Here is a 95,000-nt window from a genome sequence, read left to right as displayed (position 1 = left end):
CAGCGTCAGTTACAGACCAGAAAGCCGCCTTCGCCACTGGTGTTCCTCCACATCTCTACGCATTTCACCGCTACACGTGGAATTCCGCTTTCCTCTTCTGTACTCAAGTCCCCCAGTTTCCAATGACCCTCCACGGTTGAGCCGTGGGCTTTCACATCAGACTTAAAGGACCGCCTGCGCGCGCTTTACGCCCAATAATTCCGGACAACGCTTGCCACCTACGTATTACCGCGGCTGCTGGCACGTAGTTAGCCGTGGCTTTCTGGTTAGGTACCGTCAAGGTACCGGCAGTTACTCCGGTACTTGTTCTTCCCTAACAACAGAGCTTTACGACCCGAAGGCCTTCATCGCTCACGCGGCGTTGCTCCGTCAGACTTTCGTCCATTGCGGAAGATTCCCTACTGCTGCCTCCCGTAGGAGTCTGGGCCGTGTCTCAGTCCCAGTGTGGCCGATCACCCTCTCAGGTCGGCTACGCATCGTCGCCTTGGTGAGCCGTTACCTCACCAACTAGCTAATGCGCCGCGGGCCCATCTGTAAGTGTCAGCGTAAACCGACTTTCAGCTTCCCCTCATGAGAGGGAAAGAATTATCCGGTATTAGCACCGGTTTCCCGGTGTTATCCCAGTCTTACAGGCAGGTTGCCCACGTGTTACTCACCCGTCCGCCGCTAATCAAGAGGTGCAAGCACCTCTTGATTCGCTCGACTTGCATGTATTAGGCACGCCGCCAGCGTTCGTCCTGAGCCAGGATCAAACTCTCCAAGAAAGTTGATATAGCTCATTTGTTACGTTGGCTTAGCTTTTTAAAAAAAGCTAAAAAATTGTTTGTTGACGTTATTGTTTGTTTAGTTTTCAAAGAACAAAGCTACATCACTGAATCACTTCTTCTTATAATAAGTTCAACGAGCGATTCGTATTCATCGCTCAAAGGCGACTTTATTATCTTACCAAGTTATCAACCTGAAGTCAATAACTTTTTAAAAATTATTTTTTAAAACATGCTGTCTCGCAACAACAAAAATAAATATACCACCATTCATTCAACTGTGCAATATCTTTTTCAACATATTTATCAAATATATTAAAATAATAATTTTCAGTTTACTTTTTATACATAAAATAAAAAAGCACCAGGTGCCTGGTGCTTTTTTTCATCTATTATTATCGATGACGCATTAACGGGAATAATAACACATCACGAATGGAAGGTGAATTAGTTAACAGCATCACTAAGCGGTCGACTCCAATTCCCAGACCTCCTGTTGGCGGCATACCATATTCTAACGCCTCTACAAAGTCTTCATCCATTTCATGAGCTTCGTCATTTCCCTGCTCACGTTCTTTTAACTGTGCTTCAAAACGCTCCCTTTGGTCAATTGGATCATTTAACTCGGTGAAAGCATTAGCGTGTTCACGGGCAACAATAAATAACTCAAACCGATCAGTGAATCTTGGATCTTCCTCATTTTTCTTAGCAAGTGGAGAGATCTCAACCGGATGGCCATAAATAAAAGTAGGCTGGATTAACTTTTCTTCTACCTTTTGCTCAAAGAATTCGTTGACGATGTGGCCATATAGCATGTGTTCAGTTATTTCTACGCCATGTTCCTTAGCAATCGAGCGAGCCTCTTCAACGCTCATGTGTTTCCAGAAGTCTACTCCTGTATATTCCTTTATAGCGTCAACCATGTGCAACCTTTTCCACTCCGGCTTAAGGTTGACTTCATATTCTCCGTATTGGACAGTTGTGGTCCCTAAGACCTCTTGAGCGATGTGCGCAATTAGATTTTCAGTCAGACTCATAATATCTTGATAATCTGCATATGCCTCATATAGCTCGATCATCGTAAACTCTGGGTTGTGTCGGGTAGAAACACCTTCGTTACGGAACACTCGTCCAATTTCATACACTTTTTCTAGTCCGCCGACAATCAATCGTTTTAAGTGAAGTTCAATTGCGATCCGCATATATAGTTCCATATCAAGTGCATTATGGTGAGTGATAAATGGTCTTGCTGACGCACCTCCGGCAATCGAGTGCATCATCGGCGTTTCAACCTCCAGGTAACCATTGTTATCAAGATAACGGCGCATAGCTTGGATAATTTTACTTCGAGTAATAAAGGTTTCTCTGCTTTCTTGGCTGACAATTAAATCTAAATATCGCTGGCGGTACCGCTGCTCCACGTCTTTAAGGCCATGGAATTTATCAGGTAATGGACGAAGTGCCTTTGTTAAGAACGTATAGTTTTGAACCTTAACAGATAACTCGCCAACCTTTGTTTTAAATAAAGTTCCATTTACCCCAATGATGTCTCCCAAATCAGAAGAGTCAAAGACCTCATATGCTTCTTCACCAATCGCATCGACTCTAACGTATACTTGAATTTGTCCCGTTAGGTCTTGAATATTAGCAAATCCTGCTTTACCCTTCCCACGTTTGGTCATCATCCGACCTGCAAGTGTAACAGAGATATTTTTCGCTTCTAGATCTTCCTTTTCTAATTCACCGTATTGCTCTACTAATTCTTTGATATTATGAGAACGTTCAAAACGTTTACCAAACGGATCGAACCCTTTTTCACGCATATCATTCATTTTTTCACGTCTGACCTGCAGCTGGTCATTTAATTCTTCCTGACTCATACTAATCAACTCCAATTACGACTTTTATGTAAACCTCGGATTAACGCCTGTGCATTTGCTTTTTTCTACATACTTTATTATTTTACACAAACTTGACAGTTCAGACATTAAAAAAGATTATTTATAAATAAAAACTGCCAGTATTTCACTGGCAGCCTTATGCTCAAACAAAAGTATTATAGAAAAAGAGCTTATTAAAGTCAAATTTATCCTGCGGTAACTTGACTTTCCTTCGCTTCAACTTCTGCAGCCAATTCATTTAAAAGGGCAGCCAACTGATCGCGTGTATTACATTCATTGATTGCATTTCTAGCTTGCCCATTTCCTTTTACCCCTTTTAAATACCACGCCGCATGCTTACGCATTTCTCTGACCGCAATATGCTCATTTTTCAGAGCAATTAGTCGGTCTAGGTGTAGAATACATACATCGATTTTTTCACGAACGGATGGTTCGCCCATTAGTTTACCTGTCTCAAGAAATTGAACCGTACGGTAAATCATCCAAGGGTTTCCTAACGCCGCTCTGCCAATCATGACTCCATCACAACCGGTTTCATCAAGCAGCCTTTTTGCGTCCTGCGGAGTTTGTACGTCACCATTTCCAATAAGCGGGATGTTAATATTCTGCTTAACATCCTTAATAATGTCCCAGTTCGCTTTTCCTTCATACATCTGAACGCGGGTACGGCCATGAAGTGCGACCGCTTGTCCGCCGGCTCTTTCAACGGCCTGTGCATTCTTAACTGCAAAGATATGGTCTTCATCCCAGCCCATACGCATTTTAACCGTTACGGGCTTTTCAACAGCATCCACAACAGCTGATACCATTTCATATATTTTATTCGGGTCTAACAGCCATTTTGCTCCAGCATCACATTTTGTGATTTTAGGAACAGGACAACCCATATTAATGTCAATAATATCCGCATTTGTATTTTTATCTACAAATTGCGCTGCTTCAACAAGGGTTTTCTTTTCACCGCCGAAAATTTGCAGGCTTAGTGGTTTTTCACGTTCGTCAATGTAAAGCATATTCATCGTTTTTTCATTTTTAAGGACAATTCCTTTATCACTGACCATTTCCGCACAAACTAGACCAGCCCCAAATTCTTTCACCGTTAAACGGAAGGCAGAGTTACAAACACCGGCCATCGGTGCCAAAACGACTTGATTTTTCAATTCTATATTGCCGATTTTTATCATGCTCTCAACACCTCCCTTTCTAGTCATTTGGTGATAATTCTTCCAGGCTTATATTTAAAGTGGAACCAATTTTCTTCAGTAAATCACCTGTAGCCAGTCGGTTCCCTCTTTCAATTTCTCCCATTATCGAGACTGATACACCAAGTTCCTTCGCGAAGCTCTCCTGTGTATAACCCTTTAGCTTCCGATAGGCTCGAATACGTCTTCCCCATTTTTCCGCTTCCATATTCGGACTCCTTCTTTGTTAGGTAATTCATTGATCCATGCTGTAAGTGGTCTTTCTATATTTGGAATAATTAGGTCTGGTTTTATCTCTGACAAAGGAATCATGACAAAATCCCTCTCTAGCATCCGTGGATGCGGAACAATAAGCTTCTCTGTTTCAATATTTTCTTGGTTATAAAGGAGAATGTCAAGGTCAATAGTTCGCGGGCCCCAAACAATTTCCCTTTTTCTCCCAAGTTCTAATTCTACTTTTAAACAATAATCCAGTAATTCATGGGCATTCAAAGAAGTCTCGACCTCTAACACCATATTTAAAAATAAATCTTGTTCCTCATAACCAACGGGATCCGTTTCATAAATGGAGGAATAATTTACTAAATTAATTTTCGGATGATTTGCGAGCTGCTTTACTGCTTTCGATAGATAATCATACCTGTTTCCGATGTTAGACCCAAGTCCAATAAATGCTGTATTTCCCATTTTTATCTTCTCCTTGTAATTTCTACTGCAACAGATCGATAATGGCCAGGAATTGGCGGATCTGGCTTTATTACTTTAACGGTTGCTTCAGAAATAAGTGAAAATTGACTCAAAACGGTCCCTGCAATTTTTTCTGCAACAGCTTCTACAAGCTTATAAGGCTCTCCCTCCACAATTTGCTTGCATACCTGAAAAAGCTCACCATAGTTTACTGAATACTCTAGCTCATCTGTTTCTCCGGCCTTTTTCAAATCTACTAGAACCATCATATCGACAATAAATCGTTGTCCAAGTTTCTTTTCTTCAGGAAAAACGCCATGATAACCGTAGAATTCCATTTGGTTTAAAAGTATTTTATCCATGGCTGACACCCTTCCCCATTAGAACATCCATCATTCTTGCCATCCGGCTCATTTCCCTGACATCATGGATACGAATGATTTGGCACCCTTTTTGGATACCATAGCATACCGTTGCCCCTGTCCCTTCCATTCTTTCCTCTACCGGCAAATCAAGTGCCTGGCCTATCATGGATTTTTTAGAGGTTCCTAGAAGAACAGGGTAACCAAGAGCCGTTAATGTATCTAGGTGCTGCATCATCAAAATATTCTCATTCAGGTCTTTCGCAAAACCGATTCCAGGATCTAGAATAATTTGATCATCCTGTACACCTGCTTGTTTTACCATCGCAATACTTTCGTACAGGTCATTTAACACGTCTCTTATAAAATAAGAATAATTTCGATCATGGCGATTATGCATGAGGATAATCGGAACCTTGTATTCTGCAGCAACAGCTGCCATACGTTCATCCGCTTTTGCACCCCAAATATCATTAATTATATGTGCACCCGCTTCAACTGCCTTTTGAGCAACCTTAGCTTTATACGTATCAATGGAAATAGGGACTCTCACTTCTTTAGAAATGGCTTCAATAACAGGGACAACTCGCTCGATTTCTTCCTCTTCTGATATCAATGTATAACCAGGACGGGTGGATTCACCGCCAATATCAATAATATCGGCACCATTTTCAACCATTTCTTTTGCACGGGCAACGGCAATCTCTAAATTGTTGTATTTACCGCCATCTGAGAAGGAATCTGGAGTAGCATTTAATATCCCCATAATGATGGTTTTTTTATCGAAATCCAATGTATATGGCCCGCATTTTATTCCTGCTGTCTGCATCTTTTTAACCACCTTATTTTAATTTACTTCTTACATCATACAAGAAGTTTGTTTTTTAATGCAAAAAAAGAGGGGCTATAGCATACGCTACAACCCCTCTGATATTTTTTATTAACCTTCGTATTGGTAAAGAGGAGTACTTAAATAACGTTCGCCATTGTCAGGAATAATAGCAAGTACCTTCTTACCTTTTCCTAGCTTCTTAGCAATCTCTAAAGCTGCATGAATGGCTGCACCGGAAGAAATACCGCCTAGTATTCCTTCTTCTTTAGCAGCACGGCGAGAAGCAGTAAAAGCTTCTTCAGCTTGAACTTGAATGACCTCATCATAGACTTTCGTATCAAGGACTGCTGGAACAAAACCTGCGCCAATACCTTGAATCTTGTGCGGTCCTGGTTTACCTCCTGATAAAACTGGTGAATCCGTCGGTTCAACTGCATAAATTTTTACATTTGGAAATTTCTCACGAAGAACCTCACCGGCACCTGTGATTGTTCCGCCTGTACCGATTCCCGCTACAAAAGCATCTACCTGATCCATTTGTTCCACAATTTCTTTACCAGTTGTTCTGCGGTGAACCTCAGGGTTTGCTTCATTTTCGAATTGCTGAGGAACAAAGTAACCATTTTCCTCTGCAAGTGCATTCGCCTTTGCAATCGCACCTTTCATTCCTTCAGGTCCAGGAGTTAGAACTAACTCAGCTCCGTACGCACGCAGCAAGTTTCTTCTTTCTAAGCTCATTGTTTCAGGCATAACAAAAATAGCTTTATATCCTTTTGCTGCAGCAATCATAGCTAGACCGATACCTGTATTCCCACTTGTTGGCTCGATAATTGTATCGACACCAGGCTTAATTAAACCTTTTTCTTCCGCTGCTTCAATCATTGCCAAAGCAATACGGTCTTTTACACTACTGCCAGGGTTAAAATATTCAAGTTTCAAATAAACTTCTGCACTATTTTCATCTACTAATCTGTTTAATTTTACAATAGGAGTTTGACCAACTAATTCTGCGACTGAATTTGCTACGCGTACCATTAGAGCACCTCTTTCTTAATTCCGAGTAATTTTATTGGTATTATAATAAATTTATCAGTTTTCTACTAGTTTTGTCAACCACTTTGCTGAGTAAAAATTCCTATTTTTTCAATTTACGATGCTCCAAATAGAATATAAAAACACAGAAATATTTTCTGTGCTTCATTTAGTTTGCACCTTTACTGCCATAAAACCAGTCCACCTTCGCTTCTTCCCAAAAGGTTGTCGCAGAGGCTGAAGTTTTCATTTGTTCAAGTGCAATTTCTCGGCGTATTTGTTGTTTTACATCTTTATAGGAATACTTTTGCTCCTTCATGATACCGTCAAGTTTCACGATTGCAAAACCTCGTTCTACCTTGATAGGATCACTCCAGGCACCTTCCTTCAACTTTTTTGCTGCTTGTAGATAGTCAGAAGGGTATCGTTCTTCTCCTTCTACCAAATAACCGATATCTCCGCCTTCATTTGCGGAAAATTCTTCGATTGAGCGTTCCATTGCGAGTGCAGAAAAACTTGATCCTTGCGATAATTCTTTAATCGCCACTTCTGCCTCTTCATTTGTTTCGACAATAATATGGGACACACGATAGGCTGTAGGAATATTAAAGAGCTCCTTATTTTCTTCATAATAAGCTTTCATCTCTTTTTCAGAAACCTTTACATCTCTGGTCAGGATTTCTTCCTTTAGAAGACTATTCCGAATATGTTCTTTCCACTTCTTTTCTGTCGTCATTTTATTCTCACTTGGCGAACTGTATGTGGTTTGAAGAATTCTATATTCCCGTTCTACATCTTGATCAGATACTTTAATTTTATATTTTGCTGCCATTTCTTTTATGACTACTTGATCAATCATGTCCTTAAGTACATCTTTTCCGTATCTCGACTCTAATTCATTGAGCCAATCTTGCCTTGTAATGTCCACTTTCCCCACTGTAGCAACGACTTCTTCACTGACCCGAGTACCGTTTACCTCTTTCATTTTCGAAAGTAAAAAGGCAATAGTAAGACAGTTCACAAAAATAAGTGCCGCAATAAGGCTCCATAGCTGTTTACGCCTCAACTACTCCTCCCCCTAAAAACTATTTCGCCTGACTCTTTAATTCCTCTAGTTCTTCTTTTGTGAAGAGATATTTTTCATTACAAAAGTGGCAGTGAGCTTCTGCTTGTCCATCTTCAACAATCATAGCCTCAATTTCACCTTGCCCTAAGCCGACAATGGCATCCGCAAAGCGATTTTTTGAACACACACACTTAAACTGAACAGGCATGGTTTCTAGGACATCTACCTGTTCCTTACCAAAAAGCTCCTCTAATATTTCCTCAGGACTAAGCCCCTGTTGAACTAATTTTGAAATTGGCGGGATGGTTTTTAATCGTTCCTCTACCTTGGTAATCGTTTCATCTTTAATTCCAGGCATTAACTGAAAAATAAATCCGCCGGCAGCTAAAATAGAATCATCCGGGTTTACCAGCACACCTACACCAACAGATGAAGGCACTTGTTCGGAAGTAGCAAAATAATAAGTGAAATCTTCCCCTAACTCACCTGATACGATCGGAACAAGGCCTGAGAAGAAATCACGGAGACCCGTATCCTTCACAACTGACAATGTCCCATCAGTGCCGACCGCACGGCGAACATCTAACTTCCCGTGCTCATTTGCCTCAAAGTCAACCTGTGGATTTGTTACATAACCGCGGACATCGCCTTTTGCATTACTATCGACAAGAATGACACCAATTGGGCCTCCTCCATCGACTTTAATCGTCAATTTGTCTTCACCCTTTAACATTGCCCCCATCATTACACCTGCGGTCAGGGAGCGCCCTAGGGCTGCAGAAGCTGTCCTCCACGTTTCATGCCGGCGCTGTGCTTCAGACACCACCTCTGTGGTACGTACAGCATACGCCCTAATTTGACCATCATAGGCCAGTGCTTTTACTAAATAATCACTCATTATGTAACTCCTTTCAAGTTGTTATTTTTTATGTCTAGCTCCAGGCACCGATTAACACTAATGAAAATCCCAAGAATAATCTTCGCAAGAACAAGCGGCCCTTTGCTTGTTCCGAGGCGCCCTACGCATTTCTTATAGTATCCATATTTCTCTTATAGATTAGCTGTAAGCCTTTTAATGTTAAAAATGGATCGACGATATCAATCATCTTCGACTCTTGAGCAATTAGAGCAGATAATCCCCCAGTAGCAATGACGGTCGGTTTTTGTTCACTATGATCAATCATCCTTTTAACGATACCTTCTACCTGACCCACATACCCATAGACAATTCCAGCCTGCATAGCAGCAACTGTATTTTTCCCTACGACACCTTCAGGACGTGCGATTTCAATCCGAGGGAGTTTTGCCGCCTTGGAATATAGAGCCTCTGTCGAGATTCCAATACCTGGCGCGATAGCCCCACCCATATATTGACGCTGTTCATTAACATAGCAATAAGTTGTAGCGGTTCCAAAATCAACGATAATTAACGGACTGCCATATTCATGGATGGCAGCAACGGCATTAACGATTCGGTCTGCTCCTACTTCTCTAGGGTTTTCATATTTAATATTTAGCCCTGTTTTGATGCCTGGTCCTACAACTAACGGAGTAAGATTGAAATACTTACGGCACATTCTTTCTAGAGCAAACATGATAGGCGGAACAACGGAAGAAATAATAATTCCATCTATTCGCGAAAATGAAAGTCCTGATGCGTCAAATAGGGATTTAATCATCATCCCAATTTCATCTTCCGTTCGGTTTCTATTCGTTTCAATACGCCAGTGATATTTTAGTTCTTCCCCTTTATATACACCTAAAACAGTATTGGTATTCCCTACGTCAAATACGAAAATCAAAAGAATCACTCACTTTTCTGATTTTTCTTGTCTAGCTTCGGGCGCCATCGGCTCAAAGAAAAAGAGAACCACTTTTTCCTTGGTCATAAGCAAACCGTCAAGAAGGTAAAAACCAACCTTCATGCCGGCTAGACTTATGCCTGCCGCCGATAGGCCTAAGGAAAACTCCCTAGAATAACCTTCGCAGGAACAAGCTGCTTTGTGCTTGTTCTGAAGGCGCCCTACGCATTTCTATATTGGTTACACTGCAAACATCATATCACAATTATTTTTCATCGTGAAAAAAAGAGTGCCATTATAAGCACTCTTTTTAAAAATTCTATTTCTCTTCAGTTTCAGAAGGCTGGCTAGGTGGTTCTTGATCCTTCTTCGTGCTGATATTTACTTTTACATCATCAATTTTCTTCGTTTCCACAGGTTTAAATCCTTCAAGCTCTGCAGCAGATTCCGGCATACGGCCATTTTGAATTAAGTATTCAATTTGTTCTGCATTTAGCGTTTCAACTTCAAGAAGTGTCTTCGCAATCAGATCAAGTTTATCTCGATTCTCCGTAAGAATGGTTCTAGCTCTTTCATAACACTCTTTAAGAATTCGTTGAATTTCTAGGTCAATTTCAAAGGCAATGGCATCAGAATAGTTTTGCTCATTATGGATGTCACGTCCTAAGAATACCTGACCGCCAGACGCTTGACCAAATTGTCCAACACCAAGCTTGTCACTCATACCAAATTCAGTAACCATTCGACGGGCAATTCCCGTTGCACGTTGGAAGTCGTTATGAGCACCTGTACTTACCTCACCAAAGACAATCTCTTCGGCAACACGCCCACCCAATAAACCAACGATTTTATCAAGTAATTCCGGCTTCGTCATAAAGTAACGATCTTCTCTTGGAAGCATAACCGCATAACCGCCGGCTTGACCACGAGGTACAATGGTAACCTTATGAACCATGTCTGCTTCATTTAGAATTAAACCAATTACGGTATGTCCGCCTTCATGGAAAGCAACAATTCGGCGTTCTTTTTCAGAAATAACACGAGTCTTCTTCGCAGGTCCTGCAATCACCCTGTCAGTTGCTTCATCAATATCTTCCATATCCACTTTCTTCTTATTCTGACGTGCAGCAACCAATGCTGCCTCATTTAATAAGTTTTCTAAGTCTGCACCTGAGAAACCAGGTGTACGCATAGCGATATTCTTTAAGTTTACCGCTTCATCTAAAGGCTTGTTTCTTGCATGTACTTTAAGTACTGCTTCACGTCCATTAACATCTGGACGGTCAACCGTAATTTGTCTGTCAAAACGTCCAGGACGTAGTAATGCAGGGTCAAGAATATCTGGGCGGTTTGTAGCCGCAATAATAATAATTCCTTCGTTTGCACCGAATCCATCCATTTCAACGAGCAATTGATTCAATGTTTGCTCACGTTCATCGTGACCGCCGCCTAAACCTGCGCCACGCTGACGGCCAACTGCGTCAATTTCATCGATAAAAATAATACAAGGTGCATTTTTCTTAGCATTTTCAAACAAATCACGTACACGGGATGCACCGACCCCAACAAACATTTCAACGAAGTCTGAACCGCTTATAGAGAAGAACGGCACGCCAGCTTCACCTGCTACCGCACGTGCAAGTAATGTTTTACCTGTTCCTGGAGGTCCAACAAGCAAGACTCCTTTTGGAATACGCGCACCAAGTTCAGCAAACTTTCTAGGGTCTTTAAGGAACTCTACCACTTCAACTAATTCTTGCTTTTCCTCATCTGCTCCAGCAACATCCTTAAATCGCGCTTTCTTCTTATCATCATTATAAAGCTTTGCTTTACTCTTACCAAAGTTCATAACTCGGCTGCCGCCGCCTTGAGCTTGGTTTAACAAGAAGAAGAATAAAATAAAGATAATCACAAATGGAATAATGGAGGTGAAAAATGTTACCCAGCCGCTTGTTTCCTTAGCAGGCATGACCTCAACCTTAGAGCCTGCAGCGTCGATACGCTCAAGAATCTTCTCGCTATTAGGGACGTAAGTTAGGAAGTTCTTCCCGTCTTTTACCCCTTTTTCAAACTTCCCCCGAACTTCAAATACTCCACGTTCAGGCTGCATAGAAAATGAATCCACTTCATTACTTTCTAAATGGTCAACAAACTCATTGTAAGAAATGTTATCCGTTGGTTCATTGCTTCCATTAAAGAAACTCACCACGCCAATAATGACTAAAAATATTAATAAATAAAAGATGGTATTACGGAAAATCCGATTCATCTCTTACCTCCTCCCACGATAAAAACTTTTTTAGATAGTATCATAGAAAATCATTCCAATTCTTTATATTACTTTTAACTGGGTTCACCATTTTGAAAATGCAATACTGTTTTAGTTTCACTTATAGGTTATCGCTATATACTTCCGGTTTTAATACACCAATATATGGAAGGTTTCGGTATTTTTGGATATAATCTAATCCGTAACCGACCACAAACTCATCGGGGCAAATAAAACCTACATAGTCTGCTTTTATTGCACTCTTCCTTCCTGTTGGTTTATCAAGTAAAGTAACAATTTTGATTGACTTTGCTTTTCGGTAGCGGAACAAATCAACTAGATAACTTAATGTTAATCCGCTATCGATTATATCCTCAATGATTAGGATATCTCTGCCTTCAACAGATGTATCTAAATCCTTTAGGATTTTCACTTCCCCTGATGTTACCATGGCAGTGCCATAGCTTGATACATCCATAAAATCCATTTCCAAGTAGCAATCCATTCGTTTTAGCAAATCAGCCATAAATGGCATTGCACCCTTCAGGACACCGATTGCGAGCGGGAAGCGATCCTGATACTCTTCTGTTAATTGAGCTCCTAACGCCTTAACTTTCTCCTGAATTTCTTCTTCAGAAAATAATACTTTTTCAATATCCTGTTTCATATTAATTGTGCCTCCTAGAAGAATCATTACTTATAATATGTGAGTAGTATATACTGACTTGTTGAATGATTAATGCCTTCAAATACTGATTTTTTAATTCCAGGAAGCCAAAGAATCAACCCATTTTTGTCAGTAATGACCGGCCATGTATCTCGTTCCTGAAGAGGAACTTTACTATTAATAAAAATATCTTTTAGCTTTTTTGTTCCTGTCATTCCTTTAGGGTTCATGCGATCCCCTGTTTTTCTCGTTCGAATCTCAATGGGCAGCTTAATCTTGTCAGTAGGAAATCGTGCATAACAACCTTCTTTATCAATGTTTTCTTTATCATTAATAACATCCATTCTTATTCTTGCCCCATTTGGTAAATCAATTACACCAGGCCCCGATAATTCAAAGAAATACGGAGATGCCTCGCTTACTTCAAATTGAAATGATAAAAGCGAATATGATCGAATGACTTTTAAACCGTTGGGAAAATCCAGGATTCCTGAAGGATGCTGATTTTGAATTAAAGATAGAACATGATCAATATGTAAAGCCGAAAGTGACACAGGTATAACTTGGTAAAGATAGTTTAATATTAGTTGAATCCCTCTTCTTTGTAAAGAAATTGGCATTTCTAAAAAACGGAGAATATCAAACGTGATTTTATTTTTTTCTCTTATTTTCATTACTTTATTCATTCTTTGGACAGTTAATTCCTGAAGAAGTAATTCATCATTCTGGACATCTTCACTAAAACGTTGAAAATGCTCATGTACATGTTGATTTTCGAGCTTTAAAAAAGGGAGTACTTCGTTACGGAAACGATTCCTGCTGTAAATATTTTTTTTATTGCTTGGATCTATTCTTGGCACCAAGTTCTGTTTCTGACAATACTCTGCAAGTTCCACCTTTGTTAAAGCTAAGAAAGGGCGAAAGATAAACCCTTTTCCAAAAGGTCTCATGAACGGAATACCCGCTCTTGCAGCCGCAGAACTTCCTCTTGTTAAACGCATTAAAATGGTTTCCACCTGATCATCCCCGTGGTGACCTAGTGCTAGATAGTTATAACTGTATTTTTCCATAATTTCTTCAAAAAACTCATATCTTGCATGTCTTGATGCAACTTGCGAGTTTTTCTTCGTTTTCTCAATGATTTCAGGGACATTGATTCGTGCCATTTCAAATGGAATGCCATTTTGTTTACAATAATCTTCTACAAATAAAGCGTCTTCAAACGACTCTTGACCACGGAACATATGATCAACATGTGCTGCTACAATAGAAAGGTTTTGATTTTCCTTTTGTTCCCATAAGTAATGCAGCAATGCCAGAGAATCTGGACCGCCTGAAACACCAACCACTATTTTTTTATTCTCAAGTTGAAATGAGTGGCGATTAAGTAGTGCTCCTACCTTAGTTTCAAACATTATGCATTCTTCCTTAAAAAATAGTTTAAAAATTTTTGAATACCACTAGCTTACCACTTTTATGACTAATCTATCAAAAACAAAGACCTAATGGATTAGGCCTTTGTGTCCTTCACTCTTATACGTTTTATGTAGCCTTTAGTTTCAAAAATCATAGAAGTTTTTGAAATACATACAAAGAGTACATAAACGCAAGGAAAATCGTGATGATGAGCGTTTCCATCCAACCGCTCTTTTTCTTTTTTCTTCGGTAAATCTGTCTGGTTTTAGGTTGTTGCTGCATGCCTGATGTGCTGAATTTTTGTTTTTGTATCGTACTTTTGTTACTAGCTGCCGCTGATTTAGACAATGGGTCATGGCTTTCCTTATCAATAAATAATGACATTAATTCCGTTCTCATTTGAAGCGCACTTCCGTATTGTCCCTGAAGTGCTTTAACGATGACCTTTTCAATTGGAAGTAAATCTTTTTGTCTCCTTATCGCTTCTCTAAGCTGCGATAATCCGCCTGTTGTCTTATTAAATCGTTTTGGATAGGCTGTGTTTATCATAATCATAGCAACTGCAAATAAATCATAGGCAGGGTCTGCCTTCCTTGTTCCAAGTCCCCAATATCCTCGATCATAAAACTCAGTGAATTCCTTAATGGCTCTTCCTTTTAGTGTCGTTCCGCCGACATCTATACACCGTATTCTTGGGGTTGGTCCAGTAACAATTAGGTTTTCTGGCTTTAGGTCTCCGAATACCCAGCCATTATCATGTAATTTATTCAAGTCCTTTAATAATTGAAGAAAAAGAACCGTTGTCCATGATTTGCCTTTTGTTTGGATAAAGGTCAACAAGTCAGGTCCTTGTATATATTCCATGGCATAAAAAGAAATCTGCCCGCGATTACTAGTCCAATCATCGACATCAAGTAAAGAAGGTCCGAGGGTTGACCCTTGGACCTTTGCAAACGATCGTAATACATTGACCTCAGAGGTAATGGACATTCCGTTATCGCTCATCTTTAACGCTACCTGCGTATTTTTAAACCTCGCAAGATAGACAATGCCGTTTGCTCCATATCCTAATTCCTTTAAAATGGTATATTTGTTCGAATGCCATTTCCCAGTGATTACTGTGCCAGGATTTACTTTACATCGACTCTTCAAGGAATGATTCATCATCACCGTCCATAAGGCTCCTTAATGATCGTTTTGAATTAAATGATGAAAGTGCTGTTCGGATAGCAGGACCTGTGGGGGTAATACCTCCTGTTGTCAGTTGAGAGAAGATACTTGTCAAAGATTGTAGCTTTGGCGTCCAATCTAGAATTTTTTCGACATCATTCTTTTTCCCGGGAAATACAAAAACAGCAAACTGATTATCACCTGTACGTGCATTCAAGCTTAGAGAAAGATCAAGTAGTGCTTCTTTAACCGTAGGAAGCTTGTGTTTCATACTTGCGCTGGTATCGACAAGAATCAACACCTCTAATTCGACAGTCTCTCCAAGTTCGTCGACTACCTCCATTACTTCCCCTCTTTTTTCAGGAGGAAGATCTTCAATGGTTTGTGAACGACCAAGAATTTGTTGCAATTCCCTGTTTACCACACCTTGAATGGTCTGTGTCATTGCTTTCCGTGTGACCATTTGAACGGTTTGGGAGAGGGCTTGAGCATAAACAATTTGACTAACTCCGCCACCGGACATTGCTATTCCTTCAATTTCCGTCATTCCCTTTTCATCAATTACATCCTGCTCCATTACGCCAATTACATTTACGGAGATACCTTGTTCTTTCGCTAATGCGGCCATGGCAACAGGGTCTTCCCCTTGATTCGAACAGCCATCCGTTATTAATAGAATCTGACGAATTTTACCTGTATACATACTCATTCTCCCTCCACTTATCGAGTTACTTCCATTTTCGACACGGTGGAGGGGATTTATACATAATGAAGGGATAAACCGGACAAAATAGTTGATTAAGCTCTTTTCTTCATCTTTGTAACAGGAATACTTGCCCATTTAGGGGTATTATGTTTTATTTTCGCTACAGCTATGGTCATATCATCTCCAATCATGTTATCTCTGGAACGAATCACTTCTTCCAGTATTAAATCTGAAATTTCCTGAGGGTCGTCTGTTTGTAACTCTTGTATTTTCCGTTTCATCCACAAGTCATAATTCTCCACATGCTTAGGACCCTCAAATATTCCATCACTCATCATAATAAGCAAATCTCCTGCCTTTAACTGCTCACTTACTACATCCACCTCAAATTCTTCTAAAATACCAATCGGCAGATTGCTTGCTTGAATTTTAATTACTTTATTTCCCCTTTTGATAAAACTTGGAGTTGAACCGATCTTTAGGAATTTAGCTGAAGCGTTTTGCAGGTCAATCATAGCTAGATCTAATGTTGCGAAAATTTCATCAGTCGTTCGCAGCGAAAGAATGGAATTAACAGATTTAATTGCCACCTTTTCCTCAATACCTGATTGAAGTATTTTTTGTAACAGCTGCAATGTCTCTTTGCTCTCATAATGAGCCCTTTCGCCATTCCCCATGCCGTCACTAATAGCAATGGCGAATTTCCCCAAACCTAATTCCATCGTTGAATAGCTATCACCCGATACAAAGCCTCCGTCCATTGCAGCGTGAGCCATTCCGGTTTCAACGGTAAAGGCTTTTGAGGAACGAAAGACTACATGACAGAAACCATTTGGATAGGCAGCACATTCTTCAGAAGTAACAATAATTTGTTCTCCAAGAATATCAGATAGCATTGGGGCTATTAATTTTTCACACTCACCATGCCCATTACAGAACGGAACAGACATTTCAATATCGACATTACCGGATTCTAGACTATAAATCTCGACATGCTCGACATGCATTCCGAAAGCTTGAATCGCTTCCATTATTTGTTCTTCCTGTTTATGGTGGTTCTCCCTTTCGCGCTGAATTTCCTTAGCGAAATTTTCCATTACTTCTGATACACCAAGAAGTTGGTCTGCAACCAGCTTCCTGCTTTCTTTAACTTGTTTCTTTAATTTTTGGTTAGCTTGATAAAAGGTTAGTTCCTGCCCAATGGCCTCATATACTCTTTTCGATCGGGTGCAGTACTTGTCCCACTCTCGTGATAGTCTTGTTGAAACTACCCCATCGTTTTGGTCCATCTCATGAATAATTTCCTCAAGGTAGCCATAGGTTGAAGTAAAGTTCTTTGCCCAGCACTGCTCCTTCTTGAAGCATGTGTTACATGTTTTCTCGGTTACATGACTCATAAAATAGTCCATTTCACGTTCATGGTCATCATCACCCGGTTTTTCTTCCATTTGAGAAAAACTTTTTGAAAGGGCATTAAAAACATTGGAAAATTGAGCGACCCTTTGCGCTGTAACATCACGCATTTTTCTCATGTATTTCTGCTGCTCAGTTGTATACTCAGGTGTACCAGGAATATATTTTGCCAATCTAGAAGTAAATACTTGCGGGGTAAGCAGGAAAAGGACAATTGCAGCGGCCGACTCCAATATTGTAATCGTTAAGCTTTCTGTACCACCCTCTTGGCCATACATTCCAATTAGGAGAGTGGCAATAAACAGTCCAATCGCAACCCCTACTTTTTTTCCTTCCTTTAATAAGCCGCCCAGCACCCCTGAAAAGGCTAGCAGACTCATATGATAGAAGCTTGAAACACTAGCAAGACTAAATATTAAACCGGTTACGACCCCTACTGTCGAACCGACAGTTGCACCAGCAATAAATGAAAATACTAAAACTAGATAGCGGGACATAATATGTTCAAGTGATAAATCATAAATTTTCCACCCAATGGTACCCGTCATAATGGAGGCAAGCATAATGATTAAACAAACAATTTCCTCTGTTTTTAATAATTGCCTGCGCTTATTTAAAATTAACAAGGGGATACTCTGTAAAAAGATGAGCGTTAGGATAAAGGCCAAACTTGCCTGAACACCAACCATCATTGCGTCATATAATGACAATTGTCTAGAAATAATAAAAGCTTCCGCAAACTTCCCTATTCCAAGAATGATGGCCACAAAAAATGGAATCATTCTCATTTCATTTTTTATCCACTTCTCACTTATCCGATAAATTACTAGAAATAATACCGATACCAAGAAGGTAAAGGCTGCATTCTTTAAGGATATGGTGGCTGCTCCAGCAACGAGGCCCACTAAGGCTAGCGGGGAGCGATCCCTTTTTATTAAAAAGACTGCAGCGAAGAATGGCAGACTGAAGGGAGCAAGCGTGGACAATATCAAAGCCCTTCCTAGTAAGAATCCTACCAAAAGTAAAAGATAACCTTTTATTAAGAAGAAAGATTCAACTTTTAACTGGATTTTTTTTATGATACTCTCCCACGTCCATTTAGTGGATTGAAAGTTAACCTCTCCGACCGGTTCTAGTAAACTCCGTTCTAGCTTTTCCATCTTTCACACTCCTCTATTAATTCTCGTTAACAGCTATTATAAGTTTAATAGAATTAGAAGTTTGTCAAATTAGTGAACATTCAGAAAATTTTGTTCGACGGTTTTCACTATATTCATTCAAATAATGTTTGAATATTGGTTTGCTGTCGGAATTCGGAGTTTTTTACATAAAAAAAAAGAAGCACCGATTATAAAAATCGATACTTCCTTTTCGTATGTCTAGCTGCTGCGCCTAGGCGCTTTCGCTTTTCGTACTGTCTAGCTGCAACGCCTAGGGGCTCGGGTCATAAGCCAATCCGTCAAGAAGGTTAAAGAGCAACCTTCATGCCGGCTCGTCTTATGCCTGTCGCCCCTGAGAAAAAATGAACTGCTTTTTTCCTTGAGCAAGGCGCTTTCACTTTTCTATATAGCGGCGGAGGGGATCGAACCCCCGACCTTACGGGTATGAACCGTACGCTCTAGCCAGCTGAGCTACACCGCCAAGTATTAGGCACAAATTATATAATACATAGAGTAAGAAAAGTTGTCAATAAGAATAACGAAAACAAGAAAGACAAGCCGCTAGGACCTGTCTTACAAAATAGGAAATTATTTAAATGTCTGCTAGATTCAAACAAATAAACAGCAAGTTAACCCCTTCTAGCTCCTCTTCCGCCACGTTTGGATTCAGTGTGGCGTTTTAAAGAAGTTAAACGATCCTCACTATCTTTTAAAAACTTCGCCATTTTCGACTCAAACGTCTCGGCTCTTGGAGCATTTCTATCATTCTGTCTTCCCTGGCGAGGGCGTTGTGAATGGGAGTTCGAGTGTGAGTGGGACCTTTGCTGAGCCTCTGGTCTATCTTTTGCCTTTTTTATGGATAACCCAATTTTCCCATCTTTCTCGACATTGATGACTTTAACCTCTACTTGGTCACCAACTTTAAGATGATCATTGATATCTTTCACATAATTGTCAGCAACCTCACTGATGTGTACGAGTCCAGTTGAGCCATCAGGCAGCTCCACAAAAGCTCCGAAATTCGTTATCCCTGTTACCTTTCCTTGTAACTTGCTGCCTACTTCGATTGACATAAAAAAATTTTTCCTCCTTAAGAATTAAAAAAATCATACATATCTTATATTATACAAAATGGGAAAAATAAGTGTCAATAAGACTAGTTATTGGTTGTTTTTACCTTCATTCTCTTCAGGAATATTGAAGATAATTTCACCGTTTTCCGAGAAGAAATATTCTTTTCTAGCGAGCTTGGCCAAGTATTCATCATCATTTAATTTGACGATATCCTCGTTTAGAATTTCCTGTTGTTTTTTCAATTCTGACAGCTGTTGCTCTAGTTGTTCTTTTTGAGCTACTTTTTCTTCTAATGCTGAGGACTGGGAAATAAAGCTACTGATCATTAAATAAGACATGACGGCCGCAAACACTATAAATAAAGAAAGTCTTCGATAAAGTAATTTCCTTTTTCTAGCAGATGCAATTTCGGCTATTTCTTGCTGGTGTACATAGGTTGTCTCGATTTTTGCTATATTCTTATCTCTAACTGTACTCAATTTCCCATCCCTCCTTTACTTTTTTGGTTTTTTCCATTTTTTAATTAACTTAAATAAGTAATTCTTGATTTCCATAAAAATTCCTGCCGCTCTATTATATAACTTCTCGACGTATTTTTTAATACCTTTCGGCAAAAGTTTCCATATAATCCATAATATTTTCCCAACTATTGTCGACAGGACTTTGAAAACAAATAATACAATCTTTAAAACAAATTGAACAAGGGAAAAAAGCCCCCTGCCAAGTAGGATCACTATGGATATCACCAATTGGATGAGACCTAGGACAGGTTTATAGATGATCAGCAGGAATGCCCTTCTCATAAATCGGTAAATGGCAATTACGGTATTTATCATAAATTCAAGTGATTTCAAATAAATACCTTTAAATAAACTCTGATAAGCAGCAAAACCACAAAGAAGTGCTACAAAAATATAGAAACGCAATTCTCCATTGTTAACAAGGAACAAAATATAAAAGATGATTAGTGCCTGAATGACCCAAAATAACAAGTCATTAAAAAAAACAATCCAAGAATTTCGATTAGGACGATCTAAGAATCGCTGATAGGTATCAAACATTGCTCCAAACAGGGACCCCATTCCGATCATCGAAAGCATGGTAAGGAATTGGGTAGACAGTGTCATCGGAATAACTTACTAAAGAACCCTTTAGCTTTCTCCCCATGCTGTTCATCTAAATAAACCAAATCAAAGATTTTTCCCTTAATGGAGACAATTCCCTTTTCAACGTCTAGATTTTTCATTTGCAGGTTTTGCCCTTTAATAGCTAAAAAGCCCATAGAAGTTTCCAATAAGAACTCTTCATTATCAAAGCTTTCTACTTGTTTAACACCTGTTATATCGAGGAGTTTTCTCCCTCTCATGATAACATCATGCTCTGGAACAGTGCTTTTAACAGAGTTTGTTTCATAATATTGGCTCATCATTCATCCCTCACAATCCATTTGTACATCCATTTACTACATTTTTATGTAATGGATAAATGAATTAGAACAAGCCTTTTTACTGCCAAGATTAGAGCTGTGATTCATTCAGTCTTTCGTCTTTAATAATCGTATACATTTCAGCAGCTGCTTCTTTTCGAGTTGTATCTTGAATAACATCAATTCTTGCTGTAACAAGCCTTTGTCCAAGGCGAATCGTTAGCTCGTCACCAACTTTGACAGTCGTACTTGCCTTCGCTTCCTTCCCGTTCACAAGAATTCTGCCTTGGTCGGATACTTCCTTTGCGAGCGTCCTTCTCTTAATTAATCTTGATACCTTTAAATACTTATCTAATCTCATAAAAGCTCCTCCAATCTTAAAGTCCGTTTGCTTTTGCTTCATCCCAGAACCGATCAAGTTCTTCCAAGGAATAATCTTCTATTGGCTTATTACTGTTTTTTACTTTTTCCTCAATAAACCGGAACCTTCTTATAAACTTTTCGTTTGTCTCAAATAATGCCTCTTCTGGATGAATGTCTAAAAACCTCGCAACATTTACGAAGGCAAAAAGAATATCACCAAATTCCTTTTTTGCAGCCTCCAGATTCTTAGTCTCACCTGTCAACTCATCCTCGAATTCCTTTAGCTCCTCTTTTACCTTCTCTAAAGCAGGTGTAATCTCCTGCCAATCAAAGCCAACCTTTGCCGCTTTCCTTTGAATTTCATATGCCCTTACCAAATTTGGCATCGCTTTAGAAACTCCATCCAGCAAAGAGGCTTCCTTTTCCCCTTTTTCTTGCTTTTTAATTTCCTGCCAATTCAGGAGTACTTCTTTTGAGTCTTCTGCTTGTTTATCACCAAATACATGTGGATGCCTGCGAATCATCTTTGCGGAAAGAATCTCAATAACATCTTCAATCGCAAAATATCCTTCATCCTCACCAATTTGAGCATGAAGCATCACTTGAAGCATGACATCACCAAGCTCTTCTATTAAATGGTCAATATCACCACTATCAATGGCCTCAATGACTTCATACGTTTCTTCAATTAAGTATTTTTTTAGAGATTCATGTGTTTGTTCTTTATCCCACGGACAACCATTCGGGCCTCTTAGTGTTGCAATGATACTGCGCAGCTTAGAGAAGTTTTTAAGCATAATTTGTTCATCCTGTACGGGAGGAACATAAACTGAAGTAAGGTTATCAAGGGTAACCTTCCGATCCAGCTCATATAAAGGAATCCGATCAATTTGTTCCTGGCTGCTCCCAGCGGCACGAACAATCACAACTTCGTAATCATCAGGAAGCCTTTCCATTAGAGTCAGCTTAATATTTGAGGCTACAAATTGGTCATAAACTTGACTAATGAAGATATGTTGATCGATTTGCAGCTGGCTGGAATGAAGGGAAGTACCATCAAGAAGTTGAAAACCGTCGACTGGATCAATTTTTAATGACTGAAAAAGAGCATCGACAAAACTTTGTCCGCCGCCAATTAAAATTTCAACATTCTCTTTTGGACCGTATTCCAAGAGCAATTGCACTGTCCGCTCAGCAACCAGCGGGTGACCAGGCACCGCATAGATTACCTCTTCTCCATTTGCCTTTTGCAGTAAAGTTTGGACAATCTCTTGATAAACGTCCTCAAACTGATCATGTTTTTCATAGATGGAATCAAAGGAAGTATAGCGGAAGTTCTCCTTTTCCAATTCCATCACAACAGGGTGTTCTTTGGTCCTCAAATAAACATGAGTTGCCTGAACTAATTTTTTATAAATACCAAAAGGGAGTTGATCGAGGTCTCCAGCTCCCAAACCGAGAATTTCAATTGATTTGCCCATAAATAGTTAACTCCTATTCTTTTTGGATAATAAAAGGCTCAATTTGCTCCCGAATGGAAATAATGATAGTTCCTTCTCCAAAAAGACTCCTCCTCTAATGATAATAAATAAGAATAGGAACCCTCCCGAAAAAGCACCGCCAAGAGCTTTGATTGTTGCCATTATTCTTTCAGTACCTGCTGGTATTGTAATCATATCAATTAGGGCCAAGCTGCCTTTTAAAAATAACACCATTACAACAGCTGCTGACACAATGACCCCAAGAAATTGAAGGGTTATCAGCGAAAAGGACTGCATTTTTTTAAATTTAACATATAAAAGCAAGCTAACCAGCACTAAGGTTGATAGGGAAGCATAAGCTGCTCCCGCTGTTCCAAATACGGGGACCATTAATGCATTAAAGCCGTACTTTAAAGGAAATGCAGCAAGCACTGCTGCTGCTGGAAAAAACAATGAACCTAACCCCTGCATAATCGCAATAATCGTGGTGATGATGGAGCTAAGCAAGATGACAAAACTAAGAATTCCTAACACGGAGGAACCTGAGTTATTTTTAAATAACATAATATTCACAGGTTCGATAATTGCCCATAAGCCTACCGATGCACCTACACCAATCACGATACTTACCCTAATGGCGAGCTGAATTTTATCCTTAAGGAATGAGTAATCCTTTTTCATTCGTGCACTTGTTATTAAGGGAACAAGCGATAAGGACATGGAAGCTGCAATAATCGTACCTAACTGGATTAATGGCTGCCCACGGTCAAATATGCCCTTTAACCCTTTTGCCACATCCTGTTCATAACCACTTTCTGTGAGTAAGGAATATAGGTTCAATGCATCTGCCATTTGAATAAAAATCATTAGCATTCCACTAATACAGATCGTAAGACCTTGAAAGGTTAGGGCTTTTACAATCTCTCCTGCCTCTCGATAATAGCCAAGGAGCATTCCTTTCCTTGGAGCGATTATTTTCCATTCTTTACGAATCCAAAGGAATGTAAACAAAATAATGGCTGATACCATACTTCCTGTAATTGAGCCAAACATGGCGCCACCGCCAATGAGATAACGCGAATATCCTAACTCTGTTAAAATATAGGCAGAAAGGAGAATCGTAAAGGCTCGAATTAATTGTTCTCCTACCTGAGATAAGGCAGTCGGAAGCATATCCCCCTTTCCCTGATAGTACCCTCTTAGGATAGAAGTAATCGGGAAGAGTAAAAAAACGATGGAAACAACTTTCAATAAAATCGCTAACTGCTCATCATTCATCCATAATGCAATAAAATCTGCACCTAAATAAAGGATTAAAAAACAGATGAGGCCAAATAACTGTAAAATGACAAATGACACAAATAAAAGCCGTCTCGTTTTCTCATGATCATTTTTCGCCTTTTGTTCTGCATACAGTTTGGATATCACCACTGGAAAACCAGTAGTAGCCAGCACCATAGCCAGTCCGTAAAACGGGTATACTTGCTGATATATGTAAAAGCCAATATCACCGACAATGTTTTGAAACGGAATCCTATAAACAGCACTTAGAATCTTAGTTACTAGTGCTGCTGCCGCTAAAATAAAAGCCCCCCTAAAAAGAGCTCTCGATTGATTTACTGGCTTCATTTCTAATCTCCTTAAATAAACTCGAGAGTATTATATCACAGTTTAAAAGGCGGAAGCGCGCGTTAAGCCAAGTCCACAAGTTACTTTAGACGATAGCAGGATTTCACATAAATAAAAAAGACAGCAAAGGCTGTCTCTTTTATTTGTAAGTATACTATTAGTTCTAGGACTCCATTTGTCTTGCTAAAAATCCAGCTGCTGTTTCAACAGCCTTCTTCTCTACTTCACCAAGTGTACCCTCTTTTGCATAAATGATTACCGCTCCGATTGGGTCACCATTTGCAATGATTGGCCCAATTGTATAAGATGAGATGGTTTCATCATTCCCATCAGCCAACGAGATATCACCTTGTTGGGTTACAAGAACGGAATTGCGCTCTTCCATGGTTTTTTCCACTAGATCGCTTATATTTTTATTTAAATAATCTTTTTTCGAACTACCTGCTAACGCAATATAACTATCTCTATCACAAATTAGTACCGGATTCCCGAGGCTGTCAAAAAGGGCTTCTGCATATTCTTTGGCAAAATCGCTTAACTCGCTGATTGGTGAATACTTCTTTAAAATAACTTCCCCATCTCGATCTACAAAGATCTCTAACGGATCCCCCTCACGGATACGCAGTGTTCTGCGTATTTCTTTGGGAATGACAACACGACCCAAATCATCGATTCGACGAACTATTCCAGTTGCTTTCATCCAATGTTGCCTCACTTTCATCTGATGATTTTAACTAACCTGGTTAGTGACTATCAAGGCGTTACAACTTTGCTAATCACTACCAACTTTGAACTTAGTATCTTTCATCTGGAAAGTTCTATACACATCCGTAATATTTTTTCACAAACACCGAAAAATGGAAGCGCCTTCGGAACAAGCACAGCTTGTTCCTGTGAAGATTATTCAAAGGAGCTTCCCTTTGTGCACAGGGGCGACAGGCATAAGACGAGCCGGCAGAAAGGTTGTTCTTTAACCTTTTTGACGGATTGTCGGAAAGGTGGAGGCGACTGCCCTGGGACGAAGGCATAAGACGAACCCTGCAAGAAGGCGCTCTTTGCCTTCTTCAGGGGGCGGATTATGACTCGAGTCCCAAGGAGCCGAAACTAGACAAGCTTATGACCCGAGCCCCTAGGCGCTGGAACTAGACAAGGAATTTATCCTATATTGGAAGCAGAAAGAGTGTCCCTTTTCACGGTAAATCCATTTAAACAGGATTTTCCTGGCCTCTTTTTGCTGTTTGAAGGCCTTTTATTAATTCAAATGCGATATTTAGCCAGCGGGCAGTATCAGTGCCTTTCGTTTGTATCGTCAATTTAAGTTTCTGACCATCCATTCCAAGACCAATCATTCTTGGATATTTACTGCTCAATTCGAATACCTTCTGACCATCAATTGAACTGCTTGCCACTTCATTTACTAAGATCGTTACTTCCTGCTTTACTTGCTTAATCACTTCAACACCTGCTAATAGTGCATAAACCTTCATTTCGGCTACTTGGAATAGATAATCGACTTCTTCTGGGTATTCACCAAATCGATCGAGCATTTCTGCTTGAAGTTCCTCTATATCCTCCAGGGTTTGCGCTCCTCTAAAGCGCTTATACATCTCGATTTTTTGATGCCCATCTTTGATGTAGGTATCTGGAATATACGCGTCTATTTCTAAATCAATTTCCACTGTTGCTTTTTGTTCTGCTTTCAAATCGCCTTTCTTTTCCTCAATCGCTTCTTTAAGCATTTGGGAATACAAATCAAACCCAACAGAGTCAATAAATCCGTGCTGCTGTGCTCCCAGCAGGTTCCCTGCACCTCTAATCGATAAGTCCCGCATGGCAATTTTAAAGCCGGAGCCTAACTCTGTAAACTCCTTAATCGCCTGTAATCGTTTTTCAGCCACTTCAGTCAACACTTTGTCCTTACGGTGAGTGAAATAAGCATAAGCGACGCGATTTGACCTGCCGACACGTCCACGAAGCTGGTAAAGCTGGGAAAGTCCCATTCTATCCGCATCATAGACAATCAGCGTATTCACATTTGGAATATCTACCCCAGTCTCAATAATGGTTGTGCTGACAAGAACATCAAACTCTCCGGATAGGAAGCTGAGCATAACAGATTCCAATTCATTTTCTGACATTTGTCCATGGGCGAATGTTACGCGGGCATCAGGAACGAGCATCGATATTTCTTCTGCCTTTCGTTCAATGTCCTCTACTCTGTTATATAAGAAGTATACTTGTCCGTCACGTGCCAACTCCCGCTCAATCGCTTCTCTAACTAGCGATCCATTGTATTCCATTACATAGGTTTGGACAGGGAATCGGTTCTCAGGCGGTGTCTCAATAACAGATAGATCACGAACACCAAGCATCGACATATGAAGCGTTCTCGGTATTGGAGTCGCGGTCAATGTTAATACATCAACATTCGTTTTTAACCTTTTGATCTTTTCTTTATGGGTTACGCCAAATCTTTGTTCTTCATCAATAATTAATAATCCTAAATCACGATAGACAATATCCTTTGATAAAATCCGATGTGTTCCAACTACTACATCCACTGTTCCAGCCTTTAGCCCTTTTATCGTTTCCGTTTGTTGTTTTTTCGAACGAAAGCGGCTTAAAAGTCCAATATTGATTGGATAGTCCTGGAATCTTTCTCTCATCGTTTCAAAATGCTGTTGGGCCAAAATCGTTGTTGGCACTAAGAGCGCCACCTGTTTTCCATCCGCCATTGCTTTGAAGGCGGCGCGAATCGCAACCTCCGTTTTTCCATAACCCACATCACCGCAAAGCAAACGGTCCATAGGTCTAGACTTTTCCATATCCTTCTTAATCTCATGGATGGAACGGAGCTGATCTTCCGTTTCCTGATAAGCAAAAGCCGCTTCAAACTCTCTTTGCATATCACCATCAGGAGAGAAGCCATAACCAACCGCTGCTTCACGCTCAGCGTAAAGCTTAATTAAATCATCGGCAATGTCTTGGACAGTAGATTGTACCTTCTTCTTCACCTTTTTCCAATCACTGCCGCCCAGTTTGTAGATTTTTGGTTCTTTCCCTTCCGAACCAACATACTTCTGGACAAGGTCGATTTGTTCAACAGGAACGTAAAGCTTATCAGACCCCTGATAGCGGATATGGAGATAATCCTTATGGACTCCATTGATTACCAATGTCTCAATTCCTAAATACTTACCTATTCCATGATTAACATGAACGACATGGTCGCCAATTTTAAGTTCAGAATAACTCTTAATTCTTTCAGCATTTGAAAGCTTTTGTCTATTAGTAGTGGACTTTTTGACACGTTTCGTAAAGAGCTCTTCTTCTGTAATCACAGCAATTTTCTGTATGGAAAGCTCAAAGCCAGTTTGCAGGTTCCCTTTCATAATCTGGACTTTTCCAGGTAAAAGCTGCTGATTGTTCTTTGAGATGGATGCTTCTATTTCATAATCCTCTAAAACTTGTTCTAGTTTTTTTACTCTATCATCATCTGCTCCTAAAAAAAGGATAGAAAAATTACCTTTCTTCCATCTTTCTACTTCTGCTTTAAGCAGGTGCATTTGACCATGGAAGTTTTGCATTTGTTTGCAGGAAACATTAATGATATTTTGCGGGCTTGTATTTGCCACATGCCGAAGAAACAAACTCATATAAAGAATTGGGAACGCACTTTTTTGAAGGAGCCCATGTATGTCATGAGAAATTGTCAAATCATGAATGATTTGACCTTCACTAAGCAGGGATGTATACCATTCCGCTTCTTCTTTCACTAATGATTCATTCATTTCTTGAACCCGGCTGATTTCATCAATAAATACCATTCCGTTACGCGGAAGGTAGTCTAGCAAACTAGTATCACCTTTATAGGCTAATGAAAGATATTTAAATACTTGGTCTGGTTTCTGACCATTTTTAAGTTGTTCAAGTTCAAAGCTAATATTCTGCGATAGCTGAATCTTTGCCTTATCATCCTTTAATTTACGTAAACTCTTAGCCAATCCGTCCTCTAACTTACCAATTACCCTGCTAAATTCCTCTGCTTCAAAAAGCACCTCTGTAGCAGGACCAATTAGAACTTCTGTTGTCTTTTCAATGGACCGCTGATCTTCCAAGGAAAAATAGCGGATGGAATCGATTTCAGTATCAAATAATTCTATTCTTATTGGGTTGCTGACTGTTAGAGGATAAATATCGATAATGCCGCCCCTTATACTAAACTCCCCTGGTGTAGAAACCATTTCCGAACGAACATAACCCATCTTCACAAAAGTAGTAAGAACCTTAGTGACATCCAAATCATCGCCTAATTTAAACGATAGCTGGTACTGCTTCCACAATGACTTAGGTGGAATGACCTTTCTAAGTCCAGCAATTGGAACAATAATAATACCTTTGTTTGTCTTGCTTAAATGGTTTAATGCCTCAATCCTTTGGGCCTTTAATTCAGGACTGGCAATACTCATTTCTGCTGCAATTAACTCATTTGCAGGAAATAGAAAAACTTCATCCTCACTTACTAGATTTACAATATCTTCGTATAATTTTTGCGCCTGCAATAGATTATGGGTAATAAACAAAATTGGTCTTTTAATCTGCTCATAAATAGCCGCAGTTAATACCGTTCTAGATGACCCCGATAAACCAGCAATAAGCTGTTCCTTCAAACCTTCTTGGACTCCTGAAATAATGGAGTGAATATCTTCCTGGTCTAGGAATAAAGATTTTAACCCTTTCAAAAGCTCGTTCCTCCTCTCTTTGAATCTTTTTTCATATTTTAACTAATTTAATAAAAATAGAAAAATGCTTTGGAGTGCGTCCAAAGCGGATGTTTAATGAATGAGGAAATCATATTGATGATAGTCTGGATTTCTTTCTAATGACTCCTGACAATCCTCACAAATGGCAGTAATGTGGATATTCCCAGCCAAATCATACGCGACCATCTCTTGTCTTTCTTGTTCTGTTAATTTATGAAGACCGAGTGCTTCGCTGTGTATCGATGATTGCTCAATGGAACCAAGGTTTGTAGCGCAATGCCGGCAATGATAATGAATGGCCACGCAGTTCCCTCCCTATTCTACTATTGATTATAGTATTTACGATGAAGAGGGAAGTTATTCACTGATATTATTCATATAGCTCTTTTCTTAAATTTTATTGCCAGCCTTTCATAAAAAAGATAATTGGTTTATTTTATGAAAGGAGAGGTTATCCCATGAACGATTACTGATTAAATTCATTCATAACCTGTAGAAAGGGTCTTTCTAACCAGGTTTTACACGCATCTGCACTCTTTAGGACAGCTTCATTCGTTAATGCCATTTCATCCTCATGAAACCGTCCTAATACATAATCAGGAACCTTCATACCGTTTTTAGGTCGATCAATCCCAATCCGTATTCTGTTAAATTCTTGGGTTCCAAGATGTGCAACCGTGGACTTTATTCCATTATGGCCGCCAGCACTTCCCTTTTGACGAAGCCTAATTTTCCCGACAGGTAAATCAAGATCATCATAAATCACCACAAAATCTTCGATATCTATCTGGTAATAATCCATTATTGCTCGAATAGATTCCCCTGAAAGATTCATATATGTAAGTGGTTTAAGTAAAATAACTTTTTGACCATTATGAAAACCCATCCCGAATAATCCTTTAAATTTTGATTGATCTAAGGAAATGGATAACTGGTTGGCAAGCTCTTCGATTACTTCAAAACCAATATTATGTCTTGTTTTTTCATATTGTTTTCCGGGGTTTCCTAAACCAACAATTAACTTCATTCTCTCACTCTCTTTCGGTCCAGTCCACCTGCTGATTAATTTTCGGAGCATTGTAATCTCTCCCACTTAATAATACGTCTTTTCTCTAATTTATGCGACAAAAGACGTAACCTTTTAAGGTTACGTCTGCAAATTATTCGCCAACTGGGGTTGTTTCTCTGCCTTCTTCGTTATCAGGATGACCGCCTTCTTGCTGCTCTCCTGCATTAATTTCCTCTTCTTGTCTAGGAGGGAGAATACTTGCAACTACTTCATCTTCCTCATGGTTAATGGTAAACGAACCTTGATATAGGATGTCGGAGACCTTTAAGGTTTCACCTACCTGTAGATTCGTTACATCCACTTCAATTTGCTGTGGAATCTCAGTTGGAGTGGATGTAATCGATAATTCATGCACAGACTGCTGTAAGACACCGCCGTCCTTCACACCAGCTGCATCGCCCGTTAAGACAAGCCTTACTGTTACCGTTATTTTTGACGATTTATCTACTGCAAGAAAATCCACATGGATAATTTCCCTTTTGATACTATCCTCTTGATAATCACTTAACACCACATCATGCTTACTGCCCTCAACATCAAGAGAAATAACGCCATTTCGGCCCACTTGGCGGATTGTTTTCGTTAAATCTGCTGAACTTACATAAACAGGTTTACTTTCAACACTTCGCCCATAAATAACGGCAGGAATATTTCCATTGTTTCTAATTTTCCTTAACTCTGAATAGCGTAGTTCCTTACGTTCCATTGCTTGTAAAACAGTACTCATATGTTTAGTCACCTTCCTAGTTTTGTACAATAACTGTCTCTATAAAAATTCCCCAAAACAGGAAGGTCTAAACATTGGATGTTAAAAAAGCAGAAGCGCCTTCGGAACAAGCACAGCTTGTTCCTGCGAAGAACATTCTAAGCAGCTTTCCTTAGTGTCCAGCCCCGATAGGCATAAGACGACCCGGCATGAAGGTTGTTCTTTAACCTTCTTGACGGGTTGCTTATGACCCGAGGGGCTAGGCGCTCCTCAGAAAAGCTAACGCTTTTCTTTCGTGCGAAGTATCGCTTACGAAGCTTACTCTTGTGGAGCTAGATTAATCAAATAGTGTACTCACAGATTGTTCTTCATGGACGCGGATGATGGCTTCACCCATCAACGGAGCCACTGAAAGATGGATAATTTTATCTGTCTTTTTCTCTTCTGGAAGAGAGATCGAATTCGTAACGACTAATTCTTTTATGTTTGAATTTTGAATCCTGTCAATCGCCGGTCCTGACAACACTGGATGTGTACAGCATGCATACACTTCTTTTGCGCCATTTTCGACTAATGCATTTGCTGCAAGTGTAATCGTCCCTGCTGTATCAATAATATCATCAATTAGGATTGCAATTTTCCCTTCGATATTACCAACAATATTCATAACCTCTGCCACATTTGGCCGTGGACGACGTTTATCAATAATGGCAATAGGCGCTTTTAAACGTTCTGCTAATTTTCTAGCTCTCGTAACACCACCGTGGTCTGGAGAAACAATAACGAGGTCACCATTAAATTCCCTCTTTTTAAAGTATTCTGCCAGTATCGGTACACCCATTAAATGGTCGGTTGGAATTTCAAAGAAACCTTGAATCTGTGGTGCATGTAAATCTAAGCAGATTACACGAGTCGCTCCTGCTGTTTCAAGCAAGTTTGCCACTAATTTGGCTGTAATCGGTTCACGTGCCCTTGCCTTACGGTCCTGGCGGGCATATCCGTAGTATGGCATTACAATATTGATCGTTTTTGCAGAGGCTCTTTTCAGAGCGTCTATCATGATCAATAATTCCATAATATTTTCATTAACAGGTGCGCTTGTCGATTGAATGACATATACATCACAGCCACGGATACTTTCTTCGATATTAATTTGAATTTCCCCATCACTAAATCTTGTTACAGAACTTTTTCCTAGTTCGACACCAATCACTTTAGCGATTTCCTTTGCTAATGGGAGATTTGAATTTAGACTGAATACCTTTAAGTTTGGATCTAAGTATTGATTCGACATAGTGCCCTCCAATATTTTTACCTAGGAGCTTTTGTTAAACTTTAATTAAGAAAAGTTCCTGTAAACTAAATTTCCAAAGCGCAAAATAAATATTTCCACGTTAAAAGCGGCTTTAAGATTCTAACAACAATCAATTCGAAAACAGCCCAAATTATTTTTTAAGGTTAAGCTTATCGACATAATTTTCTTTGTTTTCCTGGCGTGAACGTGCAATCGACAATGCATTACCCGGAACGTCCTTTGTAATGGTTGATCCAGCAGCTACATACGCTCCTTTTCCAACGGTAACAGGTGCAACTAGGTTAGAATTACAGCCAATAAACACTTCATCCTCAATTTTCGTTAGGAATTTATTTTTACCATCATAATTAACGGTTATAGATCCACAACCAATATTTACATCCTTACCAACCTCAGCATCACCAATATAGCTTAGATGTGAAGCTTTACTTCCCTTTCCAAAAACAGCCTTCTTGATTTCAACAAAGTTTCCAATTTTCACTTCGTCACTTATGGCTGAATCCGGTCTAATATGAGCAAATGGACCAATATTAACGAAAGAGCCAATGCTGCTGTTATAGGCGGCAGATTGACGGATGACACTTTCATCTCCTACTATGCATGTATCAATTTCAGTGTTAGGTCCAATTTGACAGTCTGCACCAATCACTGTTTTACCTTTTAGGATTGTCCCCGGAAGAATAATGGTATCCTGCCCAATGACAACATCAGATTCAATGTACGCATTCTTTGGGTCGGTGATCGTAACTCCAATCCGCATATGCTTTTCATTTATGCGGCTCTGCATTATTCTTTCTGCCTCCGCTAAAGCTACTCTATCATTTACACCTAACGTTTCTTCTAAATCATTTGTTTGGTACGCAGTAACAATTTCTCCTTGATTTTTTAGGATTTCTATGACATCTGGAAGGTAATACTCACCTTGTACATTATCATTTGAAACCTTTTTCAATGCTTCAAACAACGCAGCATTGTCAAAGCAATAAGTTCCAGTGTTAATTTCATTTATATTCCGCTCAGCCTCTGTTGCGTCTTTATGTTCCACTATTTTTTCAACATGACCATTATCATTTCGAATAATGCGGCCATATCCCGTCGGGTCATCAATTCTTGCTGTAAGAATGGTTGCTTTTGCAGATGATTCCTCATGATGTTTAAACAAAGACTCCATCGTTTCAGCCTTTATTAAAGGGGTATCACCACAAACAACAATGGTTATTCCTTCTTTACCCTCGAGCATATTTTGTGCCTGCATTACAGCGTGTGCTGTTCCAAGTTGCTGTTCTTGAAGGGCATAATGACTTACTTCCCCTAATTGAGCTTTTACCAAGTCGGCTCCATGACCAATGACGGTAACCATTTCTTGAATGTTTAATGATTTTACATGGTCGACAACATGTTGAACCATAGGTTTCCCACATACAGGGTGTAATACTTTATAAAGCTTTGACTTCATCCGGGTACCTTGTCCTGCGGCCAAAATCACAGCATAACGATTAGTCATGAACAGTCCTCCAATTTACCTTTTTATCTATGGCTCTTTTCTTAAACTTTAATGCTTTTGGAACAAAATTTCATAATTATGTGTAGGTTTCACATAAAGAGTAAAAAGTTCAATAAAAGAAAAGAGCCTTTAACTACATTCTAAAACGCAAAATTGCTACATATACGTTAAAATAGGCTATAAAAATTTTACAACAATCTTTACGAAAACAGCTTTATCCATTAAAAATATTAACGCAATTAGTCAGTCTTTTCAAGGAATGTAAGAAAAGTGTCCGAATTTGTTATTTTGAAAAAATTTGTTGAGGGAGTATGGAGGAGAATAGAGGCGAAATAAAAAAAGAGCACTACTTATGTAGTAGGCTCTAGGTTGAATAACTCTTTCTAGGAAGCTCCGGCTTCTTCAAATTCTACTTCTAATTCACCTAAGCGATGATACTCAGCCAATACGGCCTCTTGGATTTTACCGCGTGTTCCGGAATTGATTGGATGCGCAATATCACGAAATTCTCCATCTGGAGTACGTTTACTAGGCATTGCGACAAATAAACCATTATTTCCGTCGATAACACGGATGTCATGTACCACAAATTCATTGTCTAATGTAATTGATGCAATCGCTCTCATTCGACCGTCTGTGTTAACGCGGCGTAATCTTACGTCTGTTACTTCCATGTGCTCACACCACCCTTTTCTTGTGTTAAAAAGCTAGTGTTATTAATTCAACAAGTAATCTAGTAAATCCTTCTTTTATTATATTATTTTTAAAATTATTTTGTAAAAAAATGAAGATTTATAAAAGTCTGATATATAAAGCTTATCATTGTAAAAATAATAAAAAAACGCTCGTTTTATTTTACGAGCGCGATTACTTCAATCTCAACTAATGCATCCTTAGGTAATCTGGCTACCTCGACACAAGAACGTGCCGGTTTATTCGTTGAAAAATATTCTCCATATATTTCGTTAATGGCAGCAAAGTCATCCATGCTTTTAATAAATACTGTAGCTTTAACAACAGTTTCAAATGACGCCCCTGCTTCTGAAAGAACCGCACCTAGATTTTTGAAAACCTGATGGGTTTGTTCTTCTATACCGCCCTCTATCATAACGCCCTCTGCTGTTAATGGGATCTGCCCTGAGCTGTAAAAGAGATTGTTTACAATTATACCTTGTGAATAAGGGCCAATTGCTGCAGGTGCTTGGTTCGTTTGTACTACTTTCATGCTATTCCTCCGTTCTGCCTTTGAAATAATTTCCTACTGTAACCTGAATTTTCTTTTCCTTCACATCAACATCCGTTAATTTCACAAGTGATTTGTATTCATCAACCAGCCGTTCTTCAATTTTCTCGGCCTCGACCAATACTGCAATACCAGCTACCGTACCATTAAATTCCTCAAGGAGACTGATCATTCCCATTACAGTGCCGCCAGCTTTCATAAAATCATCGACAATCAAAACCCTCGATCCTACCGGCATGCTCCTTTTTGAAAGCACCATAGTTTGAATTCTTTTTGCTGAACCTGAAACATAGTTAATGCTTACGGTTGGGCCCTCGGTGACTTTACTGTCCCTTCTTACGATAACGACAGGAGTATTTAATTGGCTGGCTACCGCATAAGCAAGAGGAATTCCCTTCGTTGCTACTGTCATAACCACATCAATTTTAGTGTTTACATATGCAGAAGCGATAATTCGGCCTGCTTTTTGGACAATCGAAGGATTACCCAATATATCGGTTAAATACAAATATCCCCCCGGCAAAAGTCTGTCTGGGTGTGCAATTAACGAACATAGCTCATTCACAAACGGTCTTGCTTCTTCATCACTAACGCTTACAAAAAATTTAACTCCACCAGCAGCTCCAGGTACTGTTTGTAACGTTCCGATTCCTCTTTGCTCAAAGGTCTCTTTAACAATTGCTAGGTCTTCACTAATGGAAGATTTCGCAGAAGAGTAACGTTCCGCAAAGAAGGTAAGCGGTACAAGCTGGCGCGGATGGTCAAGTAAATAGCTCGTCATATCTATCAATCGTTCACTGCGGCGAAACTTCATAGTAACCTCCAAAAGACGAATATTCTATTATAAGGATATCACTTTTGTACGTTTTTAATCAAGAGTGTGTCTTTCCCCAAGCATTCTTACAGCAAATACCTGATCACAAAAACCCCTAAGGCCATTATAGATCCGGTGCATTCTAGAATCGTGCTGGACAATTCCAAAGACAGTTGGCCCGCTTCCGCTCATCAGAACGGCATCAGCACCAAAACGCTTCATTTGCTCCTTTATTTGGGCTACCTCCGGATGAAGCTTTAAAGTAACATCTTCTAGAACATTTCCAACATTCTTACATACGCTTTGGTAATCATTGTTTAGAATTGCTTTGACCATTTCATTGATACTCGGGTGCTTCATTCCGTTTAGATCTAGCCTGCGGTACACCTCAGCGGTAGAAACACCAATAAAGGGTTTTGCCAAAATTACCCAGCAAGTTGGCGGAGCAGGAAGGGACGTAATCATTTCCCCTCTTCCCTTTGCTAATGCTGTGCCCCCATACACACAAAATGATACATCCGAACCGATTTCTGAACCAAGATCTGCTAGTTCATCTAATGTTAATCCAAGATCCCACAGTTTATTCAGTCCCCTAAGTGTTGCTGCTGCGTCACTGCTTCCTCCAGCCAGACCAGCTGCAACAGGGATTGTTTTTTCAATCGTTATTTGAACCCCTTTTTTCACCTGGTATCGGTCCTTAAGCAATTGCGCTGCTTGAAAGGCTAAGTTCCGTTGGTCATCAGGAACATATCGGTTATGGGAAAGAATATGTATCTTATCCTGCTCTAATAAAGTCAGTTCAACCCGATCCGCCAAATCTATCGTCGTCATGATCATCTCAACCTCATGAAAACCGTCCGGACGCTTATATAAAACATCCAAGGATAAATTAATTTTGGCTGGTGCTTTTACTAAAAGCTTCACTACGCCCACCTACACTTCTATCGATCATATATTTTTTCCTATTTTACCATAAAACTTCTAATAGGAAAAAAAGTCTATGAATAAATTTAAAGGACAAGGAGATTCCTTCTCCCTGTCCTTTACCGTGGTGCCTGTTTTGTTTAAATATGGAGAAGCAAATGCTGACTAACAAATGTGGCCGTAACCACCTTATATTAAGACTTTCTGTTGTTTTTCATCAGCTGTTCGGAAGCTAGTTCCACGGCTCTTTTCACCATGTTTCCTGCATCCTTGGCCTTAATGCCGCCCCAACCCTCTTTTTGGACGACATCATAAAAGCCAAGTTCTTTTGCAAGTTCTTCTTTAAACTGGGGAGACATGACTCCTCTTCTTCTTGCCATCTAAACAACCCCTTTATTACACTCACGGTATTATTAGTATGTTATTTAGAATTCAATTTTATTTTAGATAAAGCAAAAGGCAGAAAATCAGTTGATTTTCTGCCCTAAAAAATTGCCTATATTTTAGCTTAAAGCTACATTTCCTGCTGCATCTTCATAGAAGGTAATTTGAACTGTCTCAGTCAGTACATCAGCGTAACTGTATGAAACGCGTTCAAATGCGTTCTCTTCTTGATCTAACTCGATTACAAAAACCGAAGGGTACGTTTCGGCTAATACACCGGAGCGTTCGATTGTTTTTCTACGTCCTCCGTTTGCCTTAAGTAACAATCTTTTCCCTAAATTTGAATCAAGAGCCTTTTTGATATCGGCTAAAGTTTTTGGCATTCGGTCCACCTCACTGTGTAAAGTATATCACACTGACATGTTTTCTGTCAAATAAAACATAAAATTATATCAGTCCGACAAAAAGATTGTCAATATCTTTTCTTCTACTTTTTCTCCCAATTTTCAACAATCCTAGGTTTACCTTAAAGAGGAAGGATTATGTGCCTTTTACAAAAAAAATAAGCCTCTTGAAAAGTTAAGCTAGAAAGTATGAAAAATTATCTAGCTCAGGTGACTGCTGCTTTTCGATTTGGCTTATTCTTCCTCCTGGACGGGATTATAAGGCATTCCTGTTCGTAAGACTCCTTTTGTCTCAATACCTCCAAGCCCTTTTTCCCCTGTTAATGTATTACGCAAAACATCCCAGACATTGATACTTTCCATAAACGGCGTAAAGCTGATTTTGGCAACAATATAAACGGGATCCAGAGCGTGAATATTTATTCGTGAGGGGGAACTAGCAAAATTTGCACCTGCATGTATTAAAGATTCAAAGTGGGACTGACACGCACCCGCAAAAATAACGAGTTGATCTAAATGAGGGATTTTCCTTCGGGCTTCTTTGACCGTTTGAACAAAGTGCTTTGAGTGGCGATATGCATTAATATCAGTCATCTTCCCCTTCGCCTTCGAATAGGCATCATGACCAGTAATAACTATTATATCCGGACGGTATTGATCAATTAACCCGCCAATTTTATTTGGCATTTCCTTTTCGTTACAGTGTATACCGTAGACAGGAATCCCAATTTTCTCGTATAGAGTCATACATTTCTGTAAGTAATCTGGGTCTCCATCTAAGTGAAGAACCTTCCCTGGAATTTGAAAATAATTGGCTGGCTGTACATAGCCTCCCGTCGCTTCGTAATCCTGCCTTTGTTTTAATAATTCTACGTCTTGTGCAAATAACCGAAAGGATTGTTCTTCAAGGTTTTTATATTCCTGTATGATTTTAGACCTTACATTTTTGTTAATAACCACTAAATCCTCGTAAGGTGCATCTGCCACTAAGCGAATATCTTCACCGTATAGGACCACAAATCTCTGACCGTTTAGTCTTTGAATATCAATGACTCTGAAAAGGATATCACAGTTATAAGAACGTCTGCCGACAATATCCATTATTTTTATTTCCACTGTCGTCACTCCAATTAGACCAGCATATAGGCCTTCCAAATAAAGTTTTTCTTAGATAGGCTATGCAACTACACATATTTTTGTGAATGACAGAGTTTCATTCACAAAAAGTGGCTCTTTTCGTAAACTTTGTTGCTTTTATACTAAATAGTTTACAAGAGATTACCTTAGACATAGTTTGGTGAGTGTAAAGGTAACTGTGTCCGAATGAAGGGGCATGCCGTGCGGTTTGTCCTCAAGGCCCTCGATTGGAGACAAATCTTATCGGCCAATGCACATGATTTGTCCTCAAGACCTTCGATTGGAGACAAATCCTTTCGGTCACTACATATGATTTGTCCTCAAGACCCTCGATTGGAGATAAATCCTTTCGGTCACTACATATGATTTGTCCTCAAGACCCTTGATTGGGGACAAATCTTTCCGGCCACTGCACATGATTTGTCCTCAAGACCCTTGATTGGAGACAAATCTTTCTAGCCACTGCATATGATTTGTCCTCAAGACCCTCGATTGGAGACAAATCTTTTCGGCCACTGCACATGATTTGTCCTCAAGACCCTCGATTGGGGACAAATCTTTCCGGTCACTGCACATGATTTGTCCTCAAGACCCTCGATTGGAGACGAATCTTTTCGGCCACTACACATGATTTGTCCTCAAGACCCTTGATTGGAGACAAATCTTTTCGGTACTCACATGATTTGTCCTCAAGACCCCCGATTGGAGACTTTTCGGCCACTCACAAAATCAAAAAAAATAGACCATAAATGGTCTATTGAAAATAGTTTAGTAATTCGTCGCTCAGACGGCCAAATTCTTCAACAGAAAGGGTCTCCCCTCTTCGGGTCGGCTCGATTTCGGCTGCTTTTAGTGCGTTAAGAATGTCCTCTTTCTTTTGTTTCCCGTCCGGCAGCTGGCTTGTTAAATTGTTCAGCAATGTTTTTCTTCTTTGGGAAAAACTTGCTCGTGTTACTTGGAAAAAGAATTTTTCATCCTTTACGATTACCGCTGGTTCGTCCCTTCTGGTTAAGCGGATCACTGCAGAATCTACATTCGGCTGGGGAACGAAGACTGTTTTTGGAACAATCATCACTGTCTCTGCCCTTGTGTAGTACTGTACAGCGATAGAAAGAGAGCCATACTCTTTTGTGCCAGGCTTCGCTGAAATGCGATCAGCAACCTCTTTTTGCAGCATACACACGATACCACGAATTGGGATATGTTCCTCTAACAGTTTCATAATAATCGGAGTCGTCACGTAATAAGGAAGATTAGCAACCACCATAATATCATTGAAATTTGTAAATTCTGTATCGATGACTTCCTGAACATCTGCCTCAAGAATGTCCTTATGAATAATCTTTACATTTTCATAAGGAGAAAGTGTATCAGACAAAATGGGTAATAATCTTTGATCAATCTCAAAAGCTACAACCTTTTTACTCCGGCGGGCAAGCTGTTCCGTAAGGGCTCCAATTCCAGGACCAATTTCAATTGCCCCTGAGGATTCACCTAGTTCAGCAAAATCCACTATTCTATGTAAGATATTGGTATCAATTAAAAAGTTTTGACCCAGGCTTTTCTTAAAAGAAAAACCGTATTTTTCTAATATTGCCCGCGTTCTTATTGGGGTAGCAATGTCTTTATTCATGTTTTTCCTCCTGTATAACAACTGCAAGTGCTTCTGCAAATTCCTGCCTGCTGATTTGGAACATCATTAATCGTTTATGAAGTTGTTTTCCATTGGTATAGCCGATTTTCAAAATTTTTCCCAACATGATTCTTCGATCCTTTGAACCTGCTCCTCCAATGAGGCCTGCTGTTATTAAATCCTCTTGCGTTATTTCTTCTTGGATAGCCTCTGACATGGTTTGTGCGTCCCTTAGCGCGCTCCTAATCGCCTCTATATGTGCATGTTCTACTCCTAAGCCTTTTCCATTTTTAGCAATGGCAGCTTCTTTTGGCAGGAACGCGTGTTTACAGCCTGGGACGTTTTCTGTAATCGTTTTTCTAATTTTCTCACCAGGATAGTCGGGGTCTGTAAAGATAATCACCCCTCTTGTTTTTTGTGCCCTTTTTATTCTTTCAATTGTTTCTTGATTAATTGCGGAACCATTGGTTTCGATGGTATCCGCATCAACGGCACGTTTAATGGCGGTAGTATCATCTTTTCCTTCTACTACAATAAATTCTTTTATTCTCATCAGGTCCTCCGAAGAATCTTTATAGAGGCTCTTTTCTTAAACTTTGTTCCTTTTTGGAATAAAATTTTATTATTACGCTAGTTTCCACAGAAAATAGAATAAATTTAAAAGAAAAGAGCCTGCAAACTAAATTCCAAAGCACAAAATAACTATTTCCACGTTAAAATCGGCTTTAAGATTTTAACAACAATATTACGAAAACAGCCATTATTAAAAATTGAAAAATAAATGAAACATTTTTGTAATGTCCATCGTCTATATTAACAAATGCTTTCATATCATTTAGTAAATAACCTAGTGATTTCCATGTAAGTATAATGAAAATTAAAGAAAAAGCAAAATGCAGAGGCTTTGCGATTCCTCTGCACTGGTAACTTATTCAAGAATTTTAATTTTGACCTTTCTAACTCCCCAGCGGAATGCCTCCGCTTTGGTTGGAAAGAAAACATCTATTTTGTGTCCTTTAATTGCTCCGCCTGTATCAGAAGCTACAGCATAGCCATAGCCTTCCACATAAACTTTCGTCCCCAGTGGAATCACACGCGGATCAACAGCAATGACCTTAGCTGTTGGGTTGGCACGTAAATCAAATCCTGTTGCTGTTCTCCCTGAACAGCCGTTACAATATGCTGTATAGGCAGTAGTATTAACATAAAACTCTGTTCCAGTTTCTGCTCCACGGGATACTTGAATTTGTAGTTCCTTTGTTCCGACAGCCACAACTTTATCGAGTTTCGTTCTAAGACTCTGCTCACCCATTAATTTTCTTGAAACTTCATTACCGTTTTCCAGGATGACTTCATATTCTTTTGAAACAAGCCCCTGTCTGCCTTCACTAACAGTAATTTGTTTTCCTTTTTCTAAGCTCTCATCTTTCTTGGTGATGACGGCAAATTGAACTGGTTCTTCCACTACATCGGTGACCTTTTCTACGCGTATGACGTTAATTACGTCATCCCTTTTCACTGTCTCTGATAATGACGGTTCAACTCGGTCAAATTCATTAAGTATAATTCCCTGTTGTGTTAAAAAGTCAGCGACCGTAGCCGAAGTGGACCATACTTGCTGCTCATTCCCGCCGTCTACTAGTGTAAGATGAAGAGCGAATTTGATGCTAATTCCCATCTTGTTTTTTACTATTTCCTGCGGTCCTGGTGTAATTTCGTCCTGTTCGTTCAATACAATACTTTGCTCTTTTAAGAGCTCAGCAACCGTGCCTGCTGTTGTCCATATCGTTTTTTTCTCGTTGTCTTGGACAATTTGAACCTGTTTTGCTTGCTTCCAGACAATGTTCTGATTGTCTTTCACCTTAGCATTGGCTGAAGGTGACAAGTAGTCTTTTGAGGTTATGGGTATATCTAGCTCAGCGAATAAATCCTTTACCGTATCGGCATGTGTTTTTATTACTTTTTGCTGTCCGTTTAGTGTCAATTCCAGCGTTTTCTTTGATCCTTCATAATATGAAAAACCCAGAGTTGCTGCTAAAACTACAAAACTAGCAAAAATGATCGCCAACCTTTTCATACCCAAAGACTTGGAAAACAGGTTTTTCATGTTTTTGAATACGATGAAAAACGCCTCCTTCTCTTTGGAGAGATTATTGAGAAACATGCTGTCGGCTGTCAACCCTTGCATATGTGTGAACGTATTTCTAATTATGCATATAGTTGGGAAATTTGCAAAGGAAAACTTATCGACACGGTTATCCTATGAGGAAAAGGAGGCATGTAGAACTTTAAGTTATAGTTAAAAATTAGGACAAGCTTCTATAAACTTCGACATGCTTGTCTATCAATTTATGTCGAATAATTTTTTTGCATTTGCAGTTGTGACGTTTGCAACTTCCTCGAAGGAAATGCCCTTTATTTCAGCAATTTGTTCCGCGACAAGCTTTACATATCCGGGTTCATTGCGTTTTCCACGATAAGGATGAGGTGCTAAATAGGGGCAATCCGTTTCAATTAGTAATTTTTCTAACGGAACGACATCTGCCACTTCTTTGGGTTTTTTGGCATTTTTAAAAGTAACTGGACCTCCAAGGGAGATATAAAAATTCATTTTTAGACATTCTACTGCAACCTCAGGGCTGCCGCTAAAACAGTGCATAATCCCCCCTACTTCATCTGCTCCCTCTTCCTTTAGTATCTCTACAATATCTGCTGTTGCTTCTCGATTATGTATAACGATAGGGAGTTTTACCTTTTTCGCTAATTGGATTTGTTTACGAAACACCTCTTTTTGAATTTCTTTAGGGGACTTATCCCAATGATAATCTAATCCCATTTCCCCGATTGCTACTACTTTTGGGTGTGCAGCTAATTCCTCTATCCAAAGCAAATCTTCATCTGTCATGTCAATGGCATCCACAGGATGCCAGCCTACACAAGCATAGATAAAGTCATATTTTTCAGTAAGCTCCATTGCCTTTTGGATGGTAGGTCTGTCAAACCCGACACAAACCATATGAGATACTCCTGCTTCTTGTGCCCGGAATATAACTTCCTCTAAATCTTCCTCATACTGTTCCGCATTTAAATGTACATGTGTATCAAATAACATATAATTAACCCCTTTTGACGAATATTATCACTACATTTATGTCGAATATATAAAGAAAAAATGGAAATGCCACGAAATTTGTTTCACGTGGAACATTTCCATTTCAAAATTCTACTTTACTTTCGAACCATTAGGCAGTGTTTGATCGACTGTGGCTATCGATAAGGCACCATCTTTTGAACCTGCCAGAATCATTCCCTGTGAAAGTTCTCCGCGTAACTTCACTGGCTTTAGATTTGTAATACAGATGACCTTTCTTCCGACTAATTCTTCAGGCTTATAATACTGGGCAATCCCTGAAACAACCTGGCGTTTTTCATAGCCTAAATCCAACTGAAGTTTTAGCAGCTTATCTGCCTTTTTAACTGGTTCAGCTTGAATTACTTCTGCCACACGTAAATCAATTTTCATGAAATCATCGATTCCAATTTCTTCAGCCTCTTCTGGCTTTTCCTCTTGCTTTACTTCTTGTTTTGCTTCTTCAACCGGAGTGGTAGCTCCCATTTTCGAACGAATAAATTCAACCTCATCCGCAATTTCAAGCCGCGGAAACAGCGGATTTCCTTTTGAAACCTTTGTTTTAGCAGGAATCGCTCCAAAGCTGTCTAAACTTTCCCATGTCTTAAGTTCTTCATTATTTATTCCCAGTTGAGCAAAAATGCTATTCGGTGTCACCGTTAAGAAAGGCTGGAGCAGGATAGCGGTTCTCCTTAATGATTCAGCTAGATGAACCATGACACTAGCTAACTCCTCTTTCCGTTCTTCTGATTTTGCCAGTGTCCACGGCTGCGTTTCATCTATATACTTATTCGTCCGGCTCACTAATTGCCAAATAGATGTTAGCGCAACAGAAAACTCCATTTTCTCCATTGCTTCCTCATATTTAGAAACAGTTTCACTGTTCACCTGAAGCAATGCTTCATCATATTCTCCCGTGGAACCAGAATAGGCTGGAATGACACCATCAAAATATTTCTCGATCATCGCTACTGTTCGGTTTAACAGATTACCCAGATCATTCGCTAAATCGAAATTAATTCTTTCAACAAATCCTTCCGGAGTAAATACTCCATCGGCACCGAATGGCACTTCCCTTAATAAATAGTAGCGAAGAGCATCGAGTCCATAACGATCGATTAATGTAACTGGATCTACAACGTTTCCTTTAGATTTGGACATTTTGCCGTCCTTCATTAACAGCCAGCCATGTGCAAATACCTTTTTTGGAAGTGGCAGCTCAAGAGCCATTAACATGATTGGCCAATAAATTGTGTGGAAACGGACAATTTCCTTTCCTACTAGATGAACGTCTGCTGGCCAGTAGTTTAAGTATTTGCTATCATTTTCAGTTCCATAACCAAGTGCTGTAATATAGTTTGACAATGCATCGATCCAAACATAAATTACATGCTTTGGATCCCCTGGTACTTTTACTCCCCAATCAAAGGTAGTTCTCGACACAGCTAAATCCTCTAAGCCTGGTTTAATAAAATTATTTATCATTTCATTTTTCCGGGATTCCGGCTGGATAAACTCAGGGTTTTCTTCATAGTATTGCAATAGTCGATCTGCATATTTGCTCATTTTGAAGAAGTAGGACTCTTCTTTAACGATTTCCACAGGTCTTCCACAGTCTGGGCAATTGCCATCAACTAATTGGCGGTCGGTATAAAAGGACTCACATGGAGTACAATACCATCCTTCATACTTATCAAGGTAGATATCCCCTTGCTCAAGCAGTCTAGCAAAGATTTTTTCGACAATTTGTTTATGTCGCTCTTCAGTTGTTCGGATAAAGTCATCGTAGGAGATATCTAGCTTTTTCCATAGATCCTTAATCCCGTCCACGATTTCATCAACATACTGCTGTGGAGAAATTCCTTTTTCTTCTGCTTTACGCTGGATCTTTTGTCCGTGCTCATCTGTCCCTGTAAGATACATTACATCGAAACCGCGCATCCTTTTATACCGCGCCATTGCATCTCCAGCCACGGTTGTATAAGCATGACCAATATGTAAATTTCCGCTCGGATAATAAATCGGGGTAGTGAGATAAAACGTTTTTAATTTTTCTTGCATTTGTTACCCTCCTAATTTAGGCAAATCGACTATTCTATTAATTCATTATTGCCTTTTTTCATCCTCTTCTATCATCAAAATATACCCAAAAATCAATAAATGTGCAATAAACTCAACTATTAGCATTAATATATTTTATTTTTTTTACAATTCCCCCCATAAAACGATGGCTATCTGTCGAATTTTTTAACTAGGCACACAGTTGATAATTGTTGGTTTTTGTCGAATTATGACTAATTTTAAACAACTCCATTATAAACGAATAATAATATTTAAATTCTATCCAACTGAATAATCATTCATTATTTGTTGATTTATCAACAATTTTAAAAAATGATAAATTTTCCAATTGGTTTTTACTCTAAACCAATTGACGGAAAATGGAATGGCTGGTATTATTAGTTTATAAAAATTATGTCGAATATTGACGAAAAGATAGAGAAATAAATTAATAGTTTTAACATGAGAGGAGCTAGAAAAAATGAAATCTACAGGTATTGTCCGTAAGGTTGACGAATTAGGTCGTGTGGTTATTCCAATCGAATTAAGAAGAACACTTGGTATTGCTGAAAAGGATGCACTTGAAATCTACGTGGATGACGAGCGTATTATCTTGAAGAAATACAAGCCAAATATGACTTGCCAAGTAACTGGTGAAGTTTCTGATGAAAACTTGGCACTTGCTGGCGGTAAGTTAATCCTTAGCCGTGAAGGTGCAGAACAGTTAGTAAAAGAAATTCAAAACCAATTTGAATTAGTAAAATAGTAATGACAAAGCTTCTCCTCTAAACGGAGAAGCTTTTTATTTTGGACTTATTCAAGATGGATATGGTAGGCGTGATACACCTCGCGCTTATTTATTCCTCTATCCTTGGCTGTTTGTTTGATTGCTTCTTTTGATGGAATGTCCTTTTCATTTATATAGTGATTTACATGCTCTTCAACCGTCATCGCTTCCCACCAGCTTATTTCTTCTTCCTTTAATTTGCTTTCATCCGCACCTTCAATGATCAAACAAAATTCACCGCGAACTTCACCCTGATTCGCCCACTCTACTACTTCTTCTAGACTTCCTCTTATAAATTCCTCAAACTTCTTTGTTAATTCCCTGCAAATCGCTGCCTGTCGATTTCCAAAAATTTCAACCATACTTGATAAAGTTTCTTTCAGCCGATGTGGTGATTCATAAAAAATAAGCGTTCCAGTTTGTTTCTTTAAACCTTCTAATTCTGATTTCTTTTCTTTTTTGCTTCGATTCAAGAAACCATAAAAATAGAAGGGCTGACAGGAAAGCCCTGAGGCAACCAAGGCTGGAAGAGCGGCGTTTGCACCTGGTAACGGAACAACGGCAGCCTTCTCAGCTATTGCAGCCTCAACAAGTTCGTATCCTGGGTCTGAGATAGCTGGCATACCGGCATCACTTACTAAAGCAATTTTCATGCCTTCCTTAATCTTATGGATGAGTTTTCCTCCGCTTGATTCCTTATTATGTTCATGATAGCTGACAACAGGCGTTTGAATTTCAAAGTAATTACATAATTTTTTTGTATTTCTTGTATCTTCGGCTGCAATTAAATCAGCTTCTTTTAGAATCCGTACAGCCCGAAAACTCATATCCTCAAGATTGCCAATTGGAGTTGGAACAAGATAAAGTATTCCTTTTTCCGCCTCATTCTCAAAGCTTTTTTGCTGCCACATCCTAACCACCCTATTCTCCATATAAAATTGTTCTAATATCTTGTGTGTATTCACCCTCTTCATTATAGACAAACAAAGGAGGAAGTATTTTCAAATCGGGACTGCCATCTTTTATTGCCTCAATTAGTAAGGTATTTGCTTCTTTCCCCTGCTTTGGATACACGAACTGAATACGCTTAGGTTCGAGACGATATTTTCTCATAGCAGTTATGATGTCCATTAACCTTCCCGGCCGATGGACGAAGGCTGCCTTTCCGCCCTGCCTCACCAATTGACTTGATGCTTTCACTGCATCATCAAGCGTACATAGTATCTCATGGCGGGCAATAGCCAGGTGTTCATTCGGGTTCATTTCATCTTTTGAAGGTGTAGGAAAATAAGGAGGATTACAAGTAACGACATCAAATTTTCCATGTCCCAGCTGTTTTGGAATTTCCTTAATATCTCCATGAATCATTTGGAGGCGGTCCTGAAGATCGTTGTAGTGAATACTTCTTACCGCCATATCATATAGCCGCTCCTGTATCTCGACCCCTGTAATCTTCCCCTTCGTCCGGGCACTTAAGAATAAAGGAATAACCCCATTCCCACTGCAGAGATCGACGATGTTCCCTTTTTGAATGGGTACATAAGCAAATCGAGCCAGTAACACCGCATCAAGTGAGAAAGCAAAAACAGACGGACTTTGGATAATTCTTAAATTCTCAGCAAGTAAATAATCAAGCCGCTCATCACCCTTTAACATAACCATAACTACACCTCTAACTAATATGTAAGGCTCTTTTATTAAACTTTATTGCCTTCTGGAACAATTTTTAATAATTGTGCTAAGTTTCCTCAGAAAATAGCATTATTTAATAAGAAAAGAGCCTGCAAACTAAATTCTAAAACGCAAAATAGCTATTTCCACGTTAAAATCGGCTTTAGGATTTTAACAACAATCATTATGAAAACAGCCTATGTAAAAAAATGGAGGCTGACCGAAGTCAACCTCTTTAAGTTATTTCTTATTAAGAAAGGAGAGGCAAAATAAGCAATCGCCTTCCTTACGTAAACTTCCAAAATGAAGGTTGCAAATATGGAAACCTTCTTGATATAGACGAGCAAGATTATCATAGCCCTCTCCGACATCTAATGTCTGATCCCCGCCAGTTACACGAGAGGTTGTCCCTTTTTTAACCTTCTCATCTTTCTTTACCTTGTCCGTGGTCACATCTAAACGGCGTCTTAGATGTTCATTTTCAAGCTTTAAATAATGGTTTTCTTCTAGTATTTCGGCTAAATGCTGTTTTAATTCCCCGAGTTGTTGGTAAAGATGGCCAATTTGTGTCTCCATATTACTTACTGATTCAAATATCTCTTTTTTATCCACGTCACACACCTCTTAATCTGTGGATTGTATAGAAAAGGCACCTTCTTTAATGATTTCATCCAATGTATACTCCAGAACTCGATCCTGTTCCTTTAGTTCCACCTGAAGTACCCGCTCTAATAAATTTAATCCAACCACTTTTCCTCGACCTTGAGGAGTTTCAATCATTTCTCCTAAATCAGGCAGTTGTTCCTTTGCCGCTTCATACTCATCATTTTCATATTTTAAACAGCACATAAGTCTGCCGCATAAACCGGATATCTTTGTAGGATTTAAAGAGAGATTTTGGTCCTTCGCCATCTTAATAGACACAGGATCAAAGTCACCTAGAAAAGTGGAGCAGCAAAGCATTCTTCCACAAGGACCAATTCCTCCAAGCATTTTTGCTTCGTCCCGGACACCGATTTGGCGCAATTCAATTCTTGTCCGAAAAATTGACGCTAAATCTTTTACTAACTCACGAAAATCAACTCTTCCGTCAGCAGTAAAATAGAAGATCACTTTATTTCGGTCAAATGTATATTCAACATCAACTAGTTTCATATCTAGTTGATGTCCATTTACTTTTTCATTACAAACATCATATGCTTCCTGGGCAGCTTGTTTATTTTCTTCAACGATCATTCGATCCTTATGATCTGCGATTCTCACTACCTTTTTTAATGGCAGAACAACATCATGCTCCTCAACTTGTTTACGGGGAACGACAGCCTTACCGTATTCCACTCCGCGTACAGTTTCGACAATCACAAAGTCATCCTTTTCAATTGAGAGGTCTCCAGGATCAAAATAATAGATTTTTCCCGCTTTTTTAAAGCGTACTCCTACAACATCATACAAATGAAGATCCCTCCTGCAACTTTAACACAAGCTCTTCCATCATTAGCTGCGGGTTCATATTCGCCGCAAGCTTCCTTTTTGCCTCGAGAATAACCGACATTTGATCCGACAACCGCCGTCCGGATGTTTCAAGAGCATATTGTCTTAACCGGTCACCTTCAGCTTTAAAGACGATTTGCTCCTGTTTATCTAATTGTATATATAATAAATCCTTAAAAATAAGAAGTAAAAGATCTAAACCACGATTAATCTGTTCTTTCTCTTTAAAGTGTAAGAACCAATCCCCTTGAAGAGTTACCATTGCTTCTAAAGGACCTTTTTTCAGCACCTCATATAATTTTACCACTATCTTTTGAGCTTGTGCAAACCAATCATCACCATTTAGCTCATAAGCTTCATCAAAGCTATTCGTCAGCTGTGCCAATAATGGCGCTTTCATAGGATTGACGCCGTTTTCGGTCAACTGCTGGATCATCGCCTGTGGAGATAATGGTTTAAATGACAATACTTGGCAGCGTGAAAGAATGGTTGGTAATAGCTGTTGAGGCTGCTCGGTCAAAAGAAAGGCTGTTGTTTGTGAGTTAGGTTCCTCAAGAAACTTAAGCAAACTATTTGCCGCACTCACACTCATCTTGTCGGCATCGCTAATCATATACACCTTTCTTGACGACTCTACACCTTTTTTTGAAAACTCCTCTTGGAGGTCTTGAATTTGTTGTTTTTTTATCGATAACCCATCGGGCTCTACTTTATGGACATCGGGGTGATTACCGCTATTAATTCTTCGACAATTATTACAGGACTCGCAAGGTTTATATCCTTCTAACACCGAATTGCAAAATAGAGCCTTTGTGATTAATAAAGCAATTTCTTTCTTCCCAGTCCCTCTGATTCCCTCAAGTAAATAGGCATGGGCCACACGACCCTTCAACAAACTGTTTTTTAACATTTTTAAGACGGTTGGCTGCAGCTCCTCTAGTTGATCCCATGTTTTTACCAAAGTTCATCACTCACTTACCATTAATATAGATTAAAAATGCATATATTGTTCGATTGGGAGGACGAAAACTGTTGCACCGCCAACCTCAACTTCAACAGGATAAGGGACAAAAGAGTCCGCATTTCCACCCATCGGTGAAACAGGTGCCACTAATTGGTCACGCGATTTACAATTTTCTTTTATAATCTGCAGTGCACGATCAACACGAATATCCTCAGTGCCAATCATAAAGGTGGTATTGCCGGATTTCAAAAAGCCGCCTGTAGTTGCCAGCTTTGTTGCTCTAAAATTATTATCAACCAGTGCTTTTGATAATCTGTTGCTATCCTGATCCTGGACAACAGCGATGATAAGTTTCATCTCTACCAACCCCTTCAAAACAATTTTCAATCTTCTTCTCTATATTATAACAGGTATTTGTCCTTGTTACATTGATATTCGACAGCTTAGTGTTGTGAAAGTTGTCTAAAAAATACATTCTCACAATTGCTACATAACTTTAAAAAGACAACGATTACATAAAACAAGGTATTATAATATAATAAGATATTATTTTACAAAAGAAAGGCGAGCAATCAATGCTTAATTTACTTAAAAAGTGGAATACTTTACGGAATCAAATTTTGTTTATTTTCTTGTTTTTTATGATACTTGTTCTAATGATTGTCAGTCTTCTCACATTGAGACAAGTTTCATCATTATTGAAAAATAATGCTGAAATACAAATTCAACAAGTGGCCATTGAAGCAAACGGTCGAATAGAATCACTTTACGAACTAATTAACATGTCCTCAAAGCTTGTGACAACGGATGAAAAAGTCCAGCGTATTTTAACAGATGTCCATCAGGGAAAAAAAGTAACCTTTAGTGATCGTCAACAATTAATGGGACATATTAACAGAGTTATGGGTAATACAGATGGAATCTTTTCAGTTCAACTCTTTGCTGGAAAACAACAGCGTGTACTCCCCCTTGATGAAGACTCTTTATTGAACAAAATCGATAAAAAGTGGATTAATGAGGCAAATCGCACAAAGGGTGGACTCGTTTGGATTGGTGAGGATCCAATGGATAAAAACCACTTTCTTGCAATTCGTAGTGTAAATTTAATAGAAAGACAATATAAGAATGGCGGTTATCTTTTAATTAGTATAAATCGTAATCATTTTACATTTGCAAATGAAATAAATGAAAATAATCAGTACTCTATCCTGTTAGATCAGGATAAAAAGCCCATTATTCAAAATTATAATGGAGACATTACAAGCATTCTTGAAAGTGATGAAAACATTATTCAACTAGATCAAAGAGAGTATATGATGACCAAGCATACATCCAAACTCACAGGTTGGACCGTGCTTATTTTAACCCCTGTAAGTGAACTAACAGAAGGAATGTCAAAGATTCGGACAGGCATTATCTTATCTGGAGTTGTTGGCGTATTTATTTTTACCATTAGCGCCTTCTTCCTTTCAACAATCATTACACGACCGATTCTAAGATTAACGAAAACCATGCAGCATGCGGGCGAAGGTTCATTAACACTGAATCCACGTGTTTCTTCCGTAAATGAAATTAACGAATTAAACAGCACCTATAATCAGCTCGTTAAAGAAACCAATCATTTAATCCAAATGGTTTATCAAAAGGAGCTTTTACGAAGCCGCAGTGAATTGAAGGCCCTTCAAGCGCAGATTAATCCACATTTTCTTTTCAATACATTGGATGCGCTTCATTGGTCACTTGAAGAGAAAAATGAAGAAGAATTGTCTGAACTTGTCTTAGCCATGTCCAACTTATTTCGTTATACCATCACAAAAGAAACCGATGATGATTGGGTATTTTTAAAAGATGAAATTAATCATATTGGCGACTACATGGAAATTATGAAAATGCGTTTTGGTGACAGATTAAAATGGAAGGTCTCGGTACCATTCGAATATGAGTTTATAAAAATTCCAAAACTGATTATTCAGCCTCTGGTAGAAAACGCAATCTTACATGGAGCAGGAAACAAGATCGGAAATTGTCTAGTTTCTATAACTGTTGAACCCGTAAAGCGAGATGGCAAAGAACGGATATGTATCTCTATTCAAGATGATGGTCCCGGTATGGATAAAGAGCGTCTTGGGTGGATTATTCAATCAATGGAGACGGGTGGAACATCCTCAGTGAATGGAAAAGGGATGGCCATTTCTAATGTTTACAAACGCTTAAAATTGTATTACAAAGAAGCCATACATCCAGACCTTTTGATTGAGAGCCAAGTAAACGTCGGCACACGCATTTCATTTGAACTACCAATTGATGGAGGAGAATAAATAAAATGATTACTAAAAATATCTTAATAGTTGATGATGAACCAAGAACTCGGCAAGGCCTGCAGAGAACGCTGGAAAGCTGGAATAATGGTGAATTTACTATTCTCACCGCTGAAAGTGGCATGGAAGTCATGCGGATTGCAGAGAAAAACAAGATTCATATATTGCTTTCTGATATTCGCATGCCTGAGATGAGTGGTTTACAACTGTTAAAAAATATGAAAGAAAGAGGATTCTCACCTGTGGTGATTATTATTTCGGCCTACTCCGAGTTTAAATATGCACAGGAAGCGTTAAGACTCGGTGTAGTCAATTATCTTTTAAAGCCCATCGACAAAAAGAAGCTGATTGAAGCTGTTGAAGAAGCTATCACGGTTATGCAGAAACAAGTAAGAGCAGGAGTGATTGAAAAAGTAGTGGATGAAAAAATAGTAAATACTAACAACAAAATGGATTCAGCAAAAGATCCTATCCGCAAAGCTATTACCTATATTGATCAGCATCTAAAGGATGAATTGACCCTAAAGGACGTAGCGTCTCATGTTCATTTAAATCCAAGCTATTTTAGCGTGTTGTTTAAGGAGCAAGCAAACTTAAATTTTAGTGAATATGTCACAAGGCGAAGAATCCAGCGTGCAAAAGAATTAGTGGTTTCAACCAATCTGCCAATAAATGAAATTGCTGAAGAAGTCGGCTATAAAACATCTAAATACTTTATTAAAATCTTCAAAGAAATAGAAGGTATAACTCCAAGTACCTATCGAAAAACAAACGATGATAGCGTTTTCTAAAAAAGATGGTATTTTTCCTAATCTTAGTTCCCTTTTTTGATTATTCCTTCAATGATAAACTTTAATTGTTAAGTATAACTAAATGAAACATATCCAAGGGGGTTTAAGATGCTAAAAAGGAAAGCGTTTACCACTATAATGTCTTTGACATTACTAGGCGGGCTAGTTTTAGGAGGCTGTTCATCATCAAGTACATCTGAAAATTCAGGTAAATCAAGCGGTGATAAAACAGTTGTTAAAATGATGCATTTATGGCCTGAAGGAAGTGCAAAAGCTCAGTATACAATTGTAGATGACATTATCAAAACGTACGAAAAAGAACATCCCGATATCGATATTCAAACAGAAATACTAGCAAATGAACAATACAAAGAAAAAATCAAGGTATTATCTGCTTCAAATGAGCTTCCGGACATTGGGATTACTTGGGCTGCTGGTTATATGAAACCTTTCGTTGAAGGAAATATGTTTACACCATTAGATGATATTGCCCAAGAGGATAAATTCGTTGCTGGTACACTTGATGCATTTTCAGTTGATCAAAAGCCATACGCTTTGCCGCTTGAATTAAACATTGCTCCAGTGTATTACAACAAAGAAATTTTCAAAAAGTATAAATTAGAAGTTCCAAAAACATATGATGAGTTTTTAAAAGTTGTTAAAACACTTGCTGATAACGATGTTACTCCAATCACAGTTGGAAACAAAGACCGTTGGACTGGCTCTATGTGGTATATGTACCTTGCAGACCGTATCGGTGGACCTGAAACATTAACGAATGCAATAAATCGTACCGGCAGTTTTGAAGATCCAGCTCTAGTTAAAGCAGCTGAAGAAATCTCAAAACTTGTTGATATGGGTGCCTTTGTTAAAGGATTTAACGGACTTTCAAACGATGAAGCAAAAGGTTACTTTATGAATGAGCAGGCTGCCATGTACATTATGGGTACTTGGGAATTACCAAACTATACCACCAGCCCAGATGTTGACCAGAAATTTAAAGACAAGGTTGGTTACTTCAAGTTTCCTACTTATGAAGGCGGAAAAGGCAACATTGATAGCTTTGTAGGGGGACCTGGAGTTGCTTTATTCGTATCTGAACAATCTAAAGTAAAAGATGAAGCGAAACAATTTGTTTCTTACTTAGTTGAAGAATGGGGCAAGCGTTCCGTCGTTGAAGCTGGTGTTATTCCAGCAACAACTGTTGATACATCCAATAGCGATCTTGCCCAAATGTACATCGACATTCTTAATGATTTAGGAAATGCTACTAATATTACACTGTATGCGGATGTTCAAATGTCTGCTGGCGTTGCTGATGTGCACTTAAATCAGATTCAAGCATTATTTGGCGGACAATCGACACCTAAACAGTTTACAAAAGCACAAGAAGAAGCTCTTGCTTCTGAGAAATAATCATTTCTTTAAAAGAGGGCATATAGTTAAAAAATATGTCCTCTTCTTTATAGAGGCTCTTTTCTTAAACTTTGTTGCCTTTTGGAACAAAATTTAAGAAAAGAGCCTGCAAACTAAATTCTAAAGCACAAAATAGCTATTTCCACGTTAAAATCGCTTTAAGATTTTAACAACAATCTTTACGAAAAACAGCCTTATAGAAAGGTAGGGGACGAACCAACATGAAAAATGTTATGTCGAATAAATTCGTTATCACCCTTTATACTCTCCCGGCTTTACTTCTCATTTTAGTCCTTATCTATATTCCTATTACATTATCAGGTTATTACGGTCTCATGGATTGGGACGGAATTGGAGAGATGAAGTTTATTGGGTTAGAAAATTATGTCACCCTAGTTCAGGATAAAGTTTTCTGGACAAGTACCTGGCATTCATTTCAATTAGCCATTTTCTCCGCAGCTAGTTTACTGCTATACTTAGGGATTTCACTTGTTCTAGCCAGCAAAATTAAGGGCTCGGATTTACTACGTAAGATTTATTTAATTCCTATGCTCTTATCATCTGTTGCGATTGCCCAGCTTTGGATGAAGATTTTTGACCCAAATAACGGAATGGCCAACAGATTACTTGAAATCTTTGGCGTGGAAAATACACCATTATGGTTGGCGGATCCAAAAATTGCCCTTTATTCCATTTTCATCCCAGTTATCTGGCAGTATGCAGGGTTTTATATTCTTATTTATTACGCAGCATTAAAAAACGTACCTGATGAAGTGATCGAGGCAGCGAAAATTGATGGTGCTAACGCATTACAAATCGCTTTTAGAATTAAATTACCACTCATTTCTGGCGTATTTAAAGTAACGGTTATGCTGGCAGTAGTTGGATCCTTGAAATATTTTGACCTGATTTATGTAATGACTGGCGGAGGGCCTAACGGAGCAAGTGAAGTAATGGCCTCATATATGTACAAGGAAGCATTTAAATTAAACAACTTTGGATACGGTAGTGCAATCGGTTTTGGACTATTAGTAATCTGTCTAGTCATGACTTGGTTAACTTCGAAACTAACGAAATCTAATGATGATGTTCAATTTTAAGGGGGAGTGAAACATTATGAGTAAGGTGAGTACACAACCAGTAACAACAAACCTTTCCGAACCCGAAACTATAAAGAAATCTTACTTGAACAAAATTGGATTTGGATTTCTTTATCTAATATTAGGGTTATTTGCTATTATTCAGATCTACCCATTGATATGGCTGGTTTTCTTTTCACTGAAAAACAATCAAGAAGTATTCGGAATGTCTCCCTTCTCTTTACCGCAAAATCCACATTGGGAGAACTATACAAGAGCATGGACTTCAGGGAATATTGGATTATACTTTTTCAATAGTGTCTGGATTACGATATTATCAGTCGTCCTTACCACCATTCTTGCTAGTTTGGTAACGTTCGCTGTAACACGGATGCAGTGGAAACTAAGTGGTCTAGTACTTGGATTGTTTTTAATCGCTTACATGATACCGTTGCATTCAACAATCATTCCTTTATTTAACATGTATAACAACGTGAATTTAATTGATAGTCCAGTATCGATTGTATTGTCGTACACAACCTTTAACTTACCATTAACGATTATGATCCTGCTTGGCTTTTATAGAACGTTCCCACGTGAAATTGAGGAAGCTGCAGTTATGGATGGATGCTCGGTGCACCGAATCTTCTTCCAAATTACCCTGCCAATGACCGTGCCTGTACTATCAACCACTGCGATCATTAACATGATTTACAACTGGAATGAGTTCGTCTTTGTAAACACATTCATTAGCTCTGATAAGTGGAAAACATTAACTGTCGGGATTAACAACTTCGTAGGACAATATTTAACAGACTGGGGTGCCATTGGGGCAACTCTTGTTATCAGTATTGTACCAATTCTACTAACCTTCTTATTCTTAAGTAACAAGATTGTTGAGGGAATGGCAGCGGGTTCAGTCAAAGGCTGATGTTGGAGGGATTAGAGTGAATGGAACAAAAACGGCAAATCGAGTTAATTCTGCCACTGAATGGATTGCCAAGTTTGCTTATATTAATTTATTATGGATTGGTTTTACATTACTTGGTCTAGTGATACTTGGATTTTTCCCTGCTACGATTTCGTTGTTCACAATCATTCGTAAATGGATGTTGGGGGAAGGAGATATTCCAATCTTTCGTACATTTTGGAAAACCTATAAATCTGAGTTTCTTCGCAGCAATGGACTAGGATTACTTGTTGCATTTGTAAGCGGACTTATTATTCTTGATTTAGTTTTCATGAAGAATTTAGGAAACGATTTTATGAGTGTCATCCAAATCCCTCTTTACATGTTTATATTTGCAGTAGTTATGACAATGTTATACCTGATTCCGGTATATGTTCATTATGAGTTAAAACTGATACAGATAGTTAAAAATTCATTTTTAATGATGCTCATTAACCCTCTTGAAAATCTAGTAATGATTGTGGGGATAGCTGCTATGTTCTTTGTGGTGAAATTTATCCCAGGTTTAGGCTTTTTCTTCGGGGGAAGTATTTCAGCAGCCATAATAATGGCATCAGGCTATCTTGCTTTTAATAAAGTAGACAAAAAAAAACAGTTGACTTAAAAAAAAAGACAGATAACAAAAGGAAGCACAACCCCTTAGTTGTGCTTCCTTTTGTTTATGCTAAATCGAATAGTTCTCTAAATGGCTTTAATTAATATGGACCTCTTACAAAATCCCTTACTTTTTCCTGATAGAAACGTTGAATCTCTTTCTGTTCTTCCAGTGAAAATGGCTTTGTATCTAGAGCTGTGAGGTTGTCCATTACTTGATTTACATTTTTAAACCCAGGAATGATACAAGTAATTTCTTTTTGGTCTAGTATCCAGCGCAGTGCTGCACTCGCCATTGATTTACGGCCTTCTGCGATCCACTTTAAATCGCCAGCTAATTCAACACCCTTTCGGAATCCTAGACCGGCAAAGGTTTCCCCTACATTAAAGGCCTCCCCATTTTCATTAAAGCTGCGATGGTCATCAGTTTCAAAAACATGATCAGCTGTAAATTTACCTGTTAGGAGCCCGCTGGCTAAAGGTAATCGGACTAGCAGACCTACTCCTTTTTGATAAGCCTCAGGGATTAATTTTTCTAATGGTTTTTGACGGAACATATTAAATATGATCTGCAGGCTCTTTACATTCTGATGTTGCAAACAAATAAGCCCTTCCTCAACGGTTTCGACACTGACACCGTAGTGACGGATTTTGCCTTCTTTCTTAAGAGTATCCAGTACGTCAAAGACACTTCCATCTTTCAATATCTCCGTTGCCGGGCAATGAATTTGAAAAAGATCAATTGCTTCCCTGTTCAAGCGGCGGAGGCTGTCATCAGCATATCGGCTTACACTTTCATAGCTGTAATTTTGAGGATCAAAAATATCACCTTGGCGACAGAATTTGGTCGCGATATAAACTTGATCTTCCTTGCTCTTTGTCGCCTTCGCTAATAACTCCTCGCTATGACCGTCACCATAAACATCCGCCGTATCAAAAAAGTTAACACCTTGGTCCATTGCATATTCTAAAGACCGCAACGCTTCTGCGTCACTCGTTTTGCCCCAGGAACCACCAATGGCCCAAGTGCCAAAACTTACCTCGCTGATTTTTATTCCTGTATTCCCTAGTTCACGATAGTTCATATTAACAGCTCCCTGCGCATTTATTTCATATCCTTTACCTTTCAAAACGGAACCAGCCAAAGTCAAAATTCGAACCTGGCAGGAATATAAAGGTGACCTTTTGTACTCCCGTTATTTTGTCTAATTCAAATACTCGCTCTTCGTATTCTTCGGAATTGGTGAATTCAACTAGTTGATTGCTTTCCCCTTCCTGATTGGCAAAGTGGATATGGATGGTATTTTTATCAATTGGCGATTTGCCGTAAATGACCAGTTTCCTTACACCTTCACTTGTAAAATCAAACTGCTCAAACACGAGTGAAACATTATTTCCTATTCCTTCGACAGCTTGTCCTTTCAAGGCAAAGGTATCCCCATAGATGGTGTCACATTCGGCAGCAGCATTTTGTTTAAATGCACGATTCTGCCTTTCAAACGAAAATCCCTTGATATGCACTTTCTTCTGAAGGACAAGGCAAATAGAAGTAATGCCGTGGAGTCTTTTTGACAATCGATAGGTTTCTTCTTGGTACACATTCCACTTGGATTCCTTTTGATAGATGACGTCCGCCACTAATTCACTTCCATCCTCATCAGGCATTCCCTCCCATATTTGCATGGAATATTCCTCACTTGACAAAGCGAATATTGGAATCGTGATGGTATCAGAGCCATAAGGTCCAAAGTCGATGTCACGAAAACCTACTTGTGTTTCGCCATCTCGGCTAGTTGCCACTCCTCGTTCATTTCCGTTTCCTAATTCCCCTTTACTAAAATCATATAATCCTGCTGAGATAAATCTATATGGATCTTTATAAGCAAGTCCAAGGCCCTCTGTGATGAATTCCAGCTGGGATATAAGTTTCGTTTTATCGGTACCATTCTTGCTCGTACAACGGACTCTGAATTCTCCATCACCTAAAGCGGTAATTTTCGCCTCATGACCGAATGCCTCTACCCTGGCAATATTTGAAACAATACCAGCTTCATTCACAACACTCCATTCGACTTCCTGATAAGAAGCGTCCACTGGAGGCAATTTTGCCTGGACAGTCATCTCTTTCCTTGATTGATCAAACAATTGTCCTGATTCACTAATAATTTCAATTTTTCGAACCGGTATTTCTTCTCTGCTTCCCATCACAACCGGTACATCACGATTGCACATATTCGCAGTGACTCCCTTTAAGGCTGCATCATTTATTGGAAAAGACTCAAATTCTACTATTTCTGTTTCTAAACCGTTAGAGGATACCTCCATCTGAATCACTCCAGGTTCCAATGTTGCACCTATGATGGCCATTAGTTTTCCGCTGAACAATCTTCTGCTTGTCCCTTTATACTGATCATAGTCTGTACTGTCCCCATTATCTAGACCAAGCAAACGACCTGCGCCCGTAACATTAACATTCACACGGTTAGTGGCATTCTCCACAGGATTGCCCTTTTCATCTTCCATACTAATTTCGACAAAAATTAAATCTGTTCCATCTGCAATCAGTTCCTGTTTATCTGCTTGCAGACATATCTTCTTTGCATCCCCAAAGGATCTTTTTACTTCTGTTGCAATTACTTTTCCTGTTTCATCATAGGCAATGGCCTTTAATTCACCCTCTTGATAAGGAAGCTTCCACCATCCGACTAGTTCTTTCCCGTGTTTATGGTCAATATCATGAGTACCGACGGTGACATCATTGAATTGCAGTTCGATTTTAGGTGCATTCGAACATACCCTTACATCAATGGTTTGCCCTTTATTAAATTCCCAATAAGGAAAAATATGCACCATTGGATTAATTTTGTAATCTGTCCATTCCGCTTGATAAATGTAATAGGAATCTTTTTTAAAGGTAGCCGTATCAATCTGTCCTAAGTAGGAATTTTTGGTATGATATGGCGTCGGTTCACCAATATAGTCAAATCCTGTCCAAATAAATTGTCCGAGCGAGAAAGGTGTGTCCCGATCTGCTATAATACAAGCTTCTGCCGACTTTGCCCCCCAGCTTGTTGAACTATTTCCAAGTGCAGAGCATTGCTCGTCATCGTCTGCCAGTATCGATCTGTCAAATGGGAAGTGATAGATTCCTCTGCTTTGTACAACCGAAGCAGTTTCACTTCCATAGATGATCCAATCTGGGTGTTCTTCATGATGTTTTTGATAATATTTTTCTGCGTAGTTATAACCCGCAACCTTAACGATATCCGCACATTTTTGGGCATTTTCCCACGGCATATAATTGGAGCCGATGGTCACACTTGCATTTTCCTTCGGATCATACCTTCGCACCTCATCCAAAAGCATTTTTGTTATTTCCTGCCCTCTTTCATCTGCGTGGGTATCATAAATTTCATTTCCAATGCTCCACATCAGCAAACTAGGATGATTCCGATCCCGCATTACCCAGCTTTTCACATCTAATGGAGCCCATTCCTTAAAAAACCTTGCGTAATCATAAGGAGTTTTTGACCTTTCCCACATATCGAAGGCTTCAGAAACGACCAGCATTCCCATCTCGTCCGCTAAATCCATCAGTTCTTTTGCCGGCATATTATGAGCGGTCCGGATGGCGTTAACGCCCATTTCCTTCAATATAACAAGCCTTCTTTTTAGGGCTGTTTTATTGAACGCGGCTCCAAGGGCTCCTAAATCATGATGTTCACAAACACCATTTAATTTCATCCTTTTCCCATTTAGAAAAAAACCTCGCTGGGGATCAAGGTTGATTGTTCGGAATCCAATATTTTGGGATATGGATTCAATTTCCTTATTGTTCTCAGCCATCTGTAATTGGGTTGTGAGCTGATAAAGGTTCGGTTCATCCGGGCTCCAAACATCTGGATTTTTGACCAATAGCCTTTGCCTGTTCTGAATACTGGCATCTACGCCTGACACGACCATCTTTGAAGCAGCTGCAACTACTTGACCTTGATACGAAATTGAATGGGAGAGCCGTATATCACCCTCAATGTTCAAGTTGGTTTCGACTTCAACTTCCCAGCCATCCTCCTTTTGTTTCGTGGTAATGTAGATTCCATCCGTTAAAATGTGGGTCATTTCCCTTGCCTTTAGCCAGACGTTACGATAGATACCGGCACCAGAGTACCACCGGCTATTCGGGCTCTGGTGTACGACCTTCACAAGGACTTCATTTTCCCCTTCCCTTAGCTTCTCTGTGATCTCATGTTCAAATGAGGAATAGCCGTTTTTCCATTCTCCGATAAATTGCTGATTCACATAGAGAGAAGAATCCATATAAACGCCGTCAAAACATAGCAGGACCTGGTCCTCCACTTTTTTATAGGTAAATGATTTACGATACCAGCCGATACTGTTTTCATAAAGGTCCAAGGTATTATAGATAAGCCAATCATGGGGAAGATCGACAGGTTCAAATTTCAACGCTTCAATATCTGTTGTTTCTAAGCTGCTTTTGGCAAATTCCCATCCATCATTAAAAAGTGTTTTCTGGTTCATGTCGATGTACTCCTTTACTCTAGTTTCGACCGGTCCCAATTAAAACCGATTTCCTTTAAGAAGGCTCTTGCCAGTACGATATGACCCGCAGCGGATGGGTGAACACGGTCCCATGCCAATGCTGCCGGATATAGACTCTTTAATACCTCTTTAAAGGCTTCTTGTGTATCCACGAATAAACTATCATTCTCTTTTGCTATTTTCCGGACCACTTGGCCGTACTGATCCATTGTCTGCCTCATTGGATCCTGTTCATTGTTTTCTAAATAAAATGGGGTCATGAGGACCAGGCCCTTTACAAAAGGCCTTGTTTCTGTCACGAGTTTCCGTAGCGTATCCTCATATTCATCAATATAAACATGCTTCTCTTTGATAAGCGGTACGTCGTACTGGCGCCAAACATCATTTATACCAATCATAATAGCTAACCAGTCAGGTTTCTGATTCATTACATCATCTTGCCATCTGTTCTTTAAATCGCGGACGGTGTTCCCGCTGATTCCCTTATTAACCACTCGAATCCCTAATTCGGGATAAAGTGCTGTTAAAAGAGCATTAACATAAGAAACATAGCCATTTCCGAATGCACCAAATAATCCCTCACCCTCTGGTTTGGCCCTGTCACAATCCGTAATGGAATCACCAATAAATAATAGTTTTTGACCTGTTTCGATCTTCATTACACTATTCCTCCCATTACCAATGAATTTACTGATAGTTACGTAAAAACCTGTTAAAAAGAGAGCTGGCTTGTTCTTCCAGCTCTCAAGCATTTGTAATGGCTCTTTTCTTAATCTTTGTTGCTTTTTGGAACAAAATTTATTGGTTGATTATGTTAATTTACGTAGAAAATAGATTAAATTTGTTAAGAAAAGAGCCTACAAACTAGATTCTAAAGTGCAAAATAATTACTTCCACGTTAAAATCGGCTTTAAGATTTTAACAACCAATCATTATGAAAACAGCCTTTATAAATTTTTCTTAGATTTATTTTTGGATATTTACTTTATCAGGACAAATCAAAAATTTGATTTGTCTGGATAAATCATAATTTTGATGCTTGTATCCTTTTGGGTTCTTGCCATTTCAACTGCTTCCTTAATTTCACTTAAGGCATACTTGTGAGTAATGACTTTTTCAATATCCACTCCGGTTTGGCTGAGTGCTTGAATGGCTGCCGGGTATGTATTGGCATATCGAAAAATTCCATATACATCGATTTCCCCATCAATGATTTGGTTCACATCCAGCGGAATCTCATTAACTGCCGGCATACCAACAAACACAATTCTTCCTCCGCGATTCACCACTTTAACAGCGTCGGCAATTGCCCTTTGATTACCAGAAGATTCGATGACAACCGTCACACCTTTCCCACCGGTTAGTTCAGCAATTTTGTCCTTTGCATTCTCACTTAACGGATCAATGACTTCCGTTACACCCATTTCGAGACCCAACTGTCTCCGGTAAGGTACTACATCACTTGCATAGATTTCCGAAACACCGAACATTTTTGCTGCTTGTACGGCTAAAAGCCCAATTGGCCCCAGCCCACTTACAAAAATGGTGTCAGCAGGTGTAACTTTACCACGATTCATTGCGTGAAAGCCTACAGATAACGGCTCCAGCAAAGCACCTTCCTCGAAGCTCATATTATCAGGCAGTTTAAAAAGAAAATCGCTGCGGATTGTTACATATTCTGCCCAAGCTCCATCAACTGGCGGTGTTGCCATAAAAATGACATCAGGGCATAGATTGTAACGCCCAGACTTACAATATTCACACCGGCCGCAGGCTACACCAGGTTCTACTGCAACCCTGTCACCAACACATACATTGGTAACTTCAGAGCCAATCTTTACAACTTCTCCAGCTAATTCATGTCCTAAAATAATCGGTTCCTTCACTACATAGCGGCCAATCCTTCCATGCTCATAATAGTGAACATCAGAACCGCACACGCCGATACAATATACTTTTAACAGCGCCTCGTTTGCCTTTGGATCTGGAATATTAATCTTCTTTACTTCAATATCCAATGGCTTGTTCATCACCGCTGCATCCATTAAACCCGTTGTCATTATTAGATCCCCTATCCTTTATTTACGTTCACGATACGTAAAGTAATCAAAATCTGCGTGTTTTCCCTGGCCGCTGAGGTCCTGTGTACATACACCAATAAAAGCACCTGTAAATCCTTGGTCAAGTAAAATGCCGCCAACCTTCATTTCAACATTATCATCTGATATTTTGCCGGCATCTAAAATTGGACCAATTGCACTCCAAGCCTCTCCATCACTAGAGAAATAGAATTGCAGATTTGAATAGTGGAGGTCTGCCTTTAAATAGACTCGCTCCCAGCCTTCGATCGACACAGGCGTTTCTACTGGCTCATCGTATAAACCACGGTCACTGGACATGATTCCTAAAGATTTGCCTTGTTCCTCATCATGGCTGATCCAAAGATAATAGAAATTTTTAGTATTGTAATAATAGACTAGACCAGCAAGGTGCTGAAAGGTTTCAGGCTCAAATTCCACCACTGTTTCCGCAGTAACTGAAAAGGCCTGCTGCCTGCGTGCAACTAGACTTTGCCTGTGGTTGGAACTAAAGGACTCTCTTCCTCTTAGTCTAAGGAAACCTGGCCTCTCCTTTGTCGTCCCCCACTCATCACTAAGCGGTTCGCGAAGGGTATTAAAATGAATACTTATATTCTCATTTTCAAAGTGCTCTGTTTCAGGTTCTGGTTTAAAAGGATATTCTGGCAATTCTGGTCCCTCTGCCACAAGGTGTGGACTGGTTTTGCCATCGGCAAGTCTTAGCCAGCCATCTTCTGTCCAAGCTGCCTTTTGAATAGCTGTTTCTCTGCCAAGATTACAATTCACTGAAGGTTTCAGTGGGCGCCCCGTTAAATGAACTAAATAGAGTTCATCGTTCTGTGTATGGACAATACTTGCATGTCCTGCCTTTTGCAGCTCTAGTTCGGGTTTGCCAGATGAAGTAAGAATAGGACCAATCGGGTCTACCTCATAAGGACCAAAAAGGGACTTTGACCGCGCAACGGTTACAGCATGTTCATATCTTGTTCCGCCTTCAGCGGTCATTAAATAATAGAAGTCATCATGTTTGTAAATATGCGGCGCTTCCGTTAATCCAAGTTTAGTACCCCTGAAAATATTGTGAATGGGGCCTACTAATTTTTTCTCCTCAGGAGAATACTCTTGAAGCAAGATACCACCAAACGAATTTTTACCTTTTCGATGGTCCCATACCATATTCATTAACCATTTCCTGCCATCGTCATCATGGAAAAGCGATGGATCAAAACCGCTGCTGTTTAAATGAATAGGTTCGGACCAAGGACCGTTGATATTCTGAGCACTTACAAGGTAATTATGAGTATCCTTAAACGGGCCGATATGACTTTTAACATCTGTAAAAATTAAATAAAACGTCCCCTCATGATAACTTAAGCACGGAGCCCAAACTCCGCCTGAATCAGGGTTCCCAATCATATCAAGCTGGCTCTTCCGTGTTAAAGGATGTCCGATCAACTTCCAATTCTTTAAATCTCTAGAATGATGAATTTGAACCCCTGGAAACCACTCAAAGGTGGATGTTGCGATATAAAAATCATCCCCAACCCTAATTATGGAAGGATCAGGGTTAAATCCAGGCAATATTGGATTAACGATCTGTGACAAAGTGACTCCTCCTTACTTTTTCTATGTTCCATTTATTTAACTAAATAGAAACAGAAGATTCATGATGAACTAACACTTTCTTCTCCCAAACCCGGCTCTTCCATCTAAAATACATCGTAATTCCTCTAAACCACTCATTGACAATGAATGCAATCCAAATACCAGGAAGTCCAAGCCCTTGATGAATACCTAAAAAATAGGCAAGCGGGACACAAATTCCCCACATGGAAAGTACTCCGACTTTCACTGAAATCGCTGCCACCACATCATCTGAAATATGGGACAGCATGACGGTGTCCGTGCTGCCCATAATAATTTGTAAAAAAAGCTCGATAAAGATTGGCCATGTGATGGTAAATAAATTTAATTGCGGAGAAAATTTATTATTGGATAATTCCCATAAAAGTCCACCTATTGATCAAAATATTGAGTAACTGACCAATCTATATTGGTTTAATAGATTTTTCTGTTTTGCTCATCTTTAATTCCTGATTTCCTATAAAAATAGGTATTAATAATATCCCGCCATTCTTTTGAATGGTTTGCTTGTCCTTGTAATCTATTTAAAATATCATTGAAGCGCTCTTGATCAATCTTATCGTTAAGCTGTAACCAAGATTCAACCAATCCCTCAGCCTCTTCAACCCCTTCAAAATGAGTGTTGTAAATATGCTGGATCACCGTTATACCTGATTTTAGCTTATGTGTGTATGGTACATGGTGGAAAAATAACAGCAGTTCATCTGGACATGTTTCAAGTTCTTCATACATGTCAGCATTTTCTTTAAAATACTGTGAAGAATAGCCGGTACCCGTTTTTACAGTACGGTCCACCCCAATTCCTTGCCAATCCGCAAAGTGATATGTTCCCCAAACGTCATATTCATAACCATCCACATTTGGTCCGTAATGATGATGCGGGTTTACCATCCAGCCTACACCAAGTGGTGACGTATATTTTTCATAAATACTCCAAGATTTTAACAGCATCTTGCTAACCACTTCTTTGACCAGTTCATCATGTTCAAATGTTTGCCCAATCCACTCATCTGTAATGGTTTCAGCAGAAAGATCCGGGTTCCATGTTAAGCGTCCAAAACCGTAAAGATTAGCCTGTGCCAGTGTATGTCCGGTCCAATTATAATCATTTCCAATATTAGATACCGCTGTAATCCCGCTGTACTTATATTGGAACAAGGAACCGTCTACAACCTTTTTAACTTCAGAACCTTTGCCCTTGGCATACGTATCAAAATCAAGGACTTCTTTCCATTGTGGAACGAGATAACAAAGATGTCTTTGCTGCCCTGTATATTCTTGTGTAACTTGGAATTCGAGCATTTGATTGGTATTTTCCATTGCACCAAATAACGGTGAAACACCTTCTCGTACTTGGAAATCCATTGGACCGTTCTTAATCTGCAAAATAACATTTTCATGGAACTCGCCATCTAATGGTTTAAAATGGTCATAGGCAGCTCTTGCTCGATCTGTAGAGCGGTCACGCCAATCCTGTAAGCAGTTATAAACGAAGCAGCGCCAAAGGACAATTCCATCAAACGGCTGCAGCGCTTCTGCAAGCATATTTGCACCGTCCGCATGGTTTCTTCCATATGTAAACGGTCCAGGGCGGTGCTCTGAATCGGCTTTTACTAGGAATCCGCCAAAGTCAGGAATATAGCTGTAAATCTCTTCAGCCTTATTTTTCCACCATTGTCTAACCTCAGGGTCCAATGGATCTGCAGTAGATAGATTTCCAATTTGAATCGTACTTGCATAGTTCACACTAAGAAACGTTTTTATTCCGTAAGCCCTGAAAATGGACGCAACTTCTGCCACTTTAGGGAGTAAGCTGCTTGTAATTAAATCAGTCTCAACCTTATGGACATTTACGTTATTAATGGCAATTCCATTGATTCCAACTGAGGAAAGCAGTCTTGCATAATCTTCAATTCTATTAAGCTCTTCAAAGAATTGATTATCCTTATAGAAGATGGAATTCCCCGCATAACCGCGTTCGATGCTGCCATCCATATTATCCCATTGGTTAAGCATACGTAATTGATTTTTAGAGTTTTCAAGGATATCAAGCTGTTGCAGGCTTTTCCTGTTTTGCATTAAGCGTAATAGGTGAAAGGCTGCATATAGGGCACCTGAATGACTTTTTCCTAAGAGGAAAATTTGCTTTTTATCTCCAGCTGTAACTGTTTTTATTACATAGCCATCATCATTTAGTTGATCAAAGTCCACATCTGCTAAATCACCAAAGGTATCTTTTGTTGCTATAACAATTCCAGATTGCAATGGTTCAGAACTGCCATTAGGCTCAATTCCCAACATGGAGGAAATGCCGAGTGTAAGTTCTTTCTCAGCAGACTCAATGACTACAGAAGCTTCTAAAGTACTAATGGTGCCGCACCATTGTTTGTATTCATTTACTAATGCTTGATCATCTATATTTTTATACTGAAGCCAGGCGGTATAACTTTCTTTGTGTTCTGCCTTGAATAAATCAGTTGTACTTTGTGATATATTTTCAACAGCGCTCTTCATTATTTTCCCTCCTAAATATGAGTAAGCATGTTACTGCTCTAATGAGTCCCAGATTCCTAAAAGATACATGATACCGAGTGCACGGTCATACAAGCCATAGCCTGGACGGCATTTTTCATCCCAAATATGTCTTCCATGATCGGGTCTTATATATCCATTGAAACCACTTTCATGATACGCTTTCATGATACCGACCATATCGACTGTTCCATCTTGTGCACGGTGAGATGTCTCGATAAAATCCCCATTCTCATACACTCTTACATTACGAACATGGGCAAATGGAATCCGATCAGCAAATTCTCTAATCATATTGACGATATCATTGTTCGGATTTGCACCTAAAGATCCACTGCATAGTGTTACCCCATTAGAGGGGCTATCAACAAGCTGCAGTACACGTCTAATGTTCTCTTGACTCGTAATAATACGCGGCAATCCAAAAATCGGCCATGGTGGATCGTCAGGATGGATGGCCATTTTGATAGCGTTCTCTTCACATACAGGAATAATGGCTTCTAAGAAATAGCGCAGATTGTTCATTAAATCTTCTTCTTTTATGTCTTTATAGGCATTAAATAGTTTCGTTAGATTTTCTAAACGCTCTGGTTCCCAGCCTGACATTGTATAGTTGGGATTATCGGCAATCCTTTGCACTAATACAATGGGGTCTATTTGATCAACCTCAGCCTTTTCATAGAACATGGCAGTGGAACCATCTTCAAGTTCCTTAAATAAATCAGTTCGGATCCAGTCAAATACAGGCATAAAATTGTAACAGATTACCTTTACGCCTGCTTTTCCAAGCTTTTTAATAGTTCTTTTATAGTTTTCTATATATACATCTCTTGAAGGGAGACCCAATTTAATATCTTCGTGAACATTTACACTTTCAACCACATCGATAGTAAATCCGGATTGTTCAGCTTGCTTCTTTACTTCAAGGATTTTTTCCATCGGCCATTCTTCTCCAGCTGGCACATCATGAAGTGACCAGACAATCGTTTCTACCCCTGGAATTTGTTTGATATGATTAAGGGTGACAGAGTCATTTCCCTCGCCATACCATCTAAAGCCCATCTTCATCCGAACTTCCTCCATTCTAAATATTCTTTCTCCAAAACTAAGTTTGTTGCTTGAACAAACATATTTTACCATAAAGAGTTAACCTCAAGGGTTAACTTGGATTTTTTTGTGAATCAACAAAATTTTGCTTAACGTCTTCAAGTAATCCTTTACTGTTAAGTAAAAAAGAATAGCAAATTAGACTAGCAATAAATAAGATTAAAAATTTAGATGTTACGGAGAGCAAAAACAAACTGATAATGATAATGCTTATATTCCCAAAGGTAATCTTTACCTTTTTAAAACTATAATAGACTGACAACTTCCATATATCTTTTAGTCGAAATTTGTAGCCAGCAATAATTAAAAATGCATTTACGGATAAGATCATAATCAAAACAATCCCAATTAAGAAAACTACCGATAAAACATTGTTAATCATTGATAGATTTGAATTAAAATAGTGTACATCAACGATTAGGATATACAAAACTAAAAGCAAAGGCAGCCAAAATTTCATTGTGTCTTTAAAATTTATTTTATATCCGTGGATAAAGTCATGTAACGGTGACAGTTCTTTTTCACGAATCAATTTTCCAATTGAGTAAAATAATGCAGTAATCGCTGGTCCTGTCGGTATAAGAGACAGGAAATAAATCGTGATATTTGAAAAGGTTGGCTCTAATGCCAAGAAAAAAAACAAACAGATGATATTACTTAGTACAAAATAAACATTCGCCATGAAAAGAGCATAGATATGATTTGTTACATCAAATAAAGTTCCTTCTCCAAACGCATTTTTTGGATTCATAACAATCTCCCTTTAATCATTTATTTTAACCTGAGGTAATGTAAGGAGAAATTCATTACTTTAATTAAAGTTAATAGTCATAATTTTAATAATATACTTGATAAGAAAAAACTGCCTGCAACTGTAATTTGATTAATCATTGCAGGCAGTTCCACTAAATTTCGTTCTATTTCTTCATTGTCTTTTGATAATCTTTATAAGCTTTGTTAACTAAATCTAAATACTTATCCATGCCTTTTGCATTTAATTCTGAAACATACGCATCCCATTCAGATAATGGGCGAGATCCTAAAATGAACTCAGCAGTATTTTGTCTGATTACATCCACCAATGGAGTGGCAAGAAGTGTTGCCTGTTCTTGGTCCAATGCTTCCATCGGGTATGGAGGGTTCACTGGCGCTGCTTTTTTCGTTTTGTGCATTTCATCCTGGAAATTAACTTCTTCTTCGCTCATTGTGGAGTGAAGTAACTCAGTTGTTCCACCATAAGCAAATGTTCCTGTTCCCATTCCAAAATCAACACGTAAATCTCTTGTTCCAGCTGGATTTAAGCCTAAGAAGTTAATATCTTTAGCAAGAACCCGCTTACCATTTTCTTTGGTATAGGTTGTACCCTCAACGCCCCATTTAGCTAATTCTTGTCCTTCATCGCTATACCATAACCAGTCCACAAATTGAAGTAATGCAATGAAATTTGGATCGTCTTTCGCTTTCGCATTGATCATAATACCGTTTTCCAATCTTGAACCAGCCATAAGATGACCCGCAGGTCCACCCGGTACAGCGATTTTTGCGACAGAGAAGTTACCTTCCCCTAGTTCTTTTTTCATTGTATCGCGCATCACTACTAGTTCTTGAGAGTTTGTACTAATAACAAATGATTTACCAGATACGAACTTTTGTTTAGCCGTTTCATCGGTTTGTGATAAGCTTTCTTTGTCCATTAAGCCTTGTTCAATCAATCCATTGAAATACGTTAGCATTTCTTTGTATTCTTTTGTTGCACCAGCTAAAACAAACTTTTTCTTATCTTGGTCAAATGTAATATAGTTTTGTGTACCAAATCCGCCAACTGTTCCGAAAGACGGAGCTGCATAGTTCAATAATGCTCCTAATGCACCACCGTTTCCTGTTGTGCTCCAGCGGTCAGAGAACGGAGTAACATCAGGATAAATTTCCTTTAATTTCTTTAAGGCTGCTTCGAATTCATCCCATGTTTTAGGAATCGCAATATTATTTTTTTCGAAAATATCTGTTCTAACAGCTAACGTGTAATCTGGCCATACTTCTTCATGTAATCCAGGAAGCAAGTAATACTTTCCGTCAGATTGTCTTAAATTATCGATTTCAGCTTGTAGATCCCATTTTTTAACTTTATCTAAAAAGTTAGGCATATGTTCTACATAATCACTGATTGGTAAGATTGCGCCAGAAGCGACAAATGGAGTTTCTTGACCAGGATATGTTTTAGGAATGATTAATGGAGCATCCCCAGAACTGATCAATAAACTTCTTTTTTGGTTGTAGTCACTCATTGGAATAATTGTCTTTTCAAAGGAAACATTGGTTCTCTTTGTAATTTCGCTCCATAACAGCCAATCTTCTTTATGAGCATACCATGCAGCATCTTGATACATTGTTGAAAATGTAACTGGTTCTTTTGCTTTAAATGTTTTCCCAACTGCATAATCTTCCATGGCCAATCCTTCTGCTTTAGAAGAAGAAGATTCAGTTGAGCTATTGCTTTCCTTACTGCTGCAGGCAGCCAATACGCCGCTAATAACAGTAACAATCGCAATTAAAAGGGCTAACTTCTTAAAAATCTTTGCCATTGCAATTTTCCCCCATTTTTCATTTTAGAAGTTTTATAATGAACTTATTTTCATAAGTTACATCCACGTTATTGCTTAACAGATCCTAGCATAATACCTGAAACAAAGTATTTCTGAACGAATGGATAGACACATAAAATTGGCAATACAGTCAACACCATCGTAACTGCCTTAATATTGGCAGCAATTTGGGTTAAATCGTCTGCAGAAGTGGCACCGGCTGATTGGCCTGTGGTCGCTCCCGCCAAAAGATTTCTTAAATAAAGAGTAACTGGGTACATCTCAGACTTATCTAAATATAAGAATGCTCCAAACCAAGAATTCCAGCTGCCTACTGCATAGAACAAAAACATGGTAGCCAAAATCGGTTTTGATAGAGGTAAGATGATTTTTAAGAATGTTCCATAAGTAGAGGAACCGTCTATCGATGCAGCTTCTTCAAGCTCCTCTGGCATTGCCTCGAAAAAGGATTTCATGATCAACATATTAAAAATACTGATGGCACCAGGGATTACAATTGCCCAGATTGAATTTGTCCAGCCAAGTGATTTAATAAGGATATAGTTTGGAATCAATCCTCCGTGAAAAAACATTGTGAAAACGGCAAAGGATGTAAAAAACTTACGGCCTATTAGACGCTTTTTCGATAATACATAGGCAAACATGGTTGTCATTACCATGGAAATCGCTGTTCCAACAACTGTGTAAAGAATTGTATTTTTGTAGCTGGTCCAGAAGGTCTTGTCGTGCAGAATCGTTTTATAGGTGTCGACATTAAATCCCTTTGGTATTAAATTTACTTTCCCTGCGTTAATTTCCGCCTGACCACTGAATGACTGTGCAACAACATTCAAAAAGGGAAATAGTGTTATATAGACTACAAGCAATAATATAACGACATTGATTGCTTTAAATAATTTGTACTGTAAGGACTCTTTCATCATTCAATCCTCCCTTACCACAATCCATTATCAGTGAATTTCTTTGAAAAATAATTGGCAGAATAGACTAAAGTCAATCCAATTATTGCTTCAAATAATCCAATTGCGGTTGCATAACTAAAGTTGCTGGATTGTAAACCTACCCGGAAAAGATAAGTAGAAATAACATCCGATGTTTGATAGTTTAATGGGTTATAGATTAATAGGATCTTTTCAAATCCAACTGCCAACAAGTTTCCGATATTTAGGATCAGCAATACAATAATGGTAGGAAGAATACCCGGTATCGTAATATGGATGGTTTGTTTCCATCTGTTGGCTCCATCCATCCTGGCCGCTTCGTATAACGATTCATCGATATTTGTTAAAGCAGCTAGATATAGAATGGCTCCCCACCCCATTGTTTGCCAAACCTCTGAAGCAATATAAATTGGCCTAAACCATTCTGGGTCTTGCATAAAAAGGATCGGTTCTCCGCCAAAGAATTGAATTAGTGCATTAATTGCGCCATTTGAAGCAGATAACTGTAAAATCATCCCGCTTATAATAACCATTGATAGGAAGTGCGGTAAATAAGATGTCGTTTGAACAAATTTTTTGAATTTAATAGATTTTATTTCATTCAATAATAATGCGATGATGATTGGAGCAGGGAAAACAAAAAGTAATGTTAAACTGCTCAACATAAGGGTATTTTTAAATACATGCCAGAACGCTGCATCCTGAACAAACATTTTAAAGTAATGAAAACCAACCCATTGTTCGCCAAAAATGCTTCCCCCGGGCATGAATCTTCTAAAAGCAATAATATTACCAATCATCGGAACGTATTTAAAAATAACCAGGTAAATGATTGGTAAAAGAAGCAGGGAATATAACTGCCAATCTTTTCTAATCAACTTTAACTTTAGAACCCACTGTTTCTTTTTTACCTGCTTAACACTAATCTCTTGCGGGGTATGGGCCGAAACTTCGGCAAGTGGTTTCATTTGGATCGCCTCCTTATTTGTCTTTTAATTACCTTCCTATCGGCGAATAGAAGTATTTCTCAACTCATTTTTATAAATGATTTTTTTGCTCCAAACATAGTTTATTCACTCAATAAACTATGTTTTTATTTTAAACGATACTGCAAACGGTTTCAACTAAAATATTATTCTTACAATAATTAAATTTGTTAATGTAAATATTTCTTGACATTTGTAGTTTTTTGTTTAAAATTTAGTTTTTTTGTAGAACTTTTATATTAAGCTTTTCTGGCAAGCTGAACTTGCTCTACAAACCTAATTGCTTTTTCCGTTAAATTACTGAAATAGGCATCGGTCATTTCTTCCTTTGTATTCACAAGAGTGCTGCCAACTCCAACTGCAACTGCACCTGCCTTAATGTAATTCGCAGTATTTTCAATATTGATTCCGCCAGTTGGCATTAGCGGTATTTGTGGAAGCGGCCCATGGACATCCTTTAAGTAACCAGGACCCAGGATATTTGCTGGAAAGACCTTAATCATATCTGCCCCATTCTCATATCCTGATAAAATTTCGGTTGGAGTCATGGCTCCCGGTACACTAATAACACCATATCTTTTTGTCATTTTAATCGTTTCAATATTTATAGTTGGTGAGAAAATGAATTTTGCACCATGCATGATTGCCGTTCTGGCCGTCTCTGGGTCGAGAACAGTTCCTGCACCGGCAATCACTTTATCACCTAATACATTAGAAACCTTTTCAATTAGCTGTAAGGCACCTGGTGTTTCAGCTGTAATTTCAATCGCTTTTACGCCACCTGCAATTAATGTTTCAGCAATTGGGATAATCGTATCCGGCTTTGCACCTCGAATCACTGCAACAACTCCACTATCAATTATTTCTTGTAAAAGACTCATAGGTATCTCCTTCCCTATCTAATTACATCCTCTGTATTGGAAACCCGCATAAACGCATCAAGTTCCTCATCATCTGGCAACCCTTCAAAATCACCAGGAATCATGGTAACCATAGCCCCAACCCCATTTGCTTTATCTACGGCCTTGTCGATAGATAGTCCATTCAGTAAACCAGACAGAAATCCAGCAGCAAAAGCATCTCCTGCACCAACTGGATCGACAACTTTATCCACCTGGTACCCTGGAACTATTTTTCGCTCAGATTGAGTGAAATAATAGGCACCTTCTGCCCCTAGTTTTAGGACAACCACTGACGAACCATTGTTTAAAAATCGTTCTCCCAATGTTTCAGGGTCTTCGACACCAAACAAAAAGAAGCCTTCATCTTTCCCAGGAAGAATGATATCCGCTAAGGAGGCAATTTCTAATAAAACCTTTCTCGCTCTATCTTCTGACCACAGTTTTCTTCGTAAGTTTGGATCAAAAACAACTTTTACGCCATTTTCTTTAGCGATTGAAATTGCTCGTATAATCGTTCGATAGCATGATTCACTTAATGCCGGTGTAATGCCGGTCACATGTAAATATTTTGCATTGGCAATATACTTTTCGTCTAAATCCGAGGGTTGTAAAAGACTTGCTGCTGAACCCTTCCTAAAGTATTGAACACGGACTTGATTGCCGCTTCTAATCTCTTTAAAATACATCCCTGTAGGTGCAGTGGAATCCACTTTAACTTGACTTATGTCAACTCCTTCTCCTCGGATAAAGGAAAGCATTGCTTTGCCAAATTCGTCATTACCTACCTTACTAATCCAGCCTGCCTGATGGCCTAACCTTGTTAAACCTATTGCAACATTGGTTTCAGCACCACCGAAACCTCTTGAAAATGTTTCAGCATACCTCATTAGCGGGGAAGACTGTGGCGTGAAAAGGACCATTGTTTCTCCAATCGTCACAACATCCATGTATACTCTCCTCCCAAATTTCTTACGAATTTATACTCCTGAATACGCCATAAACCCGCCATCCACTGGGACACTTATTCCAGTGACAAATCCGCTGGCTTCTTTGTCAGCAAGCCATAATAAGGTACCTAGTAAATCTTCTGGTTTCCCCAATCTTCTCATTGGAGTACCTGCTAGAATTTTGTTGGTTCTTTCAGTATTTGTTCCATCTGGGTTTGTCAAAAGCGCACGGTTTTGCTCTGTTAAAAAGAAGCCAGGAGCAATAGCATTTATGCGTAGTCCAGCTTCAGCAAAATGAACGGATAGCCATTTTGTAAAATTCTCAATAGCTGATTTCGCCGCACTATAGGCCGGTACCTTTGTCATCGGACTTGGGGCACTCATGGATGAGATATTAATAATGGTCCCTTGGTTTTCAATCATGTTTTTCGCAAAAATTTGTGTAGGAATAAGTGTTCCAATAAAGTTCAAATTGAAGACAAACCCAAATCCCTCAGGTGTCATATCAAAAAAGGTTGTTAAATCATCACGGGTAAGATCATTTTTTTCAAAGATTTCCTTTGTTGTGATTCCATTTGGATGATTGCCGCCGGCGCCATTGATTAGCAAATCACAGCTGCCATATTCAGCAGAGACTATTTCCTCCGCTCGTTTCACACTTTCAACACTCAATACATCACATTCAATAGCAAGTGCCTCTCCGCCTGCTGCCTTTATTTCATTCACTACCTTTGCAGCCTTCTCATAGGTACGATTTAAAACAGCTACTTTCATACCCTGCCTTCCTAGTTCTCTGGCCATACAGCCGCATAAAACTCCACCGCCGCCAGTAACAACGGCTACTTTTCCCTCTAAATTTGAATTCAATGGTAACATTCTGTTATTCTCCCTTCACGTTGTCTTCAATGATTTACAGCAAACACTTTTATCCTTCTCTACTAATCTCCTGGTATTAAAATTGAACAACCTTCCAGAAAGATTCTTTAGGTTGATGATTTTCGTCAAAGAGAAACGGCCAATTTTTTCTTCCTTTAACAGGAAAATCGTTTAACCAGGTATAATCATCAGCAGCTCCCCAAAACGTTATTGAAGTGATAGAGTCTCGATAGTCTCTAAGTATCTGAAATACTTGATGGTATCTTTCAGCCTGCATTTCTAACATTTCAGGAGCTGGTTCCGTAAGGTCAGTTCGCTTATCATCATGGTTAAAAACGGATATATCTAATTCTGTAAGGTGCAGCTTTAGACCAAGAGATGCATAACGTTCAATAGCTGTACGAATATCTTCTAGACTTGGATTTACTAAATTCCAATGAGCTTGGAGCCCTATACCATGAATGGGAACACTCTTATCAATCAGCGATTTAACAAGCTTATAGATTTTCTCACGCTTTTGTGGATTGGACTCATTATAATCATTGTAAAAAAGCAGCGCCTCCGGATCAGCTTCATGGGCAAATTCAAACGCTTTTTCGATATAATCCTCACCGATAATTTCTAACCATTTTGTAGGTCTATACAATTGTGAACCCTCATCGGTTACTGCTTCATTCACAACATCCCAGCAGAAAATTGTCCCTTTATATCTGCCCATTACCGCGTTAATATGGTCCTTCATCCTCTGTAACAGGGTTTCTCTATCAACCTGCTCACCATTAACATCCTGAAACACCCATTCCGGAGTCTGATTGTGCCAAATGAGAGTGTGACCGCGCATTTTCATTCCATTACTCTGTGCAAATTCCGCCAATTCATCAGCCTTTTTAAAGGTAAATTGACCTTCATAAGGCTGTATGTTTTCAAACTTCATATCATTCTCAGCTGTAATACTATTAAAGTGCTGAGCTAATAACATACGTTGTGTCATAATTGTTTGAAGGTTAACAGCAGCACCAATGTCAAAATAGTTTTCGTATACCTTTTTTAAGGAAGGAACCTCTAAGCTTGTATGCGTCGTCATTCATACATCTCCTTCTGCGTATTTTTTGATTAGGTTAGTTTATAAAAATAATTAACCCCTTAGGCTCGAATATCATCTAAGGGGTTAAAACGAGCCAAAACCGCTGATTACTTTCTATACTCCGTTAATTGGTCATTCAGCACCTTTGTTTGTCTGTATACTTGTTGATAGACGTTAAATAGCTTTGCGTATACCTCGACATTTTCTTTAATTGGATAATAGATTTTGGCAGTCTGAATAAAATGCTGTGCACATTCCTTTAAAGAAGGGAACCAACCGCAGCCATATGCCGCTAACATAGCCGCACCCATTCCAGGGCCTTGCTCACTTGTAAGCTTCTCAATCTTTGTATTAAAAATATCTGCTTGCATCTGCAGCCATATATCGTTTTTCGCGCCCCCGCCGATAGAGATAACACTATCAATCTTCTTACCGCTGCTTCTGAAAATCTCAATGGATTCATTTAAAGAGAAGGTAATCCCTTCAAGAACCGCACGGGCAAAGTGTTTACGCTCATGAGATGCGTCCATGCCAATAAAGCTTCCGCGAATATTGGAATCTGCGTACGGTGTTCTTTCACCGACAATATATGGTGTAAATAATAAGCCATTGCTGCCCGCAGGTACTTCTTCTATCCCTGCTAAAAACTGATCAAATGCTTCTCCTTTTGCAAAGGTTTCTTTAAACCAGCTTAAGCTATAGCCAGCCGCAAGGGTAACACCCATGGTATAGTAAGCATTTTCCTCACTATGGTTAAAGTAGTGAACCTTTCCTTCAAAATCAAGGTCATTTCTATCTTCATAAGAAAGGACGACACCAGAGGTACCGATACTCGCTAACGTTTTCCCTTCTGCCAGTATCCCGGAACCAATCGCACCACACGCATTGTCCGCACCGCCTGCGAACACTTTAACAGCTTCTGATAATCTCGACTCTTTCGCATATTCAGCACTTACCGTACCCACTAAAGCACTTGATTCTACTAAAGGCGGACAAAAATCAACAGATAGTCCAAAGGCATTTAGCACCTCTTGGCTCCATTCCCGCTTTGCTACATTTAGCAGCAGTGTTCCGGCAGCATCGGAGTACTCCATATGAATGTTTCCTGTTATACGATAGCGCAAATAATCCTTTGGAAGCATAAACACTCTGGCACGTTCAAAAATTTCTGGTTCGTTTTCTTTTACCCAAAGAATTTTTGGCAAAGTAAAGCCCTCTAAAGCTGGATTTTTCGTTACTTCTAATAATCGCTCTCTTCCGATAACATCATAGATTTCCTGACATTGCTTCGAGGTTCTGGTATCATTCCATAAAATAGCGTTTCTTAATACTTGGTTGTTTTCATCTAATAAAACTAAACCGTGCATCTGACCGGAGAAGCTGATGCCCTCGATATCGTTTACGTCTCCATTAAACTGCTTGAGGAGTTCCGCTAAACCAACTGTCGTTTTTTCAACCCATTCTTCCGGATTTTGTTCACTGTAGCTAGATTTTTCAATAATAAGTGGATATGATTTTGATATTTCATGACAAACTTCACCATTCTGATTTACAAGCAAAATTTTTACTGCACTTGTGCCGAGGTCAACACCAATTACGTATTTCATTCCTATCATCCTTTTCAAGGCTCTTTTCTTAAACTTTGTTCCTTTTTAGAACAAAAATTAATGATTTTGCAAAATCCTCGAAAACATAAATTCAATTAAGAAAAGAGCCAGCAAAATAAATTCCAAAGCGCAAAATAGATATTTCCACGTTAAAATCGGCTTTAAGATTTTAACAACATCTTTACGAAAATAGCCTTTTCAAAAAAAGTGCTGGAGTAATAGACTGCCAGCACTTTTTTTATATTTAATAGATTAAACTCTGACACTTGAAAGTGTTTCTAATAGATATTGGTTAACTGTAGCTTTAAGTCGCTCTGTTCTGCCGGACGTGTTTTTGATTTCTGTTAGACCAAGGGCATAAGCTTCAAGCTCTTTGAAGTTAGTTTTTCCTTCAACGATGTCTAAGCCAATTCCTTTTGTAAAGCTGCTGTAGCGCTCTTCAATGAAGCTATCTAGAGCTTTGTCCTCGATTAACTTGTTAGCAACTTTTAAACCGATGGCAAAAGCATCCATACCAGCGATGTGTGCGTGGAATAGATCCTCTGGTTCAAATGAGCCACGACGTACTTTCGCGTCGAAGTTCAATCCTCCCTTGCCTAATCCGCCATTCTTTAAGATTTCGTACATTGCTAATGTGTTAGTGTACAAATCGGTTGGGAATTCATCTGTATCCCAGCCAAGTAAACTATCACCTTGGTTAGCGTCAACAGATCCTAACATTCCGTTGATACGAGCTGTTCTTAACTCATGCTCAAATGTGTGACCAGCTAATGTAGCATGGTTAGCTTCGATGTTGAACTTGAAGTAATCAGTAAGATCATACTTTTGTAAGAATGCTAGACCAGTAGCAACATCGAAGTCATATTGGTGTTTTGTTGGCTCTTTTGGTTTTGGCTCGATTAAGAATGGAACGTTTAAGCCGATTTCTTTTGCATAGTCTACTGCCATATGGAAGAAGCGCGCTAAATTATCTTGTTCAAGCTTCATATCAGTATTTAGAAGTGTTTCGTAACCTTCACGGCCGCCCCAGAATACATAGTTTTCTGCACCTAGTTCTTTTGCAACTTCTAATGCTTTTTTCACTTTTGCTGCAGAGTAAGCAAATACATCTGCATTTGGGGATGTTGCAGCACCGTGAGTATAACGTGGGTTAGAGAACATGTTTGCAGTGTTCCAAAGCAACTTAGTCTTGCTAGTTTTCATGTATTCTTTGATCATACCAACAATAACATCTTGGTTTTCGTTCGACTCTTTTAACGTGCTTCCTTCTGGAGCGATATCCACATCATGGAAGGCAAAGAAAGGAACGTTTAATTTTTCAAAAAGTTCAAATGCAGCTTCAACGCGTGCTTTTGCTAAGTCTAAACCTGTGAAACGATCCCAAGGACGGATTGCAGTTCCAACACCGAATGGATCAGATCCATCAGCATTAAATGTGTGCCAGTAAGCAACCGAGAAACGAAGGACTTCTTCCATTGTTTTTCCGTTGATTTTTTCTTCCGGATTATAGTATTTAAATGCAAATGGATTTTTTGATGAAGCACCTTCAAATTGAATTTTATTTACAGTTTCGAAATAAGCCATGTGGTTATTCCTCCTAATAGATTAATGGTTTTTAGCTTAAAGATGTAAATGCTTACAAAAGGTCGTTAATCTTAATCTAAAACCTTTGCTTGAGTAGATTATAGCATCACTAATCTTTGTTTGTCTATTCAATAAACTAAGTTTTTTTAAATTTTTTTCTTCTACTTAATTTTGTCCAAATTAGAACAAATTATGTCATTCTCTCCTAAATGGATGAAGTATAGTGACCCTATAATAATTGATTTAATCGGATAAACGACGGTCCATAGTACTGTTCCAGTTTTTAATTTGTATACTCACCAAACAAAGTTTGTGTTAAAATATTGATACTACCCAATAAGGAGTCTTTTTAATGGAACCCATGTCATGGAACCAACAAATAGTAAAAAAAAATAATAAAGCACTCGTATTACAATTAATTATGGATAAAGAGCCAATCTCAAGAGCAGACATAGCGCAAGTATCTGGTTTGCATAAGGCAACTGTTTCTTCTTTAGTTAATGAATTATTAGAAGAAGAGCTTATTTTTGAATCTGGACCAGGGGAATCAAGCGGCGGACGGCGCCCCGTAATCCTCCATTTTAATAAAGTTGCCGGATATTCTGTGGGAATTGATATTGGTGTAAACTATGTTTTAAGTGTATTGACAGATTTGAAAGGCAATATTCTAATTGAAAAAAATCAATCTGTAAAACGAACTCCTTATCCTTCGATCATGAGCATTATTCAGAATATGATTCAATCCATTATTGATGAAATGCCTGCAAGCAGGTATGGAATTGTAGGTATAGGAGTAGGTGTACCAGGTATTGTAAACAAGGAAGGCTCTATCCTTCTTGCTCCAAACTTAGGATGGACCAATATCCAGTTAAAAAACGACCTTGAGGAATTATTCCATGTTCCTGTCATTATTGAAAACGAGGCAAACGCTGGAGCTTTTGGTGAGCAGCAATTCGGTGCGGGTCAAGACTTCCAAAACATCCTATATATTAGTGCTGGCATTGGTATCGGTGTCGGGATTATTTTAAACAAAGAATTATATCAAGGTAAAAATGGATTTTCAGGCGAAATGGGACATATGATCATCGATCTCAACGGAAAGCCCTGCAGCTGTGGCAGCAGAGGATGTTGGGAAGCATATGCTTCTGAAAACGCCCTATTGGAGCTGGCTAACTCAGATTCACTGGAGTCATTAATAGAATTAGCAAAAAATAGAGATGGAACTGCACTAAGAAGTTTCAGTGAAATTGGAACCTTCCTTGGATATGGAATCAATAACATTATTAATACCTTTAATCCTGACCAGGTCATTCTGGGTAACCGATTATCGATGGCAAGACAATGGATTGAACAGCCAATCCGAACAACAATTGAAAACCATACACTCACACACCACCAAAAAGAAGTCCACTTAGATTTCCCGAAACTAGGGAAATACTCAACATCACTAGGTGTATCTGCTTTTGTTGTGGAGAGATTTATCAAGGAAGAAGTAAAATCATAGGTCATGCACCCCTGCCCCATTTTAAGGAGGCGGGGTTTTTTTATTTACAAGTTCTTAAAAAATGTTAGTTTATTCAATATACAAAGTTATTAACTTCAGTTATAATGAAACCGTAAGTATCTAAACTAGCTATAGGAGAGATATGATAATGAAAAATTCAAAACCAAATGAACCTTTAGTTACACATATTTTTACTGCAGACCCTTCCGCGCATGTCTTTGAAGGAAAGCTTTATATCTATCCTTCACATGACCTTGATCATGATGAACCTTCAAACGATAATGGCGACCAATATAAGATGGAAGATTATCATGTCCTATCGATGGACGATGTTGATTCTGCTGTTATCGACCACGGGGAAGCGCTTCACGTAAAAGATGTCCCATGGGCATCTAAACAAATGTGGGCACCTGATGCTGCTTACAAAAACAATACGTATTATTTATTCTTCCCAGCAAGAGATCATGATGGTATTTTCAGAATTGGTGTCGCAACAAGTCCAAACCCTGCAGGACCTTTTACACCAGAGGAAAATTACATTCCGGGCAGCTTCAGCATTGACCCTGCTGTGTTAGTGGATAATGATGAAAGGGCTTATATGTATTTTGGTGGTCTTTGGGGAGGACAACTGGAAAAATGGCAGACTAGAACCTTTATTCCGGATGCTGAAGGTCCAGCACCAACAGAACCTGCTTTAGGACCAATAGTAGCTGAATTAAGCGACGATATGCTTACATTTAAGAGCGAACCGAAGGAAATTTCCATTGTAGATGAAGACGGCAACCCGATTCTTGCAGGTGATGAGGATCGCAGATATTTTGAAGGTCCATGGGTTCATAAATACAACGGTCTTTATTATCTATCTTACTCAACTGGTTCAACGCATAAAATTGTTTATGCTGTTAGTGATAATCCACAAGGTCCTTTTACATTCAAAGGTACGATTCTTACTCCTGTAATCGGCTGGACTACTCATCATTCAATCGTTGAGTTCAATGATAAGTGGTATTTATTCTACCATGACTGTTCTTTATCAGACGGCGTAAATCATAAACGTTCTGTGAAATACACGGAACTGAAATATAACGAGGATGGGACCATTCAAACGATTGATCCTTATGGGGAAGAATAACTAGATTAAAAAAAACTCCATTTAATGGCTTTTTCTTAGTTTTTAAAAAATAACCGTTGAGAATTGACTTTCTCAACGGTCTGTAAAAGGCCTTGCTCAGAAGGCCTTTTTTGGATAAATTTATGCTGTCCTCTGCTAAATGGTACTGCACTAAAGCTTTACTCCCCAGAGAAAAACTCCATTGGAACGGTTACTAATTCCGGAATAAAGATTAATAAGAATAAGATAACGATTTCGACAAGCAGGAACGGGGTGATGGCCTTAATCAAACGTTCCATACTTATTTTACCGGCACCAACCGCAACATTTAGAACGGTTCCAACTGGCGGGGTTAGAAGCCCAATAACATTGTTCAATACAAACAATAGACCAAAATAGACTGGGTCGATTCCTGCTTCTTTAACAACAGGCATTAACACTGGTGTTAAAATCAAGATGGTTGGATTTACGTCCATGGCCATACCGACCAAAATAATAATGATATTAATCACAATTAAAAGAAGGATCGGACGATCAATTAACGGACGTAAAATCTCAGAAATGTCTTGCGGTACATTCCCTACTGCCATCAGCCATGCAGATACCATTGCTGCGGCAGCTAACAACATAATGACACTTGATGTTTTCGCAGAACTAATTAAGCACTCCATGACATCCTTTGGCTTCAGGTCCCGATAGATAAACATCCCGATGATTAAAGCGTATACAACAGCAACCACACCGGCCTCTGTAGGAGTGAAAATTCCACCTCTAAGACCAATTAATATACCAACAGGCATTAAAATTGCCCAAATGGCATCCAAACACGCTTTCCCCATTTCTTTAACACTAGCACGCGGCAGCGGTTTCACCTTGTCCTTACGCGCTACCCAAGCCCAAACTAGACTAAGAGCAATGGCAATATAAATCGCAGGGGCAATTCCTGCAATAAATAGATCGGTAACGGATACGCCTGCTGTTACCCCAAAGACAATCATTGGAACAGACGGAGGCATAATTGGAGCTACAATATTACCACTTGCAATCAATGCCGTTGAACGTCCACGGTCATATCCAGCCTTTGTCATCATCGGGATTAAGATAGCTCCCAATGCCGCAGTTGATGCAACAGCTGAACCTACTAAACTTGCAAATAATAATATAGCTAAGATCGAAACATAACCTAGCCCTCCACGAATATGACCAACCAAAGCAGTGGCTGCACGAACAATTCGTACCGTTAGCCCGCCACGGTTCATTAAATCACCGGCTAAAATAAAGAATGGAATCGCCATTAAAGAAAAGCTATCGGCTCCAACAAACAAATTTTGTGCAATAATCTGTGTATCAAAATCCCCTAGGAAAAACATCATGAAGACACCGCTTAATAGCAGTGCAAAGGCAATCGGCATCCCTAAAGCCATTGCACCAATCAAACTTACTAAAAATACTCCCATTGTCATTGCCCATTCCCCCTTAGATGCTCAATTTTCCTTCAGAATTGGTTTTATTGTCATTGTTAACCTGGTCAACAATATCATCCTCTTCCGATTCATGCAGAGTAACAAGTCCATCAATTATAGTTGGATCTTTTATCACCTTAACGATGTTCGCAATACAATTAACTCCAATACAGACAGCAGTCACAATCATAATGCCGAAAAGAACCGATAATGGAATTCCTGTTGCAGCTGCTCTTGCTTCCACACTCTGAATGACCATCGAATAAGTTCCTTGAACAAGCATACCCATGACAACAAGAATTAAAGCTTGATTGATGAAATAGGCTGCAATCTTTCCTTTATACGGCAAGCGGCGGACAACAATATCCATTCCTAAATGAGAATTGGAACGCATCGCTCCAATAGCGCCGATAAAGGTAATAAACACAAACAAATAACGCGCAAGCTCTTCTGACCACACGAGCCCTGAATTAAATCCAGCACGTAAAATGACATTTAAGAATACAAATCCAACCATTAACGCCATCATGATGCCCAATAAATAATCTACATTTTTGAAAAGCTTATCCAAAAAATTAGACATAATCCTTCCCCCCTGTTCGAAAACCAATTCTTCTACTTAACTTCCTGAATTCGTTTAATCAAATCTTCTGCCCAATCATATTTTTCAAAAAGCACATCGTAAACTGGATCCATCGCCTTCACCAATTTCTTTCTGTCCTCTTCCGTTGGAACCACATAGGTTAAGCCTTCTTCCTCCAGAAACTTTCGATCCGCTTCTAGACTGCCTTCATATAAATCCCAGCTTTTATTCGATGTTGCATCGGCAACCTCTTGGAAAATGGCTTTTTCTTCCTTCGTCAACGTCTCCCAAAACTCATTGGACATCAACAATTCAATTGAGGATACCATATGGTTCGACTCATAGATATAATCCTGAACGTTATACCAGCCTTCTTGTCTAACCGTTGAAATTGGGTTATCCTGTCCATCAACCACTTTTTGTTCTAATCCAGTAAACACTTCTCCAAAATCCATAATTTGTGCATTTGCTCCGAGAGACTGCGCAACCTGAACGTGAATTGGGTTATTTGGCATTCTCAACTTCAGTCCTTTAAAATCTTCTATAGAGTTAATTGGTTGGCTTGAACTAAAAACACGTGCACCATTTGGATGCCATGATAAAAATTGAAGAGGCTCCTGTGATTCTAAATTCTCTGCTATATACTCTCCGACTTCTCCTTGATATACTTTTCTCGCATGAGCAACATCTCTAAAAATAAACGGAAAGTCAGGAGTCGACATCATTGGAACTTCACTCCACATTACGGTACCAACCGCTGTAACTTCAACGATTCCGCTGCGAGTAAAATCATATAATTGCTTTTCTCCGCCTATCTGACCAGAATGATAGATTTCCACATTATATTTTCCATTTGTCGCCTTTTCAATTTCCGGTTCAAATACCTCTAACAATGCAACAGTCACCGGATGTGTTGGTGCAAACGGTGTCCCCACTTTCACTAAAGTACTTTTTCCTGCCACAGCGCCATTCGAACCGCAGCCCGAGAGTACTGCCATTCCTGACAATAAAGCAACCCCTAATAAACCTTTTATGAAACCCTTTTTCATTTTTATCCCCCCATCGCCTGTCTGGATTAAAGCGCTATCTTTCCCAATAAAAAAAACAAATTTTGAATGTAGGGGTCGGACCCCTACATCCAAATATTCTAAAAATTAAACTCCTGAATAGGCCATAAATCCGCCATCTACAGGGACGGTAATTCCTGTAACAAACCCTGAACATGACTCATCAACAAGCCAAATCAATGTTCCAAGAAGATCTTCATGTGTTCCAAATCGTTTCATCGGTGTATGCGTAATAATTTTGTTTGATCGTGATGTAAGCGACCCATCTTCATTCAATAATAGATTACGATTTTGCTTCGTTAAGAAAAATCCTGGTGAAATACTGTTTACACGTAAGCCTGTTTCAGCAAAGTGGACAGCCATCCACATCGTAAAATTGTTGATCGCACTTTTTGCTGCACTATAAGCAGGTACCTTTGTCATCGGTGAATACGAACTCATGGATGAGATATTGATAATCGATGGGGCAGGTTGTTCCAATAGTGCTTCACCAAATACTTGGCTTGCTAGAAATGTCCCCGTAAAATTGCTCGCAAAAACCTGTGAAAAACCTTCTTCATCAAGGTCAAAAAAAGTCCTGCCTTCCACCTTTTCTCCGTAAGTTTCATTTGCAGTAATGGCATCAGGGTGGTTCCCGCCTGCACCATTTATTAAAATATCAATCTTGCCAAATTGTTCAATGACTTCATCTCTAGCTTTTTCTAATGAGGTACGATCAAGGACATTCGCTGCTAATGCAATCGCAATTCCACCAGTTGAGCGGATTTCTTCCGCGACCGCCTCTCCTTTTTCAACCGTACGATTTAAGATGGCAACTTTTACTCCGTGCCTTGAAAGTTCTCGGCACATTTCTGAACATAAAACACCACTTCCCCCAGTGACAACAGCCACTCTCCCATTTAACTGTTCATGTATAGGTAACATTACACGTTCTCCTTTTTCATTTTCATATAGGCATCCCATAGACCGTTCAAATACATAATTCCAAGTCCTCGATCGTACAATCCATATCCCGGACGACAATCTTCCTCCCATATATGCCGGCCATGGTCAGGTCTTACATACCCTTGGTAATCTTGCTCAGCAAGCTCTTTGACCACTCCTGCAAGGTCCACCGATCCATCCGCAGTAAAGTGAGAGGTTTCAATGAAATCACCATTATCAAATATTTTCACATTGCGAAGGTGAGAAAATGGAGAGTACTTCGCATATTTCTTGGAGAGATTAACCATATCATTGTTTAGATTGGAGCCTAAGGAACCAGTACAGAATGTGATGCCGTTTGCAGGAGAATCCGAAAGGGATACTAATTTCTTTAAACTTTCTTCTCCTGTCATAATCCGTGGGAGTCCAAATAAGCTCCAAGGCGGATCATCCGGATGGATCGCCATTTTGATCCCGCACTCTTCACATACCGGTAGAATCTCTGATAAGAAATAACGCAGATTCTCCCAAAGCTTGTCCTCATCAACTTCTTTATATTCCTCAAATAATTCTCTTGTTTTTGCTAGTTTTTCAGGCTCCCAGCCAGCTAACGTCATTTTCGAAGACGCCGATGCAAAGGTTTCGATTAACTCGTCTGGTCCAAGTGAGTCAAGTTTTGCTTTCTCATAAAATAATGCCGTTGAACCATCTGGCAGCGGGTGAAATAAATCTGTACGAATCCAATCAAATACAGGCATAAAATTATAACAAATCACCTTTACGTTAAACTCACTTAAATTTCGAATGGTTTGTTTATAATTTTCAATATAATAATCTCTCTCTTGATTACCAAGCTTGATCGATTCATGGATGTTCACGCTCTCAACTACATCGGCATGAAATCCATATGATTGGATATAGTCGACTTCTTCACGAATTTCATCAACCGTCCAAACCTCGCCAACTTGTTTTTTATGAAGAGCCCAAACAATCCCTTTCACATTTGGAATTTGCCTAATTTGTTCAATTGAAACAGAATCATTATCCCTGCCATACCATCGAAATGTCATATTCATAAAAAGACACCTACTTTTGTTAAATAAACTTTTTTAAAAAACAGTTATTTCGAAAATTATGAATCCTATGTCCGTAATGGGATTTACCTCTATCCCCGCTTATCGTTAGCCAGGCAAATGGGAGATAGGATGTCGTTCCATTTCAAAATGCCATCTTATCTCCTTAAATGACGAATTTCTCAATCTAATCAAAAACGATAAGCGCTTTTCTTACAATGTCTGGATTTTCCTCTACAAAGGTAAACGCTTTTTGTACATCACTTAATGCAAATTTATGAGTGACCAAGCCATTTTCTTTTAGTTTGTTTTCATTTAATAATGAAACAACCTTCTTAAATTGATTGGTTTGAAGACGGGACCCAACTATGGTTAATTCCTTCTTTGTGATTGGCAATTGTGAAATTTGCGATGGGCGCTCATCGAAGCCTAAAACCACAACAGTCCCGGCAACGGAGGTTACTTTTGTACTCAATTCAAATGTAGACGGTAAACATACGGCATCAATGACGACATTGGCACCTTCTCCATTTGTAAATTCCGTAATTTTCTCTTCAATGGATTGATTTTCGGCATTAATCACAAAGTCTGCACCATTATCTTTTGCAAAGGCAAGCCGCTCTGCTTTTAAATCAGACATGATGACTGTTGCTCCTGCAATCTTCGCCATTTTCAAGATACAGATACCAATCGGTCCACACCCTTGAATGAAAACCGTATCTTCCTCTTGAACATCGCCGCGCCATGTAGCTTGAGCACCAATGGTATAAGGCTCAGCCAATACAATTTCATCCCAATCTAGTGACGGATCAACAGTATGTAGCTGCTTTGCTGGAAGGACGACAAATTCACGCATTCCTCCATCCTCATGGACTCCAAATACAGAAAGTTCTTCACACACATTCGGACGTCCTTTGCGGCATGCATAACACTTACCACAATACCGGATTGGCTCGACGACAACATGATCACCTGGTTTTAGATTGGTTACCGCTTCACCAACGGACACAACTTCTCCAGCAACCTCATGGCCAACCACTCGAGGATAGGTGGCAAGCGGATTGGTTCCATGGTAAATATGCATATCCGACCCACAGATTCCTACTCGTTTTATTTTTACAAGTACTTCGTTCGGACTGCTAATGACTGGTTTCTCAACTTCTTCTAAAACAATCTCCATTGGTTTTGGAATACGAACAGCTTTCATAAACGCACACTCCTATTCAATCTTATACAGATTCTCGCTCTATCAGTGTTGGCTGATATCGTATGACCTGATATTCTTCTTCAAACTTCGAACTTTCAATCAACTTAAGGATTAAATTTGCTGTATCTTTCCCCATCTCATAGTTTGGTTGAGTCACAACCGTTATGGCCGGAGTAGAGGCAGCTAAATATGGTGAATCATCCATCGTAACAACGCTTACATCCTCAGGTATGAGAACGCCATTCGCTTTCAAAAAGGTGAATAAATGAAGCGCAGCCATCCCATTAATCGCATAAAACGCATCGGGACGATTTTCTTTGTCCTGCCAAACAGATAATAATTGCTTTTGAATTTCATGAGAATCAGCAGTTATAATCCATTTTTCATTTACAGGTAACCCATTTTTGATTAAGGCCCTTTTATACCCTTCAATCCTTTCGAGACGTGGGGTGATTCTGCTTTCAATCGATTGGCCTACTAAAGAAATTCTTGTTCTTCCACCTTTAAGGATGCACTCAACAGCTAATTCAGATGCCTTCTCGTTATCTAGCAAAATAGTTGGGAAAATAACAGGTTCCATTTTACGGTCAATAAACACTACAGGGAATTGGGCTTTTTTTAATTTTTCATAGTACTCGATGCTCCCTGTCGTTGGAAAAATAATCAGGCCGTCTACTTGTTTAGCTAGTAACATTTCTATATAGCTTTGCTCTTTATCCGAATCATCATCTGTATTACATACGAAAATATGAAAATCATTCTGCTTACATATATCCTCAATGACTCTTATTATTTCTGTTGTAAAGGAGTGGAGAATATTGGCAACAATAACCCCAATCGTGGATGTTTTCTTTTGCTTTAAACTCTTTGCCACATAGTTTGGGAAATACCCAAGTTCTTTAATAGCGCTCTCAATTCTCTCCTTCGTTGCTGGTGCCATATATTCATAACGGCTATTGATATATTGGGAAACAGTACTTTTAGAAACTCCCGCTTTGACAGCCACATCTTTCATTGTAACCTTTTTCATTCAGCATCTCTCTCCTAAACCGATTTAGTAAACCGGTTTAGGTAAATTATAAGTGAAAACCCTTTCACTGGCAATACCCTATTCCTCAAAAAATTCAGTTATCTGCCTACTTGATTTTTTTTCGACAGTACAAAATAATCTTAGGAAGAAAAACTAGATTAAAAGCTGGCTTCATAATTGAAGCCAGCTTTTAAAAGTTCATGCTATGGGTTTTATACCTTCAGCTTATCTATTAATATTTTGCTGGTATCTAACATTACCTTTTCAACTTCTTGATTTGCATTTACTCTTACAATTCTTTCCGGGAATCTTTTCACTACTTCTTCATAACCTTCTCGAACGTTAAGATGAAATTGAATTTCCTCTAAATCTAATCTGTTTACTTCTCTATCTTTATTTTTAGCGATTCGATTCAGCCCTATTTGTGGATCTAAATCTAAGTACAAGGTTAAATCAGGCATAAAGCCGGCAATGGCGAACTCATTTACGGAAAAAACCTCATCAATTCCTAAACCTCTTGCGTAGCCCTGATAGGCTAAGCTGCTATCTATGAATCGATCACATAGTACAATATTTCCCTCATTTAGAGAAGGAATAACCTTTTCGACCAAATGCTGCCTTCTTGCTGACGCATAAAGTAATGCTTCTGTTCGGCCGTCCATTTTTGTATTCTTCTTATTTAAAATAACGGAACGTATCTGTTCAGCAATATCAATTCCACCAGGCTCTCTAGTTAGAACCACGCTTTTCCCTCTATTTTCAAGAAATTCTTTTATATAATTTATGAGGGTCGATTTTCCGGATCCCTCTCCACCTTCAAGGGTAATGAAGTAACTCATATTAACTGCTCCAATCATTTTTTCATTTTCTAACGATGTTGATTTGATTTTTATCTAGGCACGACCCTCCTTGGAATCTTGCCCCCGTATTCAATAGCTGAATCAGCTGCTTTACTTTATCTTGTGTAATACGTTCTCCCATGAGCAGGAGGGGAATACCTGGCGGGTATGGAATAATGGTCTCCGCACATACATGTCCTTCCGCTTCTAAAATGGGGACAGCCCCTTTCTCAACATTCGACAATTTCTCAAAAGGGATGGCTAACTCAGAGATTTTTTCTAAATTCATGCGAAAATCTTCCTTATAAAAAAAACTTGGTACATCTCCAAGCAGCTCTTTCATTTTATTGCTTGTTTCTGCTAATGGATAGTCTTGGTTTTCCTTTAATAATGGAAGAATCAATAATACATTATAAGGATCTGCCAGCTCTGTATAAATACCGATTTCTTCTAATTTTTTTTGAAGTTCAAATCCGCTTAATTTAGACCGGGACTGTATGGTTACCTTTAATATATCCCCCTGCGGGTCAGGGTAATCTAAAACCTTAATGCACTCAATTTTTCTCAGTTCAGTCTTAAACCTTTCAACTTCCCTTTTGAGGTATTCCTTATCGTTACGTCCGTATGACGCTAAATAATTTCTAGCTAGATCTAAGGAGGCCATAATAACGTATGATGGGCTGCTAGACTGAAGCATTTGCAGGTAATCTTTAACTTTGCTGCTGTTAACCCGATTGCTATTAATATGTAAATACGACCCCATTGTCATTGCAGGAAGGGCTTTATGTGCTGATTGAACAACGATATCTGCTCCTAGTGTGATTGAGGATGGCGGAAACGGCTCTCCAATAATAAAATGAGGGCCATGGGCCTCGTCTACCAACACAGGTATGTTATGTACATGGGCAAGCTGTATAACACTTTTTAAATCATATCCCATTCCATAGTAGTTTGGATAGGTTAATATTATTGCCTTTACTTCTGGATAGAGTGAAAGGGCTCTTTCGATGATTTCTTTTGAAACACCTGTTGCCGTTCTCCAATCCTGATTATAATCTGGTTCAATAAACACAGGTCGAGCTTTTGCTAGTTTTAAAGCATTTAAGACTGACTTATGGCAGTTTCTTTGGACGAGTACTACATCATTCTTCTCACAGACGGAGAGGATCATTGCTAAATTGCCTACTGTGGATCCATTTACCAAGAAAAAGCTCTTTTTAACCTGATATAAGTCAGCTAAGAGCTCTTCAGCCTCCTTAATTACATCTTCAGGAGAGTGCAAATCATCTAATCCAGATAATTCAGTAGCATCCATTCTGAGCAGCTCTTGAAAGATATCCTTTGCCTGCTGATGAAAAATAGTTCCAGATTTATGGCCTGGAACATGAAATGAAATCGGATTGGTACTTTTATGTTTATATAGTGCTTCATATAATGGAACACGATTTTGCTTATTCATTGGTTTATATCCCTTCAAAGAGTCTTATTTATTTTAACAAAAAAATAAAGCCCTAGTGGACTTTTACGAGAAAATTTCAGGTGTTGTTATTTTTCTTAGTTGTTTTAGATAATATTTATATTTTGGATCATGTGTTTCAGTTTTAATTAGGTCTTCTTCACACTCTGTACAAATAAATGAAGTATATAGATGTATCCCTTTTGATTTTTGATTCTCACATATAACGCATGTTTTCTGATAATGACTATGTGCTAATGAACTCAACCACACCACCTCCATACACCTATTGTTCCCAGCATTTAATAATTGTATACAATTTTTAGAATTATCATCACCAGGGCATCCCTCGGTATATCCTATGTTGATAATTGCGTTTGGGTGTATGTCTAGTAGCGATTTATTGTAAAACACTTCGTACTTTTTTTCTTTTTGTGTGTTTGTGGTTAGTGGTATTTAAGGGACGGGGAGTTTTAATCCCCTCTAAGCTTGAAAAGACAAGTTGAAGGGAATCAAAAACAGATATTGATTCCCTCCATCCTTTTATAAAAACCTTTTTAGCCATAACATTGACGAAAGGGCCGTTTTTGGTTTATGAGTATTTGATGGGTTAAGGTTAGTTGAGGCATGAGGATGGGCAGCGGAGGGCTTTGATTCCCTGGATTGGATAAAGGTTTGAGTTGAGGGTATCAAAAAGGAGCTTTGGTTCCCTTAATCATCGGAAATCTAAGATTATGGGAATCAAAAAAGGGTTTTGGTTCCCTTAACCATTGAAAATCTTAGGGTGAGGGAATCAAAAGAAGGGTCTGATTCACTTTTGCAATGAAAAATGATATCGGAGGGAATCAGATTGTCGTTCTGATTCCCTCCGTGCCCCAAAGGGACCCGTCAAAGGGAATCAGCTGAGACCGCAGGGCATGATTTCCCGGCTCTCGTTCCCCTTTTAACAAAAACGCCACCGCAAGGGCACGAATAGCAAATATTTGTTACCTCTTTTTAGTAAAACACCACCGCAAGGGCACGAATAGCACATCTACGTTACCTTTTTTTAGTAAACTGCTGCCTCACGGGCACGAATCTTCTATAAACAATCCGTCTCCCGCCAAACTAACCTTCCGAACAACACAAAAAAGCACAACCCTCATCAGGTTGTGCTTCGTGTGCCTGGCAACGTCCTACTCTCACAGGGGCAATGCCCCAACTACCATCGGCGCTGAGAAGCTTAACTTCCGTGTTCGGTATGGGAACGGGTGTGACCTTCTCGCCATTATTACCAGACTGTTTTTGAGGTTTCATTCCCTCAAAACTAGATAATTTCAGAAGAAGTTAGTAAAAACGAGTTCATCTTTTAAAAATTGGTTAAGTCCTCGAACGATTAGTATCAGTCAGCTCCACACGTCACCGCGCTTCCACCTCTGACCTATCAACCTGATCATCTTTCAGGGTTCTTACTAGCTTGACGCTATGGGAAATCTCATCTTGAGGGGGGCTTCATGCTTAGATGCTTTCAGCACTTATCCCGTCCGCACATAGCTACCCAGCGATGCCTTTGGCAAGACAACTGGTACACCAGCGGTGCGTCCATCCCGGTCCTCTCGTACTAAGGACAGCTCCTCTCAAATTTCCTGCGCCCACGACGGATAGGGACCGAACTGTCTCACGACGTTCTGAACCCAGCTCGCGTACCGCTTTAATGGGCGAA

General features: G+C 39.1%; 85 protein-coding genes, 1 tRNA gene and 3 rRNA genes (2 of these 89 cut by a window edge). 9 read left to right on the top strand and 80 right to left on the bottom strand.

Annotated features, from left to right (window positions below; genetic code table 11):
* The 44 genes from AC2TFD_RS00605 to metG all read right to left on the bottom strand — a co-directional run.
* Nucleotides 1–764, bottom strand: a 16S ribosomal RNA gene (locus tag AC2TFD_RS00605); it reaches 786 nt to the left of the window's first position.
* A 395-nt stretch (nucleotides 765–1,159) separates the two neighbouring features.
* Nucleotides 1,160–2,644: a lysine--tRNA ligase gene (gene lysS / locus AC2TFD_RS00600; protein WP_335569132.1), complete on the bottom strand. Its 1,485-nt coding sequence runs from the start codon at nucleotides 2,642–2,644 to the stop codon at nucleotides 1,160–1,162.
* Nucleotides 2,645–2,850: 206 nt separating this feature from the next.
* The gene (gene dusB, locus AC2TFD_RS00595; RefSeq protein ID WP_335516251.1) at nucleotides 2,851–3,849 is read right to left on the bottom strand and encodes a tRNA dihydrouridine synthase DusB; all 999 of its coding nucleotides are present in this window, start codon (nucleotides 3,847–3,849) and stop codon (nucleotides 2,851–2,853) included.
* Nucleotides 3,850–3,868: 19 nt separating this feature from the next.
* Nucleotides 3,869–4,075 carry a helix-turn-helix domain-containing protein gene (locus AC2TFD_RS00590; protein ID WP_335516252.1) on the bottom strand — a complete coding sequence of 69 codons (207 nt, stop codon included), beginning with the start codon at nucleotides 4,073–4,075 and terminating at the stop codon, nucleotides 3,869–3,871.
* Nucleotides 4,027–4,554: a 2-amino-4-hydroxy-6-hydroxymethyldihydropteridine diphosphokinase gene (gene folK, locus AC2TFD_RS00585; protein WP_335516254.1), complete on the bottom strand. Its 528-nt coding sequence runs from the start codon at nucleotides 4,552–4,554 to the stop codon at nucleotides 4,027–4,029. Before folK ends, AC2TFD_RS00590 begins: the two co-directional genes overlap by 49 nt.
* A gap of 2 nt (nucleotides 4,555–4,556) precedes the next feature.
* A complete protein-coding gene (folB, locus tag AC2TFD_RS00580) occupies nucleotides 4,557–4,916 on the bottom strand; it encodes a dihydroneopterin aldolase (RefSeq protein ID WP_335516256.1) in 360 nt (119 codons plus the stop codon).
* A complete protein-coding gene (gene folP, locus AC2TFD_RS00575) occupies nucleotides 4,909–5,745 on the bottom strand; it encodes a dihydropteroate synthase (RefSeq protein WP_335516259.1) in 837 nt (278 codons plus the stop codon). Before folP ends, folB begins: the two co-directional genes overlap by 8 nt.
* 111 nt (nucleotides 5,746–5,856) lie before the next feature.
* Nucleotides 5,857–6,783: a cysteine synthase A gene (gene cysK, locus AC2TFD_RS00570; protein WP_335516262.1), complete on the bottom strand. Its 927-nt coding sequence runs from the start codon at nucleotides 6,781–6,783 to the stop codon at nucleotides 5,857–5,859.
* 166 nt (nucleotides 6,784–6,949) lie between these two features.
* Nucleotides 6,950–7,846, bottom strand: a complete 897-nt coding sequence (locus tag AC2TFD_RS00565; protein ID WP_335516266.1) for a peptidyl-prolyl cis-trans isomerase — start codon at nucleotides 7,844–7,846, stop codon at nucleotides 6,950–6,952.
* Nucleotides 7,847–7,865: 19 nt separating this feature from the next.
* Nucleotides 7,866–8,744 carry an Hsp33 family molecular chaperone HslO gene (gene hslO / locus AC2TFD_RS00560; RefSeq protein WP_335569133.1) on the bottom strand — a complete coding sequence of 293 codons (879 nt, stop codon included), beginning with the start codon at nucleotides 8,742–8,744 and terminating at the stop codon, nucleotides 7,866–7,868.
* A gap of 121 nt (nucleotides 8,745–8,865) precedes the next feature.
* Complete coding sequence (locus AC2TFD_RS00555; protein ID WP_335516272.1) at nucleotides 8,866–9,648, bottom strand: type III pantothenate kinase; 783 nt, start codon at nucleotides 9,646–9,648, stop codon at nucleotides 8,866–8,868.
* Nucleotides 9,649–9,967: 319 nt separating this feature from the next.
* Nucleotides 9,968–11,917, bottom strand: a complete 1,950-nt coding sequence (gene ftsH, locus AC2TFD_RS00550) for an ATP-dependent zinc metalloprotease FtsH (protein ID WP_335569134.1) — start codon at nucleotides 11,915–11,917, stop codon at nucleotides 9,968–9,970.
* Nucleotides 11,918–12,038: 121 nt separating this feature from the next.
* Complete coding sequence (hpt, locus tag AC2TFD_RS00545) at nucleotides 12,039–12,584, bottom strand: hypoxanthine phosphoribosyltransferase (RefSeq protein ID WP_335515798.1); 546 nt, start codon at nucleotides 12,582–12,584, stop codon at nucleotides 12,039–12,041.
* Nucleotides 12,585–12,610: 26 nt separating this feature from the next.
* Nucleotides 12,611–13,999, bottom strand: coding sequence for a tRNA lysidine(34) synthetase TilS (gene tilS / locus AC2TFD_RS00540; protein ID WP_335515795.1), 1,389 nt, complete (start codon nucleotides 13,997–13,999; stop codon nucleotides 12,611–12,613).
* Between the two features lie 151 nt (nucleotides 14,000–14,150).
* Nucleotides 14,151–15,167, bottom strand: coding sequence for a serine/threonine protein kinase (locus AC2TFD_RS00535; protein WP_335515809.1), 1,017 nt, complete (start codon nucleotides 15,165–15,167; stop codon nucleotides 14,151–14,153).
* Complete coding sequence (locus tag AC2TFD_RS00530; RefSeq protein WP_335569135.1) at nucleotides 15,136–15,873, bottom strand: vWA domain-containing protein; 738 nt, start codon at nucleotides 15,871–15,873, stop codon at nucleotides 15,136–15,138. The genes AC2TFD_RS00535 and AC2TFD_RS00530 overlap by 32 nt, the downstream gene beginning before the upstream one ends.
* Nucleotides 15,874–15,968: 95 nt before the next feature.
* Complete coding sequence (gene spoIIE / locus AC2TFD_RS00525; protein ID WP_335569136.1) at nucleotides 15,969–18,449, bottom strand: stage II sporulation protein E; 2,481 nt, start codon at nucleotides 18,447–18,449, stop codon at nucleotides 15,969–15,971.
* 407 nt (nucleotides 18,450–18,856) lie between these two features.
* A tRNA-Met gene (locus AC2TFD_RS00520) sits at nucleotides 18,857–18,930 on the bottom strand.
* 148 nt (nucleotides 18,931–19,078) lie between these two features.
* The gene (locus AC2TFD_RS00515; protein ID WP_335515786.1) at nucleotides 19,079–19,522 is read right to left on the bottom strand and encodes a S1 domain-containing RNA-binding protein; all 444 of its coding nucleotides are present in this window, start codon (nucleotides 19,520–19,522) and stop codon (nucleotides 19,079–19,081) included.
* A gap of 87 nt (nucleotides 19,523–19,609) precedes the next feature.
* Nucleotides 19,610–20,002, bottom strand: coding sequence for an FtsB family cell division protein (locus tag AC2TFD_RS00510; protein ID WP_335515783.1), 393 nt, complete (start codon nucleotides 20,000–20,002; stop codon nucleotides 19,610–19,612).
* Between the two features lie 15 nt (nucleotides 20,003–20,017).
* The gene (gene yabQ, locus AC2TFD_RS00505; protein WP_484674787.1) at nucleotides 20,018–20,650 is read right to left on the bottom strand and encodes a spore cortex biosynthesis protein YabQ; all 633 of its coding nucleotides are present in this window, start codon (nucleotides 20,648–20,650) and stop codon (nucleotides 20,018–20,020) included.
* Nucleotides 20,647–20,949, bottom strand: coding sequence for a sporulation protein YabP (gene yabP, locus AC2TFD_RS00500; protein ID WP_090767943.1), 303 nt, complete (start codon nucleotides 20,947–20,949; stop codon nucleotides 20,647–20,649). Before yabP ends, yabQ begins: the two co-directional genes overlap by 4 nt.
* A gap of 91 nt (nucleotides 20,950–21,040) precedes the next feature.
* Complete coding sequence (locus AC2TFD_RS00495; protein ID WP_335515778.1) at nucleotides 21,041–21,310, bottom strand: RNA-binding S4 domain-containing protein; 270 nt, start codon at nucleotides 21,308–21,310, stop codon at nucleotides 21,041–21,043.
* A 16-nt stretch (nucleotides 21,311–21,326) separates the two neighbouring features.
* Complete coding sequence (gene yabN / locus AC2TFD_RS00490; protein WP_335569137.1) at nucleotides 21,327–22,793, bottom strand: bifunctional methyltransferase/pyrophosphohydrolase YabN; 1,467 nt, start codon at nucleotides 22,791–22,793, stop codon at nucleotides 21,327–21,329.
* A gap of 6 nt (nucleotides 22,794–22,799) precedes the next feature.
* A complete protein-coding gene (locus tag AC2TFD_RS00485) occupies nucleotides 22,800–24,422 on the bottom strand; it encodes a putative polysaccharide biosynthesis protein (RefSeq protein WP_335515772.1) in 1,623 nt (540 codons plus the stop codon).
* 163 nt (nucleotides 24,423–24,585) lie between these two features.
* On the bottom strand, nucleotides 24,586–25,122 hold the full coding sequence (gene spoVT / locus AC2TFD_RS00480) for a stage V sporulation protein T (RefSeq protein ID WP_335515768.1): 537 nt from the start codon (nucleotides 25,120–25,122) through the stop codon (nucleotides 24,586–24,588).
* 505 nt (nucleotides 25,123–25,627) lie between these two features.
* Nucleotides 25,628–29,164, bottom strand: coding sequence for a transcription-repair coupling factor (gene mfd, locus AC2TFD_RS00475; RefSeq protein WP_335515766.1), 3,537 nt, complete (start codon nucleotides 29,162–29,164; stop codon nucleotides 25,628–25,630).
* A gap of 93 nt (nucleotides 29,165–29,257) precedes the next feature.
* Nucleotides 29,258–29,488 carry an anti-sigma-F factor Fin gene (gene fin / locus AC2TFD_RS00470; RefSeq protein WP_335515763.1) on the bottom strand — a complete coding sequence of 77 codons (231 nt, stop codon included), beginning with the start codon at nucleotides 29,486–29,488 and terminating at the stop codon, nucleotides 29,258–29,260.
* Between the two features lie 163 nt (nucleotides 29,489–29,651).
* Nucleotides 29,652–30,212 (bottom strand): aminoacyl-tRNA hydrolase, encoded by a 561-nt coding sequence (gene pth / locus AC2TFD_RS00465; protein WP_335515805.1) that lies wholly within the window; start codon nucleotides 30,210–30,212, stop codon nucleotides 29,652–29,654.
* Between the two features lie 133 nt (nucleotides 30,213–30,345).
* Nucleotides 30,346–30,981: a 50S ribosomal protein L25/general stress protein Ctc gene (locus AC2TFD_RS00460; RefSeq protein ID WP_335515758.1), complete on the bottom strand. Its 636-nt coding sequence runs from the start codon at nucleotides 30,979–30,981 to the stop codon at nucleotides 30,346–30,348.
* 316 nt (nucleotides 30,982–31,297) lie between these two features.
* Nucleotides 31,298–32,254, bottom strand: a complete 957-nt coding sequence (locus AC2TFD_RS00455) for a ribose-phosphate diphosphokinase (RefSeq protein ID WP_335515755.1) — start codon at nucleotides 32,252–32,254, stop codon at nucleotides 31,298–31,300.
* A gap of 151 nt (nucleotides 32,255–32,405) precedes the next feature.
* Complete coding sequence (gene glmU / locus AC2TFD_RS00450; RefSeq protein ID WP_484674786.1) at nucleotides 32,406–33,779, bottom strand: bifunctional UDP-N-acetylglucosamine diphosphorylase/glucosamine-1-phosphate N-acetyltransferase GlmU; 1,374 nt, start codon at nucleotides 33,777–33,779, stop codon at nucleotides 32,406–32,408.
* 383 nt (nucleotides 33,780–34,162) lie between these two features.
* The gene (gene spoVG, locus AC2TFD_RS00445) at nucleotides 34,163–34,453 is read right to left on the bottom strand and encodes a septation regulator SpoVG (protein ID WP_003347151.1); all 291 of its coding nucleotides are present in this window, start codon (nucleotides 34,451–34,453) and stop codon (nucleotides 34,163–34,165) included.
* 176 nt (nucleotides 34,454–34,629) lie between these two features.
* The gene (locus AC2TFD_RS00440; RefSeq protein ID WP_335511722.1) at nucleotides 34,630–35,004 is read right to left on the bottom strand and encodes a RidA family protein; all 375 of its coding nucleotides are present in this window, start codon (nucleotides 35,002–35,004) and stop codon (nucleotides 34,630–34,632) included.
* Nucleotide 35,005: 1 nt separating this feature from the next.
* A complete protein-coding gene (purR, locus tag AC2TFD_RS00435; RefSeq protein WP_335511720.1) occupies nucleotides 35,006–35,836 on the bottom strand; it encodes a pur operon repressor in 831 nt (276 codons plus the stop codon).
* A gap of 54 nt (nucleotides 35,837–35,890) precedes the next feature.
* Nucleotides 35,891–36,760 (bottom strand): 4-(cytidine 5'-diphospho)-2-C-methyl-D-erythritol kinase, encoded by an 870-nt coding sequence (gene ispE / locus AC2TFD_RS00430; protein ID WP_335511717.1) that lies wholly within the window; start codon nucleotides 36,758–36,760, stop codon nucleotides 35,891–35,893.
* A gap of 194 nt (nucleotides 36,761–36,954) precedes the next feature.
* Nucleotides 36,955–37,140 (bottom strand): small, acid-soluble spore protein, alpha/beta type, encoded by a 186-nt coding sequence (locus tag AC2TFD_RS00425; RefSeq protein WP_335511715.1) that lies wholly within the window; start codon nucleotides 37,138–37,140, stop codon nucleotides 36,955–36,957.
* Between the two features lie 123 nt (nucleotides 37,141–37,263).
* Nucleotides 37,264–37,527 (bottom strand): biofilm formation stimulator Veg, encoded by a 264-nt coding sequence (gene veg / locus AC2TFD_RS00420; RefSeq protein WP_335415523.1) that lies wholly within the window; start codon nucleotides 37,525–37,527, stop codon nucleotides 37,264–37,266.
* Nucleotides 37,528–37,782: 255 nt separating this feature from the next.
* Nucleotides 37,783–38,664 (bottom strand): sporulation peptidase YabG, encoded by an 882-nt coding sequence (yabG, locus tag AC2TFD_RS00415; protein WP_335511713.1) that lies wholly within the window; start codon nucleotides 38,662–38,664, stop codon nucleotides 37,783–37,785.
* 775 nt (nucleotides 38,665–39,439) lie between these two features.
* Complete coding sequence (rsmA, locus tag AC2TFD_RS00410; protein WP_484674785.1) at nucleotides 39,440–40,318, bottom strand: 16S rRNA (adenine(1518)-N(6)/adenine(1519)-N(6))-dimethyltransferase RsmA; 879 nt, start codon at nucleotides 40,316–40,318, stop codon at nucleotides 39,440–39,442.
* On the bottom strand, nucleotides 40,311–40,871 hold the full coding sequence (gene rnmV / locus AC2TFD_RS00405) for a ribonuclease M5 (protein ID WP_484674784.1): 561 nt from the start codon (nucleotides 40,869–40,871) through the stop codon (nucleotides 40,311–40,313). Before rnmV ends, rsmA begins: the two co-directional genes overlap by 8 nt.
* Before the next feature lie 375 nt (nucleotides 40,872–41,246).
* A complete protein-coding gene (locus AC2TFD_RS00400) occupies nucleotides 41,247–42,425 on the bottom strand; it encodes a ubiquitin-like domain-containing protein (protein ID WP_484674783.1) in 1,179 nt (392 codons plus the stop codon).
* A 237-nt stretch (nucleotides 42,426–42,662) separates the two neighbouring features.
* A complete protein-coding gene (locus AC2TFD_RS00395; RefSeq protein ID WP_335511705.1) occupies nucleotides 42,663–43,430 on the bottom strand; it encodes a TatD family hydrolase in 768 nt (255 codons plus the stop codon).
* A gap of 111 nt (nucleotides 43,431–43,541) precedes the next feature.
* Nucleotides 43,542–45,509: a methionine--tRNA ligase gene (gene metG / locus AC2TFD_RS00390; RefSeq protein ID WP_335511703.1), complete on the bottom strand. Its 1,968-nt coding sequence runs from the start codon at nucleotides 45,507–45,509 to the stop codon at nucleotides 43,542–43,544.
* Between the two features lie 481 nt (nucleotides 45,510–45,990).
* Between metG and abrB the strand changes: the two genes are divergently transcribed.
* Nucleotides 45,991–46,275 carry a transition state genes transcriptional regulator AbrB gene (gene abrB / locus AC2TFD_RS00385; protein WP_335511701.1) on the top strand — a complete coding sequence of 95 codons (285 nt, stop codon included), beginning with the start codon at nucleotides 45,991–45,993 and terminating at the stop codon, nucleotides 46,273–46,275.
* A 47-nt stretch (nucleotides 46,276–46,322) separates the two neighbouring features.
* Here abrB and rsmI read toward each other — a convergent pair whose 3' ends face one another.
* The 6 genes from rsmI to AC2TFD_RS00355 form a co-directional block, all read right to left on the bottom strand.
* On the bottom strand, nucleotides 46,323–47,207 hold the full coding sequence (gene rsmI, locus AC2TFD_RS00380; RefSeq protein ID WP_335511699.1) for a 16S rRNA (cytidine(1402)-2'-O)-methyltransferase: 885 nt from the start codon (nucleotides 47,205–47,207) through the stop codon (nucleotides 46,323–46,325).
* 10 nt (nucleotides 47,208–47,217) lie between these two features.
* Nucleotides 47,218–47,958: a tRNA1(Val) (adenine(37)-N6)-methyltransferase gene (locus tag AC2TFD_RS00375; RefSeq protein ID WP_484674782.1), complete on the bottom strand. Its 741-nt coding sequence runs from the start codon at nucleotides 47,956–47,958 to the stop codon at nucleotides 47,218–47,220.
* 249 nt (nucleotides 47,959–48,207) lie between these two features.
* On the bottom strand, nucleotides 48,208–48,579 hold the full coding sequence (gene yabA, locus AC2TFD_RS00370) for a DNA replication initiation control protein YabA (protein ID WP_484674781.1): 372 nt from the start codon (nucleotides 48,577–48,579) through the stop codon (nucleotides 48,208–48,210).
* 12 nt (nucleotides 48,580–48,591) lie between these two features.
* Entirely contained in the window at nucleotides 48,592–49,419 is an 828-nt protein-coding gene (locus AC2TFD_RS00365; RefSeq protein WP_335511693.1) for a PSP1 domain-containing protein, read from the bottom strand.
* Nucleotides 49,412–50,419, bottom strand: coding sequence for a DNA polymerase III subunit delta' (holB, locus tag AC2TFD_RS00360; RefSeq protein ID WP_335511691.1), 1,008 nt, complete (start codon nucleotides 50,417–50,419; stop codon nucleotides 49,412–49,414). The genes AC2TFD_RS00365 and holB overlap by 8 nt, the downstream gene beginning before the upstream one ends.
* A 30-nt stretch (nucleotides 50,420–50,449) precedes the next feature.
* Entirely contained in the window at nucleotides 50,450–50,779 is a 330-nt protein-coding gene (locus AC2TFD_RS00355; RefSeq protein ID WP_132097048.1) for a cyclic-di-AMP receptor, read from the bottom strand.
* Nucleotides 50,780–50,997: 218 nt separating this feature from the next.
* Here AC2TFD_RS00355 and AC2TFD_RS00350 point away from each other — a divergent pair, with 218 nt between their 5' ends.
* From AC2TFD_RS00350 to AC2TFD_RS00325, 6 genes are all read left to right on the top strand, one after another.
* Nucleotides 50,998–52,740 carry a sensor histidine kinase gene (locus tag AC2TFD_RS00350; protein WP_484674780.1) on the top strand — a complete coding sequence of 581 codons (1,743 nt, stop codon included), beginning with the start codon at nucleotides 50,998–51,000 and terminating at the stop codon, nucleotides 52,738–52,740.
* Between the two features lie 5 nt (nucleotides 52,741–52,745).
* The gene (locus tag AC2TFD_RS00345; protein WP_484674779.1) at nucleotides 52,746–53,531 is read left to right on the top strand and encodes a response regulator transcription factor; all 786 of its coding nucleotides are present in this window, start codon (nucleotides 52,746–52,748) and stop codon (nucleotides 53,529–53,531) included.
* 108 nt (nucleotides 53,532–53,639) lie between these two features.
* On the top strand, nucleotides 53,640–54,947 hold the full coding sequence (locus AC2TFD_RS00340; protein WP_335511684.1) for an extracellular solute-binding protein: 1,308 nt from the start codon (nucleotides 53,640–53,642) through the stop codon (nucleotides 54,945–54,947).
* A gap of 221 nt (nucleotides 54,948–55,168) precedes the next feature.
* The gene (locus AC2TFD_RS00335) at nucleotides 55,169–56,047 is read left to right on the top strand and encodes a carbohydrate ABC transporter permease (protein WP_335511682.1); all 879 of its coding nucleotides are present in this window, start codon (nucleotides 55,169–55,171) and stop codon (nucleotides 56,045–56,047) included.
* Between the two features lie 16 nt (nucleotides 56,048–56,063).
* Nucleotides 56,064–56,957, top strand: coding sequence for a carbohydrate ABC transporter permease (locus tag AC2TFD_RS00330; protein ID WP_335511679.1), 894 nt, complete (start codon nucleotides 56,064–56,066; stop codon nucleotides 56,955–56,957).
* A gap of 16 nt (nucleotides 56,958–56,973) precedes the next feature.
* Nucleotides 56,974–57,600 (top strand): YesL family protein, encoded by a 627-nt coding sequence (locus tag AC2TFD_RS00325; RefSeq protein ID WP_484674778.1) that lies wholly within the window; start codon nucleotides 56,974–56,976, stop codon nucleotides 57,598–57,600.
* 91 nt (nucleotides 57,601–57,691) lie between these two features.
* Here AC2TFD_RS00325 and AC2TFD_RS00320 read toward each other — a convergent pair whose 3' ends face one another.
* The 18 genes from AC2TFD_RS00320 to xylA all read right to left on the bottom strand — a co-directional run bounded on the left by AC2TFD_RS00320 (nucleotide 57,692) and on the right by xylA (nucleotide 81,041).
* Complete coding sequence (locus AC2TFD_RS00320) at nucleotides 57,692–58,675, bottom strand: aldo/keto reductase (protein ID WP_335511675.1); 984 nt, start codon at nucleotides 58,673–58,675, stop codon at nucleotides 57,692–57,694.
* 34 nt (nucleotides 58,676–58,709) lie between these two features.
* Nucleotides 58,710–62,129, bottom strand: coding sequence for a glycoside hydrolase family 2 TIM barrel-domain containing protein (locus AC2TFD_RS00315; protein WP_484674777.1), 3,420 nt, complete (start codon nucleotides 62,127–62,129; stop codon nucleotides 58,710–58,712).
* Between the two features lie 14 nt (nucleotides 62,130–62,143).
* On the bottom strand, nucleotides 62,144–62,809 hold the full coding sequence (locus AC2TFD_RS00310) for an SGNH/GDSL hydrolase family protein (protein ID WP_484674776.1): 666 nt from the start codon (nucleotides 62,807–62,809) through the stop codon (nucleotides 62,144–62,146).
* Between the two features lie 339 nt (nucleotides 62,810–63,148).
* Entirely contained in the window at nucleotides 63,149–64,210 is a 1,062-nt protein-coding gene (locus AC2TFD_RS00305; RefSeq protein ID WP_484674775.1) for an NAD(P)-dependent alcohol dehydrogenase, read from the bottom strand.
* An 18-nt stretch (nucleotides 64,211–64,228) separates the two neighbouring features.
* Nucleotides 64,229–65,833: a glycoside hydrolase family 43 protein gene (locus AC2TFD_RS00300; RefSeq protein ID WP_484674774.1), complete on the bottom strand. Its 1,605-nt coding sequence runs from the start codon at nucleotides 65,831–65,833 to the stop codon at nucleotides 64,229–64,231.
* A gap of 40 nt (nucleotides 65,834–65,873) precedes the next feature.
* Nucleotides 65,874–66,059 carry a hypothetical protein gene (locus tag AC2TFD_RS00295; protein WP_484674773.1) on the bottom strand — a complete coding sequence of 62 codons (186 nt, stop codon included), beginning with the start codon at nucleotides 66,057–66,059 and terminating at the stop codon, nucleotides 65,874–65,876.
* A 227-nt stretch (nucleotides 66,060–66,286) separates the two neighbouring features.
* Entirely contained in the window at nucleotides 66,287–68,386 is a 2,100-nt protein-coding gene (locus tag AC2TFD_RS00290) for an alpha-glucuronidase family glycosyl hydrolase (RefSeq protein ID WP_484674772.1), read from the bottom strand.
* A 30-nt stretch (nucleotides 68,387–68,416) separates the two neighbouring features.
* The gene (uxuA, locus tag AC2TFD_RS00285) at nucleotides 68,417–69,472 is read right to left on the bottom strand and encodes a mannonate dehydratase (RefSeq protein WP_335510296.1); all 1,056 of its coding nucleotides are present in this window, start codon (nucleotides 69,470–69,472) and stop codon (nucleotides 68,417–68,419) included.
* A gap of 91 nt (nucleotides 69,473–69,563) precedes the next feature.
* Nucleotides 69,564–70,262: a DUF624 domain-containing protein gene (locus AC2TFD_RS00280; RefSeq protein WP_484674771.1), complete on the bottom strand. Its 699-nt coding sequence runs from the start codon at nucleotides 70,260–70,262 to the stop codon at nucleotides 69,564–69,566.
* A gap of 166 nt (nucleotides 70,263–70,428) precedes the next feature.
* Entirely contained in the window at nucleotides 70,429–72,093 is a 1,665-nt protein-coding gene (locus tag AC2TFD_RS00275) for an ABC transporter substrate-binding protein (protein WP_484674770.1), read from the bottom strand.
* A gap of 68 nt (nucleotides 72,094–72,161) precedes the next feature.
* A complete protein-coding gene (locus tag AC2TFD_RS00270) occupies nucleotides 72,162–73,034 on the bottom strand; it encodes a carbohydrate ABC transporter permease (RefSeq protein ID WP_335510289.1) in 873 nt (290 codons plus the stop codon).
* A gap of 14 nt (nucleotides 73,035–73,048) precedes the next feature.
* On the bottom strand, nucleotides 73,049–74,023 hold the full coding sequence (locus AC2TFD_RS00265) for an ABC transporter permease (RefSeq protein ID WP_335510288.1): 975 nt from the start codon (nucleotides 74,021–74,023) through the stop codon (nucleotides 73,049–73,051).
* Between the two features lie 257 nt (nucleotides 74,024–74,280).
* Nucleotides 74,281–74,922, bottom strand: coding sequence for a bifunctional 4-hydroxy-2-oxoglutarate aldolase/2-dehydro-3-deoxy-phosphogluconate aldolase (locus AC2TFD_RS00260; RefSeq protein ID WP_484674769.1), 642 nt, complete (start codon nucleotides 74,920–74,922; stop codon nucleotides 74,281–74,283).
* A gap of 14 nt (nucleotides 74,923–74,936) precedes the next feature.
* On the bottom strand, nucleotides 74,937–75,890 hold the full coding sequence (locus tag AC2TFD_RS00255; RefSeq protein ID WP_484674768.1) for a sugar kinase: 954 nt from the start codon (nucleotides 75,888–75,890) through the stop codon (nucleotides 74,937–74,939).
* 30 nt (nucleotides 75,891–75,920) lie between these two features.
* Nucleotides 75,921–76,766: an SDR family oxidoreductase gene (locus AC2TFD_RS00250; RefSeq protein WP_484674767.1), complete on the bottom strand. Its 846-nt coding sequence runs from the start codon at nucleotides 76,764–76,766 to the stop codon at nucleotides 75,921–75,923.
* Nucleotides 76,767–76,842: 76 nt separating this feature from the next.
* A complete protein-coding gene (locus AC2TFD_RS00245; RefSeq protein WP_484674766.1) occupies nucleotides 76,843–77,850 on the bottom strand; it encodes an endo-1,4-beta-xylanase in 1,008 nt (335 codons plus the stop codon).
* 107 nt (nucleotides 77,851–77,957) lie between these two features.
* Nucleotides 77,958–79,457, bottom strand: coding sequence for a xylulokinase (gene xylB, locus AC2TFD_RS00240; protein WP_484674765.1), 1,500 nt, complete (start codon nucleotides 79,455–79,457; stop codon nucleotides 77,958–77,960).
* A gap of 252 nt (nucleotides 79,458–79,709) precedes the next feature.
* Complete coding sequence (gene xylA / locus AC2TFD_RS00235; protein WP_484674764.1) at nucleotides 79,710–81,041, bottom strand: xylose isomerase; 1,332 nt, start codon at nucleotides 81,039–81,041, stop codon at nucleotides 79,710–79,712.
* A gap of 352 nt (nucleotides 81,042–81,393) precedes the next feature.
* On the opposite strand from xylA, the gene AC2TFD_RS00230 reads away from it, so the two are divergent.
* The gene (locus AC2TFD_RS00230; protein ID WP_484674763.1) at nucleotides 81,394–82,545 is read left to right on the top strand and encodes an ROK family protein; all 1,152 of its coding nucleotides are present in this window, start codon (nucleotides 81,394–81,396) and stop codon (nucleotides 82,543–82,545) included.
* 142 nt (nucleotides 82,546–82,687) lie between these two features.
* Entirely contained in the window at nucleotides 82,688–83,677 is a 990-nt protein-coding gene (locus AC2TFD_RS00225; RefSeq protein WP_484674762.1) for a glycoside hydrolase family 43 protein, read from the top strand.
* A gap of 158 nt (nucleotides 83,678–83,835) precedes the next feature.
* Here the strand turns inward: AC2TFD_RS00225 and AC2TFD_RS00220 are convergent, their stop codons facing one another.
* The 12 genes from AC2TFD_RS00220 to AC2TFD_RS00165 form a co-directional block, all read right to left on the bottom strand.
* Nucleotides 83,836–85,119: a TRAP transporter large permease gene (locus AC2TFD_RS00220; protein ID WP_335510270.1), complete on the bottom strand. Its 1,284-nt coding sequence runs from the start codon at nucleotides 85,117–85,119 to the stop codon at nucleotides 83,836–83,838.
* A gap of 13 nt (nucleotides 85,120–85,132) precedes the next feature.
* Nucleotides 85,133–85,702: a TRAP transporter small permease gene (locus AC2TFD_RS00215; protein ID WP_335510268.1), complete on the bottom strand. Its 570-nt coding sequence runs from the start codon at nucleotides 85,700–85,702 to the stop codon at nucleotides 85,133–85,135.
* A 32-nt stretch (nucleotides 85,703–85,734) separates the two neighbouring features.
* Nucleotides 85,735–86,751, bottom strand: a complete 1,017-nt coding sequence (locus AC2TFD_RS00210; protein ID WP_335510265.1) for a TRAP transporter substrate-binding protein — start codon at nucleotides 86,749–86,751, stop codon at nucleotides 85,735–85,737.
* 105 nt (nucleotides 86,752–86,856) lie between these two features.
* Nucleotides 86,857–87,693: an SDR family oxidoreductase gene (locus AC2TFD_RS00205; RefSeq protein ID WP_484674761.1), complete on the bottom strand. Its 837-nt coding sequence runs from the start codon at nucleotides 87,691–87,693 to the stop codon at nucleotides 86,857–86,859.
* Nucleotides 87,693–88,769: a mannonate dehydratase gene (uxuA, locus tag AC2TFD_RS00200; RefSeq protein ID WP_335510262.1), complete on the bottom strand. Its 1,077-nt coding sequence runs from the start codon at nucleotides 88,767–88,769 to the stop codon at nucleotides 87,693–87,695. Before uxuA (AC2TFD_RS00200) ends, AC2TFD_RS00205 begins: the two co-directional genes overlap by 1 nt.
* A 184-nt stretch (nucleotides 88,770–88,953) precedes the next feature.
* Nucleotides 88,954–89,973: a zinc-binding alcohol dehydrogenase family protein gene (locus AC2TFD_RS00195; RefSeq protein ID WP_484674760.1), complete on the bottom strand. Its 1,020-nt coding sequence runs from the start codon at nucleotides 89,971–89,973 to the stop codon at nucleotides 88,954–88,956.
* A 22-nt stretch (nucleotides 89,974–89,995) separates the two neighbouring features.
* Nucleotides 89,996–91,003 (bottom strand): LacI family DNA-binding transcriptional regulator, encoded by a 1,008-nt coding sequence (locus tag AC2TFD_RS00190; protein WP_484674759.1) that lies wholly within the window; start codon nucleotides 91,001–91,003, stop codon nucleotides 89,996–89,998.
* Between the two features lie 212 nt (nucleotides 91,004–91,215).
* Complete coding sequence (tmk, locus tag AC2TFD_RS00185; protein WP_335510256.1) at nucleotides 91,216–91,842, bottom strand: dTMP kinase; 627 nt, start codon at nucleotides 91,840–91,842, stop codon at nucleotides 91,216–91,218.
* Nucleotides 91,843–91,864: 22 nt separating this feature from the next.
* Entirely contained in the window at nucleotides 91,865–93,301 is a 1,437-nt protein-coding gene (locus tag AC2TFD_RS00180) for an aminotransferase class I/II-fold pyridoxal phosphate-dependent enzyme (protein ID WP_484674758.1), read from the bottom strand.
* A 63-nt stretch (nucleotides 93,302–93,364) separates the two neighbouring features.
* On the bottom strand, nucleotides 93,365–93,580 hold the full coding sequence (locus AC2TFD_RS00175) for a sigma factor G inhibitor Gin (RefSeq protein WP_484674757.1): 216 nt from the start codon (nucleotides 93,578–93,580) through the stop codon (nucleotides 93,365–93,367).
* A gap of 880 nt (nucleotides 93,581–94,460) precedes the next feature.
* Nucleotides 94,461–94,576: ribosomal RNA gene (rrf, locus tag AC2TFD_RS00170) — 5S ribosomal RNA — on the bottom strand.
* 77 nt (nucleotides 94,577–94,653) lie between these two features.
* Nucleotides 94,654–95,000, bottom strand: a 23S ribosomal RNA gene (locus AC2TFD_RS00165) (it continues 2,589 nt past the right edge of the window).

The sequence above is a fragment of the Neobacillus sp. plas4 genome, from assembly GCF_057221695.1.
Note: the sequence above shows the minus strand (reverse complement) of the source record. Positions and strands in the feature narration are given on the sequence as shown.

Excerpts from the sequence above, each read along its gene's own strand:
- AC2TFD_RS00220 (WP_335510270.1), bottom strand. The coding sequence starts at position 85,119 with ATGACAATGGGAGTATTTTTAGTAAGTTTGATTGGTGCAATGGCTTTA.
- AC2TFD_RS00195 (WP_484674760.1), bottom strand. The coding sequence starts at position 89,973 with ATGAAAGCTGTTCGTATTCCAAAACCAATGGAGATTGTTTTAGAAGAA.
- AC2TFD_RS00225 (WP_484674762.1), top strand. The coding sequence starts at position 82,688 with ATGATAATGAAAAATTCAAAACCAAATGAACCTTTAGTTACACATATT.
- AC2TFD_RS00320 (WP_335511675.1), bottom strand. The coding sequence starts at position 58,675 with ATGAACTATCGTGAACTAGGGAATACAGGAATAAAAATCAGCGAGGTA.
- yabN (WP_335569137.1), bottom strand. The coding sequence starts at position 22,793 with ATGGGCAAATCAATTGAAATTCTCGGTTTGGGAGCTGGAGACCTCGAT.
- AC2TFD_RS00250 (WP_484674767.1), bottom strand. The coding sequence starts at position 76,766 with ATGTTACCATTGAATTCAAATTTAGAGGGAAAAGTAGCCGTTGTTACT.
- folB (WP_335516256.1), bottom strand. The coding sequence starts at position 4,916 with ATGGATAAAATACTTTTAAACCAAATGGAATTCTACGGTTATCATGGC.
- AC2TFD_RS00485 (WP_335515772.1), bottom strand. The coding sequence starts at position 24,422 with ATGAAGCCAGTAAATCAATCGAGAGCTCTTTTTAGGGGGGCTTTTATT.
- AC2TFD_RS00175 (WP_484674757.1), bottom strand. The coding sequence starts at position 93,580 with ATGGAGGTGGTGTGGTTGAGTTCATTAGCACATAGTCATTATCAGAAA.
- AC2TFD_RS00310 (WP_484674776.1), bottom strand. The coding sequence starts at position 62,809 with ATGAAGATCGAAACAGGTCAAAAACTATTATTTATTGGTGATTCCATT.
- tmk (WP_335510256.1), bottom strand. The coding sequence starts at position 91,842 with ATGAGTTACTTCATTACCCTTGAAGGTGGAGAGGGATCCGGAAAATCG.
- AC2TFD_RS00255 (WP_484674768.1), bottom strand. The coding sequence starts at position 75,890 with ATGGATGTTGTGACGATTGGAGAAACAATGGTCCTTTTCACGCCACAG.
- AC2TFD_RS00245 (WP_484674766.1), bottom strand. The coding sequence starts at position 77,850 with ATGACGACGCATACAAGCTTAGAGGTTCCTTCCTTAAAAAAGGTATAC.
- AC2TFD_RS00230 (WP_484674763.1), top strand. The coding sequence starts at position 81,394 with ATGGAACCCATGTCATGGAACCAACAAATAGTAAAAAAAAATAATAAA.
- cysK (WP_335516262.1), bottom strand. The coding sequence starts at position 6,783 with ATGGTACGCGTAGCAAATTCAGTCGCAGAATTAGTTGGTCAAACTCCT.
- metG (WP_335511703.1), bottom strand. The coding sequence starts at position 45,509 with ATGCAAGAAAAATTAAAAACGTTTTATCTCACTACCCCGATTTATTAT.
- uxuA (WP_335510262.1), bottom strand. The coding sequence starts at position 88,769 with ATGAATATGACATTTCGATGGTATGGCAGGGATAATGATTCTGTTTCA.
- tilS (WP_335515795.1), bottom strand. The coding sequence starts at position 13,999 with ATGTTTGAAACTAAGGTAGGAGCACTACTTAATCGCCACTCATTTCAA.
- AC2TFD_RS00305 (WP_484674775.1), bottom strand. The coding sequence starts at position 64,210 with ATGACAACGGGTTTAATGGATGCAGCGGTGATGAACAAGCCATTGGAT.
- glmU (WP_484674786.1), bottom strand. The coding sequence starts at position 33,779 with ATGACTAATCGTTATGCTGTGATTTTGGCCGCAGGACAAGGTACCCGG.
- rnmV (WP_484674784.1), bottom strand. The coding sequence starts at position 40,871 with ATGAGAATAAAAGAATTTATTGTAGTAGAAGGAAAAGATGATACTACC.
- yabP (WP_090767943.1), bottom strand. The coding sequence starts at position 20,949 with ATGAGCCAATATTATGAAACAAACTCTGTTAAAAGCACTGTTCCAGAG.
- pth (WP_335515805.1), bottom strand. The coding sequence starts at position 30,212 with ATGAAGTTAATTGTTGGTTTAGGAAACCCCGGAAAACAATATGAAAAA.
- AC2TFD_RS00290 (WP_484674772.1), bottom strand. The coding sequence starts at position 68,386 with ATGAAGAGCGCTGTTGAAAATATATCACAAAGTACAACTGATTTATTC.
- AC2TFD_RS00440 (WP_335511722.1), bottom strand. The coding sequence starts at position 35,004 with ATGAAAGTAGTACAAACGAACCAAGCACCTGCAGCAATTGGCCCTTAT.
- AC2TFD_RS00335 (WP_335511682.1), top strand. The coding sequence starts at position 55,169 with ATGAAAAATGTTATGTCGAATAAATTCGTTATCACCCTTTATACTCTC.
- uxuA (WP_335510296.1), bottom strand. The coding sequence starts at position 69,472 with ATGAAGATGGGCTTTAGATGGTATGGCGAGGGAAATGACTCTGTCACC.
- dusB (WP_335516251.1), bottom strand. The coding sequence starts at position 3,849 with ATGATAAAAATCGGCAATATAGAATTGAAAAATCAAGTCGTTTTGGCA.
- abrB (WP_335511701.1), top strand. The coding sequence starts at position 45,991 with ATGAAATCTACAGGTATTGTCCGTAAGGTTGACGAATTAGGTCGTGTG.
- AC2TFD_RS00215 (WP_335510268.1), bottom strand. The coding sequence starts at position 85,702 with ATGTCTAATTTTTTGGATAAGCTTTTCAAAAATGTAGATTATTTATTG.
- AC2TFD_RS00400 (WP_484674783.1), bottom strand. The coding sequence starts at position 42,425 with ATGAAAAACCTGTTTTCCAAGTCTTTGGGTATGAAAAGGTTGGCGATC.
- AC2TFD_RS00190 (WP_484674759.1), bottom strand. The coding sequence starts at position 91,003 with ATGAAAAAGGTTACAATGAAAGATGTGGCTGTCAAAGCGGGAGTTTCT.
- AC2TFD_RS00425 (WP_335511715.1), bottom strand. The coding sequence starts at position 37,140 with ATGGCAAGAAGAAGAGGAGTCATGTCTCCCCAGTTTAAAGAAGAACTT.
- AC2TFD_RS00345 (WP_484674779.1), top strand. The coding sequence starts at position 52,746 with ATGATTACTAAAAATATCTTAATAGTTGATGATGAACCAAGAACTCGG.
- AC2TFD_RS00355 (WP_132097048.1), bottom strand. The coding sequence starts at position 50,779 with ATGAAACTTATCATCGCTGTTGTCCAGGATCAGGATAGCAACAGATTA.
- AC2TFD_RS00315 (WP_484674777.1), bottom strand. The coding sequence starts at position 62,129 with ATGAACCAGAAAACACTTTTTAATGATGGATGGGAATTTGCCAAAAGC.
- lysS (WP_335569132.1), bottom strand. The coding sequence starts at position 2,644 with ATGAGTCAGGAAGAATTAAATGACCAGCTGCAGGTCAGACGTGAAAAA.
- AC2TFD_RS00340 (WP_335511684.1), top strand. The coding sequence starts at position 53,640 with ATGCTAAAAAGGAAAGCGTTTACCACTATAATGTCTTTGACATTACTA.
- spoVG (WP_003347151.1), bottom strand. The coding sequence starts at position 34,453 with ATGGAAGTAACAGACGTAAGATTACGCCGCGTTAACACAGACGGTCGA.
- rsmI (WP_335511699.1), bottom strand. The coding sequence starts at position 47,207 with ATGTGGCAGCAAAAAAGCTTTGAGAATGAGGCGGAAAAAGGAATACTT.
- AC2TFD_RS00280 (WP_484674771.1), bottom strand. The coding sequence starts at position 70,262 with ATGAATCCAAAAAATGCGTTTGGAGAAGGAACTTTATTTGATGTAACA.
- hslO (WP_335569133.1), bottom strand. The coding sequence starts at position 8,744 with ATGAGTGATTATTTAGTAAAAGCACTGGCCTATGATGGTCAAATTAGG.
- AC2TFD_RS00180 (WP_484674758.1), bottom strand. The coding sequence starts at position 93,301 with ATGAATAAGCAAAATCGTGTTCCATTATATGAAGCACTATATAAACAT.
- AC2TFD_RS00395 (WP_335511705.1), bottom strand. The coding sequence starts at position 43,430 with ATGTTATTTGATACACATGTACATTTAAATGCGGAACAGTATGAGGAA.
- rsmA (WP_484674785.1), bottom strand. The coding sequence starts at position 40,318 with ATGAATAAAGACATTGCTACCCCAATAAGAACGCGGGCAATATTAGAA.
- AC2TFD_RS00455 (WP_335515755.1), bottom strand. The coding sequence starts at position 32,254 with ATGTCGAATCAATACTTAGATCCAAACTTAAAGGTATTCAGTCTAAAT.
- veg (WP_335415523.1), bottom strand. The coding sequence starts at position 37,527 with ATGCCAAAAACTTTAGCCGATATCAAAAAGGCTCTTGATTCAAATTTA.
- AC2TFD_RS00495 (WP_335515778.1), bottom strand. The coding sequence starts at position 21,310 with ATGAGATTAGATAAGTATTTAAAGGTATCAAGATTAATTAAGAGAAGG.
- AC2TFD_RS00375 (WP_484674782.1), bottom strand. The coding sequence starts at position 47,958 with ATGGTTATGTTAAAGGGTGATGAGCGGCTTGATTATTTACTTGCTGAG.
- AC2TFD_RS00295 (WP_484674773.1), bottom strand. The coding sequence starts at position 66,059 with ATGTGGGGAATTTGTGTCCCGCTTGCCTATTTTTTAGGTATTCATCAA.
- AC2TFD_RS00205 (WP_484674761.1), bottom strand. The coding sequence starts at position 87,693 with ATGTTACCTATACATGAACAGTTAAATGGGAGAGTGGCTGTTGTCACT.
- folK (WP_335516254.1), bottom strand. The coding sequence starts at position 4,554 with ATGGGAAATACAGCATTTATTGGACTTGGGTCTAACATCGGAAACAGG.
- AC2TFD_RS00330 (WP_335511679.1), top strand. The coding sequence starts at position 56,064 with ATGAGTAAGGTGAGTACACAACCAGTAACAACAAACCTTTCCGAACCC.
- AC2TFD_RS00530 (WP_335569135.1), bottom strand. The coding sequence starts at position 15,873 with ATGTATACAGGTAAAATTCGTCAGATTCTATTAATAACGGATGGCTGT.
- ftsH (WP_335569134.1), bottom strand. The coding sequence starts at position 11,917 with ATGAATCGGATTTTCCGTAATACCATCTTTTATTTATTAATATTTTTA.
- folP (WP_335516259.1), bottom strand. The coding sequence starts at position 5,745 with ATGCAGACAGCAGGAATAAAATGCGGGCCATATACATTGGATTTCGAT.
- AC2TFD_RS00515 (WP_335515786.1), bottom strand. The coding sequence starts at position 19,522 with ATGTCAATCGAAGTAGGCAGCAAGTTACAAGGAAAGGTAACAGGGATA.
- AC2TFD_RS00270 (WP_335510289.1), bottom strand. The coding sequence starts at position 73,034 with ATGAAAGAGTCCTTACAGTACAAATTATTTAAAGCAATCAATGTCGTT.
- AC2TFD_RS00460 (WP_335515758.1), bottom strand. The coding sequence starts at position 30,981 with ATGAGTACTGTTTTACAAGCAATGGAACGTAAGGAACTACGCTATTCA.
- AC2TFD_RS00275 (WP_484674770.1), bottom strand. The coding sequence starts at position 72,093 with ATGGCAAAGATTTTTAAGAAGTTAGCCCTTTTAATTGCGATTGTTACT.
- xylB (WP_484674765.1), bottom strand. The coding sequence starts at position 79,457 with ATGAAATACGTAATTGGTGTTGACCTCGGCACAAGTGCAGTAAAAATT.
- AC2TFD_RS00535 (WP_335515809.1), bottom strand. The coding sequence starts at position 15,167 with ATGATGAATCATTCCTTGAAGAGTCGATGTAAAGTAAATCCTGGCACA.
- yabQ (WP_484674787.1), bottom strand. The coding sequence starts at position 20,650 with ATGACACTGTCTACCCAATTCCTTACCATGCTTTCGATGATCGGAATG.
- AC2TFD_RS00350 (WP_484674780.1), top strand. The coding sequence starts at position 50,998 with ATGCTTAATTTACTTAAAAAGTGGAATACTTTACGGAATCAAATTTTG.
- AC2TFD_RS00260 (WP_484674769.1), bottom strand. The coding sequence starts at position 74,922 with ATGAGTCTTTTACAAGAAATAATTGATAGTGGAGTTGTTGCAGTGATT.
- AC2TFD_RS00590 (WP_335516252.1), bottom strand. The coding sequence starts at position 4,075 with ATGGAAGCGGAAAAATGGGGAAGACGTATTCGAGCCTATCGGAAGCTA.
- hpt (WP_335515798.1), bottom strand. The coding sequence starts at position 12,584 with ATGAAACAGGATATTGAAAAAGTATTATTTTCTGAAGAAGAAATTCAG.
- AC2TFD_RS00210 (WP_335510265.1), bottom strand. The coding sequence starts at position 86,751 with ATGAAAAAGGGTTTCATAAAAGGTTTATTAGGGGTTGCTTTATTGTCA.
- purR (WP_335511720.1), bottom strand. The coding sequence starts at position 35,836 with ATGAAGTTTCGCCGCAGTGAACGATTGATAGATATGACGAGCTATTTA.
- spoVT (WP_335515768.1), bottom strand. The coding sequence starts at position 25,122 with ATGAAAGCAACTGGAATAGTTCGTCGAATCGATGATTTGGGTCGTGTT.
- xylA (WP_484674764.1), bottom strand. The coding sequence starts at position 81,041 with ATGGCTTATTTCGAAACTGTAAATAAAATTCAATTTGAAGGTGCTTCA.
- AC2TFD_RS00265 (WP_335510288.1), bottom strand. The coding sequence starts at position 74,023 with ATGAAACCACTTGCCGAAGTTTCGGCCCATACCCCGCAAGAGATTAGT.
- spoIIE (WP_335569136.1), bottom strand. The coding sequence starts at position 18,449 with ATGGAAAAGCTAGAACGGAGTTTACTAGAACCGGTCGGAGAGGTTAAC.